Below are 115,343 nucleotides of genomic sequence, written 5' to 3'. Positions count from 1 at the left end.
CGTCGAAGCGTGCCATGACCAGCAATGACGTCGGGTCGACAATCTGCATCAGTTCGACGCCCGGAGAAAGCAGGTCCCCCACCGTGCGGCTGCGGGAAACCACCACCCCGTTGACAGGCGAGCGTATGGAGGTTTCGCCGAAACGGCTTCGTATCTGCTCGACCTCGGCGGAGGCGGCCGCGACCTGGGCCTTTGCGCGCTCGATGCTAGCGGTCGCTCGCGCCAATGCGGCCTCGGCTTGCTTCTGGGTACCTTCGAAGAGGTCGAACTCGGCCTGAGAAATCGATTTGCTGGCGAGCAGGCTCTTCCTGCGATCCAGATCTGCCTTTGCAGTACGGGCGGCGATAGCCAGCCGGTCACGCTCCAATTCGGCCTCGCGCACGCTCTCCGCCGCAGCCCGGTCGTTGGCGACCGCGGCGGCAAGCTGATACTCGATTTCAGTCGCGTTTAGCGTGGCGAGGATATCGCCGGTCTTCACCTCGTCATTCCGGTCGACGCGAACCTCGGCCAGGAATGCCTGGATCCGTGCCGTCACGATGACCTGGTTGGTTGCACCAAGGAGGCCGGGTCCGGCGATTTCACGCGCGATCAGCCTTCGCTGGGCGACATAGGACTCCACCTGAGCAGGCCAGATATACCAACCAGAAAAGAGCCCGACTGCCGCCAGAACGGCAAACAAAATTAAGATGAAGCGAATCACGTATCTTTACCTGCACCGGCTTCCACCGGCCCCGCTGATCCTGGATCGACGCATCGCTATATCGCCGCCTGCTCGGCGGCGTCGACCGCCGGTTGCCCGGCCAACAGCCGTTCGATGACTTCCCTTAGGATATCTTCTGCTTCCGCATGGTCATAGCCTAATTGGTCGAATATCAAGGTCAGACCGAGACCGTTCGCGGTCGGAAAGGTACGCAGATCCATCTCGCTGGTACGTGGTTTTTCTCGTCGCATGTCAGGCAGGGGCGTCACTTTGAACATGCCGAGATCAAGCTCGCCACTGGCATGGGCCCTTTGAAGCGGGGCCGACTGCGTGGCGCGTGTCCATCTATCGACTGTTTGGGTGCCGGCGACGAAGAGGGAGGTATAGGACCCCTTGGCCACGACATCGTCATGCACGTCTCCGAAGTAGTTCGAATCCATGAAGGGCGCGAAATGGATAGCCTCTTCGATCCCTTCTCCGAGCGAACCGGCTAACGCTTCGATCGTCTCGAACCGCGACAGCCGCACGCGCACGGGCACGTCCGAGGCGACGAAATTGACATAGTTCTCCAGCCGCCGGTCGTGGCGCAAGGCTGCTGGAACCTGCATCACCATGTCGTCCACGCCGCCGCGCGCCCCGATGGTCTGCGCAAAGGCCGCGATGATCATGGCCGTTTCCGTCGTGCCGGCTGCCCTGGCACGCTTGCGCAGCGCATCCTGCTGGTCGCTGGCTATCGAGAGCGTCACGTCCTCGCTGAGGCTGCAATCGATCAGATTGACATTCGTCCGCCAGCCTTTCGCCTTGCGCCCGAGATTGGGAACCTGCGGCAAGGGCTCGACGAATACCTTGCGCAGGAATGCGTCGCGCCGCTCGAACGAACCGGGTTTTCCGACATGGTCGAAATCCCGGATGAACCGGTCGATACTCATTTCCACCGGATCAAGAGGCAGCCCGAGATAAGCCTTGACTGTCTCCTCGACGATGAGGCCGAGGGAATAGCCGTCAACGACGAGATGATGTGCCTTGGCGACGATAAGGTCGCTCTCGGAGCCGAACCGGATGATCGTGACACGGAACATCGGCGCCTCGATATCTATGCCTTCCTGCGCGAGTTCGGTTGCGCGCTCCATCGCTTCGGCCTCGTCGGCGACTTGCTCGATCCTGAAGAAATCGGTCGGCGTCCTTTCCAGATACGCGCCGTATCTAGCCCCCTTGCGGAAGAACCGGGTACGCATCACCTCGTGGCGCGCCATGACCGTTTCGATCGCTCGTCTGAGACGATCGGCGTCCATCTGCGGCCGGATCTTGAACTCCTTGCTTACAATGAATGCGGCACGCGCATGCGAAGTCGCGTCTGGATGTTCCTGGAAACGCAGTAACCCCAGTTGTGTGCTGGTCACAGCAATCTCTCTTTCGACGTTGGGCACGCCGTCGAGCGGCGAGCGCTCGACGTCCTGGCTTCCACTCGGCTGACCAGACCACTCGCGCAGCCTCCAGCCCGTTGCGGTGGGCAGCAGGCGGCCTGACGTTTCGAACTCGGAGGAAAGCTCGTCCAGAAACTGATCGAGTAGCAACCGCGCTGTTGCTTCTTCGACGACGTCGAGATCCACGCTCAGCCGGCAGACAACACCGGCGTCGCTTGCCGCTGCGGACAATTGAATCTCGTGCGCGGATGCGGGGATCGCATCGAGAGGATGGTCCAAGGCGGCGAGCGCCGTAACTTGGCTGCCGTCGAGAAAAGCGAAGCCGAATTGGCGCAGCGAAACATGGCGGATGCGCAGATCCTCTTCGAGCGCCAGTTCCAGGGACGACGTATCCATTGACCGATGCGCGTGGCCGTTTGCGTCGGCACGCTCGACCTTCCTCAGCAGATCGTAACCGAGTTCATTCATGGCTCGCAGGACAATCGGATAGGACCCATCCAAGGGGCCTATCAATCCGCTTGGTGCTCCCTCACCGCGCTCGCTATACCAGCGGTCGACGACGATTGATTGGAGCGAGAGGCGGTTTGCCAAGGCCTTGGTATAGGCGGTCAGAAAGCGCGCGGCCGGCAACTCCGATCTCGACGCGAATGCTGCTGCGGGAAGCGTAATTTCCAGCAACCCGACACGGCCCCTGTTCGTTCCCATACCGGCGGGAGACGAGGCACGACTGCGGCCGGGGATCGGTGTGATCGCAGGCGCGTGGTGAAGGATCTCCTTCCAGTAGGCGAAATCGCGACGATACTCGCTCGATCCGGGCACTGGATGAACTGCGCGCGCATAGTCGGCAAAACTAGGCGCTGCTTCGACCGCTTCCGCTTCGTCTTGCACAAGCTGCGCGAGCAAAAGGTGAACCGACAACATGTCGGCAGCCGCGCGATGAGCCCGGATTTGCAGGTCGTGACCGCCATCCTGCCGCTGCCACGCGCCGATCCGCCATAGCGGACCAGGCAGTGCCACATCGCCCAAACGACCGCCCGGCGAAAGCACTTCAACAACAGGTTGAGCCTCGAAGCCGATCTCTACGGCGCCGGACGCCGATATCGCACCCGTCATCCGGAGCGCATCGTGTCTCTCGACCAGTCGCGCCAATCTTGTCGCAAGCGCAGCCAGCGACACGCCGGGCTCAATACTCGTCTCGACCAGGATCTGATTGTCGGCCTTTGCGACGGCCGACGACATCGGCCGTCCATCCAGCATCATCGCATCGACCTGGCGGCCCAGAGGCCGGAAGGCTTCCTGCGCTGTAACGCCATCGGAACTCGATTGTGCGGCCAGGACCTGCAAGGCGGACGCCTTCAGCTTCGCCTCGAAAGCGGAAGCGACGAGGCGCGACAGTCCCGCGATCGTCGGCGCTTGCAGGAACTTGGCGACAGGGATGTCGACTTCGACCTGAGCCTCGACGCGGTTTTTCAGCTCGAATGATGAGAGGGAGTCGAGACCTAGCTCACTGAGCTTGCGGTCATCCGCCAAGGCGCTTGCCTCGACCTTGAGGACTTTCGCCACTTCGCGCCGGATCATGTCGGCGAGCAGGTCGTCCCACGCCTCGCGTGGCGCGGCTGCAAGCTCGGCCTGAATGCGAGAGCGCCCTCCGGTTCTGTCTCCAAGCAGCGGCGAAATCCTCGGATTCGTCGCTGCGCCGGGGTTCGTGCGCGCGATCGCAGCCCAGTCGATATTGGCAAAGCCGAGATTCTCCGATCTCGCGCGCACGAGATAGGACAGGGCCGCCGCCGCTTCAGAATCCTGAACCGGCTTGATGCCGACACTATCGAGATAGTTGGTCATTGCTTCCGACCTGGCAACGAATCCACTGCCGGCGATCATGCCCCAAGCGGTCGACGAGCCGGCCAGGTTGCGACCCCTGCGGTACGTAGCGATTGCGTTCAAAACAGAGTTGGCCGCTGTGTAGTTGGCCTGCCCAGACGAACCGATAACCTGCGCGATCGAAGAGAAATTCACGAAGAAATCCAGTGGGATATCGTGTTCGACGACGGCGACATGCAAGTTCCACCCGCCGGCTATCTTCGGCCTCAGCACGCGGTCGATCTTGCCTGCATCGAGCTGCGAGACGAAAGCGTCCTCGATCACCGCGGCGCCATGCACGATGCCGCGCAGAGGAGCGTCACCCCCAGCATATTCGCCGATCAGCCTGGCAACGGCGGTAGCATCGGTCACGTCCAGCGCCGCGCGAACGATGCGCGTGCCGCGTTGCTCCATGATCTCGATAGCCACAGCCGCTTCGGCATCTGGAACACCGCTTCGATTGGCAAGGATGATAGTCCCCGCGCCTTTCTGACTGAGCCAATCGGCGATCGCAACGCCAAAGCCTTTGAGCCCACCCGTGACGAGGTAGGAGGCCCGAGCGGAGACGGCGAACTGTGCGCCGAGGTCAAGTTCGATGTCCACGGAAGGTTCGTCGAAAGTGACGATCACCTTGCCGATGTGCAGCGCTCGCGAAAGCATGCGCATGGCTTCCGCCGTGCGCGATGCCGGGAAGCGAGTCGCCTCCAGCGGCTTGTAGACGCCGGCGGCAACCTTTGCCTCGACCTCCGCCAGCAATTGCCTGAAGAGGCTCTCCCTCTCCACGGGGAGCGTCGAGAGGTCGATGACCGAATAGGCGTTGTTGCGATAAAGCGAGCGAAGCCCGATCGGCTTGTCGTCGGCGAGATCGCGCTTGCCGATTTCGACCATCCGGCCGAAGGGCGCCAGGCACTCCAGGCTCTTGTCGATGCCGTTGCCAGACAGCGCGTTCAGCACCACGTCCACGCCGCGGCCACGCGTCAGGGACCGCACCTCGTCGGCGAAATCGAGAGCGCGCGAATTCATGACCTCGTCCACGCCCCATTTCTTCAGGAAGGCGCGTTTTGTGTCGCTACCTGCAGTGCCGAAGACTCGAGCCCCCACATCATGCGCGACCTGGATGGCGGCGAGGCCGACACCACCCGAAGCCAGATGGATCAGCGCGATTTCGTCCTGTGCCAATCGGCCGATATGTTTGAGTGCGTAGTGAGCGGTAAGGAACGCTGTCGGGAGGGTCGCGGCCTCGATCAGATCGATGCCGTCGGGTACGCGCATGGCGAGATCCGCCCGGAGCTTGGCGAAGCGCCTGAGGTAGCCCTTGCCCATACCCATGATGCGATCGCCGGGCTTGAGGTTGGTCACCCGTTCGCCGACCCTGCGGACGGTGCCGGCGAACTCCAGCCCGAGATTGCGCCAATATGCTTCGTCACTCTCCAACTCGTCCGGCAAGATGCTGGTGGCCGCCATAATGTCGCGGAAGTTCAGTCCGACCGCGGCGACCTCGACCATGACCTCGTCCGAAGCCAATTCGGGATCAGCGATTTCGCGCAGTACGATGTTGTCGATGGTACCAGGCCCCGTCATGGTGACGGCGAAGTTGGAAGAATCCCGCGCCGTCTCCAGCGTCCGCCGCAACGGCGCCACTTCGTGCAAAGCCAGCTGCTCCAACCGCGGGACGTAGCGTTCGGCGCCGCGCAGGACGAATTCCGTCTCTGCGGTTTCCTCCAGCACGGCACCTGAAATGCTCACCCCCGAGTGCAGCGATGTGGGATCCGCATCGATAAGACGGATGCCCAAACCTTTGAACTCGTTTGCCATTGTGCGAGCAATGCCGATTAAGGCGCTCTCACTCAGGCCTGAAAGGCTCATCGGCTGGTCACCTTGCACAAGCCGGCTGCCGGACGTGACGACAACCAGTTCGGGCCGCGGTTCGGACGAACTGTGCAGCCGGTCGATGACTTTTCCAAGCGTGATTAATTGGTGGACGATAGGCGTGATCCTGGCGAGAAGCTCGTCCCCGCCTGCTTTGTCGTCGAGTTTTTCGGGGGCGGCGGCGCTGAACAGGATGCCGCCTTTCCCACCCGATTTGGTCATGAATGCCCGGATCGTGGCGAGCGCTTCATCCGCATCGAGGTTCAGGAACGGCGCCGGGTTTGCGACCTCGACCGTCGCTCCACGGCTAACCAACTCAGCCAATGTCGTTTCGAGGCGCTGCGTTCCATCACCCACCACCAACCAGTGGGCGCAACGCAATGAGGGCGCTGCGGGTTTGGCTTCCTGCTTCTCGAAATGCTCCTCAAAAACACTGGAGCCCGAGCCGGCACCCTGCTTGGCCCTGCTGCCCCTGACCTTGCCCAGCGCCTTTGTCTGAAGGTTGTCGAGAACGATGAGCGGCTGCCCTTCCGGCGAGAATACGCTGAACCGCATTGAGTACGGGTCGAGACCCGGCCGGATGTCGACGATCACCTCGGGCGTCATCGGAGCGCCCAGCAGGATCTTGCGCGCGCCGGTTGGCAGGCGCAACTGATACTGGGCCTTGTCTTCATTAGCCGGCGGCAGCGATTCACCTGGAACCCACACGCCGTCTCGATGCGAAGCCAGGCCGATGCCGGCCTGGAGCACCGCGTCGAGCAATCCGGGGAAGGCGAAATACTGCTTCGACAAGGTGGGGTCCTTGCTCGACAGCCTGGCAACTAGGCGGTCGCCGACAATGTCGAGTGCGTTCACCGACTGGAAATAGGGACCGTATTCAAGCCCGTGCCGTTCGGCGAGACGGTAGAATTCCGTCTTTTCGACTAGGTTCGGGCGATCCAGCAGGAGGTCGGCGGGAGCTGGTGCAAGTTCATATTTGTGGCTGAAGCCATAAGCTTCGGCACGAGTCCTCCAGCCGTCGTCCGAACCCCGATGGAGCGTGGAGATGCGCAGCCTGCTACCGACCGGATCGAACGTCGTCGTAAACAATATGACGTCGTCCTCTGCGATGGAAAGCGCTTCGTACAGTTTGAAATCACGCAGCTCCACGGAGTCAGATCCGAAATGGTCGCGCAGCGCGGCCCCCATGATTTCGATGTAACCGACGGCCGGGAACAGGCAATCGCCGCTGACGCGATGGTCAGCCAGGAATTTGAAGCCTCTAAGCGTGATTTCGTTCGTCCAGGACGGCCCCGCGGTGAAGTCGCGCCATCCAAGCAGTGCGTGCCGGGGTGCCTCGAACAGGAAGCTCTTGGTTTCCTCGGATGTATTCAGCAGGCGCTGGTTGTTCCAGGGTAACTTGGGAACGGCCACGTGGCCACTCGACGATTTCGGCCGGCCGAATTCGACGCCGGCAACATGCAGGCTGCCCTCGGCCCGCGCCAGCGTCCAGAAATCGTCAGTTTTGCGATCGAGCGAGTTCACCGCGGCGGCGTCTGCGCCGCGCTCCTGCGAGATGCCTCGGATGAGCGGCGTTAGCGTGCGGTGCGGACCGATTTCCAGGAAAGTATTGATGCCGAAATCGAGGGTGAAATCCAATGCCTTGGTAAAGCTGACGGGTTGGCGCAAATTGGCCCACCAGTAGTCGGCGTCGAATTTCGTCTCGAATATGCCGGTGACGGTCGAGATGATCGGCAGACGGCCTTCTTTCCAGCCGACCGGACCCAGTTCGCCGAGGAACCATTCCTTGCAGTCTTCCAGATGCGCGCTGTGCCATCCGAAATCCATGGTCATCCGGCGGGCCGTCGCATCGGGATAGGCTTCCGCGACCTTGGCCAGTACGCCAAGCACCGCGTCCTCCATGCCGGAAATCGTTTGCGCGATCGGGCCGTTGTAGGCGGCAATGACGACGCTTTCGTCACCGGGGAGCAAAGGTTCGAGTTGCTGAACCGTCAGCCCTATCGTGGCCATTGCACCGCGCCGCTCGCTCTTCAGCGGTATGAGGCCGCGTTTGGCGATGATGCGAGCCGCCGTCTCGATATCGATGATACCTGAAACGTAAGTGGCCGCGACCTCGCCGAAGCTGTGGCCGATCAGAAGCTCAGGCCGTACGCCGGCCTTTATCCAGCGTTCGTAGAGGGATATCTGCGTAGTGAAGATGGATGCCTGGGTGACGTCGGCATCGTTGATGCGGGTCTTTTTCTCGTCCCGCAGCATCTCCTCGACGGTCGACCAGCCGACCATCGGACGCAGCACTTCGTCGAACATCTCGGCGGTTCGGCGAAACGCACGGTCTTCCTTCAACAGGCGGCGCGCCATGGCCCACCACTGGCCGCCTTGGCCCGAGAAGGCGATGGCGAGCCGACGGTTGGATGCCCTGCCGGTGATGATGGTTGGCCCTTCCGCGCTTTGCTCGACGGCTCCCTTAGCCAATGCGCGCAGTTGGGTCTGGAGCGCGGCGCGCTCCGGCTCGACGATGAGCGCAGCCCGTTGGGCGAAGTTATCGCGCGCGCTGCTCAAATGGGCGGTGATGTCTTCGACCGGCGTCTCCGCAAGGGAGCCTCCCTGCTCCAGCGCATCGGCTAGACGGCCGGCCCACAGTTCCAGTCCCGCCGTGCTGCCGGCCGAGATCGGGACGGCTATCGGATGGCCGGCTATCACCGGCCTTGGCGCACGGTTGGCGTTGGCGGACAACCCCCGCCATCCTTCCACGGCGATGGAGGCATTGGTACCGCCAAAGCCGAAGGAGTTGACGACGGCCAGGATCGGCCGGCCGTGGTGGTCGATCGGCGTCGGCTTCGTTGCCACAGCGATGTTGAGCGCGTCGAACGGAATGCTCGGATTCGGGCGCTCGAAATTCCGGTTCGGCAGCACGATGCCCTTTCCCGCCGTCAGCACCGTCTTGATGAAACCCGCAATGCCGGACGCCGATTCGAGGTGGCCGAGATTGGGCTTGAACGATCCGACATAGGCCGGTTTTGGGCGTGAATTCACACCGAATACGCGGCCGATAGCAGCCGCCTCGATTGGATCGCCGACCGGCGTGCCGGTTCCATGGGCCTCGACATAGTCGACATCGGCCGGATCGATGGAGGCGCCTTCCACCAGCGCCTCCAGCATCGCTTGCTGTGCTTCCCCGCTCGGAGACGTCAGGGTCGGCGTATACCCGTCCTGATTGACCATCGAATGACGGATCACGCCATAGATCCGGTCGCCGTCGGCAATTGCCCGGTCGAGAAGCTTCAGCAACACGAACCCGCAGCCTTCGCCGCGCACGAACCCGTCCGCCCTTTCGTCGAAGGTGTAGATACCGCCGGTCGGCGAGAGCATGTTGGCGCTGGAGAATGCGATGAACGGCCCTGGATCGAGCATGCAGTTGACGCCGCCGGCGAGCGCCGTTTCACAGGTGCCGGTGCTCAGGTGGCGCACTGCCTGGTCGATGGCAACGAGCGCCGACGAGCACGCCGTGTCGACGGCGATACTCGGCCCCTTCAGATCGAAACGGTGGGATATTCGGTTGGCCGCGATCGAGAACGCCGAACCGGTGCCGGCAAAGATGTCGCCGCCGCCAACACGTCCGCGGCGCAGGTTCTGCGCGAAATCGTTGGTCGAGATGCCGATGAACACGCCGGTGCGTCCACGGCGCAGATCAGCCAATGTGAGATCGGAATCCTGCACGGCCTCGAAGGCCACTTGCAACGCCAGGCGCTGCTGCGGGTCCATCGTTGTCACCTCGCGGGGCGACATGTCGAAGAAACTCGGGTCGAAGCCGAAAACGTCGCTGGCAAGAAAACCACCCCAGCGCGTCCGCATCTTTCCCCGGGCATCGGGCTCCGGATCATAGAAAGCATCGACATTCCAGCGATCTGCCGGGATATCGACGATGCCGCAGTTCTTCTCCAGGAGAAAGTTCCAATACGAGTCCGCGTCCTGGATCCCTCCGGGGAACCGACAGCCAATCCCGATAACTGCGATTGGCTGTGTTGACTCAATGACCTGCTGAGGGGCATCGCCCCCACGATGAATGTTCATGCCCAGACCCCCGCCTAGTATACACCGTGGATTGCCCAACCCCGGCGCATTTAAGTCACGGCGTATTTTAAGTGCATGTCCCAACGGAAGGTCCAAGAGCAAAATTCACCAGCCTAGCATTTTTGTCGCAAAATGTGTCATTTAAGCCGATCTGACTACTTTTTAGGCTAATTTGACTAGTTATTAAGCCGATCTGATTGCTTTTGAAGAGGACCCGTCCGCTCGATCCTCGTCGCCAACAACAGGGGTCACCGAGATCCGGTTCCGGAGCGTCAAGGCAATCCCAAGTCGAAATCGAAGCGGCGTGCGACGGCCTGAGGACCGCGTGCACTCCAGGCGACAGCGGCCACGTGGTGCCCGCTTGGGCGGAACTCAATGAGCCTGAGGGGTTCAACCAATTCCAGCGGCGGCGAGAGGATATAGGCTTCGCCGCTCCCGTCCATCCCTATCTCGAGTCCCTCTCCGGAGAGGCCGACGCCGACAGCCTTGAGCGCGGCTTCGCGACAAGTCCAAAGCCGGCAGAACATGAGGCGGCGGGCCTCTGGCGCCAGCGACTCAAGTTGTGCGATCTCGCCAGGCGCGAACAGAGAACGGGCAATGGACATCTCCCCGCTCCTCGAGGCGACGCGTTCGACATCCACGCCGACTTGCCCGGCGGCAGCCACGGCCACAAGGGCAAGCTCCCCCGAATGCGAAAGATTGAAGGAGAGGCGCCCGTCAGCAAGGAACGGCTTTCCCTGCGGGGTCTGCCGCAGATCGAGCTCTCCCGGCGCCCGACCGGTGTAAATGGACAGCACCCCGCGTAAGCCGGCATGAGCTGCCAGATGGCGCCGCTGATCCTGCTCGAAAACAAACCGGCCGCCCCTGGTCAATTCAGCTGGATTGAGCACGGCCAGGTCCGACTGCGAAAGGGGAGCATCGAGGGCGACCCGCCACACATGGACGTCGATCCCGAGAGCCGGCACCACCCGCCCACCACCGTGCGGCAAGACAACTCCGCTCTGCTTCATCTTGCAGTTTTCTCGGCCGGGCGAGGGGTGGGGCTTGGCCTGCTGCAGCAATATGGCATTGACAACCGCTCCCAAGCTTGCCCGTTAACACCATAAACGCACGCGACCCTTATAACACCTCTCGGCACGCTCATCATCAGCCACGCTCTAACGCGCCAGAGTGAACCAGTCCAACGGCCGGAGGGACTTGGCCGTGTTGCGGGTGCGCACCGATGTGAAACAACGAGTCTCAAAGCACCGATCGATGCGAAGCCGGATCATCGCAGTCGGCTGTTGTGGCGCAGCACGAGGCCGACCGCGCCGAGCAATGCATCGTTCTCCGTGTGCTTGCCAACGATTATCCGCGTGCGCAGCGCGGGCGCCACATCGCGGGACTTGATGAGCGTGTGGCGTTCATATGACGCGATCAGTGGCGCCAGGAGAATGTCGCCCGCCAAGGCCATGCGGCCGCCGATGATAATGAGCGGCGGATTGAGCACCGAACCGATCAAGCCGAGCCCACGTCCGGCGAACTCGGCGGTGTCCTCGATCATCCGCAGCGCCCTTACGTCGCCCTGCTCGGCCATCATGATCACGTCGTCCATCGTGACCGGCCGCCGCACGATGCGCGAAATCTGCTCGAGCGGCCGGGCAAAGCTGGCATAGAGCTCCAGGCATCCGCGATTGCCGCACCGGCAAAGGTCACCGCTGGGATCGATGCTGATATGCCCGAATTCGCCGGCGCCGCCGGCGATGCCGCTCACCAGCCGGCCATGCTGGACAATGGCCCCGCCGACGCCCAGATCGACCTTGAAGAGCACGAAGTCGTCTTGGCCGACGGCCGCACCCCACATCAACTCCGCAATGGCCGAGCAGTTGCTCTCATTGTCGGCGAAGATCGGCTGTTCGAGGGTCGGCCCAAACACATCGCGGATGTTGACCCCGGCCCAGGTCGGAACGATACTCGCGCGCAGCACCACTCCTTCGCGGCTGACTGGGCCCGAGACGGAGACCCCAACCCCCAGGAGCCCCGCCATCGGCAGACCGTTCTCTTCATAGCATCGGGCAATTACTGACTTGGCGAGCTGCGCCGCCTGCTGCGGCTGGTAGTCCAGGCCCATGGGGATAGTTTGTTCGACAATGAAAGAATGCGAGACGTCGGCGACGACGCATCGCATTTCGTCGAGGCCCAGATGGATGCCGACGCAGGTGCCCGCAGCGGGATTGAGCGTCAATGCCGTGGCAGGCCTGCCGATACCCCTGGCCGCGTCATGATGGGCCGAGGATTCGATCACCATCCCCGATTTTCTCAAGCCATTGAGCGCGGTTGAAACCGTCGACCGCGCCAAACCGGTAATGCGGGTAATTTGCGACGCAGAAAGGACGCCGCGCTCACGCAGGCATCGGACGATCAGGCTCTCCGGCGACGCGGACGGCCTGTCGATCAGCCAATTTCTAAGCGAAGGTTTGTTCATGATGAGCACAAAGGACGTTGACTGATAGCCCAAATATGTCATCTTGGAAAGAACGGAGATTACTGCATCTCACCGGCCACGACCTCAAATCGCGGGCCACAAGCGGTCGATACGAACCGTGCATCACATATGGGAGTGAAACGATGAAATATCTGAGGACGGCCTTTGCGGCCGCTACCGCCTTCACCTTGCTTACCGGAGCAGCACTCGCGGAGCCCAAGACCAACCTCTTGCACCAATGGGCGACCGGATCGGACGCCCAGGCTATCGCCAAGCTCGGCGAGATGTTTACCGCCAAGGGTGGCACCTGGCAGCAGACCTCCATCGCCGGCCATACAGCCAACACATTGGCCAAACTGCGTGCCGATGTGATCGCCGGCAACGCACCTCCCGCTGTACAGCTCAAAGGCCCCGAGATCGCCGAATGGAACGAGACGGGCATGACAGCTAATCTCGACGACCTGGCGAAGGCGGAAAATTGGGAGAAGGTCGTCGCTCCCGAATTGCTGCCGGTGATGAAGCCGACGGGGAATTGGGTGGCGGCGCCGATGAACATCCACCGCATCAACTGGCTGTGGGCATCGCCAAAGGTCATGAAGGATGCGGGCGTCACCGAGATGCCGAAGACATGGGCGGAATTCAACGCCGCCTGCGACAAGATCGTGGCCAGCGGCAAGATCTGCATTTCGCACTCGACCGCCGACTGGACCGACTCGACCGTTTTCGAAGTTGTCGTGTACGGTCAGGACCTCGATCTGTACAAGAAGGCTTTCGTCGAGGGCGACGTCGAGGCGATGCGCAGCGACGGCATGGTCAAGGCCTTCGAGCAGTTCCGCACCATGACCTCGAAGTACATGGATCCCGGCATGAACGGACGCGACTGGGATACCATGTCGCATCTGGTCGGCCGCGGCGAGGCCGCCTTCCACATCATGGGCGACTGGACGATCGGCCTGCTGACGGCTGGCGGCTTCAAGGAGGGCGCCGACTATGTCTGTGCCCAGGCGCCGACCGATTGGGGCAAGCCCGGCTTCATCCTGAATTCAGACTCGGTCGTGTTCTTCAAGCAGAAGGACCCGGACTACATCGAGGGACAGAAGCTGCTTGCCAGCATCATCCTGTCGCCCGAGTTCCAGACCATTTTCAATCAGACCAAAGGCTCCATCCCGGCCCGCCTCGACGTCGATCTTTCGAACGGCTTCAATCCCTGCCAGCAACTCTCGCAAAAGGATCTGCAAGCCTCGATCGCCGCCGGCACGCTCGTCCGTTCGATGGCGCACAACATGACGGTTCCGCAAAAAGTCCGCGGCGCAATGATGGATACCATCACCGAGTTTGTGGCGACGCCGGATATGAGTGCGCAGGACGCGGCCAATGCCATGGCGGATGCGGCAGAAGCGCAGAAGTGAAGCTGCCGATGATGGCCGGGGGCGAAGCGCCCGGCCAGACCTCGCCGGAGCAGCCCGATGTCCACCCATGACCTGATTGTGCCAGGAGCAGCCGCCACGACCCGGCCGTGGCGCGAGCGCCTCGGCACGATGGTGCCCATTCTGGTGCTGGCGCCGTCGATAGCGGCGAGCTTCGTCTATGTTTTCGTCTTCACGCTCTGGACGCTCTACATCTCGCTGTCCAATTCGTCGCTGTTGCCGACCTATGGGTTCGTTGGCCTCGACAATTACGCTTCGCTCTGGGCAAACCGGCGCTGGAACATCGCCTATACGAATCTCTTCCTGTTCAGCGGCTTCTATATCGTTGGCTCGATGGCGGTTGGCCTGCTGCTCGCGATCGCGATCGACCAGCGCGTCCGCGGCGAGGCGGTTTGGCGCACTATCTTCCTCTATCCGTTGGCGGTGTCCTTCATCGTCACCGGTACGGTGTGGAGCTGGCTCTATAACCCTGTCGACGGTATCCAGGCCTTCGTTCGCGGGCTTGGCTGGACCGACTTCAGCTTCGCCCTGACGGCCAACCGCAACACGGCGATCTATGCGGTGATCATAACCGGTATCTGGCAGTCGTCCGGCTTCGCGATGGCACTTTTCCTGGCCGGTCTGCGGTCGGTCGATCCGGATCTCGTCAAAGCCGCGCAAATCGACGGCGCGTCGGTTTTCCGGACCTATCGCAGGGTCATCCTGCCCACCATCGCCCCGATATTCCTGGCGGTGGCGGTCATTCAGATACAATTCGCCATCAAGACCTTCGACCTGGTGGCGGCGTTGACGCGGGGTGGGCCAGGCGTGTCCACCACCTTCCCCGCCATCTATGTCTACGACCTGATGTTCCAGCGCGGGCAAATCGGCGAGGGTGCCGCCGCGGCGATGATGATGCTCGCGGCAGTCGCGGTGGTGCTGGTGCCGTACTCGTTGTGGATCGTCTGGCGCCGGCGGGCGGAGGGCCGCAATGGTTGAAATTGCCCCCAATGCCAGCTTTGACCCGGCCCGCCCCAATCCGACCGGCTTTGATCCGGAAGCTGCCGCAGCCACGCGCCGGCATTTCTGGAGCCGCTTCCTTGTCTATGCCGTGCTGGCGCTTTTCGCGATGGTCTATCTCGTGCCGTTGCTGGTGGTGATCTTCAACTCATTGCGCGAGCAGTCGGAGATTGCCCGCAACGGCCTCATCTCCGTACCTCGCAGCTTCCGGTTCGATGCGTGGGCGCAGGCCTGGGGATCCTACTGTGTCAGCGGTACCTGCGAGGGCATGAAGCGCAATTTCTTCAACTCGCTGGCGATGACGATCCCCGCCACAATCATCTCGACCATTCTCGGCGCCATGAACGGCTACATCCTCTCCAAATGGCGCTTCAGGGGTTCCGAACTGACCTTCAATCTGATGCTGCTCGGCGTATTCATGCCCGGCCAGATTTCGCTGATGCCGTGGGCGTTCCTGCTCGGCAAGCTCGGCCTGACCAATTCCACATATGGGCTGGTGTTGATCCACGTCGTCCAGGGCATCTCGTTCACCACCCTGTTCTGCCGCAATTTCTACGTCAGCATACCGGACGACCTTATCAAGGCGGCGCGCATTGACGGCGCCGGCTTCTGGCGAATCTTCCGCAAGATCATCCTGCCCCTGTCGCCGCCCATTCTGATTGTCACCGTCATCTGGCAGTTCACCGGCATCTGGAACGAGTATCTGTTCGGCGTCGTCTTCACGTCGGGCCAGCAGCAGCCGATTACGGCGGCGTTGGTCGCGCTCACGGCCGGCGGCACGACCGCACGTGCTTACGATGTGATGAGCGCAGCCGTGCTGATCGGCGCGTTGCCACCGCTGCTGATCTATCTGTTCGGTGGCAAATACTTCGTGCGCGGCCTCACGCAGGGCGCCATCAAATGAGGCGTCGCCCATGTCCGCGTTGATGATCCGCAACCTTCACAAGAGCTACGGCTCGCTCGAGATTCTTTCCGGCATCAATCTCGAGGCTAAGACCGGAGAATTCGTCGCGCTTGTCGGTCCGTCGGGTTGCGGCAAGTCAACCTTGCTCGCCATGATTGCCGGCCTGGAAACCGTCACGTCGGGAGAGATTTGGATCGGCGACCGGCTGGTGAACTCGGTGCAACCCAAGGACCGCGACATTGCGATGGTGTTCCAGTCATACGCCCTCTATCCCACGATGACGGTGCGCCAGAACATCACCTTCGGCATGGAAAGCCGCGGCGTGCCCAAAGCGGTGCAAGCGGAAGCTGTCCAGCGCGTTGCCGCACTCCTGCAGATCGAACAGCTGCTTAAACGCAAGCCTGGCCAGCTCTCGGGCGGCCAGCGGCAGCGCGTTGCGATGGGGCGTGCCCTCGTCCGCGACCCGAAGCTGTTTTTGTTCGACGAGCCCCTGTCCAATCTCGACGCCAAGCTGCGCGTCGACATGCGTACCGAAATCAAGAAGCTCCACCATCGCGTCGGCAAGACCACGGTGTATGTCACCCACGATCAGGTCGAGGCGATGACGCTTGCATCCCGCATTGCGGTGATGAACCAGGGCTCGGTACAGCAGTTCGACACGCCGAAGCGGATCTACGACCGGCCGACAAACATGTTCGTTGCCGGTTTCATGGGATCGCCGGCGATGAATTTCATCCCGGCGCGGCTTACCGGCTCGACCAGCATCTCGGTACGCGCCGCTGACGGCAGCGACGCCAGCCTTGCCCTTGCTGCGCCGATGCCCGCCGGTGCGCCAAAGGACGTCGTGCTCGGTATCCGGCCGGAACACATCTACCGTTTCACGACCGACCTGAAGTCGCGCAAACCTGCTGTGGCGTCCATGCAGGCGCCGGTCGAGCTGGTCGAGCCGACCGGGGCCGAGACGCTTGCCGTGCTCAGGCTGGGTGACCTGGAGATCACCGGCCGCTTCGAGCCGGACGACGCTCCCGTCATGGGCGAGACGATAACGCTGGGCATCGATATGTCGCGCGCCTGCCTGTTCGATCCAACAACCAAGGCGCTTCTGTAATTTGATGTCCGTACAATTCGCAACCTATCCGAGCTTGGCCGATCGGGTCGTGCTGATCTCCGGCGGCGCCTCCGGCATCGGCGCCGATATGGTCCGCGCCTTCGCCTCGAATGGCGCCCGGGTAGCCTTTCTCGATGTGCAGGACGAACCAGCGGAGGCGTTGCTGCGCGAGCTCGGCGGTGCCGCCGGGCGGGCTCCCTTATATCTCCATTGCGACGTGACCGACGTCGATGCGTTAAAGGCGTCGGTAGAAGGCGTGCGCGCGCGGCTTGGTCCGGTCGCCGTCCTGGTGAATAACGCTGCCAATGATCAGCGCCATCCCATCGACGCAGTGACGGCCGAATATTGGGACCGCAGCTTCGACATCAATCTCCGGCATCACTTCTTCGCCGCTCAAGCTGTGCATCCGCATATGCAGGAACTCGGCTTCGGCTCGATCATAAACTTCTCCTCCATTGCCTGGCGTTTCGGAGCGGACCAGATGGTGGCCTACGCCACCGCCAAAGGGGCTGTGGTGGCGCTGACGCGTGCGTTGGCGCGGTCGTTCGGACCCGACAACATCCGCGTCAATGCAGTCGAACCCGGCGCCGTCATGACCGAGCGGCAGCGCGAGCTGTGGTTGAAGACGCAGGAGGCAGTCGACCAGACGGTGCAGCGGCAATTGATCCGTCGCGTCCTCCTGGGCGAGGAGATTGCACGGACCGTGCTCTTCCTGGCAGCGGATGACAGCCGCATGATCACGAAGCAGTCCATCACCGTCGATGCCGGCCTGCGCTAGTGACCCCTCTCCGCCCTCCATTGGAACCGCCAAGCTGATGCTTCGTCTCGGCCTCAACCCCTACGGACTGACCTACTATCTCGGACTGCAGGGCCGTGGCACGCCGCGGCACAATCCGGACGGCGTGGGACTGGAAGGCTTCATCGCGCTGGCGCAGGAACTGGGCGCGCGCACGCTCGAGATCTACGAACCCTGGTTGACCGACTTGCCGGATGCCGAAATCGTCGCGCTGCGCAAGCGTATGAGTGCGCTCGATATTGTCCCCGTGGTGAGCGGCGGGCTGCTGGTGGCAGGTCCGCTGGACAACGCATTTCGGGCTGCGCGCCTGCTCGAGGCGACGACGATCCGTATCGCACTGACGCCTGTCCTGTGCGGCGACCGCAACGCCTGGGGCCGGAAATGGAGTGAGTTCAATACGACGATCCGCGCTGCGTTGACAGATTGGGGACCGCGTGCGGCGGCCGAGGGCCGGGTACTCGGCATCGAGAACCATCAGGACTTCGGCAGCGACGAACTGGTCGCGTTCTGCGAGCTCGGCGGACCGGGCGTCGGCATCACCTACGACACCGGCAACACTTTTCCTGTCGGCGAGGCGCCGCTTGCCTTCACGCAGCGGATCGCACCCTATGTCCGCCACGTTCACCTCAAGGACTATCGCGTGCAGTTCACGGATGAGGGCTACCGTCTGGTCCGCTGCGCGATCGGCGACGGCGCCGTGCCTTTTGGCGAACTGGCAGCCATCCTTGGCGAGCACCACGACACGCTGACGGCGGTGCTCGAACCGGGCGCGCTGGAGGCCCGTCACGTTCGCTGTCTCACGGACGACTGGTGGAACGGATATGCGCCGAAGACCGCACGCGAGTTCGCGGCCTGCCTGAGTGCTGCGCGCGCGAACCGTCTTGCGGACGACGCCGACTACCGCACGCCATGGGAGCGCGACGATGACGGCGCGCTCGTTTCGTATGAGCTCGACATGATCCGCCGCAGCGCCGCCAATATGAAGAAGTTCGGTTTCATTGCAATGGAGAGATCAGCATGACCACCCGAGACCTCAGCGGCCTGACCGCCTTCGTCACCGGCTCGGGACGCGGCCTCGGCCGCGTGATGGCCGACCGCTTGGCCGAACTTGGCGCAAACGTCGCGGTCCACGACCTCGATTGGGCCCGGCCATCTCAATATGGTGAATTCGCGGACCTCGGCGACTCTGCCCGGGGCTTGGAGAAGCATGGGACACGGGTGACCGCGGTCACCGGCAATATAGGCGACAAGCAAGCTGTCGCCGAAATGAAGAGGAAGATCGAGGCGGACCTCGGCGACGTGCACATTCTGGTCAACTGCGCCGGCGGCGACATCGGCGCCAAGGGCGTAAAGCCCAGTCCCAACAACGCACTCGACATCGACTACGACGACATCAAGGTTCTAACTGAGAACAATCTCATCGGCACGATGTTGGTTTGCCAGGCGTTCGTTCCGCCGATGGTCAAGCGGGGCTCGGGCTCGGTGATCAACATCGCCTCGGCGGCAGCGCATATCGGCTGCTCACCCGAGGTGGTCTACTCAACGCTTAAGGCGGCCGTCGTCCATTATACGCGCTGCCTCGCCAAGGAATTGATCGACGATGGCGTACGCGTCAATGCGGTAAGCCCTGGCGCCACCAAGACGGCACGGTTCCAGGCGAGTCGCGTGGTCGATCCGCAGCGCATGGATTCGAGCAAGAAATCGCTGAACCGGTATGCGGAGCCTGAAGAGATCGCCGAAGCGGTGGCCTTCCTCGCCGGTCCGCGCGCGCGCTTCATCAACGGGCAGGTAATCCGTGTCGATGGCGGTTTCACAATCTTTCCAGGTTAAGCCGCAACCATTGCCGGTTTCGGATGAGTATTTGATCGTGCCGTGACCCGATAAAATTGTTATCGTGCCCTCGCGTCGGGGGCGAAACCATGCAGATCGAGGGGATGGGTTCGGGCAGCATCGGCCGCTGTTTGGCGGTTGTCCGTTGGCAGAGGCGTTACGCTGATGGCGCCAGTGCCGCCTCACAGCGCTGCAACGGCGCTAGCCTCCGGATCCGCGGCAAATGACGGATAATGCCAACGTCCTTGATGCAGTAGTAGTCGGGGCCGGCTGGGCCGGTCTGGGCGTCAGCTATTCGCTGGCTCGGCAAGGCTTGCGCCATGCCGTATTGGAGCGCGGCCGCATCGGAGAGACCTGGCGCACCCAGCGGTGGGATTCCTTCCGGATGAATACGCCCAACGTGCAGACCGTCATGCCCGGCGACTGCTATGACGGTTCGGATCCGTTCGGTGCCCTGACGCGCAACCAGTTCGTCGCCCTGCTTGAGGATTTCGCCAGGCGAAACGAATTGCCGGTCGAACCGGACACTGTGGTGACCGAGCTCGCCGGCGGGCACGAGAATGGCGGCTATCGGCTGATCACCTCGCGCGGAACACTTTTGGCACGCAACGTGGTGATCGCCAGCGGCAACTTGAATTGTCCGGTGCGCCCAGTTTGGGCCGCTGCGTTGCCGCCGGGCCTGCGCCAGATCGATGCTTCTGATTATCGCAGCGCCGCTGATCTCCCGGCTGGAGCGGTGCTGGTGGTCGGAAGCGGCCAGTCCGGTGCCCAGATCGCGGAAGAACTGGCGGAAGCAGGCCGAACAGTCTTCCTTGCCACCAGCCGGGTCGGGCGGCTCTCGCGGCACTACCGAGGTCGCGACATCATGCTCTGGCTCGTCGAAAGCGGATTTCTCGACGTGCGTCGAGACGAGATCATTCGACTTGCGGGGCGCATTCCACCTCGTGGTCTGCTTGGGGTAGAACACACGATAAGCCTGCAAGGGCTCGGCGCCCAAGGTGTCGTGCTGCTGGGGCGGTTCGCAGGCGTCGAAGATGACGGCCGTCTGTCATTCGCCGACGATCTCGAAGAGCATGTTCGTTTTGCGGATGAGGCCTCCGCCAACGTCAAACGCTATATCGACGAATACATCAGCCGCTCCGGAATCGATGCCCCCGTTTCGGAACCCGACCCAGCGGAGACTGTCGCAGCGCAGCTGCCGAATCCGGCTGTCCGTTCTCTTGATGCTGCCGAGTCCGGCATCACGACCGTGGTGTGGTGCACCGGATTCAAGGGCGATTTCAGTTGGGTGAGGCTTTCCGGTCTGCTCGACCCGGAAGGACAGCCTGTTCACGAGGATGGCGTGGCCGCCCTGCCAGGCATCTACTTCGCCGGGTTGGATTTCGCCTCCACGCGCAAATCAGGCATAATATTGGCGATTGCCGAGGAGGCCCATCGCCTTGCGGAACACATCGTGCGGCGTTCGTGACGACCTGGACACCGTCGGCAGGTTTCTAAACCCCCAAGCGGTGGACGGAAGCCGTCACGCCGCCTATCACAGCTTCCTGCAAGCACGCGGCCTTCCGCTGCGAGATGACCTTGTGATCGGCGGTGCAGAGGCGCGCAAGGCTGCGTTTGCCAATGTCACGGCGCTGGCCGCCCGCATGGACCGGCCGACCGCGCTTTTCGTCGAATCCGATCTTGCCGCCGTGACCGCCCTGCACGCATTCGAGGAGGCCGGGCTCTCCGTGCCGGGCGACATAGCGGTCATCGGGTGTGGCAATATCGACGAGGGCGAATTCAGTCATACGGCATTGACGACGATCGGTCCTGAAACGGCCCACTACGACCATTTTGCCGATCATCTGATCTCATTGATTTCGGCAACACCGGGCGCAATACCTACCCTTTTCAGCGTTTCGTGGCAGTTGGTCCGTCGCACGTCCGCATGAGCAGGATCGCCGCTATTTGACGCCCACGCTTTCAGGCCAGAGCGCCTGGATTTCCTTTGGCAGCGCATCTCGCACCTTTGCCGACTGGCCAAGGTCGATATGCCGTGCAAGCACGCGAAATACCGAGCGTACTGCATCCTCGGGATCGACAGGACGGGTCGATTTCAATTCCTCGGCGATGTGTTGCAGGAACTCCTCGAGCGAGCGTGTCTTATCGGGCATGTCGGCGGGCCGATAGTGATCATAGTAGGCGCCCCGCACGAGCAGCGGCAGTTCCGCTCCCAATTTGGCCGCCAGTCCGATCTGTAGCCTGTCCCGCAGGGTTCGCAGAACGGCGCCCAATGTGTGCCAGGCGACGTGGCGATCCGGACCAAGATCCGCCATGATCTCGTCGAGCCAGATGTTTGTTAGTTGCAGCGTTTTGTCAAAAACGTCCAAGCCGGTTGTGCTCATCGTCGCCTCCTCGAAAGGTTCTGCGGGCGAAACGGCGACCGGAGACAATTGTTTCGTGGTCCTGTGAAAATAGCCTGGCAAAGCGATGGAAGCCGGTTTCGGTCGGAGGGCCTCTTTGCGTCAGGTCTGCTCTTGGCGCTTCGGCTTCGCTGCCGACGAGCTTCGCCAGCTTCGGTGAGCGCCGTCTCGAGGCGCGCAGCTCTTCGAACGTCAACGGCGCGCGCAACCTTCCCATGGTCGTATCCGGCCATCTGCGTTCCGATCATGAAAGCCGTCTCTGCTGATCCGAAATGCGTCTTTGTCCCGCCTAACTGGGCTTGCGCTCATCGTTCCGAACGCCTCGCCGTCTCAGCTGGCAATGGGACCGGTCCTCACGTTGCCCGAACCCGGATATCTCTTGACTGACTGAGCGGCCCGCGCCGACAATGGCATTGGGAAGATGGCGGATGTCGTCCACGGTGTTCGGCACCACTTGCCGATCAAGCTGCGAAAGGGCTGTGATGGATTGGAAGCTGGAACTGGTCCCGGTCCCCGTATCGGACGTCGATAGAGCAATCGGCTTTTATGTTGGCAAGGTCGGCTTTCATCTCGATCACGACCACACCGTAAGCGACGAGATACGTTTCGTGCAATTGACGCCGCCCGGTTCGGCCTGTTCGATTGCCATGGGCAAGGGCCTCGTCGACAGCCCCCCGGGATCCATAAGAGGCCTGCAACTGGTCGTGCCCGATATTGATGAGGCACACCGGCACCTGGCCGCTCAAGGTATCGTGGTCAGCGATATCAAGGATTTTCCCTGGGGCAGATTTGTCTTCTTTGAGGATCCCGACGGCAATACCTGGTCTGTCCAGCAACTTCCACCTCGCAGCTGAGGCGGCGAGCTACCGCAGGTCATGCCCCGACGCAGATAGCGCGGGACGCACGGTTCAATTCGAACGCATCCCGGCCTAACGCCTCTTCTCGTCGAAGGCGGCATTCCAATTGTGATAAGGCGCGCGATAGGTGGGGATGCGGTCCTCGACATCGGCAAGCGCTTCGAACGGCTTGTGCGGTTCCGCCTGATACCAGAAGGCGACTGACGAGATGTCGTCAGAGCGGCGATTGGCGTGACCGTGCTCGATGGTCACCCGGATGCGTTTGTGAAAGATGACCGGGTCCTCTATGTGCCAGCGATAGAGCGTGACCGGCTCCGTCCAGTTCGGCCCGCCGGCAGCGATTATGCCGTGATAGGGCGCGCTGTAGTCCTGTGTCGGGCACCATGCCGTATTGAAATAATCTTCCGTGCCGGTGCCGTGCAGTGTCGGCGGCCATGCATCGTTGGCGCCGGGGCTGGTCTCGCCACGATCGCCGACCAGTTCGGCCTTCAGCCCGATACGCGGATCGGGCTTGCGCACCGTATCCGGCACGGAAATGCCCGGCTCGCCGTCGACGAAGATCATGTCGTCGCCCTCACCATACCAGTCCCATAGAGGGGAGCGGCGGCGCGAATAGACGGAATAGAGCAGGCCGACATAGTGGCCGTGACCTTCCGCCTCCAGGATGGTGTAGTTACCGTTCCCGTCGGTATTTTCACCGCCAAACAGGAACTGCTCGTTGGCCAGCCCCGCCTCGTCGATGCCATCAGGTCGCTGCTGCCTGTACTGGGCGTGGAAGCGGCCCAGGCCTTCCTCCAGTTTTTCGTGAAGTTCGAGATCGACATAATAATAGAAAAGCAGGTCGTCCTCGGCCTCATTGGTAACGGTGAACCGCATATGGCTGGCAAACGGCATCGGAAAATAGCAGTTGAAGGCCTTGCCGTCCTCGGGGCTTGCCTGGACCGGCAGGCTGGCAAAATTGCGGGTGCGGGCATGGCTCATTCCGAAGAAATCGCCGATCGGCGTTTCGATGCTCGGATGTTCTTCACTATCCCAATACGCGCGAAATACGATCTTGCGCAGGAAGTCCTCGCTTTTGCAGGCGAGCGTCGCCCAGATATGCGTGATGATGCCGGCACCATCATGCTCGGCAATCACCGCCGTTTGGCCAGGTTCAATATGCAGCCGGTCGTCATTGCCGCCGGTGCGGTCGTAGCTTGAGAACCGGCGGGTTTTGGCGTCGCGCAATTTGGCGAGCCCGCGAAGCGGCGACAGGCCGGCATTATCCATGTGTTTCTCCTCTTGCTTCAGCGGTTATTTCAGGCCGCTTGTCTTGATGGATTCCATGATCTGGCGCTGGAAGATCACGAAGAGGACCAGCATCGGCACGGCGACGATGGTCGAGGCGGCCATGACATAATTCCAAGCGGCGGCGTACTGGCTCTTGAAGTTTGCGATGGCAACCTGCACCACCCAGAGATTGAGGTCCGACGTGATCGTCAACGGCCACAGGAAAGCGTTCCAGTTGGCGAGAAAGAACAGGATTGCCAACGCCGACAGGATCGGCCGGCTGAGCGGCAGGATGATGCTCCAATAGATGCGCCAATAGCTGGCGCCATCCATGATCGCCGCTTCTTCCAGCTCCCTCGGCAGCGACAGGTAGTATTGCCTGAGCAGGAAGATGCCGAATGCGTTGAAGATCGCCGGAATGATCAGCCCGGCATAGCTGTCCAGCATGTGCAGCGTCCGCGTCAAAATGAACAGCGGCACGATGATCACCGGCAGCGACACCAGGAACGTCGAGAACATGGCGAGGAACAGGATGTCGCGGCCCGGAAAACGCAGCCGTGCGAGCGAATAGCCGGCCATCGAATGGAAGAACAGCGCAGCGACGGTCACCGTCGCCGACACGAAGAACGAGTTGAAAAGGTAGCGCAGGAACGGCACCTCGGTCAGCACATAGAGGAAATTGCCGAGCGTCGGCCGTTCCGGAATGAGGCTCGGCGTGAAGACGTCGCTCGCCGGCTTGAGCGAGATGACCAGCATCCAGACAAGCGGGAACACCGTCATCAGGCCAAGCGCCGCGGTCGCCAGCATCCAGGCAAGCCTCGCCGCTCGTATCTGCGAACGCGTGGAAGGAGTTCGGCTGTCAGTCATGCTCGAAACGTCCGCCGCGCGTCAGCAGGAAGAAGAACACCGTGACCAGCATCAGCGCCAGCACCAGCAGCGATGCCATTGCCGATGCATAGCCGAAGGCGCCGAACTGGAACGCCTGCTTGTAGATGTAGATGATCAGCACCGAGGTCGAATTGACGGGCCCGCCCTTGGTCATCACATAGATCAGGTCGAAGACCTGGCCGCCGGCGACAGCCGCGACCAGCGAGACCAGGAGGACGAAGAAGCTGGTCGGTTTGAGCAAGGGCAAGGTAATGTACCAGAAGCTTGTCACCGGCCCGGCGCCGTCGATCTTTGCGGCCTCGTAATACTCTGCCGGGATGTCCTGGAGCCCGCCGAGGAAGATCAGCATGTAAAAGCCCATCAGGAACCAGACGCTGACCAGCGCCAGCGTGAACAGCGCCAGATTTGGATCGCCGAGCAGCGAAATTCCGCTGAGGCCGACGAGCGGCGCCAGCCGGCTGACGATGCCGACCTTCTCGACCAGCATGAGTTGCCAGACGAGCGCCACGACGACCAGGCTGACCATCTGCGGCGCAAAGAACATCGAGCGCATGACCGCGTTGAACCGGTTGGTCTTCTGCACCAGAAGCGCCAGCCCCAGCCCGGCGGCGTAGAGCGCCGGCACCAGCATGACGGCATAGGCCACGGTCACCTTCACCGACGACCAGAACAGCGGATCGCTCCACATGCGCCGATAATTGCCGAGCCCGACGAATCTATAGCCGCCGAAGCCGTTGACCTCGAAAAACCCGACGGCGAGCGACAGCAGCATCGGCACGCCGACGAACACCAGCAGTCCGAGCGCATCGGGCAGGACGAACAGCCATGCGGCGTAGCGTTCCCTTTGCTTGGCGGTAAGGCCGCGAGCGGATTTGGCGCCCGCGGCCGGCGATTTCATCTCGTCTGCGTGCATGCTGGAAGGGGACCTAAAGGATCGGCGCGCCGGAATAGGAAGCGAGGAACGCGTCGAGTTGCTGACTGGCTGCCGTCGCGGCCTGCTGGGCATCGACCCCGCCAAGCTGTGCCGACTGGATGGCATCCGAGATGATCTTGTAGGCTTCAGGCGGAACCCGCGGTTCGGCACGCGTTCCCGGGTGGATTTCCTTGGCGAAGGTGCCGAACTTACCCGTGCTGAAGACATCGGCGCCGGCCTTCAGCGCGCTGTTGCGCGGCGGCATGTCGCTTTTGGCGACCGTGCACCAGTTGACGACCCGGTCGATCGATCCCTGATCCATCGAGGCCAGCGCCCAGGCGCAGAACTGGGCGGAAGCATCCGGGTTCTTGCCCCCGGCATTGGCGACGAAGGCCCAGCCACCGCCGACGGTGACATATTTGCCATTGGCAGGTGTCGGCAATTTGAAGATGCCGTAGGGCACGTCCTTGGCGTTGTTGTCCATCGCCGAAATGCCCCAGATGCCGCAGTTCTGCATGGCGCACAGCCCTGCCCCGAGATTGGCGACGATGTCGAAGCCGCCGCCGACCACCTGACGCGGCGCCACACCGGTATTGATAGCATCCTGCCAGAGTTTAAGCGCCTGGACCGTGGCCGCCGAATCGAAGGCGCTCTTGCCGTCCTTACCCTGGAATTCGCCGCCGCCCTGCCACAGAAACGGATACCAGGTGAAGTTCTGGTAATAGCCAGGCGTCGTTTCGAACAGCACGCCATAACGGTTGGGCGTCGTCAGCTTCTTGGCAACCGCCAACAACTCGTCCCAGGTCTTCGGCACGTCGTTTTCGTTGAGCTTTGCTTCCTCGAACGCTTTGACCGAATAATAGAAGGCCATCGGCTCGACCTCCATCGGCACGCCGTAGATCTTGCCGTCGACCATGCGGTTGGCGATGACGCTTTCCGGGAAATCGGCTTTGGCGGCATCCTCGATATGCGGCGTCAGGTCGGCCAGTACGCCGCCATTGTAATAACGCAGGAAATCGCCGGGGCTGATGAGGAAGATGTCGGGGCCCTCGCCCGACGCGAAGGCCGTCGCCAGCTTGGAGCCGGAGATGTATTCGCTGTTGACGACATATTCGAGCTCGACCTTCTGGTCGTGGCCGTCGTTCCAGTCGGCCACCAGCTTTTCGAACCACTGGACCTGTGGCTTCACGTCTCCGCCCGGCGCATAGAACTGCCAGAATTTCAGCGGCGCTTCCTGAGCGCGCAAGGCCATCCTATTGATGAACGGGAAGCCTGTAAGGCCGGCGGCGGCGAAAGTGGCGCCGCCCTGGATCAGCCGACGGCGGTTGAGGGTCGTTTTGTCAGTCATCATTTCCTCCCTGGGTGTTGTTCGGTCGAACGTTGGCGAAGGACCTCCGTTCCCTCTGCCGGCATTTGGCGTCATGCGCTGTCGGATGGGCTCAACGCGCATGGGATCACTTCGGTGCGCGGCGCGCCCTCGACTTTGCCGCCCAGGCGCTCGAGCAGCATTTCCGTGGCGCGCTTGGCGAGCATTGTCGGGCTGTTGCCGACACAGGTCAGCTTCGGCCTGACATATTCCAGCTGAGGCAGGTCATCGAAGACCGCGATGGCGATATCCTGAGGGATATTAATCGCATGGTCGTAGAATTCAGTCAGCGCACCGGAGGCCATCAGATAATTGGCGAAGAACATCGCCGACGGCAGGTTTCCGCCGTGCTTGTCCAGGAGCCAAGCGACCGCCTCCCGTCCTGACGGGGCAAGATAGCTTCCCTCGAACCGAAGATCGGCGGCGATTGGCACGCCATTGTCGGCAAGCCCTTTCTCGAAGCCCGCGGCACGCGCCATCGCCTCCTTGAAAAAGGATGGCCCGGTGACATGGGCGACGCGGCGATGGCCCCTCTTCGCCAGATACTCGCCCATCAGATAGCCGCCGCCGAAATCGTCCAGCTGGACGCTGTCGACGGCTTGATTGGGGAGATTGCCGATGAAGACGGCGGGCAGATCGAGGTTGAGCAGCTCGCTGTGCATGCCGTGCAGCGCGAAGTCGGCAACGATGACGCCGTCGACCCGCTTGCGCCCGATCTGGCGCAAATACTCGCGGCCGTGATCCTGTGAATGTCCGCCCGGTACGTCGGTGTTGAAGATCAGCATGTCGAGGCCGACCACTTCGAGCGTCGACTGCGCCGTCTTCACCAGCTCCGGGTAGAACGGGTTGCGGATGTCGGGGATCAGCATCGCGATGATGTTGGTGCGGCCGGTGCGCAGGCTCTGCGCCTGCGGGTTAGGCGTATAACCGAGTTCGTCGATCGCCGCTTGTACGCGCTCACGCAGCGGTTTCGATACCCGGTCCGCATGGTTGATGACATGCGACACTGTCGTGCGCGACACGCCCGCTCGCGTGGCAACTTTGGAAATCGTGCTCATAGTGACAGGTTATGAGCACATGAATGCATTTGCAAATCGATTTTACTGACGCCTCGCAGATTGGAGTCGTCCGGCGGATTGCTGCACAAATGACCAAAGAAAAAGGCCGGACTGTTAAGCCCGGCCAAGCGTGAAGGTCTGTAACCTCCAGAGGGGAACGCGCCGGACGCAATGGGAGGAGACGTCCGACGCAACTTTCATATGGGTCTGTATTGGTGACGTTTCAACGACATGGCAGTGGACCAACGTCGCTGTTGCCATAGTGCCAGGAACGCAAAGCATTCGAAGGGAGCGGTGGATCGCAGCTGCCAGTCGGATACAAAGGTTGCCGAATGCAAGGCGGGGTCCATTGCTCCTGGCATAGGGACTTCAGTCTGTAAGACTGTCGACCAAGGACCTGCACGGCCAAACTTTGGTCCGAGGCTGCTATCGCAAAAGCCCGAAATGCGAGAGTTTCAGGAACTGAGTTCCGAGGAGCCCCGTTGCGATGTCGACTGGTACAGGAGGCCGCTATGGACCCAAGCATTCATCAGGCACGTTGGCTGCTTTTTCCGTTATTTGGTCTGTGTTTCGGGATCGCGGCCATTGGATTTATTGTTGGCTGACGGTGGGAAGTCGGCGCTATCGCGGCGAGACGCAACCAGGAAGCAAAAGACTTGCGCAGTAAATAGTCCCTTCCTGCGCCAGCGAGACCCACCAGTTACCATCGTGGGACTGGTGGGTCTTGACGTCCCGGATACAAACCATTGTTTTAAGCATGACACGAATTCAAACAGGAGGCAGCACGACAGGTCCGTATGATTAAGGGGATTTCCGACATGCGACTGGCAAGTTCATTGATGACGACCCGGAGACGAAGGACCGGATCTTCACGAGGACGTCGTGTCGGTATTTCCGTAATCGTGTTGACCTTCATTCTCGTCGTAGGCCCGTATCGCGTCATGTTCGACGGACCGTCGCCGACGCTCGGCCCGCAGGCCGCCTGTGCCAAAGACGGCGGGAACGGCAACGGCAATGGCGGAAACGGGAACGGGAACGGGAACGGGAATTCAGGCAATTCGGGTGGAAACTCCGGCAATTCAAACTCGAACGCTGGAGCCGGCAAGGGCAAAGCAAAGTCGCAGGACGACAATCCCCCTGATCCCGCCCCTGCGGTAAACCCCGACAGCAAGCCAAAACTCTTTGTCAACGCGACCACAGGAGACCGGGTCGAGGTGCGTGGGCCGAGCATTGGCGTGGTGCATTCGAACGGCCTCAGCGAACGCATCGACAGCGGCCAATATGAAATGCGGGATGCCAAGGGCCGCACCATCATTCGGCGCCTGGCGACGCGTTCCGATCGGGACAGATTGCTTGAAATGATCAACTGAGGGCCAGTTCACATAGCTGCGCTGTGCGGCAATTTTGGCTCAAGCATGATCGCGAACAGGCGGATGCCGGCGCTCAGTCGCGTCGCGCAACGTCATTGCGGCTTCGGTCCTGTTGCTGACGTTGAGCTTGGCCAGGATTCGCGTCATGTGGTGCTTTATCGTTTTCTCATGCAGGTTCAGCCGAAGCCCGATCCGCTTGTTGCTCAGTCCCGCGGCAACCAGCGTCAGGATCTCCCTTTCGCGGCTGGTGAGTTCGGCAAGTCCGTCAGCTTTCGCCGGCTCTTTTGATTGAGCCGACAGATCGGCCAACAGGCGCGCCGATAATTGTGGACAGACATATCGTTCGCCCGACGCTACCGTGCGCAGGATCGCAGCCAACGTCCTCGACCCGACCCCCTTCAAAACATAGCCCCTTGCCCCGCTCTGCAACGCGGTCATCACGTGCTGGTTTTCTTCCGAAACGGTCAGCATCACGATTTTCAATGCCGGCTGCCGCTCCAGGGCCGGTCCGATCACACCAAGGCCACCTCCGGGAACCGAGATGTCCATCAGCAGAATGTCGGGCCGCTGGTCTTCGATTATCCGCAGGGCGTCATCTCTGCTGCTTCCTTCACCGACTATCTCGAATCCGCCGATCTGATCGAGCGTGCGCACAACGCCTTCCCTGAACAGAGGGTGGTCGTCGACGATGGCAAGCTTGATGGCTGCGGTCATGTCTGCCCCATTTCAACGATGTTGAGAGCCATTTTCACGATCGTGCCACTTTGTGAGGAAGTCACGGTAAACTGGCCCCCGAGGCTTTCCACCCGCTCGCGCAGCCCAACGAGCCCCAGCCTCTCGGGACGCACGATTTGTGGGTCAAAGCCAGGGCCGGCGTCGGAGACTTCGATACAAACGCGCTCGCCGTCGAAATGTTTCTCGACCGACTGACCTTCACCTCCGGCATGGCGAAATCCATTGTTCAGCGCCTCCTGGACGAAGCGGAAGATGCAGATCTTGGCCGCCGGCGACAACGTCGCATGGCCGCCGGTCATCGATAGCGCCACTTTGGCTCCGGTTCGTTCTTCGTGCGCTTGCACGGCAAGCTCGAGAATTTCGGCCAACTCGGCATGCTCGATATGCGGCAGGACAAGGCCCTTGCTGATACTCCTGATCTCGCGCATGGCTTCGTCCAGATGTGCTTTGACGGCTAGCAATTCCTGTGCACGTTCGGCTGACGGCGTAGCGGGATCGGCAATGACGGGGCTGTCGATCCCCAGCGCTGCGAGAGCAACCAGTTGCGCGGGCCCATCGTGCAAGTCCGCACCGATGCGCCTGAGATAGCGTTCGTTGAGTGCGGTGGCGCGCTGCGAGGCACGCTGCACCTTCAGCCTCAACAGTCTGTTTTGAGCAAGCAGGTCGGAGAGTTCAGCAATGCGCTGCTTCAACGAGCGGCTCTGCGAACTGATCGTGCGGCTGCCACGGAACACGATTGCCGACAGCCCGAGAAAGAAGGCCGCTGTGACGGCGGCAACGTCCAGCCAGGTTCGAATGAGTGCCTGATGCAGGTTTCTTTCGAAATCAGTGGCGACCTCGTAGAATTCCGAAACGGCCACCACTTCCCCCGACCATGGCTGCAGCACCGGGTTGTAGATCTCGAGGAGATGCAAGCCGCTGGCTCTTTCGGCCTCGCTGTCCGGATCGTCGAGCTTGTCGAACTCCGAAACCATTTGGCCTGCAAACGCCGCGCGGAGATTGCCGCTGGGTTCAAAGCGCTTGCCGATCAATGTCTTGTCGGTCGAATACAGGATGGTTCCGTCGCGACGCCAGAGCTTGAAGGATTCGAGCCTTGTGCCGAGTGCCCCTTGTCCCAGCGTTTCATCGAGCGCGTGGGCGACGCTCTCGTCGAGGACTTCGCTCTTGCGCATATCCGGAAGCAGCGGCGCGATAACGCTGTCCACGTATAGAGCCGTAGCGGATGCCGAATTCTGCGTGACCACGGCTTCTATGTGGCTCGTGACTGAAATCCCCACCACCACCATGGCCGACAGGGAGAATAGACCACCCGCGAGCAGGAACTGCGTGGCCAGCGACAACGCGTTCCAGCGGCCGACAAGGCTTGTCATCCAGTGTGGCCTAGTGTTCCGAGTGGCCCGCTCGGCAACACGCCGCATCAGTGGCGCGATTCTGGAGAACCGGCTAATTTGCTGTCGAACGTCGCTAAAAGACGCCATCCTTGGTGTGTAACCGATCAATTGCGATGGAACTAGGGCCTGATGAGAGGGCGAACAGCGCATCCGGCGCTTTTTTGCGCAACTGTCTCATTGCGTCGTTCGGTAAAGCTCGGACGCGGCCTGCTTCAGTGCCGCCCGTCCATCCGGCCTCAGATACATCATGTGCCCGCCTTCCAGCACCTCGGCGCGAATGGGCTTTGCGCCGGCAAGCGAAGGAATTTGACCAAGCAGGTAGCGCGAGCCCATGTACGGCGTCACCAGGTCGCTGTAGCCGTTGACGATCAGCACGCCGAGATTGGGGTTCAGCGTGCGCGCCTGCTGAAGGTCGTCCATGACACCCGCATAGCCCTGACGCGTCGGGCTCGTTCCATAGTCCCAATTGCCGCTAACTTCGCGGTTGAGAAGCCGATAGCTGATATCCGTACGGAAGTTCAATTCATCACGCACGTAGCCGACGAAAGCAGAGGTGAGCGCCGGCACGCTTCGGTCGAGCACCGGATCGGGACCCTCGACTCCCAGGCTCTCTGGCGCCACGTCCGCCGTCGCGATGTTGCCGTCATAGGCGCTGAGAACATTGCCCTTTGCCCGTGCAAACTCCTTGGCAAAGAGCCCTATGGGAATGCGTGCAAAGTGCCGCTGGACAAGGTTGAGCGGCAGACCGGTGATTTCGGCGACACGCTGGCTCGCCAGCCGTCCACCTTGCTCCAGTCCACCGGCTAGCGCGGCCAGATAATCGCCGAGCGCATAGCGTTCGACTTCTGCCAGCCGCTCCTGCAGAGCCGGGCCGGAAACGCCTTCGCTGTGCAGGCGCACTGCCGCCAGCGACGGCAGTTCCAGCGCCCAGTGGAGCGGCTGGAACTCGTCCGGGCGCACCAGCGTGAATTCGAGCGCTGGCGAAATCAGCACGACGCCGCTCGGGCTGATGCCGATGTCTTCCTGAAGCTTCCTGGCGAGCAATGCCGCCCGAAACCCGCCATAGCTTTCGCCGGCAAGAAACACCGGCGATGCCGTGCGGTTGGTCTGCGCCAGATAGAGCCGGATGAACGCGCCTATCGACGCGGCGTCCTGACTGACGCCCCAGAAGCTGTGTGCCTCCGTGCCGGGCGCTTCACGGCTGTAACCGGTTCCGACAGGGTCCACAAAGACCAAGTCGGTCATGTCGAGCCAAGTGTCGGGGTTATCGAACAGCCTCTGTGGCGGCGGCAGGAAACTTCCATCGGCCGCCGTCGCCAGGACCCGCGGACCGAGCGCGCCGAGGTGCAGATAGGCGGAAGCTGCTCCCGGACCGCCATTAAACACGAAGGTGATCGGACGCCGCGGATCCGGTCCCGTTTCTTTTCCGGGATGCAGTGCATAGGCGACATAGAAAATCTCGGCGGTGATATCGCCTTTGCCGGACGGCAATGACAGCGTGCCGGCCTTGGCCTCGTAATCGAGCGTGCGTCCGGCGATGACGATCGAATGATCGGAAGTCTGCGGCGGCGGCAGGAGCGAGAGAACCCCGCCTGTGGGCGGCGGCCGCTGGGCCGCCTCCGCATGACTGGCCCCAGCGCCGGCGACCAACAGCAGAAGAGCGAGGGCGATTTCTTGCAGCTTGATAAGCATGACGTCTCCGGAGCAATTGGCTGGAAACTAGCACACCGTCGGCCGAACCAAAGTCACAGCACCGTGCGCCAGTACTCGGCGTCCAGGCGGAAGACAGGGTGCGAGGGTCATGGCAGCAGCGTCAACCCCTTGCAGCAGATGCGCGGCGGTGGCGCACCAAACGACTTCGTGAATTTCTGCCGGTTGACTCGACTGGCTCACTTCCTAGGTTGGCATTCGGGGCTCCCATGCAATCCGAAGTTGGTATGACATCTTTCCACACACGAAAGCTTGCCCTTCTCGTTCTATCCGTAAGCGCCGCCATCCTGTCCTCCTGCGTCATGCCCGACGACACGTCGAGCACTGCGAAGGAGGACGCCACGGCGGCGGCAGCCCGCAAGGAGATGGTCGGCCTTAGCGAAGCGGATGTTCGAATGTGTGCCGGCTTTCCGACAGCCACCGCCGATGTTGGCAGATCCGGCCAGATCTGGACCTATCAGCGCGTCGTTCAACGCGGCAATCTCAACATTGTGGTTCCGACCGTGGCCATTGGCCCCGTCCCGGCGCTCGGAGGTTCCGTCAACGTCGCCCCCGGCGGCTATTGCAATACGCAAATTCGAATGGTTGACGGCCATGTTGCCGAGGTCGCCTACGCCGGCGACAACAACCTGCCGAACAACCGCGACGGACTCTGTGTCAGCACGGTGGACGCCTGTGTCGCCTATGCCCGTCAGCGCCATCCAGTCAAGGCGATGGGTCGCACGCGGTAACCGGGATCAGACGCGCCTCTGATTGATTTGCCGGCTAATGGATGCTGCCGGATCTCGATTTGAGCACCAACGACTTACCTAAATTTCTGCTCTCAACCGCCGATCCCATCACGAATGGCGCAGAAATAGCGGTCGGTTCCGACCTGTCCGCCCTTGAGGGCAATTTCCAGCCCGTCAATCGCCTCGATGCGCGAATGCGCGAGACAAAGCGGCGAGCCCGGCGATGCCGGCAGCGGCATTCGCACCGTCAGCGCATCGACGCCTATCTGGCCAAGTGCGTGGCTCGACGTATCGCCGCCGGCGATGACCACGCGCAGTAGCTTCTCTTGAAGCGTCAATTCGCGGAGAAGCTCGCCAAGGCCGCGGCCAAGCTTATGGCGGGCGCCTTCCCGGAGATCGATTTCAGCACCGCGGTCGGCCGCCGGTCCGAGCGCGGTGTAGAGGATGACGCTGCGCCCGGCCTTCAGGCTGGAGCGGCCGGTTGCAACCGCGCGCGCAATAGCGTCGTTCGAAGCCTCAGAAACCAGTTCGACCGGGTCGATCTCGATCCCGTCGAAGCCATCGGCTAGAGCATGCCGGATCTGCCGTTCCGTCGTCGGCGAGCAGCTCCCCGAGACCACGGCGATCCTGTCGGCAGCGCCCGGCGGCGAAAACGCGAGTTTGGCATCCACGATCCGGTTCGATGCCCATTCGGCCAGCAAGGCATATTCGATGCCTGAAGAGCCGACGACGAAATAACCGCCTGGCCTGCGAGCGCGCCATATCTCCTTGCCGGCAAGCGCCTGGGTTTCCAGGCTGTCGGCATCGAAGAGCACGATGTCTGTGCCATTCTCCACAAGCCGGTCGAATGCTTCCGACCGCGACGCCGATTGCAGTGTCGCCAGGTCGACCAGCCCCGAGCTGAGGTCTGTCTGGCGCGACAGATGGATCAGCAGGTCGGATTCGTCCATCGGCGTGGTCGGATGGCGGCTCATCACGGGATGGCGATCGATACGGAAATATTTGTCGCGGTAGGCCGCGAAGAGATGACCGAAGGCGGTGTAGCGCTTCAGCTGCGGCGCGCCGACCACCAGCGGCACGCCGCCTTGCCGGAAAACCGAGCGGCCGATCTCGATCGCCCGGCCGATGCTGCCGATTGCCGGGCTGGAATCGAAGGTCGAGCAGACCTTGTAGTGGCAGATCTCGGCGTTGAGGGTCTTCAGCCAGGCGAAGGCATCTCGCAGATGCGTGTCCATCCACTGCGGCGTCTCGCTTCTGCTGGTGCCGGCCAGCCCGATGGCGCGGCAATGCGCAAATTGCGAAAGCAGCGCCTCGTCCGGCTGCCGCATGAACAGCACGGTCGGCACGCCGCCGAGCTCGAGCGCCTCCATCACATCGGTCGAGCCGGTCAGGTCGTCGCCATAATAACTCAGAAGCAGGTTTTGCATGGCGTCAGGCCGCCTTGCCGTCGCCGAACTTCTCGATCGACCGCGCCAGCTCGACATGGCTCAAGGCATAATCCGCCAACGGGATGTCTTGGACCGCCGCCTTCCAGGCCTGCTGCACGGCGCGCACGCCGGCGCCCGGCCCGTCCGGGTGGCTGACGATGCCGCCGCCGCAGAGATAGAGAAGATCGACCGTCCGGCCGGTTCGCTGGAAGGTTTCAGGCGCCTGCCCGCCCCACTGGCCGGAGCCGGCGACCGGCAATGCGCAATCGGCCGGCGAAAAGATCGGCGTGGTCACCGCCTTGAAGGATTCGACGAAGGACCAGTCGGGTTCCCAGTATTTCGAGGCGATGCCATTGATCTGGAATTGGTCGACGCCGAGCAGCCGCCAGAACTGCTGCCAGACCTTGAAGTCCATGCCGAGGCCAGGATGACGGGTGAGAATGTCCCAGCCATTGCGGTGGGCATGAAGCACCAGGCTGGAGCGCTTTCGGAGGTAAGCCATGCCGCCAAAACCTATCGAATTGATGTTGACCACAGCACAATTGCCGCCGGCCTTTGCCACCAGGTCGTGGTTTCGCATCATCTCGTCGGGATCGACATGTGAGATGCCAAAGGCATACATGACCTTCTTGCCGGTCTTCTGCTCGTGGTCGAGGATCAGCGGCATGATTGCCCTCACCCGCTCTGACAGCGGTGAATAGGCCGGGCTCATCAGCTTCTCGTCGTCCTTGATGAAATCGACGCCGGCGGCAATCAGCTCTTGCACCATCGAGGCCGTCTCGTGCGGGCGGAGTCCCAGCGCCGGCTTGACGATGGTCCCGATGATCGGACGGTCCGCGACAGCGGTGAGCCTGCGGCTGCCCGTGACGCCGAATTGCGGGCCGGGATGCGCGCCCCGGTACTCCTCGGGTAGCTTCATGTCGATCACACGAATGCCGGACAGGCCCTTGATCGAAAACGTGCCGCCGATGGCAATGGTCATCAGCGCTGACAGGTCGGTGCCGATGGCCTCCAGCGGAAAGGCAATGTCGACGTCGGCGCGCTTGACCGGGCCATTGCCGGCTTCGGGACCGGTTTCGGGAAGAGACGGCCGATCCGCATCCGGCAGATGCCGTATCGCCAGGACCCGCGCCGCGACCCTGGCCTTGAGCTCTTCGGTCTCGCCGGCTAGCGCGACGAAGGTTCCGGTCGACTGGTCGCTTGCGATCTTGGCCGCCAGCGCCTCGATACTGTCCGGCGTTTCGATGCGATAGGTGAGAACAATCATATTTGCGCGGCCTGCCGGGGTGGTTCGAAAAAGGTTCCTTGGCCCTCGAAGTCTGGTATAATGAGTACATAAGCATTGCAAGCCCTGTCCGGCCTGGCGAGAAAAGGCGGGCGGGCGACAGGCGTTCCGGAACTCGCGGTGGAAATGCTAGATAGAGGCCGGTCATAGGAGTGATTCGCGACGATGAACCGTTCGGAGCCGATCGTCCGGCGCAAGCTTTCCGACGAAGTATTCTTGAGACTGAAGCGCCTGATCACCAGCGGCGAATTGCAGCCGGGCGACGACATGCCGTCGGAGCGCGAACTGATGGAGCGCTTCGAGGTCGGCAGGCCGGCGATCCGCGAGGCGATGCAGGCGCTGAGCAATATGGGGCTGGTAGCGATCTCGCATGGTGAGCGGGCCAAGGTGCTGCAGCTGACCGCCAAGTCGATCATCAAGCAGGTCGATGGCGCGGCGAAGATCATCCTGTCATCGTCGAAGGATACGCTCGAGCACCTCAAGAACGCGCGCATCTTCTTCGAGCGCGGCATGGTAAAGGAAGCTGCTGAAAAGGCCACCGCCGAGGACGTGCAGCGGCTGCGCGCAACGGTCATCGAGCAGCGCAGCTTTCGCGGCGACTCGGAAGCCTTCATATCCGCCGACATGAAATTCCACACCCAGATCGCGGCAATATCCGGCAACCCGATCTACGTCGCCGTCAGCGAGGCAATGCTTGGCTGGCTAAAGGAATACCACACCGAAATGCTGATCTGGACCGGCAAGGAAAAGTTCACGCTGACCGAGCACGAAGAGATCATCGAGCGCATCGAAGCCAAGGATGCGGATGGCGCCGAGAAGGCGATGATCAAGCACCTCGAACGCTCGCGTGCGCTCTACGTGATGAATTCCGGCAACTGAAAATCAAGCGCAGGTCTCTACCGGCGTCGCGGTCGGGACTGTGTTCTCGGCCTACTGACTGACCACAGGTCAGCCTGAGTCGGGACCGGCGCAGTTTGCTGTAGCCGTTTGAATCCGATGTATGTGCCGCATTGTTTTCATTCAGTGATTTCAGCATTTGCATCTTTCCAGCCATGATTTCCGCGGCCGCTTTCGTCAGCGAGCCCGTATACGGCCATCCTGGAGGCGCCGCTCTTTTTCTAGAATTGGCAATTTTGACAAAGACTATGCTAGACTTGCCATCCGGCGAGAACGACACCGGGAGTACCGCAATGGCTGTCAGGAGCCTCCACGTTGTGATCTGGCTGCCGTCGAATTTCTATTCGGCCGTTGTCTCGACTCTGGTCGAAATGTTTCAGCTTGTGAATGACGTCTGCCGTTCACAGGTTCTTTCCTGTGAGTTCGTTTCAAGGGGCACGCCGTCGACATCAAGCACCGGAATTTCCTTCCCGACAAAGGTTCGACCATCGCGAAAAATGGATGTCCTGATTCTCATTGCGATGCCGGGTGTCGAGATTCCGGAGCTTCTGCGCTCGCTCGACGAGGAGAGTGAGCATTCAAAACCGCTGATCGCGCTCGCGCAGCAGCAGGAGGCAATCATCGCAGCACATTGCGGCGCATGTTATCTGCTCGCCAATTCAGGATTGTTGGACGGCAAGCGCGCAACGATATCCTGGTGGCTGAAGAACGAGGCAAGCCGCCGGTTTCCGCAAGTGCGATGGGACGCTTCCCGCCTGCTCATTCGCCAGGACCGCCTTTACACATGCGGAGGCGGGTTTTCCGGACTGGAACTCGCCAGGGCTTTGCTGATCGATCTGGGCTTCTCGAAGGAAGAGCGGATCATTCGAAAACTTCTGGTTCTTCCTCCGCCGCGCACATTTCAGAGTCCCTACGAATTTCCTCTCGACGAAATATCGAACGAGGCCAGCCCATTCGAGAACAAGCTGCGCGAACTCTCGAAAGACAAGATGTCGGAAATCGATTTGAACTTTCTCGCAACCGAATTTGCGATGTCTTCGCGAACCCTGTCTCGCAGGTTTTTCGACGAGTTCCAGACAACGCCGGGAAAATGGATCCAGGAAAGGCGGCTGGAGTTGGCAAAATCCATGCTTGAGGAAACGAAACTGAGCGTTTCAGAAATTTGCTATCGGGTGGGATATCAGGACGTCGCCTCGTTCAGCCGTCTTTTTTCCAGGACGACTGGAATGGCACCAGGCGAGTTTCGAAAGCAAATCGGGTGACAAGCCGGCAGCGGACATGCTGCGGCTAGGGGCAACCGTTGCGGAATTGCGGCGATTCATGAACCCCGGCATATGACTTCAGCCGATCCGGACAATTGCGTAAGGCGTCATCACAAGACGGTCTCGGCCCGACGCGTCGCGCTGAATCTGGCGTGACGTTCGTCCGTCCCAGATCTTCAGAAAACCCTGATCGGAGCCGAGCCCGGAAACATCGACTGGAACGTCGACCGGGGTAAGGTTCGCCAGCCAGACGATGATCTTGCCTGTCTGGGCGCGGCCGGCCAGTGCCAGCACGCGCGTCTCATCAGTCGTTGTCGCCGCGACATGCGCATGGCCGGCCAGATCGCAAAGTCCTTTCACCGCGTGGAAAATCGGCCGGGGTGTACCTTCTTCGACAGGTTCGCCCGACGAGGCCAGTACGCCGAATGGTCCGGTGAGGCTGCAGAGCGTGAGCATTTCGAGCCCGGCAGGGGCGAGGCGTGCGGCATAGCCGATCGTCCACGCGGCCCCGAACAGTCCGGCATGGCGAGGGTCGCGGTCGGCCATGGCAATGCGCTGACTGTCGGGATTGGCCTTGGTCGCGCCGCCATAAGGGTTCTGGCGCATGGCAATGGTCGACGGCCCGATCCGATAAGGTTTTGTTCCGAAGATCGCCCGTACAGACGCGGTGATGAAAGGCAGCGCCTCCAGCGATTGCATGACGCTGAGATCGTCGGCGGCATGCACGATCGGGCAAGTGCAATGCGTGACGAAATCGAGCGGGTCGGCCGGCACACGCTTGCGGTTGAGTTCGGTGAAATAGCTGAACATGCCGCCGCCGAGGCGGGTGTCGGGAAAGGCACGCCGCGCCGCGGCATAGACATCTTCGAGCGGCGGGCACTGCGGCCATGCGCTGCCCGGCGGCGTCGACTGCCGGTCGACCGAGGGCGAAACGGCAATGGCCGAGAGCTTGAGCCCGGCCTTGCGCACCCTGTCGGCGACGCCTGAAAGCTCGACGTCGAGATCGCCGTCGCCGGCAATGACACATTCGAGCGTTGTCCGAGCCGGATAGGCGGCGGCCAGCCTGGCGTAGGACCGCAAGGCGTCGAGCCCGTGGCCGCGCGTCGGGTCAAAGTGGAACATCAATTGCTGCGGGCCAAGCTCGGACAGCACCGACAGCTTGCTCAGCGCGGCCTCGACCTCATCCGGGTAGATGATAATGCCGACATCCGGCAGCACCGGTCCGGCTTGGCCGAGCGTGACACGAATCGGTTCGGCGGTTGCCGCGGCGTGCGGCACTTTCCCGCCACCCTCCACCCGCAAGCTGATGGTCTGGCGGAAGGGCTTGCCGGCAGGCAGCACGTAGGGCCATGGCAGCGCGAGCGGGCGGACATAGGTCTTGTAGGAGGCATCCGACCAGTTGCGCTGGTCTTCCATCTCGAAGGCATCGCCTTCCATACGGCATTCGGCGGTGACGCCCGCCCGGACCTCATGGGTGATCGCCCGCAGATCCTTGAACGGCTGCCAGGGATCGATTAGTTCTGGGAGCCGCGTTGCGACCACGCTGCCGTCGGTAGGCTCGACCGTGACCGGGCTGCCGGCCAGGCCGGCAATCGGATGCAGGATGCAGAAGCCACAGCGATTGGTTTCGAAATCGCTGTCGGGACGAGCGCTCACGTCGAAGACCAACTGACCATCGGCGGAGCTCTTGATGGTCGCGCGGAAGCCGAGTCGACTGCCGTCCGGTGCCTGGCAACTTGCCGAATAGCTGACGGAAAATGCCTCGGTATCTTGCTCGATGGCAAGGTTGGTGAGCGCCGGCTCGTAGGTGCCCCAGTCGCGATCTCTGACGATATAGGCGATGGCGCGCAGAACTTCGGTGCCGCCCTGCCGAATGTTGCGCAGATTGCCGTTGACGAAGTCCGCCGTCAGCGCACCGGCGCGCAGCCTGACCGGTTCGACTTCAACCGCATGCGTGCCGTAAAGGAGGAAGGCGTCGGCTGTCATTTCAGCAAGGCGTCGAGTTGCACCGGTTCGCGGCTTGCGGCGCCGGCATAGGCCGCCTCGACCAGCGCCAATGTCTTGAGGTTGTCCGCGCCCGAGGTCGCGGGCTCGGTTCCGTTGGTCAAGCAATCGACCCAATGCTCTTGAATGGCGACGACGCTTTCCTGGATGTTGTGCCACGGCCGCGATGCCCAGGGCAGCAGCGGCGGCGAGACGTCGCTGACAGCCGTTCCGCTCCTGCCGGTGACGGTGAGCCGGTAGCCCTGCGCCAGCCGGATCGTGCCGTCGCTGCCGTCGATTTCGATCAGCGTCTGCGGAAACGGCTCAGTCGCGAGCTTGCTCGCGTAGCTGCAGTCGACCACCGAAGTGGCGCCGCTCGTGTGGTCCATGAGCATCGTCGCAACATCCTCGCCGGCAATGGCAGGGTTGACGCGCGCCGTTCGTGCAGTGACCGTCGAGACGTCGCCCAGCAGAAAGCGGGCGATGTCGAGGATGTGGATGCCGAGGTCTTCGATAATGAAGCGCTTTCCCGTCGCCAAATAGGGCTGGCCGGAAAACACGTCGTAAGCCGATCGAAACGAGATCCGTCCGAAGAAGGGTGTGCCGATGTCGCCGCTGTCGAGCACGGCACGCACCGCCTGGATCGGCGACTGCCAACGAAAATTTTCGTGCACCATCAGCGGCACACCGGCGACGGCGCATGCCTTCACTATCGCCTTGGCGTCGGCAAGCGTCGGCGCGAACGGTTTTTGGCAGATTACCGGCACGCCGTGCTGCGCCGCCATCTCGACGAGGGGACGGTGGCTCGGCGCGGTGGTGGCGATGTCGACGAAATCCAACCTTTCGCCGGCAAACAGTGCTGCCGCGTCGGTATAGCGCCGCGCGACCCCGAACTGGTCGCCGACGATCCTCAACCGGTCCGGATCGCGGTCGCAGATGGCAGCGATCGAGGCACCCTCTATGTCGCGCCAGGCATGCATCTGGTTGACGGCGAAGAAGCCGCAGCCGATCAGCGCTCCCCGCAGTTCCGTCATGTCAGCCGGCCTTTGCCATCTGCATCAGCGTCACCCGGCTCTGCAGCCGGCGCTGTGCCTGGTCGACGACGACGGCGACGATGATGACGAGGCCCTTGATCACCATCTGCCAGAACGAGCTCACCCCCATCATCACCAGCCCGTCCGAAAGAATGCCGATGACGAAGGCGCCGACAATGGTGCCGCCAATGGTGCCGCGTCCGCCCGACATCGAGGTGCCGCCGAGCACTGCCGCGGCAATGGCGTTGAGTTCGAAGCTCTCTCCGGTCGCCGGATGCGAGGCCATCAGTTCGGACGAGATGATCAGCCCGACGATCGCCGCGCAGAAACCGGAGAACATGTAGACGAACATCTTCACCATGTTGACGCGGACGCCCGAAATCCGCGCCGCCCGCTCGTTGCCGCCAACGGCGAAAATGTGGCGGCCGAGCGGGGTGTACTTGGCGAGATAGGCGGCCCCTAATGCAACAACGAGCAAAATCCACAGCGCGACGGGCAGGCCGAGCAACCGGCCGGCGCCGAGAAAGCCGAATCCGGTGGTGCCAAGCTCCGGCTTGCCGACGAGATTGGGGAAGGTGCGCCCGTCGGACGACAGCAGCGCCAGGCCGCGCGCGACATAGAGCACGCCGAGCGTGGCGATGAACGGCGCAACGTTAAGCCTGGTGATCAGCAAGCCGTTGACGGCGCCGATCAATATGCCGACGGCAAGCGTGATCAGCGCGATCTCGAAGACGTTGAAATAGATGGTATAGCCGACCTGCAGGTCGATGCCGTTGAGCACGAGATAGCCGGCCACCATGCCGCACAGGCCGACGATCGAGCCGACCGACAGGTCGATGCCGCCGGTGATGATGACAAAGGTCATGCCCATTGCGAGGAATGCGTTCAGCGCCACGTGCTTCGACATCAGGATAAGATTGGCGGCCGAGAGGAAATTGGGGGCAGCTATCGAGAAGAACAACAGCACGGCGATCAGCGCGATGAACGTCCTCGCCTTCATCAGCGTCAGCAGGACCGAGCCGCTCGAAAGGGAGGTGACCGCCGCCTTGGCTGGAATGTCAGTCATGCGCCTTGCTCTCCGTGCGGGACCGGTCCGTGGCCGAGCGCCGAGGCAGCGACGATTGCGGCCTCTGTCGCCTCGGCGCGGTCGAACATGCCGGTCAATTTTCCATTGCTCATCACCGCGATGCGGTCGGACAACGCCATCACCTCATCGAGATCCGAGGTGGCAAACAGGATCCCCAGGCCGTCCCGCGACAGCTTGCGCATGGTGCGGAACACGTCGGCCTTGGCGCCGACGTCGATGCCGCGGCTGGGCTCGTCCATCAACAGCACCTTCGGCCCGGTGAGCAGCGCCTTGCCGATCACCACCTTCTGCTGGTTGCCGCCCGACAGCGACGAGACTTCCTGCGCCGGATCGGCGACCTTGATCGCCAGTTCGCGCACGGTCTGGGCCACCGCCTGTCGTTCGGCGGCACCACGAATGTGGAACAGGCGGACGAACCGCGACAGGCTGGCCAGCGTCAGATTGCTGGCGACGGAGAGGATCGACACCAGCCCTTCGCGCTGGCGGTCTTCGGGGATCAGCGCCAGGCCGCGGCGGATGCGTCGCGTCGTGTCCCGCTCGTGCACTTTTTTGCCGGCAATGAATATCGTTCCGGTCGAATGGCCGTGACGGCCCATGATGCAGTCGAACAGCTCGCTGCGTCCGGCTCCCATCAGGCCGTAGATGCCGAGAATCTCGCCGGCGCGCAGCGACAGCGAGACGTGGTCGACCGCGAGCCCGCCGGTGACACGCGGCAGGCAAATGTCCTCGGCACGGAATATCTCTTCGCCCGGAACATGGCCGTCGGCCTTGGCGAAGTCCTTGGCGTCGGAGCCGATCATCTGCCGCACGATCCACTGGGTATCGACGTCTTTCATCTCCGCCTGGCCGGTGATGCGCCCATCGCGCAGCACGGTGATGGTGTCGCCGATGCGGATCAGTTCCTCGAGCCGATGCGAGATGTAGACGATTGCCACGCCGCGCGCCTTGAGGTCGGCAATCACCTTGAACAGGATCTCGACTTCCGCCGCGCTGAGCGCCGAGGTCGGTTCATCCATGATCAGGATGCGCGCGTCGAGCGAAACCGCCTTGGCGATCTCGACCAGTTGCTGCTGGCCGATGCGCAGATCCTCGACCAGCATGTCGGGCCGGATGCCGGCTTCCAGGCGTTCAAGGAACTCCGCCGCGCGGCGCTCCTGCTCTTTGCGGTCGATCTTGCGGAAGCGGTTGGTGATCTCGCGGGTGGCGAAAATATTTTCGGCGACAGTCAGATTGCCGAACAGGTTCAGCTCCTGGAACACCATGCCGATGCCGCGATTCACCGCATCCCCGGATGACGAGAAGGAAACCTCCTCGCCGTCCAGCAGAATGCGCCCGAGTGTCGGCTGCTCGACGCCCGCGATGATCTTCATCAGCGTCGATTTGCCGGCTCCGTTTTCGCCGACCAGCACGTTGACCGCGCCCTTGCGCACCTCGAAATTCGCCCGCTTGACTGCGACGGTGCCGGAATAGACCTTCGAGACATCCTCCAGCTTCAGGATGACATCTTGATCGCCGCTCATGGCTTCGGCCCGATCTCTGCCTCCGCCGGCGTCACCAGCGGCAGGTCCTGGCCACTGCCCGGCGTATAGGCGCCAAGTACCTCGACGCTGCGGCCCTCGAGTGTCTCGCGCGGCAGCTTGGAAAGCACGGTCTTGTCGGCATAGGCGTTGAACGCCTTGCCGAACTGGGCGAAGTCGATCTGATTGGTGAAATCGTTGAACTGGATGAAGTCGAGGCTGTCGCGCAGGGCGGTCCCACGCATGGCGGGGCCGATCTGCACCCGCGCATCGGCCTTGCCGTCGCCGTCGGCATCGATGTCCATCGTCGCCGCCCGTGACTGTGTGTTGGCTGCAACGACCTTGCCCTCGAGCCGAACGGCGAAGGTCCATGGCGAATTCGCCTGCTTCTTCGGGTTGCCGTATTTCGCGCCGGCAGCGGCGGGGTCGGCCTTGGCCAAGGCATGCACCTCGGGAAACGGCCCGGCCTTCTGCTGCAGATAGGGTATCACCTTCGTCGCCCAGATGTCCTCGACCAACTTGTCGGGATTGAACGCGGAGCCAGTGCCGCCGTTTTCCGCCGACGGCGTCGGCAAGATCTTGCAGGCGGTCAGGCTGACTATTGCTGCGAGGAACAACGCGACAAAGATCGGCCGGGTCAGCGTGTTGAACATGTCGGCTCGTTCGGCATGGCGGTCAGGAGCACCCAGAGAAATGGAAGCAAGGGCGAAATGGAAGCAAGGGACGAACCGGAGGCTCGTCCCTTGCTGCCTGATGTTACGCCGGCTCAGTTGGTGAGCGCGAACGTCTCGAGCTTGGCGGCATTGTCGCCATTGACCAGGACGCAGTCCATCAGCTGCTTTTCTTCGGCGGGAGACTTCTTGTTCTTGATGAAGTCGTTGGCCTGCTCGACCGCCATCTGCGCCTGCGCGAAGGCCGGCTGCAGGACTGTCGCCTTGATGCCGCCGGAGGTGATCGAATCGCGCACGTCGTTCGACCCGTCGAAGCCGACGACTATGACGTCCTTGCGGCCGGCAGCGGCGAGTGCCGCATAGGCGCCCATCGCCATCGTGTCGTTGCCGGAGATCACGCCCTTGATATCGGGATTGGCCTGGAGGATCGATTCCATCTTTGAATAGGCCTCGGTCTGGCTCCAATTGGCCGACTGCTGCGCCACCATCTTCAGGTCCGGATAGTCGTCGATGACGTCGTGGTAACCCTTGGAGCGGATGCCGGCATTGGTGTCGGATTCCTTGCCGACGAGCTCGACGAAATTACCCTTCTCGCCCATCAGCTTGACGAATTCCTGCGCGCCGAGCTGGGCGCCCTGATAGTTGTTGGAGACGATCTGCGCGACGGCAACGCCGGTGGCATTGATCTCGCGATCGATCAGGAATGAAGGAACACCTGCGTCCTTGGCCTTCTGCACGGCGGCAACGGTGGCGTCGGCGCCGGCATTATCGAGGATGATTGCCTTGGCGCCGCGGCCGATCGCCGTGTCGATAAGTTCGGACTGCTTGTTGGCATCGTCGTCATGGACGAGTACCAGCGCCTCGTAGCCGAGTTCCTTGGCCTTGGCCTCTGCGCCGACAGCTTCCGCCTTGAAGAACGGATTGTCATGCGAGGGCGTGATGATGGCGATCAGATCCGCCGCATAGGCGGGTGCGGCCGTGCCAAGCGCCAGCATGCCGGCGAAAGCCGCAAGCGTCATTCTGCGTGTCAGTTTCATGTATTCCTCCCGTTGAAAACCGTGCCTTGATCCCAAGGCTATATGCATTCAATTCGTTAGCCAGCGCGGATCGCGGATCGCGTCAGGTTCACAAGCCCTTTGCCGGCTTCACCTCGATCGATCGTTTCCCCGCTATCCTCCACTCGTCCAGGCCCTGAGCTTGCTGCGAAGCTTTGACGGTCCGAGCCATTGAACAGCTAAGCCAACTGGTATGATGAGTCAATGACAATTTCAGGTGATATGTTCCGGAAGACGCGTCGCGCCCTCAGGTGATGCGCTGAATGCTCGCGGCAATCTCCTCCGGCTCGAACACCCGCTTCCAGTCGTCGCGCATCAGCACCGGCTTGCCGAACTCTATCGCCTTGTTGCAGGCGTCGGAGAACACGCCTTTGGTTTCGCCGAAGATGACGGCGCCAAGCACGTTCATATGGCCAAGCAGGAAGTCGAGCGCCGCCTGCTTGTCGACCCCGCGCGCCACCACCTCGTCGACGGCCTCCTTCATGACGACGAGCAGCGAAGCGCATACCGTTTCCGAAAGGCCGGGCTCGAGCAGCGCCATTTGATCGACAGTGACGCGATGCGAGCGCATGACCGGGGCCCAGATGATCTTGGCGATCGCCTCACCCTTGGCGAAATCTTCCTCCGGTCCCTGCATCAAGGCGCTGACCATGTGCTGCTTGGCCTTGACGCCGCCGAAATAGTCCTTCTTGGCCGCCATGTCGGTCTCGTCGTTGAAGATCGGCGGGTGGCACGGGTGGGTGACGAAATAGGTCAGGTCCGGTCGCTGCGGCAAATGCCCGGCGAAAGGTGCCGCGGCGTCGAGCACGACGACCATCGTGCCTGATGGAAGCTTGCTCTCGATGCTCGCCGCGACCTTGCCGATATGCGTATCCGGCACCGCCAGGATCACCACATCAGCGCCATCAAGCGCCTCATCGGCGCTGACGGCATCGATGCCGAGGCCCGACTTCAGCCGCTCGCGGCCGACGTCGCCGACCTCGACATGGCGTACCGTATAGGGAGATCCGCGAAAATTGGTCGACAGGCGGTAACCCATTTTGCCGCCAGCACCAAACAGCGCAATCGTTGTCATTGTCCGTTACTCCTGATTTCCAACGACGGCCCTGCCGATCGTCATCCCATTGACTTGTATGCACATTGCCGCCGGCTGGCGGATTAGAAAAGGCGGGGAGCCGCCGCTCAAATGACGATGCCTGGACGATGTCCCGGGCGCTCGGATGTCCAGCACAGCGCAGCTATGCGGGCATGCTACCTCAGGTACATATTATACCAGCATACCAAATTGGCAAGCGGCCGTGGCACGGCTCTGCGCCACCGGCGAGCCGCAGCAATCGCTTGGGTTTGGCCGTCGTTTACCTCCTGTTCAATGGCAATGAGCGATCATCGCGCTGAACTGCCAATCGGGCGGGATGATTCGCAGCGAACAAAGGCCCATGCTCGAGACTTCACTCTACAGCCCGGTCAAGACCTTCCTCGAAGGCCTGGGATTCATGGTCAAGGGCGAGATCGGCGGCTGCGATCTGCTGGCGCTGAGTGCCGACTCTCCACCGATCGTCGTCATCTGCGAGCTAAAGCTGAAGTTCAATCTCGAGCTGGTCCTTCAGGGCGTCGACCGTATGGCGGTGAGCGACGAGGTCTGGCTCGCAGCATGCATGTCGGGCCGTGGCAAAGGCCGTGAGAGCGATGTGAGGTATCGCAATCTCTGCCGTCGCCTCGGCTTTGGCCTGCTTGGCGTGCGGACGAACGGCGAGGTTCAGGTGCTGCTCAGCCCGACGGCATTGGCTCCGCGTAGGGATTCCCGGCGCCGCTCGAAACTAATCGACGAACATCAGCGTCGGCAGGGCGATCCTGTCGCCGGCGGCGGCTCGCGTGCGCCGATCATGACCGCCTATCGCCAGCAGGCCCTGGCATGCGCCGCAGCACTCGCGGACGGCCCAAAGCGGCCGCGTGACTTGAAGCCCAACCTGCCGAACGCGCCCAAAATCCTGCTGCACAACGTGTATCGCTGGTTCGCGCGCACCGATCGCGGGATCTACGAACTGACCGCTCAGGGCCGTGAAGCATTGCAGCGCTGGCCGCAGCCCGATCGCAGCCACACCGCTGCCTGAGACAGGCAACGCCGGATTTCGCACTCGCTTCCGCGACAATCACGGCTTCGGCAAGACAGCAACCTCGGTGACGGAACCATATTTCGACACGATGGTTGTGTCGTCACCGAATTGATCATCCCTGAGCAAAACGGAAGGAAAGGCCATGCGGCTATCGACGACAATTGCCACACTCTCGGCACTGGCTCTTGCCTCGCCGGTCTATGCGCAATCCGTGGGACCAGAGCTTGTCCCTGTCCCGCCGACGGCCCCGCAAACCCTGCCAGAGCAAGCCACGCCCGAAGGGGCCACTCCCGACCAGGCTACACCTGACCAAGCCTTCTCCGCGCAGAATTTCACCGCAGTGACAATCGTGGCGATGGAGGATCTGCCTCCTGACATCAAGGCACAGGCGGAGGCCGTCGTCACCCAGACCAGCGCCGAGGATTTGCGTATCCTGCAAAGTTCGATCGACGCATCGCCGCAGGCGGCATCGGCACTGGCAGCGAACGGGCTTAATTCCACGCAGGTCGTGGCCGCCAATATCGACGGCGACGGCACGCTGACGCTGATCATCCAGACGACGACGTGAGCGGCTGAAAGCGGACAAGCCGGTTCCGGCATGGAACCGAAGCCCGCCTGGATCGCGGAGGACTGTCATGGCCGAGGCTGCAGTTCGCAACTTCACCATCAATTTCGGGCCACAACATCCCTCCGCTCACGGCGTCCTGCGGCTGGTGCTCGAACTCGACGGCGAGATCGTGGAACGCGCCGATCCCCACATCGGCCTGCTGCATCGCGGCACCGAAAAGCTCATCGAGTACAAGAACTACCTGCAGGCCCTGCCCTATTTCGACCGGCTCGACTACGTCGCGCCGATGAACCAGGAGCACGCATTCTGTCTCGCCGCCGAGAAGCTCCTTGAAATATCGGTTCCGAAGCGTGGGCAACTCATTCGCGTGCTTTTCTGCGAAATAGGCCGGCTTCTGTCGCACCTCCTCAACGTCACCACCCAAGCCATGGACATCGGCGCGCTGACGCCGCCGCTCTGGGGTTTCGCCGAACGCGAGAAGCTGATGGTCTTTTACGAGCGCGCGTCCGGCGCCCGCATGCACGCGAATTATTTCAGGGTCGGCGGCGTGCATCAGGATCTGCCGCCGGAGCTCCTCGACGACATCTGGAATTTCTGCGATCCGTTTCTCAAGGTCTGCGACAATCTCGAAGGGCTGTTGACCGAAAACCGCATTTTCAAGCAGCGCAATGTCGATGTCGGCGTGATCGGCCTTGACGATGCCTGGGCCTGGGCCTTCTCCGGCGTGATGGTGCGCGGATCGGGCGCCTCCTGGGATCTGCGCAAGGCGCAGCCATACGAATGCTATCCGGAGATGGATTTCGATATCCCGGTCGGCAAGCATGGCGACTGCTACGACCGCTATCTCGTACGCATGGAGGAAATGCGCCAGTCGGTCCGGATCATGCGGCAATGTCTGGAAAAGTTGCGCTCGCCCGAAGGCCAGGGGCCGGTCGCGATCCCGAACCGCAAGATCACGCCGCCGCCGCGTGCCACGATGAAGCGCTCGATGGAAGCGACGATCCACCACTTCAAACTTTATACAGAAGGCATTCGCGTGCCGCGCGGTGAAGTCTATGCCGCCGTCGAGGCGCCGAAGGGCGAGTTCGGCGTCTACCTCGTATCGGACGGAGGCAACATTCCCTACCGATGCAAGATCCGCGCACCTTCCTTCGCCCACCTGCAGGCGATGGATTTCCTGTCCCGAGGCCATATGATCGCCGATGTTGCCGCGATCATCGGCTCGCTCGACATCGTATTTGGAGAGATCGACCGCTAAAGTGGGTCGAAGGGTATTTGGAGAGATCGACCGCTAGAGCGGATCGAAGGGTGTTTGGAGAGATCGGCCGCTCACCAGGTCGAAGGATCTTCCACGATCGCGGGATTGTTGTCCCTAGCCAGATCGCACATGCCTGGACGGCGCTCGAACGCCCGTCGGACGAAGGCTCTCAATTGCGGCGGGCCAACTCAAATTCTCGGATCAAAGACGGACGCATGGCCGCGACAAGGCGCAGCCAAGCGTCAAGGAGTTTCACAATCTGCGCGGCCTGACGGGGCACGAGTCCTTCCAAGTTCGGAAGCGCTCCCCGCAGCGCGGAAAGAACGCGTGTTCCGCCGTTCCTCGTATCGCGTCAATGCACGATCAAGCCCTTCATCCAGGCAACAAATCTGTTGCCGCGAACTATCCCGCGCACCCTGGCAGCGGCCCATCGCGCTTGCATCGTGGCGCCAACGTGGCAATGGCAAACGATTTGGTGCAACTGCCGGTCGCTCAGTTCGAAGAAGCGCTTTGCCTCACCATAGGTATCGTCGTTCAAGCCCATGGCACGCAGAACCGGATCCTCGAAAGCGACAGTGAGCGGCGTCCCAGCGCCACGCGATCTGTCGCGCGCTTCCCTGTTCATATATTCGGTGCCTGGAAGCGCCCCAAGGCATCGCGTCGGGTTTTGCTCGAGAAGTTCTGCCCAACGTTCAATCCGCTGGTTTCGGCTCATCGCCGGATACGCCGCGAAGGACTCAACTTCCGCGACGGCATGCAGTTGGTCGAGTGTTTGATGTTTCATGGTCGGCTCCTGTCGACAGGTGAATTCGCCCACGCCTATATGAGCAATTATCGCGCCGTGGAGCGCTGACAAGGCCGGATCACCGCAACATGAGGCGTACGGATCACCTGCCCGGTGAAGCGGCGCTCGGTTCCAACGCGCCGGCGCCGCTCAGTGGGTTCGACGTCGCCCCGTTAACCGAACCCATTCCGGGCAGGAACTTTTGCGGAAGCTCGCGGTTTGGCTTTGCGTCCGCCCCGGCGGCTGCAATATCAGTCTTGAAAGCCATTCCGTTGGACACGAAGCCTCAAAGCGTCGAACAAGACGTCGAGCCTGTAAATGAAACTCGGGAGCAACCGGCCCGGGTTCGAGAATCTCGTGAGCGATCGGCAGAGCCGCGGCAGGAAAAGCCCGACGGGGATGCCTCGCAACGAAAGGCCGGTCTGCTCGGCTTTCCCAAGCGCCATCCCTATGCGACGGCGGCGGTTGCGCTTGCGCTGTTGCTCGTCGCGGCAGGCGTCGTGATCTGGTGGCTGAACGCTCGCCAGTACGAATCGACCGACGACGCCTTCATCGACGCCCGCACGGTGACGATCGGCGCCCAAATCGCCGGCCGCATTACCGAGCTGGCGGTTAGCGACAATCAGCACGTGCAGGCAGGTGATGTCCTCCTGCGCATCGACGACAGCGACTATCAGGCAAATCTGAAGCAGGCCGATGCCGGCGTCGCCGCGGCCGAAGCCGAAATCGTCAATGTCACCGCTCAGATCGAGGCTCAAAACGCAAAGGTGAACGCTGCCCAGAGGCAGGTTGCACAGGCCAAGGCAGCGCTGGATTTCGCCAAGGCTGAGGATCAACGCAATCGCGAACTCCTGGCCAAGGGCACGGCAACGCAGCAGCAGGCGCAGCAAGCGGCATCGACGCTGCGTCAGGATCAGGCCGCGCTGGACAGTGCCGAGGCCAATGTCGCCTCAGCAAAAAGCCAGGTTTCGGTCTTGCAGGCGCAAGCCAGGAGCGCCGAGGCGCAGCTCGAACAGGCCAAAGCCAGCCAGGAGCAAGCCCGCACGACGCTGTCGCGCACGACCATCACAGCACCCGCAGCCGGGCGGGCAACGAGCATTTCGGCCGCTGACGGCACCTACGCCCAACCCGGCCAGGTATTGATGATGTTCGTTCCCGACGAGGTCTGGGTGAGGGCCAATTTCAAGGAGACGCAGCTCGACCTGATGCGGCAGGGACAACCGGTCGACATCGATATCGACGCGTACCCGGACAAGTCGTTCCATGGCCGCGTCGACAGCATCCAGGCCGGCAGCGGCACCGCCTTCAGCCTCTTGCCGGCCGAAAATGCCACCGGCAATTACGTCAAGGTGGTGCAGCGCGTGCCGGTCAAGATCGTCTTCGACAAGCCGCCGGATGTGCTTCTCGGCCCAGGGCTGTCGGTGGTGCCGACGGTCAAGGTGCGATGAACGGCGAAGCAGCCAGAAATCAGGGCGAAAGCCGATCCGCCGCCGGGACGCACAATCCCTGGCTCATCGCCATTGTCGTTTCCATCGCCACTTTCATGCTGGTGCTGGACACCTCGATCGCCAATGTCGCCCTGCGCAACATCGCCGGCAGCCTGGCGGCCGGAATGGACGAAAGCACCTGGGTCATTACCACCTATCTTGTGGCCAACTCGGTGATCATCCCGGTCAGCGGCTGGCTGGCAAGCGTCATCGGCCGCAAGCGCTACTACATGCTTTGCGTGGCGACCTTCACCGTCGCGTCGCTGCTGTGCGGACTGGCGCCCAACCTGGAACTGCTCATCCTGTTCAGGATCCTTCAGGGCCTCGGCGGCGGCGGCATGGCGCCAAGCGAGCAATCGATCCTTGCCGATACCTTTCCGCCGGAAAAGCGCTCGCAAGCCTTCGCGCTTTACGGCATTGCCGTCATCGTCGCACCAACGGTCGGGCCGACGATCGGCGGCTGGCTGACGGACCATTTCTCCTGGCACTGGATCTTCTTCATCAACGTGCCGTTCGGCATCCTGTCGCTGGCACTGGTGCAATGGCTGTTGGTCGAACCGGACGTACTCGAACGCGAACGCAAGGAACGGCTGAAAGGCGGCCTGAAGATCGACGGGGTCGGGTTCGTCCTGGTGGCTACCGCACTGGGGTGCCTCGAGATCTTCCTCGACCGAGGCCAGCGCTACGATTGGTTCGCCTCGAATTTCATTACGACTTTCGCAGTGATTTCCGCGATCGCGTTCCTGCTGCTTATCCCATGGGAAATCAGTCGCAGCGATCCGGTCGTCGACATGCGCCTATTGTTCACGCGCCAGTTCGGCACGGCCTTCCTGGTTATGATGGCGGTCGGTGCTATCCTGTTCAGCACCACCCAGATCGTGCCGCAGCTGCAGCAGACGACATTTGCCTACACCGCGACGCTGTCGGGCCTTTCGATGATGCCGGGCGGCATCGCCATGCTGATCTTGATGCCGGTGTCCGGATTTGTAGGCAGCATCGTGCAGCCCAAATACCTGATCATGGTGGGCATGTCGGTGGTCGCAGTCGCGCTTTGGCACATGACCTCGCTTACCCCGGACGCCAGCTTCCGCTTCTTTGCCTTTGCCCGTGTCTTCCTGATGGTCGGGCTGCCGTTCCTGTTCATTCCCATCTCGACCGCGGCCTATGTCGGCCTGCCCCCGCAACAGACCAACCAGGCATCGGCGCTGATCAACGTTGCACGCAATATCGGCGGCAGCATCGGCGTCTCGCTGTCCAACACCGTCATTGCGCAAAGCTCCCAGATCCATCAATCGAATCTGGTTGGCCACACCGTGCAATCGTCGCCCGCCTATCAGCAGGTGCTTCGGCAGGCGACCGAGCATTTCGTCGCCCAGGGTTCGCCGCTGGTCCAGGCGAAGCAGCAGGCGATCGGCTGGCTCGGCCAGTTGATCGCCCGCCAGGCCACGCTGCTCGCCTACGTCGATGTCTTCCGCTATTGCGCGGTGGCAACCGCCCTGCTCGTTCCGCTTGCCCTGCTGCTGCGGTCAGGCAAGTCGGGCAGCAGACACGAGAATCCGGAGATGGGCTGACCCGCAGGCGCGACGGTGTGGTTCCAAAAACGAGGAAGCCGGGAACCAGCTGACCCATTGCGTTGTTCTGCGCCAAGAGGAGATGATCACGATGGCCACTATTCCCACACCCGAGCCAACACCGACCCCGGTACCACCGCCTCCCATCCCCGATCCCAAGCCCGTGCGTGAGCCGGACCCCGACAGGCTCCCCGACGAGGACCCCATTCCCAATCCGGATGAAAACGATATTCCGCCGAAGCGGATGTCTTTCAGCCGGCAGTTGCCGTGATCGTTCTGCAGCCTGTCTGGCGATTGCTTGCGCCAGCGGCGCCGCCTGTCAGATTTCGAGCATGGCGTAGGGGCGGCCGGTCGGCTTGGCGACATGCATGGCAACGTTATAGACCGACGCTCCGCCCGGCGTACGGCCCTCATAGGCGCCACGATGCGCATGGCCATGCACCACTGCGCTGACCTGGAACCGGTCTATTGTCTCGGCCAGGCGTGACGAACCGAGAAACGGGAAAATCTCCAGCGGCTCGCCTTCGACCGTCTCGACGACAGGCGCGTAGTGCAGAACGACAAGCGTGCGTTTGGCGCGGACCTGCCGCATCGCGTTTTCAAGCCGCATCGCTTCGTTCACGCTTTCCGCCACCATCGACTTGATCGCCGGTTCGCCAAAGGAGCCGAGCATGCGCGATCCAAAACCGCCAACGAAACCCTTGACCCCAACGAACCCGACCTCGTGAATCTCCGTCGCCTCGCCGTCGAGGAGATGAACGCCCGCCTGACGCAAAATGTCGGTGACCTGCTCGACGGCGCCTGACTCATAGTCGTGGTTGCCAAGTACGGCGACGACCGGGATCGTGCAGGCACGCAGTTCCTCGGCAAGGATTTCGGCCTCCCGAGGCTTGCCGAGATTGGTAAGGTCGCCGGTCAGCACGAGAACCTGGGCTTCGCGCGACATCTCGCCGAAAAGATCGCGGTACGACGCCTGGTCCTCCTTGCCGACATGCAGATCGCCGATGGCGGCGACCTTGAGTGTGCCGCCGTTTTCGGCCTTTGCCGAAGCAGATTCGAGCTCGTCAGCCATCGCTATATTCTCCTTCACCGCCGACGTCGGCAAAGCCCCATTGCTTGACGTCGATCTCATAGTCGGTTCGTGAAAGCATGCGCCCGCGGCAGATCCGCATCCGGGAAGGCGGCAATTCGCGCTGCTTGGCCAGCCGGTCGAGCAACTCGTCGAGCAGCCACGCGGGCACACGGTCTCGCTCCGTCGGATAGATCCATCTGAAGTTCAAGAGATGCATCAGCAAGACTTCCCAATGAACTTCCATGTAGGAAAGCAGCCTTTGCCAGTCGATCTGGTCGTGCGCCTTGAGGATGGTGTGCGCGACGTCGGCGCCATCATGCCGGCCGCGGTCCTGGATGAAGCATTTGGACCAGATAAGCTCGGTTGGGCCGATGATCCGCACGTGGCTGCCCAGCAATTCGGCCTGGCGAGCATGCTCCAGCCACTGGTCGTCGACAGGCATTGTGCCGTTCATCGAGGTGAAGATGACGTCGAAAAAATGCGTGCCCCTGAACACCTTGCCGAGCCACCGGTCGTCCTCGACCACGACCGCATAGCCGATCTGCTTGAAATGGGCGAGGATGCGCGGGCAGTCGCCGGCCTTGCAGAAAATGTCGAGATCCTTGGTCGGGCGGATGATCCCGGTATAGGCGCTTACGGCATAGGTGCCGGCGACGAGAAAGGGGATGCCCGTCGCGACAAGCTCGCGGATCGCTTCGATATAAAAGACCTCCGCTTCGGCATTGCGAGGCGTCGGGGCGGCTTTTGGATCGACGGACGGAACGGATGCCGGGATGGCGCTTTCCGGTGGGGGATTGATGATCATAGCACATGACTCCTGGCCCGGCAGACCAGCAGCCGCCTGTATCTAATAGCCAAGCATGCCCGATGGTTCCCGCCGCTGCGTGCCACCGCCGCTCTCGCCTGCTGCATCAGGCGAACACGCCGCGGTGGCGGGCCTTCGAAGCGGTCGTGGCCCTCGGCCGCGGCGGCAGCCATAAAGAGACATGTGAGCGGTTATTTTTGGCGTCAAGATCGCAGCGCGCTTCGGCCTCAAGCGCGTCGAGGCGTAGTGGGCCCGCTATCATTCTCGGGTCCGGAAAGGATTGGTTTCAACATGGTTCCCGAGCTGTCGGAGGCGCTGCGCACCCGGCGTAACAGCCACTTGAGCGCCCGTAGCCAAACCGACTCTGTTTTCCGGAACGCTGCAGGCGGCGTGGCGAAAAGGCCATTCTCCATTTTGTAGTTCCTCACTGTCTCAGTCCAATCAGCGTTCTTCAACGAGCAAAACTTGTGTTGGTTCCGTGTCGCCATCGGCGGGAGCACGGGCTGGACAGGCGAAGCCATCATTGGTGGGTTCAAGCAGGCTAGCCTTCTGCAGCGAGATCAGCGCCTCGCGAGATCAGGGGCCTCGGCGATCAAGTCGCGGAATTAAGCCACTAGCCGGCGGGATTCAGCTCGTATCCTGATGCGCCGGCTCTGGACACGGCCCGCGAAGGCTGAAATTGTTACCGGCATTTCCAGTTGCAAATTTGATTGGGCGCGGCGGGGATGGCGCTGGTTTCTGAAGACATTGCCAGCCATCCGGCACTGCGTCGCCATGTCCAGGCTCAGTCGCGGACGCTTCTCCAAACCTATGAAGCGAACCCGCGGCTGGCCTCCGTATTCGCCGCGCAACAGCGTTGGCTGATGGCCCATATCGGCCTTGGCTTGTATTTCAATCGAGAGCCGGACGATCATCGCAAGGGACTTACGTCTGCACGGTTCATGGACGACATCTGCCGGCATTCGGTGGCCAGCCGCAACACCGCCGACGCCTTCCTGAAGGAGATGCTGCATTACGGTTTCATCCGGCATCTGCCGATCAAATACGGGCGCATCCGCCCCTTTGAGCCGACCGCGGGCACTCTGGAGACGGTTGCCGGCTGGGTCATGGCGCATCTGAAAACGCTGGACAGCCTGGACAATGGATTTCGACTGGCTGCATTCGTCGCACAACCGGACCTGCTCGCCAAACTGCAGCCGCTGGTGGCCGACGGCCTGCTTTCGTCGCATGCCGTGCGGGAGCCGAGACAGACCTTTTCCTTGTTCACCTGGCTCGACAATGGCGGCATCGTCATGGATTGGCTGATGTCTGGCGTCGATCCCGATCATGCTGACCTGGACCGAATTCCGACCGGTGTCGTCTCAATCGGAGATTTCGCGAACTGGCTCAAGCTTTCCCGGACCCACCTGTCACGCAAATTGCGCGATGCCGAGGAACTCGGCAGCATCGGCTGGTTGGGCCAGCGGGGTCACTCGGTCATGTGGGTGTCGAGCGAGTTCTATCAGGAATACATGACCGCCCAGGCGGTCAAGCTCGCCATCATCGATGCAGCCTTCGACAATTGTGTTGTAACTTCCGAAGCCAGCTGAACGGCGAGCCGAACGCCGTCGTGGCGGCTTTGGCGCCGCCGCGACGAAGGTTTGGCATTTCAATCGATGTCGAACGAAACGCCCTGGGCGAGCGGCAGCGCCTTGGAATAGTTCACCGTATTGGTAGCGCGCCGCATATAGGCCTTCCAGGCATCCGAGCCCGACTCGCGGCCGCCGCCGGTTTCCTTCTCGCCGCCGAAGGCGCCGCCGATCTCGGCCCCCGAAGTGCCGATATTGACGTTGGCAATGCCGCAGTCCGAACCGTCGACGCCGAGGAAGCGCTCGGATTCCTGCAGGTCGCGGGTGAAGATGGACGACGACAGCCCGGCGCCGACCGCATTGTGCTCATCGAGCACGGCGTCGAAATCCGAATATTTCATCACATAGAGGATCGGCGCGAAGGTCTCCTCCGTCACCGGCGAAACTTGGCGCGGCATTTCGACCAGCGCCGGACGCACATAGTAGGCCTCAGGCTGGCCGTTCTCGACCCGCATTCCGCCGGTTATCTTACCGCCATGCGAAGCCGCCTCCTCCAACGCCTTCTGCATGTTGTCGTAGGCAGCCTTGTCGATCAACGGGCCGACGAGAGCGCTTGTCTCCAGCGGATTGCCGACCGAGACGCTTTCATAGGCCTTCTTCAGGCGCGGAACGAGCTGGTCATAGACGCTCTCATGCACGAACAGGCGCCGCAGCGTCGTGCAGCGCTGGCCGGCCGTGCCCATCGCTCCAAAGGCGATCGCGCGCAGCGCCATGTCGAGATCGGCCGTCGGGCAGACGATGCCGGCATTGTTGCCGCCGAGCTCCAGCACGGCACGGGCAAAGCGCTTCGCCAGCCGTGGGCCGACATCCCTGCCCATGCGCGTCGAACCGGTGGCGGAGACCAACGGCACCTTCGGATGGTCGACCAGGATCTCGCCGACGGCGCGATCGCCGATCAGCACGGGCGCCAGCCCTTCCGGCGCATCGCCGAAACGCTTTGCCGCGCGCTTGAAGATCGCTTCGCAGGCGAGCGCCGTCAGCGGTGTCTTCTCGGACGGCTTCCACACCACCGCGTCGCCGCAGACCAGCGCCAGCGCTGCATTCCACGACCAGACCGCCACCGGGAAATTGAAGGCCGAAATGACGCCGACGACGCCGAGCGGATGCCAGGTCTCCATCATGCGGTGGCCGGGGCGCTCGGTGGCGATGGTCAGGCCGTACAATTGCCGGGAGAGACCGACGGCGAAATCGCAGATGTCGATCATCTCCTGCACTTCGCCAAGACCCTCGGATGGAATCTTGCCGACTTCGATCGAGACCAACCGGCCAAGCTCGGCCTTGTGTGTGCGCAATTCCTCGCCGAGCAGCCGTACCAGTTCGCCGCGCTTGGGAGCTGGTACCTGCCGCCACGCCAGGAAAGCTTTATGGGCATTGTCGATGGTCGTTGCCGCGTCGGCCGGCGAGATGGTTTTCAGCGCGGCGATCTGCTCGCCGGTCACCGGGCTACGCACGATGAGATCGCCGCCTGTAAGCGCGCCCTCGGCAACACCCAGTTTCGCCAGAAGCCCGGCCGTTTCCTTCGCAATCGTCATTTTCATCCCTTTCAGATCCCGCCGCTCATATGGCGTCGGTCAAAGCCTTGTGCCACGCCGTCTCTGTGCCGGTCGGCACATCAGGCACTGTCATGGCGTGGCATTACTCGTTTCAGGGAAAAATCGCCACCCCGGCATGGTCTAAGCAAAGGTCAGACCGTTGAACCAGGCGGAGGCGTCGGATCAATGCGCCGTTTGCTTGGCGCCTTCTTTCATCAGCCGGTCGATATGCATGCGGATATGCGCCGCCTCGGCTGCCGTGTTGGCAAGCGCGATGGCGCGGTCGAAAGCGACACGCGCCTCGTCGCCGCGGCCAAGCTGCATCAGCAGGCCGCCCTTGAGGCCGAAGAAGTGGAAATAGCCGGAAAGCCTTTGCTCCAGCGGCTCGATCATGGCGAGTGCGGCTTCCGGTCCACGCACCTTGGAGACGGCGACGGCGCGGTTGAGCGTCACCACCGGCGACGGCTGCATCTGCTCGAGCAGGCCGTAGAGCAGGTCGATCTCGTTCCAGTCCGTATCCTCGGGCTTTTCCGCCCGTGCATGCAGCGCGGCGATCGCCGCTTGCACCTGGTAGGGACCGGGCTTGCGATGGCGCAACGCCTTATCGACCAGCGCCAGGCCTTCATCGATCATCTTGCGGCTCCACAGGCTGCGGTCCTGGTCTTCGAGCAGCACGATCTCGCCGTTCTCGTCGAAGCGAGCCGGCGCGCGTGCATGCTGCAGCAGCAACAGCGCCGTCAGTCCCATGATCTCCGGCTCGGTCTGGAATAGCCTGAGCAGCAGCCGGGCCAGCCGGATCGCCTCTTCGCAAAGCGGCGCACGCGCCGACGCCTCGCCGCTGTTGCTGGAATAGCCTTCGTTGAAGATCAGGTAGACCATGGCAGCGACGGCGGCGAGCCGTTCGGAGCGCTCGACCGCTCCCGGCGTCTCGAACGGCACCCCGGCGTCGGCGATGCGCGCCTTGGCTCGAGTGATACGCTGCTCCATGGCGCTTTCACCGACGAGGAAGGCGCGGGCGATCTGCTTGACCGTCAGGCCGGAGACGATGCGCAACGCCACCGCGATCTGCTGCGTGGCCGGCAGGTCGGGATGGCAGCAGATGAACAGCAACCGCAAAATATCGTCGCGGTAATGCGCACCGTCCAGCCGCTCGGCGATGTCGCTCTCGGCATCTTCGAGATCGGAGATCTGGTCCTCCTCCGGCAGCGGCGCCTGCTTGGCGCGCTTGCGCACCGCATCGATGCCGCTGTTGCGGCCGACGAAGATCAGCCAGGCTGCCGGATCGCGCGGCGGGCCATTTTTCGGCCAGTTGTTCAGGGCCCTCAGGCAGGCGTCCTGGAATGCTTCCTCCGCCGCGTCGAGGTCGCGGAAGTAGCGCAGCAATGCCCCCATCGCCTGCGGGCGAGCGGTGCTGATTGCCGTGCTGATCCAGGCAAGTTCGGTCATGCGGAAACCTTGGCGGGGTTGAAGAGCGAGACCGGCCGGATCTCGTAGGAGCCGCCGCTCGGGTTGACCTCGGAAAGCTCGCGCGCGAAGTCGACGGCCTCGTCGAGGTCGGCGCATTCGAGCGTGTAGAAGCCGAGGAACTGTTCCTTGGTTTCGGCAAACGGGCCGTCGATGACGATCGATTCGCCCTTGACCTTTCGCAGCGTTGTCGCCGCGGTCGTCGGCAAAAGCCGCGCCACCGGCCCAAGCCGGCCGGCGTTGGCATATTTCTCTTGTACGCCGATAAGCTTTTCCATGACGGCATCGTCCTGCTCCTTGCTCCAGGAGCAGACGACGTCTTCGGAGGCATAGCAGAGGATCGCGTAAAGCATGGGTCGTCCTTTTCTCTGTCAAAGGACGAAACACTAGGACCGATGCCGACATGGCGTCGACAAAAAAATACGCCCCCGGTCCTGCGTCATTCCCTCGCCTTCAGCCATCTCAAGACCAGAGCCTCCTCGTCGTCGAGCCCGACGATCGAGCGCTTGCCTTTGTTGGCATCCGCCATTTCGTCGAGCAGCTGTCCTTCGGACCAGGCGCGGAAGACTTCCGGATGGATGTAGCAGCGGCGGCAGACGGCGCGTGTATTGCCGAGCCGCTCGGCGACCTTGTCGATGACATTGTTCATCACCCGCTTTTGCTGCGCCTGGCTTTCGGGACGTTCGGTTTGCGCAAACAGCGACGCCGCGTGGATGGTTCCGCCCCACGTTCTGAAATGCTTGGAGCTGAACTCGACGCCGGCATTCTCCCTGATATAGCGGTTGACGTCGTCGGAGCGCACCGGATGCCTGTTTCCTTCCTCGTCGAGATACTGGAACAGTTTCTGGCCCGGCAGGTCCTGCGCTCCACGCACGATCTTGGCGATCCGGCGATCGACAAGCTTCAATCTCCATTCCTTGCCGGATTTGCCGATGAAGGCAAAACGCAGGCTCGAGCCCTTGATGTCGACATGGCGGTCGCGCAGCGTGGTCAGCCCAAAACTCTTGTTATCGCGGGCGTAGGCGGCGTTGCCGACGCGGATCATCGTGTTGTCGAGCAGCCAGACGATGGCCGCAACGACGCGTTCCAGCGGCAGGCCGTGACGGCGCAGATCGGCATCGATCTGCCGTCGCAATTCGGGCAGGCTTTCGGCGAAGGCGATGAGGCTCGAGTATTTGACCCCGTCACGCTCCTCCGCCCAGTGCTGATGATAGCGGTATTGCTTGCGCCCGCGCTGGTCCCGACCGGTTGCCTGAATGTGACCGTCGGCATCCGCCGAGATCCACACATCCGTCCAGGCCGGTGGAATGGCGAGCGCCTTGATGCGTGCCAGCGCGTCCTGGTCGACGGCACGTCCGTCGGGCCCTTTGTACGAGAACCCGTTGCCTGAACGCAGCCGGCGAATACCGGGTTCGGTGTCGGCGACATAGTTGAGCGAGGCCCGAACGGCCGAGGCGTGCGCGCCGTTCTCCAGCGCTCCGTTCCGCGGCACCCCGTTCTTTGGTGCAGCTTTCCTAACAGCCGATCGGCCAGACGACGACCCGGATTTGTCCAGCATGTCCTCTCCACGGAATTTCCGTAGATAAGCCGCCTGCTGGCTGCGGGTTCCACCGCCTTTTGATTGCCAGGACAGATTAACGACGACGCCGTGCAACGAGGAGGTGCCGTCACGCCTTTTCGAGCACGACCGGTATGACGTCGACTGCCTGCTCGCCAACCTGCCCGCCCGTGGTTTTCAGCACGCCGACGATCGGCGCCACATCGGAGTAGTCGCGGCCATAGCCGACCGTGATATGATCGTTGCTTGCCCGCATGCCGTTGGTCGGATCGAATTCCTGCCAGCCGGCATCGCGCCCGCACCACACCTTGACCCAGGCATGCATGGCGTCGGCGCCTTCGAGCCGCGGCTTCCCACGCGGCGGGATGGTGCGTAGGAATCCGCTGACATAGCCTGCAGGAATGCCGAGGCCACGCAGGCCGGCGATCATGATATGGGAAAAATCCTGGCAGACGCCGCGCTTCAGGCCGAAGGCGTCGCTGGCCCGCGTCTGCACCGTGGTCGCCTCGCCGTCATAGGTGAAATCGCGGTGAATGCGGTTGCACAGAGCCATGGCCGTGCCGACCGTCGAACTGCTGGCACTGCCTTTCGCATAGGCAGTGATTGCCGGGTCGATGCCGGCATGATCGCTGGCGGCCAGAAAGTGATGCGGCGAAGCCGGCGCCAGCGAGTGCACCGCGCCGAGTTCTTCCCTCAGCCGGCGTAGGTCGGGCGATACGTCGAGCCCGGGCTCCGGCCGCGACACTGAAACACGCGCGCTCATCCTGATGTCGAGCGCATCATGTGCGTCACGAAAGGCGATCGAGGTGACACTGTTGCCGAAAAAGTCGGAAAAGTCGGAGCGTTCGCTGGGCGCCGGCACAAAAGACAGTGAAGCGGCGATGACGCGCTGTACGCCAGGGATGGTCGGCGGCAGCACACGCACCTGATGGCGGCCGCCGCCGGCCGCCGCATCATAGTCGTAACGCAGGTGAAGCCTGATGTCGTAGAGCATGCCGTCTCTATCCGAAATAGGCTTTGGAGAGGCTGTTGTAGAGGCCGCCGATTTCATTGGCGAGATCGCTGAGGGCCTTGGCCGTCATGTCCGAGGGCTCCCTGATGGCGATCGACGTGTTGAGCTGCAGGATTTCCTTGGCCGCCGGCGACATATGGCCTTCACCGCCGACAGAGGGCAGCAGCGCGATTTCGGCCTTCAGCCGTTCGAGCTGGAACAGGATTGAGCGCGGGTTGAGCGAATCGAGCGCCAGAAGGTCGACCACGGTACGCCGTCCCGCCTGCACCGGATATTGCCGGCGGTGGGTCATGACGCTGTCGCCGATCTCCAGCATCATGTCGAGCGCGCCTTCCGGCGCCTCGGCCCTGGTCAGTCGGGCGAGCGTGCGGGCGATCTGGATGCCGCGTTCGAGCCTGCGGCCGATTTCCAGGAAACGCCAGCCGGCAAAGCGGTACATGTTCTCGTGCAGCAGGCCGGAAAACCCGGCCAGCTTGCGCAGGATGACCGTCATTGCCCTTGTCGCGTCGTCGCCCGGCGCCACTGTCACGGCAAATTGATGGATCGTCTTCGACAGGTCCTTCAATGCCAGCCAGCCATCGGGCGAGAAGCGGTCGCGGATCTGCCCGGCGCTGTACACGGCGCTGTCCAGCGTGCCGATGAGCCCCAACGGGATTGCCGTCTCGACGTCGATACCGAACGGCGCGAGATAGTCCCTGATGTCGGCGAGCAGCGGCATCTCGGGATCGGATGTCTCGGCCAGCCGCACGTGGTAGGCGCGCAGGATGCGCACCGTGTCTTCCGATCGCTCGATATAGCGGCCGAGCCATGTCAGGTTTTCCGCCGCGCGGCTGGGCAGGCTGCCCGGCAAGGTTCGGGTGAAGCTGTCATGCTCCTGCGGCAGCAGCGTCTCACGCTCCACCGGCCTGTCGCTGACCACCCAAACATCCGCCGCCTGGCCGCCGCGCTGCATGGCGATGGCCGTCGGGTCGAGCGAGAAGCCGACACGGGCAAAACCGCCCGGCATCACGGTCCAGCCTTCCGGCGTCCGCGCCAGATAGACGCGCAGGCTTGCCGGCCGCGGCTCCAGCCAGCCGCTGACATAGACAGGAGTGGTCGACAGCGTCACCGCTTCCTGGCCGACAAAGTCGCCGCCGTCTTGTTCGATCCGGGCGACGAGCTCGGCCCGTTCCTCGGCCGACAGCGCTGACCCGAGCTTGGTCGAGCCGTCGTCCTCGAAGGCAAGCCGCGTCGACAGTGCCGGGCCGATCACCATGCTATCGATATTGGCGAGCACATGTTCGCGCTCCGTATCCTGCCCGCACCACCATGTCGCGACGGTCGGCAGCAGCAGTTCCTCATTGCGCAGGGCGCGCGAAATCTTCGGCAGGAAGGCGAGCAGAGCGCGCGTCTCCATCAGGCCGGAACCCAGTGCATTGACGGCCGAAACCGCCCCTTGCCGGACCGCTTCGACCAGCCCCGGCGTGCCGATCTGCGAGTCCGACCGCAACTCGAGCGGATCGGCAAAGGCAGCGTCGAGCCGTCGCCACAAGACGCTGACCGGCATCAGCCCCGAAACTGTGCGCACCATCAGCCTGCCGCCGGAGACAGTCAGGTCCTCGCCCTCGAGCAGCATGATGCCGAGATAGCGGGCGATATAGGCATGTTCATAATAGGTCTCGTTCAGCGGTCCCGGCGTCAGGATGGCGACACGGCCGCCGGCTTGCTTGGCCATGCCGATCAGCGCATCGCGAAAACGGCGGAAGAAACCGGCCAAGCGGTGCACATGCATCTCGCCGTAAATGTCGGACAGTGCCCTTGTGGTGGCGACGCGGTTTTCCAGCGCAAAGCCGGCGCCCGATGGCGCCTGGGTGCGGTCGCCAAGCACCCACCAGAGGCCGTCCGGGCCACGACCGAGCTCGAAGGCGCAGAAATGCAGGAAATGGCCGCTGGCAGGCCTGGTGCCGACGACCGGCCGCAAATATTCCGAGCTGGCCGCGATCAATCCAGCCGGCAGAATGCCTTTCTCGACCAGCCGGTTCGGCCCGTAAATGTCGGCGATGGTCTCCTCGAACAGATCGGCGCGCTGGACCAGGCCGGCGCTGATGTCAGCCCATTCCTCCTCCTCGATCAGCAGCGGCACATGCGCCAGCGGCCATTCCCGCTCATTGGCGCCGGCCTTGTCGTAGACGCGGTAGTAGACGCCGGCATCGCGCAGGTACTGGTCGGCGCGGGCAAAACGCTGGGCAAGCTTTTCCGGCCCCAGGTCCTCCAGTGCCTCGATGAAGTGCCGCCAGGCCGGCCGCGGATTGCCCGACGCATCGACCATCTCGTCGACGACGCCGTCGATCGGTTGATAGTGCTCCAGCAGACTGTGGGTCTGCGGCTTGCTGCGCAGCTTTTTGTGATTCCCCTTCGCCATGGCTGATCAGAGTCTTTGCGGCCGCCGAAGGTCAAGGGTCATCGGGAAATCTTCAGAGACTTCTTCGTTGCGCAGCACATAGCCGGACGGAGTATGGCCACGCGGCTCGAAGCGGGCGAGCCGCCGCGCCTCCGCTTCATTGCCGTTGACCGGGAACGTGTCGTAGCTGCGCCCGCCGGGATGTGCCACATGGTAGACGCAACCGCCAACCGCGCGGCCCGACCAGCGGTCATAGATATCGAAGACCAGCGGCGTGTTGACCGGCAGCGCCGGATGCAGGCCCGACGCCGGCTGCCAGGCCTTGAAGCGAACGCCGGCCACCGCGATCTCGCGGTTGTCGGTCACCTTCATCGGCACCCGGCGGCCGTTGCAGACGACGGCGTGACGTTCCGGGTTGAGCCCCTCGGTCTTCACCTGCAGCCGTTCGACGGAGGAATCGACAAAGCGCACCGTGCCGCCGATCGCGCCTTGCTCGCCCATCACATGCCAAGGCTCCAGTGCTTGCCTGAGCTCCAGCTTGATGCCGGCATGCTGGACCTCGCCGCAGAACGGAAAGCGGAATTCGAGCTGGGCGTCGAACCATTCCGGACGGAACGCAAAGCCGTTCAGCTTGAGGTCGTCCAGCACATCGAGAAAATCCGCCCAGACATAATGCGGCAGCATGAAACGGTCGTGCAGCGAGGTGCCCCAGCGTACGAAGCGGCCGTCGAGCGGGTTCTTCCAGGCCCGGGCGATGATGGCGCGCACCAGCAATTGCTGCGCCAGGCTCATGCGCGCGTTGGGCGGCATCTCGAAGCCGCGGAATTCGACCAGCCCCAGCCGGCCGGTCGGCCCGTCCGGCGAAAACAGCTTGTCGATACAGATTTCGGAGCGATGCGTATTGCCCGTCACGTCGGTCAGGAGGTTGCGGAACAGCCGGTCGACCAGCCACGGCAGGGGTGCCGCGCCCTTGTCCGGATGCGGCACCTGCGCCATCGCGATCTCGAGTTCGTAGAGCGAATCGTGTCGTGCCTCGTCGAAGCGCGGCGCCTGGCTGGTCGGGCCGATGAACAGGCCGGAGAACAGATAGGATAGCGACGGATGCCGCTGCCATTGCAGCACCAGGCTCTTCAACAGGTCGGGGCGGCGCAGGAACGGACTGTCATTGGGCGTGGCACCGCCGACGACGACGTGGTTGCCGCCGCCGGTGCCGGTGTGACGGCCGTCGATCATGAACTTGTCGGCGCCAAGCCGCGTCTGCCGCGCCTCTTCGTAGATCGCCGTGGTCGTCGCCACGCAATCCTGCCAATTCGCGGCGGGGTGGATATTGACCTCGATGACGCCGGGATCGGGTGCGACACGGATGACATTGAGGCGCGGATCGTGCGGCGGGCCGTAGCCCTCGATATGCACCGGCAGGCCGATAGCCCTTGCCGCGTTCTCCGCCGCCGCGACCAGTTCGAGATAATCCTCCAGCGCCTCGACCGGCGGCATGAACACACAAAGCCGTCCGTCGCGCGGCTCGACCGAAAGCGCTGTGCGCACGGCGCCGCCGATCTCGGTAATCTCCTGTTCGACGCGGTCTTGCTGGCCGGTAACGGCCGTGAAGGAGACCGCCTGCTGGCGTCGCGCCATTTCGTCGGCGCCTTCCAGTTCGGCCGGAGCGGGCGAAGAAGCAGCACCGGGCAAGATCGCCTCACGCGCCGGCAATGGTCCGCGCGGCAGCGATGGATCGACCGGTACGATATAGGGGAACTGCGCCGGCGGCACATAAGGCAGCGTGCCGAGCGGCAGGCGGTAGCCGACCGGCGAATCGCCGGGCACCAGGAACAGCCTGCCGCGCCGCGTCTTCCACTTCTCCGAGCGCCAGCGCGGTCCGGAAGCCTGGCTGTTCCAGCGCTGGACGGGCAGCACGTAGCCCGACGGCTTGGTCAGCCCGCGTTCGAACACCCGCGCCATGCGGCTGCGCTCCTCCGGGTCCTCCAGCTTCGAATTGGAGGGATCGACATTGTCCGGCAGCTTGCCTTCCTTGAGCAGCCATTCGGCCGGATCCTCATAGGCTTCGCTGACCATCGTCTTGTCGATGCCGAGTTCGTCGGCAATCGCGGTCAGCAGGCTCTCGGCCTGCTTCGGTCCGACATCCGCCTCGCTCTTTTCATGTGCGATCAGTGACGGATCGCTCCACACCGGCTCGCCGTCGGTGCGCCAGTAAAGCGAGAACGTCCAGCGCGGCAGGCTTTCGCCGGGGTACCATTTGCCCTGTCCGTAATGCAGGAAGCCGCCCGGCGCGAAGCGTTCGCGCAGCCGGCGGATCAGCGCATCGGCCTTTTCGCGTTTTGTTGGCCCGACGGCGGCGGTGTTCCACTCGGCCGCCTCGAAATCGTCGATTGAGACGAAGGTCGGCTCGCCGCCCATGGTCAGCCGCACGTCGCCGGCCTGGAGTGCTGCATCGACCTCGACGCCCAGCGCGTCGAGCGCCTGCCAGCTCTCGTCGGAGAACGGCTTGGTGATGCGCGGATGCTCGGCGATGCGGTCGACCCGCATGTCGAAGCCGAATTCGACATTGGCGAAGCTCGCCATGCCGGAGATCGGCGCGGCATTGCGGAAATGCGGCGTTGCCGCGAGCGGCACATGGCTTTCGCCGGTGAGCAGGCCGGAGGTCGGGTCGAAGCCGATCCAGCCGGCGCCCGGCAGATAGACCTCGCACCAGGCATGGAGGTCAGTGAAATCGGTCGCCGTGCCGGGCGGTCCGTCGAGCGCGACGAGGTCGGGTTTGAGCTGGATCAGATAGCCAGAGACGAAGCGCGCGGCGATGCCGAGGTTCCTCAGTATCTGCACCAGGAGCCAGCTGGAATCCCGGCACGATCCCTTGCCGGCGGCCAGCGTTTCCTCGGGCGAGAAGACGCCGGTTTCCATACGCACGATATAGGCGATCTCGCGCTGCAGCCGCGCATTGAGGTCGACGACAAAATTGACGGTATTGGTCGCACTGCGGTCGATGGTTTTGAGGAACGCCTGCAACAGTGGCCCTGCCGGTTCCGGCGTCCGGTAGATGGTCAGATCGTCCCTGATCTCTTCCGGGTATTCGAACGGAAACGTCTCGGCCGACGGTTCGACGAAGAAATCGAACGGATTGTAGACCGTCATGTCGGCAACGAGATCGACCTCGATCTTCAATTCCGCTACCGGCTCGGGGAAGACGAAGCGGGCAAGGAAATTGCCGTAAGGGTCCTGCTGCAGATTGACGAAGTGGTTTGCCGGCCCGACCTTCAGCGAATGGCTGAGCACCTTGGTGCGGGAATGCGGCGCAGGCTGCAACCTTATGACTTGCGGGCCCAATACGACCGGCCGGTCGTATTTGTAGTGGGTCAGGTGATAGACGGCTGCCAGAATTGCCATGGTGCCCCTGAAGTCGGCGTTTCAAAAGGAGTTCGCTGAACCCTGACACGAATGCTGACCATTCTCCAAGCAGAGATGTTGCGCTGCACCTAAATTAAGCAGCCTTCACAGCCTCACAAACGGGGCGCCGACCCTGGGATTCCGCAGCGTGGCGGCAGACGTTGCAACGCTGCAGAGCCGAAGGCCGGTGGGTCAGCACCGGGCACTGTCCCGCCGATATCGATGATCGGCAACCCGCGCGACGCTTGGTCCAAAAGAGCTGAAAAGAAAACCCGCCTCGGTGGGCGGGTCGTCGGTGCCAAGTAGCACCATAGCCAAATTAGTAGCATAGCTGCCGGCACAAAGCAAGAACAAAATGTGGCACCGTCGGCAAAAATTGCCGATCTCCCGCTTTGCGAGGGGAGATGCGAAGCAGTGGCGTCCTGGAAGCGGAGGACATCTGCCAATGCTAAAAGAACGCCTGCAACCCGGTCTGCGCCCGTCCGAGGATCAGCGCATGCACGTCATGCGTGCCCTCGTAGGTGTTGACGGTTTCCAGGTTCTGGGCGTGGCGCATGACGTGGTAGCCGATCTGGATGCCATTGCCGCCATGCATGTCGCGGGCCTGGCGGGCGATGTCGAGCGCCTTGCCGCAATTGTTGCGCTTGACGAGCGAGATCATCTCCGGCGCCATCTTGCCTTCATCCATCAGCCGCCCGACGCGCAGGCTGCCCTGCAGGCCGAGCGCGATCTCGGTCTGCATGTCGGCGAGCTTCTTCTGGAAAAGCTGCGTGCCGGCCAGCGGCTTGCCGAACTGCTTGCGGTCGAGGCCATACTGGCGGGCGCGGTGCCAGCAATCCTCCGCCGCGCCCATGGCGCCCCAGGAGATGCCGTAGCGCGCCCGGTTGAGGCAGCCGAACGGCCCCTTCAAGCCCGATACATTGGGCAGCAGCGCATCCTCGCCGACCTCGACGCCTTCCATCACCACTTCGCCGGTGATCGACGCTCGCAGCGACAGTTTGCCGCCGATCTTCGGCGCCGACAGCCCGTTCATGCCCTTTTCCAGGACAAAGCCGCGAATCTCGTTGTCATGCGCGGCCGATTTTGCCCAGACGACGAAAACGTCGGCGATCGGCGCGTTGGAAATCCACATCTTCGAACCGGAGATCCTGTAGCCGTTCGCAGTCTTTTCGGCCCGCGTCTTCATGCCGCCCGGGTCGGAACCGGCATCCGGCTCGGTCAGGCCAAAGCAGCCGATCCATTCGCCCGACGCCAGCTTCGGCAGGTATTTCCTGCGCTGTTCTTCCGAGCCATAGGCATGGATCGGATACATCACCAGCGACGACTGCACACTCATCATCGAGCGATAGCCGGAATCGACGCGTTCGACCTCACGGGCCACCAGCCCGTAGGTGACGTAGTTGGCGCCGAGCCCGCCATATTCCTCGGGAATGGTGATGCCGAGCAGACCGGCCTCGCCCATTTCGCGAAAGATCCCGGCGTCGGTCTTCTCCTCGAGATAGGCTTCCTCGATCTTCGGAGCGAGCTTGTCGGCGGCAAACGCCGCGGCGCCATCGCGCACCATGCGCTCGTCCTCCGAAAGCTGGTCCTCAATCAGGAAAGGATCATCCCAGACGAATGCGTTCTTATCGGCGGCCATGGCTCTCGGTCTCCCAAACTCATGCATGTCGCCCAAAGCTTGCCCGCGGGCCTGACCCGAGGGTGTTCGGCAGCTTGGAGATAACGACATGCATCGAAACAGAAATCTTGAAACGCGCGGCTTATCGGCTCCCGTCCTGAAAAAATCAAACGAAATAGCTTCGCCGATCCATGAGCATTGGTGATGGATCATCTATGTCGAGCGCCGCCTTCTGGCCTGGCGGCGCAGCCCGGCTCGCGAAATTACTTGCGCTTCAACGCATCGGCCAGAGCGGCGCCGAACGCGCCCTGCTGCGTCGGCCGCTCCGGCTGGCGTTGGGGCGCGGGCGCGCGGTACCGGCCTGCTGCCATTGTCGCGCGGCTTCGGGGCGGCGCTGTCGCCGTCCTTGCGCATCGACAGACCGATACGCTTGCGCTTGATGTCGACGTCGACGACGCGCACCTTGACCACGTCGCCGGCCCTGACCACCTCGTGCGCGTCCTTGACGAACCGATCCGCCAGTTGCGAGACGTGCACCAATCCGTCCTGGTGCACGCCGATATCGACGAAGGCACCGAAGGCCGCGACATTGGTGACGGTGCCTTCAAGCTGCATGCCGGGCTTCAGATCCTTGATGTCGTCGATGCCGTCGGCAAAGGTCGCGGTCTTGAAGCCGGGGCGCGGATCGCGGCCGGGCTTTTCCAGCTCCGACAGGATGTCGCGCACCGTCGGCAGGCCGAAGCGTTCATCGACGAAGACGCGCGGATCGAGCGCCTTGAGTGCGGCGCTGTCGCCCATCAGCGAGCGGAGGTCGCGCCCGCAGGCGGCGACGATCTTTTTCGCCACGCCATAGGCCTCCGGATGCACGGCTGAGGCATCGAGCGGTTCGCTACCATTGGGAATGCGCAGGAAGCCGGCGCATTGCTCGAACGCGCGGGGTCCGAGCCGCGCCACCTTCAACAGTTCGCGGCGGCTGGCGAACGGGCCGGAGGCATCGCGATGCGCAACGATCGCTTCGGCCAGCGATGTGCCGAGACCCGAAACCCGCGCCAGAAGCGGCGCCGACGCCGTGTTGAGATCGACCCCGACGGCGTTGACCGCATCCTCGACCACCGCTTCCAGCGAGCGGCCGAGCCGGTACTGGTCGACATCGTGCTGATACTGGCCGACGCCTATCGACTTCGGCTCGATCTTGACCAGTTCGGCGAGCGGATCCTGCAGGCGCCGCGCGATCGACACCGCCCCGCGCAGCGACACGTCGAGGCCGGGAAATTCCGCCGCCGCCGTTGCCGACGCCGAATAGACCGAGGCGCCGGCCTCGCTGACGATCACCTTGAGCGGCTTCGGCCCGGACCCGGCCGGCATATCAGCCAGCATGTCGGCCACCAGCCTTTCGGTCTCGCGGCTGCCGGTGCCGTTGCCGATCGAAATCAGCTCGACCTTGTGCAGCCGGATGAGCTTCGCCAGTTCGGCCTGCGTGCCGCGGACATCGTTCTTCGGCGGGAACGGATAGACCGTCGTCGTCGCCAGAACCTTGCCGGTGCCGTCCACCACCGCCACTTTGACCCCGGTGCGGATGCCCGGATCGAGGCCCATCGTCGGCCGTGAGCCGGCGGGCGCGGCAAGCAGCAAATCCTTGAGATTGCGGGCGAAGACATGGATTGCTTCCTCCTCGGCCCGCTCGCGCAAGTCCCGCATCAGATCGAGCGTCAGGTGCAGCGACAGCTTTATGCGCCAGGTCCAGCCGGCGACCTCCATCAGCCAGCGGTCGCCTGGCAACTGGCGGCCGATGGCGTAGGCGTCGGCGATCATCCGCTCGACCGGTTTCACCGGTGACACATCGTCGGCATCGACCTCGATGTCGAGCGACAGCACCTCCTCGTTGCGGCCACGCAGCATGGCCAGCGCGCGATGGCTCGGCACGTTGGCCCAGCGCTCGACATGGTCGAAATAGTCGGAGAATTTCGCGCCGGCCTCCTGCTTGCCGTCGATGACGCGCGAGCGCAGGAAGGCGCGTTCCTTCATGTAGGCACGCAGCTTGCCGACCAGGTCGGCATTCTCGGCGAACTGTTCGGACAGGATATCGCGCGCTCCCTCGAGCGCTGCCTTGGTATCGACCACGTCTTCGCTGATGTAGGCCAGCGCCAGCTCGGCCGGCACGGCCGCACGATCGGCCAGGATAGTTTCCGCCAGCGGTCCCAGTCCGCGCTCGCGTGCGATCTCGGCCTTGGTCCGGCGCTTCGGCTTGTAAGGCAGGTAGATGTCTTCGAGCTCGGCCTTTGTGATGGCCGCAGCGATCTTTGCCTCAAGCTCTTCCGTTAGCTTGCCCTGCTCGCGGATCGAACCAACGATGGTGTCGCGGCGCGCGTCGAGCTCGCGCAGATAGGCGAGCCGCTCGGCGAGGTCGCGCAACTGCGTGTCGTCGAGGCCGCCGGTGACCTCCTTGCGGTAGCGGGCAACGAACGGCACGGTCGCACCGTCGTCGAGCAAGCCGATCGCCGCCGCGGCCTGTTCGGGCCGGGCGCCGATCTCGGCGGCTATGATGGTTGCGATGCGCTTGATGTCGGATGCCATGTCGATCCTGCTGTTTGTCGAAAAGAGACGCGACCATAGGCGCAGAGCACCGATGCGCCAACCGCGCCATTTTCAACCCGGCGAGAGGTCCACAGGAAAGGCGCGGCTGTCTGGATCGGATCAGACCATCCGGCTCAGCGCCTCGAAGAAAGAAAGAATATCCAGATCGAGCGGATCGTCGACCGGTACCGGCTGCGACGACATCTTTGCGATTACCATTTCGGCCTTCGGACTGACGTAAAGCCACTGGCCGTGGATGCCGATGCCGCAGAAGGCGCCGCTTGCCGCGCCCGTCTGGTACCATTTGTTGCGATAGCGGCCACGCGGAAACAGGAACGCCATCGTGCCGCGTTGCCAAGCCTCGGCGTCACCGCCAGTTTCGGTCGTGTCGCGCACCCAGCTCTCCGGCACGATACGGCAGCCATTGGCCATGCCGCCTTGCCGCATCATCTCGCCGACCCGGGCGAGGTCGCGCGGCGTCACCGAAATGCCGCCGGCCGTACGCGCCGTGCCTTCCATGTCCACGGTTACCGAAGCTTCGCTGACAGCGCCGAGCGGCTCCCATAATTTCTCGCGCATCAGATCGGCGAAGCGCCGGCCCGACGCACGTTCGAGCAGGATGCCGAGCAGGTCGGAATTGGGCGAACGGTAGCGGAACGTCCGGCCATGCGGCTCGGCCAGGCCCTGCAGCGTCATGAGGAAAGTGGCCAGGCTCTCGGTGCCCCCGCCTGGATTCCACAGCATGGCGCGGCGATAGCGGGCGAAGGCGCTTTCCGGATCGAGATAGGCCTCTTCGAAGTCGAGGCTGACACTCATGTCGAGCACGTGCCGCACACTCGCATCGCCATAGGCCGAGCCGGCAGCTTCGGGCAGATAGCGGCTTACCGGAGCCTGCGGATCGAAAATCCCCTCGCCTGCCAATATCCCGGCAACAATCGCGGTCAGCGACTTGCTGATCGAAAAGACGATGTGGCGCGCCCCGAATTCCATATGCGGTGCGAACCAGTCGCCAACGAATTTGCCGCTTTTCATGATCGTCAGCGCGTCGGTATCGGAGCGCTTGAGAAAAGCTGCGACAGTCTCCGCGCCGCCTGCAAGAGCGACCTTTTCACCAAGTAGCTCGCCGAAATCCCGCGCCGGCGCCTCGCTGCTGCCCGGCTTTGCCGCCACGGCAGCGCTCGGCACCAGCTCGCCGGCATTCTGGAACGACCACCGGCTGAACGGGCTTTCCCGCCAATTGCCGAGCAGCACCTGGTTTCGGGCAAAGCCATATCTGGTTTCGAACGCGGTCTTGCCGGCCATGGCGCTTCCTTCGGTCTTGGCGTTCTAGGCGAGCGCCGCGGCGATCGCGTGCACGGCTTTCAAAGTCGCCACCGAATAGGCGACGTTGGTAAAATCCGGATAGCTCGAAAGCTTCACCACGACCATTTTCATGTTCCAGTCGATATGGATCAGCTGCCCGAACACGCCCCGGCACATCAGTGCCCGCGAGCGCGGGTCCTCGATCCAGAACTGGTTGCGGTAGCTGCCTTCCGGCAGGCTGGGACTGAAGTCCGGTCCATGCCTGCCATTGCGCGTCGCCTCGATCCAGTCGGCCGGCACGACGCCGCCGCCATTGTCGAGGATCAGCTGGCCGAAGCGGCCATAGTCGCGCAGCGTGGCGTTGAAGCCCCCGTCGGCAACTGCATAACCGGCGCTGTCAACGGTGAAGCAGGCACTTTCATCCGCGCCGAGCTTTTGCCAGAGCTCTTCCGAGACCAGCTGCGCCAGGCGCTTGCCGCTCACCCGTTCCATGATGAAGGCAAGCACGTCGGTCTCGATCGAGCGGTATTCGAAGGCAGCGCCGTGCCGTCGGCTCTTTTCCTTAAGCCCCAGGATCAGCTCGAACATGTGCGACGGCCAGCGGAAGGCCGGATCGCTGTCCGGCGGCACCGGCTTCCAGCCGGTGGCGACATCGACCTGGCCGATGTCCGAATAGGGATCGGTGTATTCCTCGGAAAAGCTCACCCCGCTCGTCATGTCGAGCGCATGCTGCACACTGGCGCCTGCCCAGCCGGTCGCCTCCAGCTCCGGCAGATAGGTCGTCACCGGCAAAGCCGGATCGATCAGCCCGCGTCCGACCAGTATGCCGAACACCGATGCGGTGACCGACTTCGCCATCGACTGCGACAGATGCAGCGTGCGCTCGGTCATGCCGTTGAAGTAGCGCTCATAGGCGACCTTGCCGTCCTTGAGCACGAGGAACCCGTCGGTGTAGGTCTCGTCGAGCAGCCCGGCCAGCGTCGTCGCCTTACCCGTGCTGTCGCTCACCGGCAGCGCATCGAAATCGACCTCGGCCCGGTCCAGCCTGTGGCGATGGCCGTTGCCGCGCCAGACTTCGACGGTCGGCAGAATTTCGCGGATATGCTGGAACGCCCATCGGTTCCATGGCGGCCGGTCCCAGTCGAGCTTCGGCGGAACCATCTGCGGCGGCGAACCCTGCATGATCGGCGGCGCCGGTTCGCTGTTGCGGTAAGATTTCATCCAACCCCCTTGCGCAAGGAAGGGAGGCCGAAGCCTCCCTTCAGTCTGATCCTAGAGCAAGGCTACTTGCGCAAATTGGTCCAGATCTTGTTGTAGATCTCGACCACTTCCGGTGGGCAAGGCGGTACGAATTCCGCCGCCGGTGCATCGGCCGGCGGATTGATTTCCGGCGCGCTGGCGAAATCGGGCGGCAGGAACTTGTGACTGCCGGCAATGCCGTTGTCGTAGCCGGCGAATTCCGAAATCAGCGCCGCGTTTTCCGGAGCCATGACGAAATCCTGGAACAGCTTGGCGTTTTCGAGATTCTTGGCGCCCTTCAACACGGCGACATTGTCCATCCAGCCTTCGATGCCTTCCTTGGGATAGGCATATTTGATCGCCGGGATTTTCTGGCGCGCACGATAGGTTGCGCCATTCCAAGCCTCGGTAACGATCACGTCGCCGGAGGTGATCTTGGTGATGGTGTCGTAGCTGAAGGTCTTCCATGACGGCTTGGCGGCCATCAGTATGTCGTTGACCTTCTTCAGATTGGCCTTGTCGGCGCCGCAGCGCGGCACGCCGGCATAGCGCTCGGCCGCATGCATCACAGTGTTGACATCGTCGAGCATGTTGATCTGGCCCTTCAACTCGTCTGGCGGATCGAACAGGATCGCCAGCGTGTCGATGTCGCCCTTGTATTTGTCGGTGTTGACTTCGAACGCAGTGGTGCCGAATTGCCACGGGACGGTGTAGTGACGGCCATTGTCCCAGTAGATGTCGACGAAGCGCGGGTCGAGGTTCTTGCCGTTCGGCATCGCATTGGGCTCGGTCTTTTCGAGCAGGCCCTCATCGATCATGATCTTCACGGTGTAGTCGGAAGGGACGACGATGTCATAGCCGGAATTGCCGGCGCGTACCTTCGACAGCATCGTCTCATTCGAATCGTAGTCGTCCAGCGTCACTTTGACGTTGTACTGTTTTTCGAATTTTTCGATCAGCTTCGGGTTGGTGTAGTCACCCCAATTGTAGATGTGCAGCTCACCGTCGGCGAGCGCAGGCACCGCCCATAAAAGCGCCGCCGTCGACACGGCAGCCATCATTTTCCTAGACATCACACTCTCCTTTGCCTTCGCATTGATTCACTGGCCTATAATTTACTTGGCGCGTCGGCGCGCGATCAGGAACGAGATTGAGACGAACAGGATCGAAACCAGCAGCAGGATGGTGGAGATGGCATTTATCTCCGGCGTCATTGGCCGCCTGATCTGGTTCCAGATGTAGAGGGGCAGCGTCGTCTGCCCGGGGCCGGCGACCAGCTGCGTGATGGTGAAATCGTCGAAGGAGACGATAAAGGCGAGCGCCCCACCTGACAGGATGCCGGGAACCAGCAATGGCAGCGTTATGCGCCTGAAAGCATGCCACGGCGTGGCATAGAGGTCGGCCGCCGCAGCTTCGAGCGTCAGGTCCATGTCCTCGAGCCGCGCCCGGATCGGCATATAGGCGAATGGAATGCAAAAAACGGTGTGGGCGAGGATCAGATTTCCGATGCCGAAATTGAGCCCGAAAGTGCCCGCGATCAGCGCAAAGAAAGAGAGCGTCGCCACCGCTGTGATGATTTCCGGAACCATCAGCGGCAGGTTGATGACCATGAAGGCGGCCGACAGCCCGCGCCACGGCTTCACCCGGGTCATGCCGATTGCCGCCAGCGTCGCGGCGATCGTCGAAACGATCGTGGCGGTGACAGAGATGATCAGCGTGTTCTTGGCGGCGTTGTGGAATTCCTGGTTGAACAGCGCACTGCCATACCAGCCGAACCCGATGCCCTCCCAACGCGTCACCAGAGACCCTGTATTCAGCGAAAAGATCATCAGGATCAGGATCGGCGCGTAGAGCACGCAGAGGCAGATGATGGCGATCGAGCGGAACCCCGGCTGGTCCTTGATATCGGCACTGCGGGGGTCAGCCATGCGCCATCTTCCCCGACGTGTTGCGGACATAGAAGTAGAGCGCCACCAGCACCGCGGCCATCAGGATCAGCGCCTGCGCGCAACCGAGCGGCCAATTGCGCCCGGAACCGAACTGCTGGGCGATGAGATCGCCGATCATCAGATGGATGCCGCCGCCCAGGATCAGCGGCGTCACATAAGCGCCGAGGGCCGGAATGAAGACCAGCAGGCAGCCGGCGATGATGCCGGGCCGCGACAGCGGGATGATCACGCGCCACAGCACCTGCCGACGTGTCGCGTAGAGGTCGTAGGCGGCCTCGACCAGCCGGAAATCCAGCTTCTCCAGGCTGGAATAGAGCGGCAGCACCATGAACGGCAGGAACGAATAGAGCAGGCCGAGCTGGATGGCGAAGTTGGTGTAGAGCATGGTGATCGGCTTCTCGATCACCCCCAGTGCCATCAGCGCGTTGTTGATGAGGCCTTCGTCGCGGATGATGAACATGATGGCGAGCGTGCGCACCAGAAGGTTCGACCAGAATGGGATGGTCATCAGCAGCACCCACCAGTTGCGCTGCGCCGGCGGTCGCGTCGCCATGAAATAGGCGGTCGGAAAGCCGAGCAGCAGGCAGATGATCGTCGTCACCACGGCAAACAGAAACGAGCGCAAATAGATGATCAGGAAATCCGGCGTGAACTGCAGCGTGTCGTCGAAAATATCGCGCTGGAACAGGAAGTTCAGATAGGCGTCTGTCGAGAACTTCCACTGCACCCCGCCATAGGGTGCTGCGGCGAGAAATGAATAGATGAGGATGATGAGAAGCGGCAGCACGCCGAAGATGCCGATGATTACCAAAGCCGGTAGCGAAAGCAGGCGGTGGCGCCTTGCAGTGGCTTTCTCCGCCTCCGCTTCGAATACCGCCGCCTTGGAAAACGTGACTGCCATCAATCCCTCAAAATGCGCGCGCCATCGTCCTCGAACACGACACCGACCTTGGCGCCCGGCTCGAATGAGACGGCGCCCGAGCGGCTGTTCTGGTGGCGCACGATGAAATCGTCGCCGCCGTCGAGCTTCACGTGATAGTGGGTGTCGGTGCCGAAATAGACGACATTTGCCAGGGTTCCCGAGACCATGCCCTTGGCGGCATCGGCGACGAGATCGGCGTGTTCCGGCCGCACCACAACAGTCACCGCGCCGGAAGGGTCGAAGTTTTCCGGAAATCCCGCCGCCACCGTCGCTTCGGAGGCGATCTTCACCATCGCGATACCGGATTTCTTCGACACGACAGTGCCCTTGAGGAAATTGGTTTCGCCAATGAAGTCGGCAACGAAGCGCTCGGCCGGCCGGTCGTAAATATCGCGCGGCGTGCCGACCTGCAGGATCTTGCCGGCCGACATCACCGCGATGCGGTCCGACATGGTCAGCGCTTCTTCCTGGTCATGGGTGACGAAGATGAAGGTGATGCCGGTCTGGTGCTGCAGCCGTTTCAGTTCGATCTGCATTTCCTTGCGCAGCTTGTAGTCGAGTGCCGACAACGGCTCGTCGAGCAACAGCACTTTTGGCTGCGGTGCCAGCGCGCGCGCCAGTGCCACGCGCTGCTGCTGGCCGCCGGAGATCTGGCTGGTGCGGCGGGCACTCAGCGCCTCCATCTTGACCAGCTTCAGCATCTCGGCGACGCGCGCCTTGATTTCGGTCTTCGGCTTGCCCAGCATCTCCAGGCCGAAGCCGATATTCTCGGCCACGGTCATGTGCGGGAACAGCGCGTAGGACTGGAACACGGTGTTGACTGGCCGCTTGAACGGCGGTAGCGGCGCGATGTCGTGCCCGTGCAGCAGGATTTCGCCTTCGCTGGGAAAATCGAAGCCGGCGATCAGCCGCAGCAGCGTCGTCTTTCCGCAGCCCGACGGCCCCAGCAGCGTGAAGAACTCGTTCTCGCGGATCGACACCGAAACCGTGTCGAGAGCGGCGACTTGGGCGTCCCCGGTACCGAACACCTTGCGGACGCCGCGGACCTCGATTGCACTCTTACCCGGTTGATCCGGCACGCATTACCCCATTTTCATGTCCGCTCTTGATGGCGGATCCAGTTCCCATTCGATTGTCAGCATATGCCGGTCGGCTTGGCAACCATGCATCTGGACCTCGGTTCAGAATGCAAGCTCCGTGCCATCGTCAGCGTCATCATCAACCCTGGTAAGTGATCTTGCCGCCGCAGATGGTGCTGACCGGATGCACCTTGTGTAGCAAACCCGGTTCAGTTGCCTCGATATCGGCCGACAGCACCACCAGATCGGCCAGATAGCCTGGTTTCAGCCGGCCTTTGCGGTGTTCCATGAATTCGGCATAGGCACCTTCGACCGTATAACCGGCAAGCGCCTCGATCAGCGAGAAGCTCTGGTCTGGATCGCCCTCTGCCCAAGGCTTGCGCAGCACCGCCGCCTGAATGCCCAGGATCGGGTCGACCCGCGACACCGGCCAGTCGGAAGCGAAGACGACATGCGCGCCCGCCTGTTTCAGTGTCCGCCAGGCATAGCTCAGCGGCCATCTTTCGCGGCCGATGCGCGAAAGCGTCGGCTCCAGCGGGAAGTCCATGGCGCCGGGCGGGTGCGGCGGCTGCATCGAGGCGACGACGCCGAGTTCGGCGAAGCGCGGCACGTCGGCGGCAGTGGTGACCTCGATGTGCTCGACCCGGTGCCGGCTGTCGCGCCTGCCGTTCTTCCGCTGCGCCGCCTCGTAACCGTCGAGAACCGCGCGCACCGCGCCGTCGCCGATCGAATGCACGGCGATCTGCAGGCCGCGCCGGTCGGCCTCCAGCGCCACCTCGGCGAAATGCTCGGGCGTAAACAGCGGCTCACCGCGCCAGCCCGGCCGGTCGGCATAGTCGTCGACCATGACCGCGGTCCAGCCTTCCAGCACGCCGTCGTAAAACATCTTGACCATGCCGGACGACAGCCATTCCGATTGGTAGGAGTTGGCCATGCTCGATGCCTTTTCCAGCACGTCGAGCGTCATGAAATTCTTGAAATGAAAAGGTATCTTGGTGCGGCAGAGCAGCCGCCCTTCCTGTTCCAGCCCGGCTAGCAGCTGGAGCTGGTAAAAATTGCCGTCCATGTTCTGGATCGAGGTGATGCCGTGGCGGGCGCACCATTCCAACCCGCGATGCATCAGGTCGCGATCGGCAGCGACTTCGGCGGCGGAAGGGTACGGCTCGGGCTCGCCGCCTGTCGCAAGGCCGAGCCGCACGCGGTTCTGCCCGGAAAGCTCGAGGATCGGCCCGAACGCCTCGCCCTCGCGCAATTCGCCCGCCGCCAGGCCATCCGCTCCCATGACGATCTCGTTGCCGGGACCGAGTTGCTTGCCGTGCAGGATGCCAGCCAGTTCCAGCGCCTTTGTGTTGGCCCACATCGTGTGGTGATCGGAAGCCGACATCGCGAACGGCCGGTCGGCGATGATGCGATCGAGATGATGGCGGGTGACCGGCTCTTCCTTGGAAAGGATAGTGTAGTCGACGCCGGCCCCCAGCAGCAATTTGGCGTTCGGCCGTGCCGCCGCGTAGGCGCGGATCGCGTCGCTCAGCGCATCGAAGCCATGCACGCCCTGAAGGTGCAGATTGTCGAGTTCGGCCGCGCCGCCGAAAAGATGCATATGCGCTTCGATAAAGCCCGGCACCACCGACCCGCCTTGCGCATCGATGACCTTCGTGGCCGGCCCTTTCAGCGCCTCGATCGTCCGGCGATCGCCAACCGCCAGGATGTTGCCGTCCTTTATCGCCACCGCTTCGGCCGTCGGATTGCCTTCATCCATGGTCAGCACGCGGGCATTGGTGACGATCAGGTCGGCATTTGAACTCATGATTTCCCACGGTTTGGTTGCGCTGCCGGCAGGCTAGACGACCGGCTGCCGTGCCAGCAAGCCATGGCTGGTTGGCCCAGCGCCTTGTGAAGGGCCATGCAGGACGGTTAGGGTCGCCGCGTCTCACCACGGAAAGATTTCATGAAGACTGTTTTTTCGCCTCTCCATGCCGGCCATTCCGGCAATGTCGAACTGATCGCCGGCGCCATCGTGCCGGCTTTTGAAAAGCCCTCGCGCGCCGAGTTCATCAGGGCGCGGGTGGAGAGCGAAAAGCTCGGTCCGATCCTGTCACCGGAGAGTCACGACCTCGCCGCCGCCAAGAAGGTTCATGCCAGCGACTACATCGATTTCCTGCCGACCGTGTGGCCGCTCTGGGAAGCGTCGGGCCGCACCGGTTCGGCCATTCCCTTCACCTGGCCGACGCGCGGCCTGCGCGGCGACGTGCGCCCGAAAGGCATCGATGCGTTGCTCGGCTTCTACTCCTTCGACGGCGGCGCGACTTTTGTCAAAGGCACATGGGACGCTATCAAGTCGTCCTATGATGTCGCGCTGACAGCCGCCGCGCTGGTCAAGGCCGGTGAGCCTTCCGCCTTCGCGCTGTGCCGCCCGCCGGGGCACCATGCAGGGGCGGCCTTCATGGGCGGCTATTGCTTCATCAACAACGCCGCCGTCGTCGCGCAAAGGTTTCGCGACCATGGCGCCGGGCGCGTTTCGATCCTCGACATCGACTATCACCACGGCAACGGCACCCAGGAGATATTCTATCGCCGCGGCGACGTGCAGGTGCTGAACCTGCATGGCGATCCGATGACCGAATATCCGTTCTTTCTCGGCCATGCCGACGAACGCGGCGAGGGCGACGGCGAAGGCTTCAACGACAATTATCCGATGCCCTTCGGCACCGGCTGGGACGTGTGGAACGCCTCACTCGAGGAGGCCTGCACGAGGCTTTCGGCTTATGCTCCTGACGTCGTCGTGGTTTCACTCGGCGTCGACACTTTCGAGAAGGACCCGATCAGCCAGTTCAAGCTGAAAACGGAAAACTATCCCAGAATCGGCCGCCGCATCGCCAGGCTCGGCCTGCCGACGCTGTTCGTCATGGAAGGCGGCTACGCCGTCGAGGAGATCGGCGTCAACGCCGTCGGCGTGCTGACCGGCTTCGAGGACCGCTAGAAGTGCCGCCGGTGCCTGCAATCATGTAGCGGCGCTCGGCGTGGCAAGCGGTGCGGCCTGCCCGCGCGAGCGGCCAAGATAATAGACCGCCGCCGCCGCGATGACGCCGGCGGCCAGGATGCCTGCCGCCAGCACCGGCCGGTACCAGAACCAGGCGATCGCCATCGTCGTCGTGCCGACCAGGATCGCCAGGAAAAAGGCAATGATGCCGGTGCCCATCCGCGCCACGCTGCCGAGCAAAGGAATAATGTCGAGGACGACGCCAATCGGGCTGAGCAGCAGGGCAAAGCCGATGGCCAACAGCAGCAGGCCGGCGGCGCGCAGCAGCCAGGTGATAAGCGTGTTCTGGCTGACCGCGTCGGCGAACATCTTTTCCGCCGGCACATTGCCGATGTCGACCATCAGCAACTGGTCGCCGGCCTTTGTCTGGTAGGGTTCGAGCCCGCCCGCTGCCTGGCGCGCGACGACGCTGACCAGGCCGAGCGGCGCCAGCTCGTAGCCAATGCGATAGTCGCCCAGCGCCGGCGACGTGGTGTTGAAGCCGAGATAGATCTTTCCGTCGACGATGTTGACCCGCTTGGTGCCGGTGTAGGCGGCATCGATGGTAGCCGACTGGTCCGGTGACAGTGAAAACTCCTTGTCGCCGCCGATCAGGTCCAGCACCGGCCGGTCGAGCGTGAAGGCACCGAGCTTGCCGTCCGGGATCTGGAACCTCGTGCTGTGGATCTCCATCGGCGGATTCTCATGGCCGTCCGGCTTCTTGAACTCCGACGAGTTGATCTGGCTGTCGTCCCACACTTTCGAATAGCTGTAGGTCGTCACCGTCTCCTCGCCGCCACCAAGCTTATTCGTCGTCTCGGATTTCTGTTCTTCTTTCCACTGGTACATCTCGGCGCTGCGCGACAGCCGCAATCCTTGCGCCGAAATGCCAAAGTCCGGATCGGCAAGGCCGCTCCTCGCCGTCACCGCCCCGGTGACATGGACAAGCTTGCCGTCATTGCCAGCATCGATGCTATCGGCGCCAACCGAGATCACCGCGCCCGACCCCTCGGCCAGCGAACGCGCCGTCTGCACGGCGCGACCCTCGTTCCAGAACAGGCCGATCACCATCAGCACGATCAAGAGCAAGCCGAAAACGATCCCGCCGACCGCGCGCTTGATCCGCCCGAACCACGAGACGGACGTTATTTCCTGAATTGAATCGCCCATTGTTTCCCCCAATTCCCCAAAGCCAGTTTCACGAATCCGCGCTCTGTCGCGCAGTGGCATGCAACCGGCGTTACCCCAAACCGAGACAGACGCCCCATCCGTCCCGACAGCAGGAGCCTATCGCAATCGACGAACTGCCGATACGGCACACTTGCAGTTGGATCCGACCGCCGCAAAGCACACGGGCGCTTCGAAAATGTACCCTCGGAGCGCCTCGACCGATGGAATTCGTTTCAGTCAAATCGCGTTTGATGTCGGATTCGTCTACGGTTAGATTGTAGCCGAATCAGCCGTTCCTCGGGGGGCGCGGCGACCACCAAAACCTCATGTTCCGGAACCATTCCGGAGCCGGATTCGCGCTCCCTGCAACAGGTGCGATTTTGTGCGCGGCGTCGCGTGGTGGTGTCCCTGGTGAAGTGATGCGTATTCGGCAGCTGGCGATGCCAGCATCTGGATCAAATCTCGCAACTCGATCTGTTGAGTTTCCTGACCTGACAACGCCGACGGAGCGGTAGAGCAGCAACGATGTATCAATTCCCCCGAGCCGAAATGCAGACCGCTGCCGGGGCCAGGCATCGGCAGCTTCTTAGCCGTTCGATCGACATGCTGTTGGCGGCGGTGATGATTGGCCGTGATTCGCTGGAAGCGGCCGAGGCCCTGCATTTCACCAGTCGCGTCTGGACCGCCTTCGTCGAAGATCTCCGCTCTGGCGACAGCGCCCTGCCCAGGGAACTGCGCGCCAATCTCATCTCGATCGGTTTGTGGCTGCTGCGCGAAACCGAAGACATCCGCCAGGGCCGCACCGACAATTTCGAAGGCTTGATCGAAGTGGCGGAGATCGTCAGGGACGGCATGCAGTGAGCCCGCTATGGCGCGCCCGGACGGGCTCCGCGCTCGCTATCTTGTTGTTGGACCATGATCTTTCTCGAGAATGCGTTCGCCCTTTGCGCTGTGATGTTCTATTTTTTGAATCCTTGGCTTGAGGGGCCGATTCATCGCAAGAACAAACGCATTTGAGCCCGGGAAAGCATCGATGAACGAGGACACACCGGAAAGCGAAAGCGCCTCGGCGCTGGCGCCGTTCCGGCACGGCATCTTCCGGGCGGTGTGGTCCGCCAGCCTCGTCTCCAATTTCGGCGGCCTCATCCAGGGCGTCGGTGCCGCCTGGATGATGACGACGATCGCTACCTCGTCCTACCAGGTCGCATTGGTCCAGGCCTCGACCACTTTGCCGATCATGCTCTTCGCGCTGCTGGCCGGCGCCATCGCCGACAGTTTCAACCGGCGCAAAATCATGCTGATCGCGCAGATCTTCATGCTCGCCGTCTCGGCTCTTCTCACCGTCTTCACCTATCTCGACCTGATGACGCCGTGGACGCTGCTCGCCTTCACCTTCCTGATCGACAGTGGCACCGCGCTCAACAGCCCGTCCTGGCAGGCTTCGGTCGGCGACATGGTGCCTCGTCCCAAGGTGCCGGCGGCGATCGCGCTCAACTCGATGGGCTTCAACCTGACGCGCAGCGTCGGCCCGGCGATCGGCGGCATCATCGTTGCCGCCGCAGGCGCCGCCGCGGCCTTTGCCGTCAACACGCTGAGCTATGTCGGCCTCATCGTCGTGCTGGCCCGCTGGAGGCCGGAACTGCCGGCATCGACCTTGCCGCGCGAGACGCTGGGCGCCGCGATGGGCGCTGGCCTGCGCTACGTCGCGATGTCGCCCAATATCGGCAAGGTGCTGGTCAGGAGCTCGGCCTTCGGCTTCAGCGCCGGCGCGGTCCTGGCACTGCTTCCCCTGGTCGCGCGCGACGTCGTCAAGGGCGACGCCTTGAGCTACGGCATCATGCTCGGCGCCTTCGGCATCGGCGCCGTCGGCGGCGCGCTGACCAGCGTCAGGCTGCGGCAGCTGCTGTCCAGCGAAACCATGGTGCGCATGGCATTCGCCGGTTTCGCGCTCTGCGCCTTCAATGCCGCCGTCAGCGAGAATGCCTGGCAGACCTCACTCGGCTTGCTGGTCGGCGGCGCCTGCTGGGTGACAGCGCTTTCGCACTTCAATGTCACCGTGCAGATGTCGACGCCGCGCTGGGTGGTCGGCCGCGTGCTTTCGGTCTACCAGACCGCAACCTTCGGCGGTATCGCGCTCGGCAGCTGGGTCTGGGGCGTGGTTGCCGACGCCCATGGCGCCGAAGTCGCCCTGATGGCGGCCAGCGTCGCGATGCTGGCGGGAGGCGCCATCGGCCTGCTGCTGCCGCTGCCGCAGCAGGCCGTGCTCAACCTCGATCCGCTCAACCGCTTCCAGGAGCCGCATCTGGCACTTGATCTGAAGCCGCGCAGTGGTCCCATCGCCATCATGATCGAATACGTGATCCGCAACGAGGACGTGCCGGAATTCCTCGCCACCATGGCCGAGCGCGGCCGCATCCGCCGTCGTGACGGCGCCCGCAACTGGACATTGGCGCGCGATCTCGAAAATCCCTCGATATGGATCGAGCACTACCACACGCCAACCTGGGTCGAATATATCCGCCACAACAGGCGCGCCACCTACGCCGACGCGGTCATCGGCGAGCGCATAAGGGCCCTGCACAGCGGCAACGAGCCACCCCGCGTCCGCCGCATGATCGAGCGGCCGACGACAGCCGGCACGGCGCTGGTGATGCCGAAGGGACCGATCGAGCATTAGTGGCTGGCGGCGCGTCCAGTTGGACGAGCAAATGAAAATTGCGGCGCCTGGCCCAATCCGCGAATGTACGAATGGGATGGCCATTGTGGAGAGACGGTTTATATCAGTTGATGTGATTATGACCACTAAGGGGAGACGATGCGTTACATACGTCCGCTTTCAATTGAAGACGCCGCCGGCCTGTTGGCCGGCTCAGCCGGCACGGCCGCCATCCTTGCCGGAGGCAGCGACCTCTTGGTGAGAATGAAAGGCGGCTTTATCGAACCCGACCTGATCGTCGACATCAAGGCGATCGATGGGCTTGGCGAGATCAGGGAAACAGCCGAGGGCTTCAGCATCGGCGCGGCGGTCCCGTGCGCCATGCTGGGCGAGAGCAAGGCCCTGAAGAACGCATGGCCCGGCGTCGTCGAAGCGGCCAAGCTGATCGGCTCGAAGCAGGTGCAGGGACGCTGCACCATCGTCGGCAATCTGTGCAACGCCTCGCCGGCCGCCGACAGCGTGCCGGCGCTGGTAGCCGCTGGCGCCAGGGCGGTGGTCGTCGGCCCGGGAGCCAGGCGCACGATTGCCGTGGAAGCGGTACCGACTGGGCCGGGCAAGACGTCGCTGACCAAGGGCGAGATCATCGAGGCAATCCTGCTCGACAAACGTCTGCCGCGTTCGGGCGATGCCTATCTGCGTTTCATTCCGCGCACGGAGATGGACATCGCCGTGGTAAGCGCCGGCGTGAACCTGATGCTCGATGAGCAAGGTCGCGTCAAATTCGCCCGCCTGGCGCTGGGCGCCGTGGCGCCGACGGTGATTCTGGTCGAGGAGGCCGCCGAGGTTCTCATCGGCTCCAAGCTGGACGAAGCCACGCTGGAAAGGCTCGCCAAGGTCTGCTCGGGGGCCTGTCGTCCGATCGACGACAAGCGAGGCACTATCGAATTCAGACGGAAAGTTGCGGGTGTGCTGGCCAAGCGGGCCGCCACGACCGCCTATGCACGTGCAGGAGGCAAATAATGGCTGGTGTGGCAGTATCAACGACAATCAATGGCGACAATGTCGAGTACCTTTGCCAGCCGGACGAGACGCTGCTCGATGTCCTGCGCGATCGCCTGGGGCTGACGGGCGCCAAGGAAGGCTGCGGCACCGGCGACTGCGGCGCCTGCAGCATCATTCTCGACGACCGGCTGGTGTGCTCGTGCCTGGTGCTCGGCGCGGAGGCTGAAGGCCGGCGCATCGAAACCATCGAGGGCATGGCGCATGGCGACAAGCTGCATCCGCTGCAGCAGAAATTCCTGGAACACGCCGCACTTCAATGCGGCATCTGCACGCCGGGCTTCCTCATGGCGGCCAAGGACCTTTTGGCCAAGAACCCCGATCCGACCGAGGAGGAGATCCGCTTCGGCCTCGCCGGGAACCTCTGCCGCTGCACCGGCTATGACAAGATCGTGCGTGCCGTTCAGGACGCCGCGAGCGTGATGAAAGGAGCATGACGATGAATTTCGATCCACGTTACTCCGGACGCAATTTCACCTCTGTCGGCACGCGTCCCATCCGTCCCGACGGCGTCGACAAGGTGACGGGCCGCGCACGCTATGGCGCCGACTTCAACATGGCCGGGCAACTGGTCGGGCGCGTTCTCAGAAGCCCCCATGCGCATGCCACGATCAGGAAGATCGACACGTCGAAGGCGGAGAAGCTCGCCGGCGTCAAGGCGGTGATCACCGCGGCCGACCTGCCCGACCTCACCGACGGCGATGCCGCCATGTACGACATCCTCGACAACTGCATGGCGCGCAAGAAAGCGCTCTACGACGGCCATGCTGTGGCCGCGGTCGCTGCAGTCGATGCCCGCACGGCGAGGCAGGCACTGAAGCTGATCGAGGTCGACTACGAGGTGCTGCCGCATGTCACCGACGTCGACGAGGCGATGAAGCACTCCTCACCCGTGCTCAACGACGCCATCTTCACCGAGGGCCTTGAGCAAAAGCCCGTCAAGCCTTCCAACGTCACCAAGCGCACCCAGTACGGCCATGGCGACATCCATGAAGGTTTCGGCCAGGCCGATTTCGTCGTCGAACGCTCCTTCAAGACCGAGCAGACGCACCAGGGTTATATCGAGCCGCATGCCTGCGTGGCCAATGTCAGCTCCGACGGCACCGCCGATCTTTGGGTCTGCACGCAAGGGCATTTCGTCTATCGCCAGCACTGCGCGCAGCTGCTTGGCATGGAGGCCTCGAAGCTGCGCGTCACCTCGTCGGAGATCGGCGGTGGTTTCGGCGGCAAGACCCATGTCTGGGCCGAGCCGGTGGCGCTGGCGCTGTCGCGCAAAGCCGGCCGGCCGGTCAAGCTGGTCATGACGCGCGACGAGGTGTTCCGCGCCTCCGGCCCGACTAGCGCCACCTCGATCGACGTCAGGATCGGCGCCCGTAAGGACGGCACGATCACGGCGGCCGAGGCCACGCTGCGCTATTCCTGCGGCCCCTATGCCGGCATGTGGGCTGAGATCGGCGCCATGACCGCCTTTGCCTGCTACAAGCTCGAGAACGTCAGGACGGTCGGCTACGAAGTGCTGGTCAACCGGCCCAAGACGGCGGCCTATCGCGCGCCGTCGGCACCGATGGCGGCGTTTGCGGTGGAAAGCGCGGTCGACGAGCTGGCCAAGGAGATCGGCATGGACCCGGTTGAGTTCCGGATCAGGAACGCGGCGCAGGAAGGCACCAGATCGTCTTACGGCCCGGTATACGGCCCGATCGGCATCGGCCCGACGCTGGAAGCGGCGAAGAGCCATCCGCACATGAAGGCGCCGCTCGGCAAGAACCAGGGCCGCGGCATGGCCTGCGGCTTCTGGTTCAACTTCGGCGGCCAGACCTGCACCGACCTCAACATCGGCATGGACGGTTCGGTCTCGCTTGCCGTCGGAACCGTTGACGTGGGTGGCTCGCGCGCCTCGCTTTCGCTGGTGGCGGCAGAGGAGCTCGGTATCCCCTATGAGCAGGTCAAGGCGGTGGTCGCCGATACCTCCAGCCTCGGCTACAACGATATGACGGACGGCAGCCGCGGCACCTTCTCGTCTTCGATGGCGACGATCTCCGCCGCCCGCAACGCCATCAAGATCCTGCGGGATCGCGCCGCGCAGACGTGGGACATCCCGGTCGACGACGTGGTCTGGGAAAAGGGCCACGCGATCGCTAGGGGCGAGAAGTACGGCAACCTTGCTGCGCTGTCGCTGAAGGAGATCGCGGCCGCGTCGGGCAAGACGGGCGGACCGATCGCCGGCCACAGCGAGCTCGTCGCCGACGGCGCCGGCGTCTCCTTCGCCACCCATATCTGCGATATCGAGGTGGATCCGGAGACCGGCTTCACCAGAGTGCTGCGCTACACCGTCGTTCAGGACGCCGGCAAGGCGGTGCATCCGACCTACGTCGAGGGGCAGTACCAGGGGGGTGCCGCGCAAGGCATCGGCTGGGCGCTCAACGAAGAGTACATCTACGGCAAGGACGGGCGGCTGCAGAACCCTGGCTTCCTGGACTACCGCATCCCGGTCTGCTCGGACCTGCCGATGATCGACACACAGATCCTCGAGATCCCCAACCCTAACCATCCCTACGGGGTGCGCGGCGTCGGCGAGACCTCGATCGTGCCGCCGCTGGCGGCGATCGCCAATGCAGTCTCGAATGCGGTCGGCGTGCGCATGGCGCATATACCGATGTCGCCGCCGCGCATCCTGGCGGCGATCGAGGCGGAACGGGAAGGCTGATGGTTGAAGTAACGCTCTGGGGATCGCTCGGCGCGATCGCCGGAGGCAAGAACAAGGTCGAGATCGAGGCGAAGGATATTCGGGAGCTGTTCAGGAAGCTGGCTGAGCAGTATCCCGGCCTCGAGCCCTACATCGATCGCGGCATCGCCGTCGCTATCGACGGTACGATCTATCGCGACACCTGGTCGAAGGAACTGCCGGAAGGGGCGGAGATATTCCTGCTGCCGCGTCTTGCCGGGGGATAACTGGACAACCGTGTCCCTACCATCGACGACCAAGACTTGGCCTAGGCTCGAGAAAAACCTTGGCTATCCACGAGAATTCTTGGCCAGTTCAGCCGGCGAGTTTGGCTCCTTTTCGATGACTGCTTCTGTGTCAATCACAGACATAGAGGCGAGCGAGCTACACGTCTGCTTTGAGGCGAAAGCAGCCGCCCGCAGCGTAGAAGTCAAATGGCTTGGATCAGAACCTACCATTTACCAATGTCAGCTTCATGATTCATAGGCACAGTCTTGGGAGTCAGATGCGATGGCGGAGCGCCTCAATGATCACCGCCATCGCAGGCGAGAGCTGTCGCCTGCTCGGGTAGTAGAGGTGATAGCCCGCAAATGGCGGACTCCAGTCGTCAAGCACGAGCCTAAGGCATCCCTTGGCGATGTGGTGGCTGACGAGGTTTTCCGGGACATAGGCGATCCCGAAACCGCTTATCGCAGCCTCGATCATGGGAATGGACGAATTGAAGGTGAGCTGGCCTTCCACGCGCACACGAAGGTCGCGGCCATCCCTGGCGAATTCCCAGGCATATAATCCGCCGAACGTCGCCTGCCGCATATTAATGCAGTCATGATTGACCAGATCCTGCGGTGCGGTCGGAACCGGATGGCGGGAAAAGTACTCCGGCGAAGCCACGGCCACGAGCCTCCAATCCGGCCCGATGCGCACTGCGATCATATCCCTGTCGATGCTCTCACCAAGCCGCACGCCTGCGTCGAAGCGCTCCTCCACAATGTTCTTCATGCCGTTGTCGCTGTAGAGTTCGACGCACACGTCAGGATAGTCGCTGAGCAAGGGCTGCAGCTTCGGCCAGACGGTCGTCTGGAGCGCATGGTCGGAAAGCGTGATACGGACCGTTCCGGAGGGCTTGTCGCGAAAGGCCACCAGGCTTGCGAGGTCCGCTTCGATTTCCTCGAAGCGGGGAACAAGAGATTGGAAAAGTCGCTCGCCGGCCTCGGTCGGTGCGACGCTCCGCGTCGTACGTGTCAGCAGGCGGACGCCGAGACGAGCTTCAAGCTCCTTGATTGTCGAACTCAGGGTCGACTGCGAGGTTCCGAGCTTGGCCGCCGCCTTGGTGAAGCTCCGTTCCCGCGCGACCGCCACGAACCATAGCAGATCCTTCATGCCATCGCGCTGCATAGGGTACCTCCCGTCGGATATTTATATCATGAGCAGATAAGTCCATGCGAATTACTTAGTCTAATAGAATGGGTTCCTCTGCAATATCTTCTGGCATCGCGACGGCGTTGGCGGCTGATCCGCCCGGTCGCCCTGCAAGGATGCCAATTATGGAAACGACGTACGACACAAGGCTTGTCGGTGACCGTGCCGCATGGGGCGCGGTTTTGGCGATGGCGCTGTGTGTTTTCGTGCTCATCGCGTCGGAATTCATGCCGGTCAGCCTGCTGTCGCCGCTAGCGGCCGATCTCGGCATCACCGAGGGCCGCGCGGGACAGGCGATCTCGATTTCGGGCGTTTTCGCCGTCGTGACCAGCCTGCTGGTCGCCGGCCTCACGCGCCATATCGACCGCCGACTGGTCGTGACCGGCTTCACCCTCCTCCTCATCGTGTCCGGTTTGGCTGTCACCTTCGCGCCGAACTACGCGTTCCTCATGGTCGGCCGGGCGCTGCTCGGCATCGCGATCGGCGGGTTCTGGTCGATGTCGACCGCGATCGTCATGCGCCTCGTGCCGCAAGACATGGTTCCGAAGGGTCTCGCCATGCTGAACGCCGGCAATGCCATTGCGGCCACCATCGCCGCGCCGCTGGGCAGTTTTCTTGGCGCCTATGTCGGCTGGCGCGGCGCTTTCTTCCTCGTCGTGCCGTTTGGGCTTCTGGCGCTGGCCTGGCAGTGGACAAGCCTGCCGGCGCTGCCCCCGCGCCGGGGGAAGCGTTCAGGCAATCCACTGGCGCTCCTCGGCCGTCTTCCCGTCGCCCTCGGCATGGCGTCGATCATGATGCTGTTCATGGGCCAGTTCGCGCTCTTCACCTATCTGCGGCCCTTCCTCGAGGGCGTCACCCGGCTCGACATCGCTGCTCTCTCGGCGATCCTGCTGGCGATGGGGCTGGCGGGGGTGCTCGGCACATGGTGCGTCGGCCGGCTTTTGTCCACGCGTCTGTTCAGCATCCTCATCGTCATCCCGCTGGTCATGGCGGCCTTGGCCGCTGCGCTCATCGCCCTTGGTGCCCTCCCCGTTCCCACAGCGCTGCTGCTCGTTGCCTGGGGCTTCTTCGGCACGGCCGCGCCCGTTGGCTGGGGCACGTGGCTCAGCCGGACGTTGCCAAACGACGCAGAGGCCGGCGGCGGGCTGCAGGTGGCAGTCATCCAGCTCGCCATCACCGGCGGCGCCGCGATCGGCGGCACGCTCTTCGATACGGTCGGCTGGTGGGGAGCGTTCACTCTAGGTGCAGTGCTGCTCTGCGGATCGGCGCTCGCCGCCCTTGCCGCATCGCATATGGCCCGGAGATCTTTGCCATGATCATCGAGCGTGCGCCGCTTAACCGCCGGACATTGCTCGGCGCCGCGCTCGCGGTGGCGGCCCTGCCTCGAGCAGCCGCCAGCCAAGAAGGCGAAGCCCCAGTCAGCCAGGAGTCAACCAACATGAAGATCAGGATGATTTTCAACGGCCGCATCATGACCGCCACGCTCTACGACAATCCGTCGGCGCGCGATTTCTTTTCCATGCTGCCGCTCGATCTCAAGATCGAGGACTACGCGCATAACGAGAAGATCGCCTATCTGCCGCGCAAGCTGACAGAGAAGGGAAGTGGTCCGTTCGCCAACGAGCAGCCCTACGACCTCTGCTATTTCACGTCCTGGGGTAACCTGGCCATGTTCTACGCCGACTATCGCCATCCCGGGCTGATCAGGCTCGGCCGCTTCGACGAGGGCGAGCAGGCCCTGCACATTCGCGGCGAGTTCCCGCTTCGCATCGAACGCACTTGAGGACACAAAGGAGATCACCATGGACATTCTTCGCGCTGGCACGAGGCCTTCCGGCAAGGGACCACCTGACTGGTTCACCGGAACGGTGCGGATCGATCCGCTCTTCAATCCCTTCGATGCCGGGCGGGTTCAAGGCGCACAGGTGACCTTCGAGCCCGGCGCCCGCACCGCTTGGCACACGCATCCGCTCGGCCAGACGCTGATCGTCGTCTCGGGCCTGGGCCGCGTGCAGCGCGAGGCTGGCCCGGTCGAGGAAATCCGTGCCGGCGACGTCGTCTGGTTCGCGCCCGGCGAAAAGCACTGGCACGGCGCGTCGGCTCAGATTGCCATGACCCACATTGCTCTCCAGGAGGTCAAGGACGGCAAGGTCGTGGACTGGCTGGAACATGTCAGCGACGCCGACTACCGCGCTTGATCTTCTCCACTCGAAAGGAACCAAAATGCTCGCAACCGTTCTTCACAAACCGGGCGACATCCGCTGCGAGGAGATCGCTGATCCGCAAATCATGCGGCCGACGGACGCCATCATCAAGCTCTCGGCAAGCTGCATCTGCGGCTCGGATCTGTGGCCCTATCGCGGGCTGCAGCGGGTCGACGGCCCGATGCATATGGGCCACGAATATTGTGGCATCGTCGTCGAGGTCGGCGCAGAGGTGCGCACGGTGCGCCCCGGCCAGTTCGTCGTCGGCTCGTTCTGCCTCTCCGACAATACCTGCCCGCATTGCCGCTTCGGCTTCCAGTCGTCCTGTGTGCAGCGCGAGTTCATGTCGGGCGCGCAGGCGCCTTACGCCCGCGTGCCGTTGGCGGATGGCACACTGGTCGCCACCGCCGAGGTGCCGCCGGCCGAACTCATCCCTGACCTGCTGGCTGTGTCCGATGTGCTCGGCACCGGCTGGTATGCGGCCGACGCAGCCGAGGTCCGAGAAGGATCGACGGTGGTGGTGGTCGGCGACGGTGCGGTCGGCCTGATGGGCGTGCTTGCGGCCAAGGAGATGGGCGCCGAGCGCATCATCGCCATGAGCCGGCACGCCAGCCGCCAAAAACTCGCCCGCGAGTTCGGCGCGACCGACATCGTCGCCGAGCGCGGCGAGGAAGGTGTGGCCCGGATCAAAGAGCTCACCAAGGACGTCGGCGCGGACTCGGTGCTGGAATGCGTCGGCACGGCGGAATCCTTCGACCAGGCGCTGGCCTGCTCTCGCCCCGGCGGCACCATCGGCTATGTCGGCGTGCCGCACGGCGTGAACTTCGACGGCCAAAAACTGTTCTTCGGCCAGAAGCGCATGCTGGGCGGCCCGGCGCCGGTGCGCCGCTTCCTGCCCGACCTTATGGGCCGTGTGCTGCAAGGTCGGATCAAGCCCGGCAAGGTCTTCGACCTCAAGCTGCCGTTGGCCGAGGTCGCTGAAGGCTACCGCGCCATGGACGAGCGGCGCGCCATCAAGGTCATGCTTTCGGTGTGAGCGAAGATTGGGCGGACGGCCTGTCCGCACCCACAAATCAGAAAAGGAACAACGACATATGACGATGAGATTGAAGATTGCCGCCCTTGCGCTTTCGGTCGCCACGCCGGCTTTCTCGCAAGAGTCGCCGATCATCGGCGCATGGCGCATGAGGTCGCTCGAGGCCGGTGCCGAGGGAAGCCTCAAGCCCGTGCCATATTCCGGCCAAGTCATCTTCACCGAGGCCGGCACCCTGTCGGTGCAGGCGCAGAACCCCGACGCCAAGGCACCGGACACGCCTTACACAGAGAATGGCTACGAAGCCTATTACGGGCCGGTCGCTATCGACGACCAGGACAAGACCTTCGTCATCACGATCGAGTCCTCCCTGGTCCGCAACCTTGTCGGGAAGAGCATGAAACGCAAATTCGAAGTCTCGGACAACAAACTGGTCCTGACGCCGGACAATCCGGCCGAAGGCTGGCGCGTGACCTACGAACGTTACTGATCGGAACAGCCCGACTGTCAAAGTTTTATCGGTGGCCACAATGGCGCGGACTTCAGACCGAAATGGCGCGATAGCGGAACTGGTGCCAATCATGGCGGCTGTCTTCGCCGGCTTCCTCCTGATCGGCTTGGCGCTACCCGTCCTGCCGCTGCATCTTCACCAGCAGCTCGGCTTCGGCCCCTTCGCGGTCGGGCTGGTCACTGGCAGCCAGTTCGTCGCCTCGATGCTGTCGCGCATTGGGGCTGGAAACTATGCCGATGGGCGCGGCGGCAAGAGGGCCGTCGTCGTCGGCCTCATTGCCGCTGCCGTGGCGGGGCTATTTTACCTCGGCTCACTGACATTGCTCGACCGGCCGGTGGCGTCCGCATCGGCGCTGTTCGCCGGCCGGGCGGTACTGGGCGCGTCTGAGAGCTTCATCATCACCGGTGGCGTCGCCTGGGGCCTCTCCATTGCGGGCGGACAGAACTCCGGAAAGGTCATAGCCTGGGTGGGCACGGCGATGTTCGCAGCACTCGCGCTAGGCGCGCCGATCGGATCTGCGCTTTATGCGGCGAGCGGCTTCACCGCGATCGCACTGGCGACGATCGTCCTGCCGCTTGCAACGCTGCTTGCCATCCTGCCGATGCGCGGCGCCAGCGCCGCCGCGAGCAGCGTGCCGCAGTCATGGAGGAGCGTGGCGCAAGCGGTCTGGCTTCCCGGAGTGGGAGCAGCTTTCAGCAGTCTCGGCTATGGTGCGATTCTGGCCTTCGGCGCGCTGCTCTTTGCCGAGCGGGGCTGGCAGCCGGTCTGGCTTCCCTTCACGGCCTATGCCGCGTCGCTGATCGTGGCAAGGCTATGCTTCGGCCACCTGCCTGACAGGTTAGGGGGCGCACGGGTCGCCATGATCTTCGTGGCTGTCGAGGCTGCAGGGCTGATGCTGATCTGGCTTGCGCCCGGGCCCGTTCTAGCCGCCATCGGAGCGGGCCTGACTGGCCTTGGCTACTCGCTGGTCTATCCCGGCCTCGGTGCCGAGGCCGTGAGCCGTCTTCCGCCACGCAGCCGCGGCCTGGCCATGGGACTCTACACCGTCTTCCTCGACGTGGCGCTCGGCTTCGGCAGTCCGGCGCTCGGCTTGGTCGCCGCATCGGCCGGGCTGCAATTCGTCTTCTTCGCCGTCGCGATGGCGACGCTTCCGGCGTTGGGCATCGCTCTGCTGCTGGGTCGCCGTAACGCTCCACTATAGAGCCGGATAGTCTGGGCTCGAGATGTCGCGCAACTACGATCGCTCCCGCTTCGCGGGAAGCTGAGGCATCAGCCGAACCTGCTTTTGGTGGCGATAGAGGCCGATCAGGTCGTCGGATCGATCATGGCCGGGTATGACGGCCATCGAGGGTGGATATCGCGCATCGCTACCTTGCAGTCCCATCGCCAAAAAGGGATCGGCGAGGCCCTCATCCATGAGGCCGAAAGGCGGCTCGCCGGCCTTGGTTGCATAAAGATCAACCTCCAAATTGTCGCTTCCAATTCGACGGTTCTTGGGTTCTACCGAAAGTGCGGATACGAGGTCGAGGAGCGCATAAGCATGAGCAAACTGTTACCGAAAGTTTGAGGTGCTCCGCCGATTAACTCGTCGTCGCGGCTCGACGGCTCAGGTCCGTTGGAATCTTGCTGCCGGTCATTATTGTGGCAGGCGAACCTTTTCCGGGTGAATCGCGCTGCGGGATACGGCCGACGGCCGAAGCCGGGCGAAGTCCAGCCAGCCGGAGGGAGCCCTACATACGGTCGGATTACTGAAGCAGTGAGGACATGCATGCAGATCGCATCCAAGCCACGCGTCCACCTGGCAAGCCGTCAGGAACTGGATGGAATTGGGTTGCTCGTCTCAGAGGCTTTCGCATCGTTACGGCCCGTTCTGGCACCGCACATCTTCGAGCCCTACGTCAAGGATGCGCGGGATGTCGCGGGGCGTTGGGCGAAGGCTAGCGTCGCGGTGCTCGAAGCCGAGGGACGGCTCGTCGGGACGGTCACCTACAACGCCGATGCCGCCTTTGACCGCATGGGCTGGCCGCCCGGGCTGGCAGGCCTCAGGACCCTCGCGGTTGCTCCCTCGGCACAGGGCCGCGGATATGGCCGCGCGCTTTGCGAATGGTGCGTCATGCAAGCGCGTCGGCAAGGCTCAGGCGGCCTTGCGCTTCACACTGCCTCGTTCATGCCGTCTGCATGCAAGCTGTACGAGAGCCTTGGCTTCGAGAGACGCCCTGCTCACGACCTTTTCGCATCCGACATTATTGGCTTTGATCCAGCTCTCGGCGATCAGCAGATTATCGCCTACCTGCTGCCGCTCAAGCAGGTCGAGAGCAGCCACGATCGATAATGTTTGACCGCCGTTTGAACGGACGGGGGTATCATCTCGCTTCCGGACGCTGTCCTCAGCTTCCGCCGTTTGTCTCGATGCGAGCAGATCCTAGTCTTTCGTATAGTCAGGCCCAAAACGGGTCGGCAGGTTGTCGGCGAGTTTCAACCAAGGGAGCTTCTCCTCAAAGGCGACATGCAGCGTAGGTGCAAATTTTTCTGGCTCCTCCATCGCTGCCGCAAAAAAATGCATAACATCAGACATGTTCTTTGAGCGGAAGGACAGCGGCGTGCCACAGTGATCGCAAAATGTTCTTTCCACACCGGGAGAAGAGTTGAATATCTTCGGTAGCTTGCCCAGCCATCGCCATTGGCCGTTCAAGACGCCAATATAGGAGGTCATCGGCGCAGAACATTGCCGCCGACAACTTTCACAATGACAAACCACGCAGGCCTGTGCCGGGCCATCGACTTCAAAAGCAATAGCGCCACATAAGCAATGACCACGCATGCAAATTCCCCTTGAGTCAACAAGGACAGCTTCATGCCTGGGCGTGAGGGAGGCGCCATGAAATGCGTCGAGCTGGCGCCCAATTCCGACATTCGGCGCCAGCGATTGTCCTAGCGTGCGCTAGGCGTTCCTTCACTACCGCCTTTGCGGCATATTGAAAGTTCGTAAAGTTTCTTCGCCGGGCCGCTGAATTCACGGCCTAGCAGGTCTATCGCAACCCGAACACTACAGTGGAATTGCGGTCACTTCTTTGGCCGTTCGGATCACGAACATCGTTTGGTATCGCGCGACGTTGCTTCGGTCTCGGAACAGTCGCTCGCATAGCGCATCGAACTCTTCCATATCCGTCAGGCGGAGCATAAGGACGGCGTCGGTTTCGCCGCTCACGCTGTAGGCCTGAGTGACGGCCGGTTCCTGAGCGGCCAACTCGAGAAAGTCCCGCATATACTGCTCGCCATGACGCTCCAGTTCGACCGTGACGATCGCCTTCAAGCCCCGGCCAGCCTTTGCAGGTGCGAGAAGCGCGACAACGCGGCTAATGATGCCGCTTTTCTTCAGTCGTCGTATGCGGCGCAGGCAGCTCGAAGGGGAAAGCCCGACTAACCCCGCCAGTTTGGCGTTCGTTCGTGAGGCATCATCCTGGAGCAGGTTGAGAAGCCTTCTGTCGATCTTGTCCATCTCGGTCGCGCTCATCGTCGGTGTATTGCAATTTTATTGCACGAAATCGCAAACTTTGACCACAAATGCGAAGCGTCTCAGGTTACGCAGATGGCTCCAGGGATGATGGAGCAGCATGATGGCAATTTGCGCCGCCTTCAATCGCAAGACATTGGAAACGCTTGAAATCTATTGGGAACTGGTTCGCGTGATCGTTCCGGTTGCGATAGCCACGCGGCTCCTGCAGGACCTTGGCGTCATCCAGGCGATTTCTCCGTTCTTCTCCCCGCTCATGTTGCAGGTGGGGTTGCCACATGAACTCGCCTTTGCCTGGCTGACGGGATTGCTGGTCGGGATCTGGGGCGCGCTTGTGATCGTATTCACCTTGGTCCCGGTTTCGGCGCTCAGCACTGCCGAGATGACGGTTCTTTCGGCTCTCTTGCTGTTTGCACATGCCATTCCGATCGAGCAACGCATCATTCAGAGGGCCGGGCCGAGCTTCCTGGTCACCGCGGCGCTTCGTATTGGCGGGGGTTTGGTCTTTGCTATCCTTCTGCATCAGATATTCGCCATGACCGGATGGCTGTCAGGACCGGTGGCGCCGGCGTGGATGCCGACGAATGAAAGCACCGACTGGGGCGGCTTTCTCCTGGGCACAGTCAAAACCCTGGGCATCATGCTCATCGTTTTGCTTGCGCTAAGCTGGGTTATCGAGCTTCTCAAGATGGCGGGCATTTTGGAGTGGATGAACAGAGGACTTGCACCGCTCTTTCGGCTCGCCGGCATCGAAAAGCAGACGGTACCTTTCGCCGCTGTCGGCCTGTTTCTCGGGATTTCCTATGGCGCAGGACTGCTGATCCGCGAGGCGCGCACGCCTAGCGCGGAGCCGCGTCAGATATTCCTCGCCTGCGTGTTCATGGGTTTTGCCCATAGCCTCATTGAGGACACGTTGGTCGTTGTCGCACTTGGCGCCGATGCTACGAGCGTGCTTCTCGGTCGCCTAGCGTTTGCCGTGCTCGCGACCGCCGTGATCGCAAAAGTAATCAATGCGGTTCCCGACGCTCTTTTCTTCAAGACACTCTTCCACAAGGAAGAAGGCAGTTCGCGCAATCGGATTTCTGAGCCGGCGATTAGCGGACCGTTGACGTGAGCCGTCCTTACGCAGCAGCCGACATGTGTGTCGCATCACTATCGCGAGAGGACGCGAATCCGGCTCTGGAACTCACCACGATCGACATAGCATCCGCGCAGATGTCGCCGCCCGGTGTTCGGGTTGAACGATTGGCGGCCATGCAACACCCGGCGATTGTCGAAGACCGCCATTTCGCCGGCCTTCAGGCGGTAGGCTATTTGGAAACGCGGCCCGCGGATCATCATCATCAGCTTGCGATAAGCCGCATAAAAGGGCGCGCATAGGTCGGAGGGAAGGTCGATGACATCGACAAGATGGGCGTTGAACCGCAACTCCGTCACTTCCCCGTCGCGTTGCGTTACAATCACAGGAAACCGACCGCGCAGATCGTAGTTTTCATCGTGAAAACGATAGGGGATCTCGATCTCGCACAATAGGCGGTAGGCTTCCGGATCTTCCGCCTGTAGCGCGGCGACGACCGCAAACCCGTCGGCAAAGATCGATCCACCGCCCTCAGCGTCATTGGCGATACAATGCAGGAACTGGTAGCCGGGCGGCACCTCCTGGTTCGCGAGATCGGTGTGTAGCGGCAAGGCGACCGGCGTATAGGCCAGATTGTTCGGGTTCGGCATCGACACGACTTCGAACATCGTGCCGAAATTTGTCTGGCGCAGGAAACCAATCCGCTCGGCCGAACGCCGCCCCGCATCGGGATCATCGTCAAGCCCATCGACGATGGAGAGCCCGTATGCAGCCGTTGCCTTCAGCCAGGCGAGCAGATCGGCATCGCTTTGCAAGATGTCCCCGGCGGCGTGACGCGGCATGGTTTCAAGATTGATTGAGGCGTCCCAGAGTTTCGGAGCGATGTCGGCCGGATCGTCCCGCTTTCTGCCGGGACGGTAGGACTCAAAGAACTGGCTCGGGAATTCCTCCTCAGCCTGGTCGTTCTGCCAGACAATGCCCACAGCGCTGCCCCTGTCCCGCACGCTGATGGGTCTGAGCGAGGGGTCTACGCTGGTCAGGTCGAAAGTTCGTTCTTCGGTCTGCGGGTGAAACGCCGATGGTGCATTGTCCTTTAGCCAAAGCCAGGGGTAGCAGACTGTTTCGCCCGACACGAAAGTCACGGCAAGCGCGGTCTCCCGGGCTTCCACGGAAAGCAGGGTATTCATGATGATGTCTCTCTGAACACAGAATTTGATTTTCAGCTTGGATCAGGCCCGCAGGCCGTCAACCCAACGGTGGTGGCCACCACAAGCTCGGCTTCCCATAGCGATGGGATCCGGGATTTCTGTTCGGTTCTTCGAGCACGCCATCTCCAGGCGGAATCTGGCTCCAGATGAAATCTGGTTCAAAGCCACCGCGATGGTAGCGGTCATTCGCCGGCGGTGTCCAGCTAAATGCAGCGGGATCGCCATCCCCTCTCGGCTACCCCTCGCCCGACAGATCGCGCCGCGCCTTGTCGAGTTCCTCGGCATAGCGGCGCATCAGGTGGCCTTCGGTCAGCAAACCGACCACCTTGCGGTCGGTGAAATCCTCGACCACTGCCAATTCCTCGGCGCCGGCGCGCTGGAAGGTCTCGGCCGCCGACTGCACGTTCATGCTCGGCACCAGCACCGCATCCTAAATTTGGCGAAGGACAGCACCGGCATCTCGTCATCCGACAAATGGCTGTGCAATTCGGCGACGATCAGCACGCCGACATAGTGCAGTTCGGCATCCACCGCGATGACGCGCTGCGAGGCACCGAGCGGCACCTGCTTGCGGAATGTTGCAAGCGTCGTTGAGGCGTCGATGGTGCGGACATCCTTGCGCATCATCGAGCCGACCGTCAGGCTGCGCATCCAGCCTACATCATGGGCGCTGCGGATGGTTTCGCCGCGCAGGTGAAAGCGCCATGTCGAGAAGGAATAGCCAAACGTTTCTCGCACCAGGATCGCCGCCATGAGCGAGGCGGCCAGCACCACGCCGGTCAGCGTCAGGTCGCGGGTCGATTCCAGCGCCAGGAAGGTCATCGTCAACGGGCCACCGACGACGCCGACGGCGAGCGAGGTCATGCCGACGACGGCGGCGACGGCGGGGTCGATGCCGGTCGCCGGCGAGACGAACGCCATCGCGCCGGCGAACATCTTGCCGAGCAGGGCACCGAGGAACAAAGAGGCAAAGAACAGCCCGCCGCGGAAGCCGGAGCCGAGCGAGATCGCCGACGCCGACAGCTTCAGCACGAAGACGCTGGCCACCACGGCCAGCCCGTAATTCATCGCGAATTCGCGGTGCAGCGCGCCATGGCCGCTGGACAGGACCTGCGGCGTGATCAGCCCCAGCAGCCCGACCATCACGCCGCCGATGGCTGGGCGCAACGAGGCGTCGATCGACAGCCGCGCAAAGATGCGCTCGATCAGGCTCACCAGATGCATGATGGCGATCGAAGCACCGCCACCCAAAAGCCCGAGCAGCATGAACGGCAAATACTGGCTGACGGTGAGCGCCGGCAGACCCGCGAGCTCCAGCGGAAACGGCACGCCGCCGAACATTTCGGCGGTCAGCGAGGCCGAGATCGCGGCGGCCATCACCGGCGCGACATTGGCGACCGAATAGATGCCGATGACCAGCTCGAAACCGTAGAAGGCGCCGGTCAGCGGCGCATCGAAGGCGGCGGCGATCGCGCCGGCCGCACCGCAGCCGACGAGGATGCGGACATCGTTGCGGCGCAGCCTGAACAAGCGCGCCAGCCGCGACGCCAGGCCGGAACCCACCTGCGTGTAGCCGGCCTCGAGCCCGACCGAAGCGCCGAAGCCGCTCGAGATCATCGTCTGCCCGGCGATGATGAAAGTGTCGGTCAGCGACATGCGGCCGCCGTAAAGGGCGTTGGCTTCGATCGGATCGACCGGCGTGCGGAACTTCCGCTTTCTCAGCCAGATCACCGTCAGCCCGAGCAGGATGCCGCCGATCGCCGGTATCAGCGCTTGCTCCGGCCTTTGCAGCGAAAACATCGCCGAAAGCCGACCACCGGGCTGAACGCCGAACATAAGCCCATGCAGGACCTGCACCAGTTCGCTCATGCCGGTGACCAGCGCACCCGCTATCACCCCGACCAAAGCCGCCAGAATGACGACGGCGATGCCGCGCGCCTCGAGCAGCGGGATCGATCGGATCAGCACCGCGCGCAGTCGGCGGGCATAGACTTGCGGTTCGTTTCTGGAAAGCACCGGGGCGGCTCGCCGATATCAAAAGGGGAGTGGTGCCTGATACGCCCGGCGGCTTTGCATGGCAACAATGCCGGCCGCCAAGGTGTCATGCCCGCGTGATGCTGCGGCGATAAAGCCCATCTTCAGCTCGGGGAACCGCGTTGACGTAAACGTCAACCCGAAGCTATATGCGCCGACCGTGGCTGTAAAACCAGGCAAGCGGCTTCGGCCGGGTCGAAGCGCCAAGGCGCGACAAACGCAACCAGACGAGGAGAACCGCCATGAGCGTTCAGGAGATTGCCGACAAGATCAGGTCGCGCGTGGCGAGCGCCGGGTTCGATCGCTCCGTGAAATTCGACACCGGCAGCGACGGCGTCATCGTCATCGACGGCGCCGATGTCTCGACCACCGATGCACCGGCAGATTGCACCATACAGCTGTCGCTCGACGATTTGGACTCGCTGATATCAGGCGATCTCAACCCGACCATGGCCTTCATGTCCGGCAAGATAAAGGTCGAAGGCGACATGAGCGTCGCCATGGCGCTCAGCCAGCTGATCGGCTGATCGCTTAAGGTGAGACAAGCCGCCGCGCGCGACGACGGCGGCTTCGAACCATCAGGCAGCGAGCGACAGCCGCTGCGCCTTCAGCTTGCGCCCGGCCGCCTTCAACGTGCCCTGCGCGCCGTCGAGCGCGCCGACCACCAGTTCCCGCGCCAGCAGGCGGTGCCGCTCGTAAGGCCCCGGCATGGCCAGCGAGCCGGTCTTTGCGGCCGAAAACCCGAAGCGCTCGTAATAGGGTGCGTCGCCGACCAGCAGGATCGCCGCATGGCCAAGCCGCTCGGCCTCAGTCACTGCATGGCGCATCAGCGCCGAGCCGATGCCGGCATTTTTCAGCGCCGGGTCGACCGCAAGCGGGCCGAGCAGCAGCGCTGCCTTGCCGCCCTCGCCCAGCACCACGTCCCACAACCGCACGGTGCCGGCAACAGTGCCCGACGCATCGCGCGCGACAAAGGCAAGGCCCTCCGAAGGCCGGCGGCCGCGCCGCAGCTTTTCCGACGACTTTTTCCGGCGCTTCGGCCCCATGGCGCGATCGAGCAAAGCCTCGCGCGCGCCAACGTCGGCGGCGGTTTCGGCAGTGATGACAAAAGCGCCGGCAATCTCCCCCCTCGAGGGGGAGATTCCCGCGGCGCCTTCAACAATGAAATCCAAAACGTCCATTTCCGCGATCCTTCACGAGCGGATTGTTCCACAGGCGAGCCCGGGCGGGCGACAGGCGCCCACCTCGGGATGATCTGATCGGTTCTTTCGAACCGTCAGATCACGTAGGATCGGAGAGGTTCGAAGCCGTTGAAGGCAACCGACGCGTAGGTCGTCGTGTAGGCACCGGTGCCCTCGATCAGCACCTCGTCGCCGATGGTCAGCGACAAGGGCAGCGGATACGGCGTCTTCTCGTACATCACGTCGGCCGAATCGCAGGTCGGGCCGGCGAGCACGCAAGGCGCGGTCTCGGTGCCGTCATGCGCGGTGACGATCGGGTAGCGAATCGCCTCGTCCATGGTCTCGGCCAGACCGCCGAACTTGCCGATGTCGAGGAACACCCAGCGCACATTGTCGTTGTCGGCCTTCTTCGAGATCAGCACGACCTCCGACTTGATGACGCCGGCATTGCCGACCATGCCGCGGCCCGGCTCGATGATCGTCTCGGGGATCGCGTTGCCGAAGTGCTTCCTGAGCGCCGAGAAGATCGCCTGGCCATAGGCCTGCGCCACCGGCACATCCCTGAGATAGCGGGTCGGGAAGCCGCCGCCCATATTGACCATCTTCAGCACGATGCCCTCTTCGGCGAGCGTCGCGAACACCTTCTTGGCGTCGCCCAGCGCGCGGTCCCAGGCGGTCAGGTCGGTCTGCTGCGAGCCGACATGGAACGACACGCCATGGGCGGCGAGACCGAGCGCCCTGGCATGGCGCAGCACGTCGACCGCCATCGCCGGCACACAGCCGAACTTGCGCGACAGCGGCCATTCGGCGCCCTCGCCGTCGGTCAGGACGCGGCAGAACACGCGAGCGCCGGGAGCGACACGGGCGATCTTCTCGACCTCCTCGACGCAGTCCACCGCAAACAGCTTAATGCCGAGCTGGTAGGCGCGCTGGATGTCGCGCTCCTTCTTGATGGTGTTGCCGAAGGAGATGCGGTCCGCCGGCGCACCGGCGTCCATCGCCATCTCGACTTCGGCAACGGAAGCGGTGTCGAAGGACGAGCCCATCGCAGCAAGCAGGCGCAGGATTTCCGGCGCCGGGTTTGCTTTCACCGCATAGTAGATCTTGGAATCGGGAAGCGCCTTCTCGAAGGCGCGGAAATTGTCGCGCACCACATCGAGGTCGACGACGAGGCACGGGCCGTTCGGACGTCGGGTAGCGAGGAAATCAAGGATGCGCTGGGTAGCCATCGGGGTCTCTCCATCAGCGCCTTTCGGCGCGCACAAAGGCTTGCGGACGCGGGCTCTCGGCCTCGCGAACACGCGGTGGACAAAGGCGGGACGGAAATCCATGGAACCAGCCGGTGGAGACCCCGGAACCATGAAGCGCCGTCTCGCGGCGGTGAACCTTGGCCTTGCCCGGCCTCGGTTCGCTTTGTCTGCCTTGGCTTGGATGGGAGACCCGTCCGCACTGCCGGCAATGAAGGTGTGCCTCTTCAGTAACCCCGGTCTTTGGACGACCGGCAGAACACCAGAAAGGCCCGCACCGTCGTTGCTTCAAGGTGTCCTCGGTTGGCGGTTGGCCGCTAAACCGACTGGAGGGGTTGGCTCCAGTTACCTTACCGATATCCCTCACCATTCGAGGATCGGCGGACACCCACAGGCACGTGCGACTTTGGGCAAGCGCGATATAAGAGCGAAAGATTTCACAATCAATAAAAATCGTATGGCAGGTTGTAAAATTTGTGGCATCGAACAATGCTGCGGCAACCAGAAGAACAATGCTGCGGCAAGCACATCCGGATATCGAACGCATGACAGGCACTCGCGGCCCGCTGAACGCTTTTCTCGACCTTGATCAAGCCCCTGTTACCAATGCGCAATCCGGCCCGCTTGTCGGCTTGCGGCTGGCCGTCAAGGATATCTTCGACGTCGCCGGCTACCGCACCGGCTGCGGCAATCCGCAGAAATACCGGGAAGCTTCACCGGCCACGGCGACCGCGCCGGCCGTCCAGGCGCTGCTTGATTCGGGCGCACGCTTCGTCGGCAAGACGCAGACCGACGAACTCGCCTTTTCCCTGCTGGGGCTGAACGCGCATTTCCCGTCGCCGATCAATCCGGCGGCACCCGACCGCGTCACCGGCGGCTCATCCTCCGGTTCTGCCGCGGCGGTAGCCGGCGGGCTCGCCGACATCGCCACCGGGTCCGACACCGGCGGCTCGATCCGTGCGCCGGCAAGCTTCTGCGGCCTGATCGGCCTCAGGACGACGCATGGCCGCATCCCGCTCGACGGCACCATGCCGCTGGCGCCTTCGCTGGACACGTTCGGCTGGTTCGCCAGGGATATCGTCACTTACGAAAAGGTCGGCACGGTGCTGCTCGGCGACGATCCGCATCGCCACGAACTGGTACGCCCTTTTGCCCTCGACGCGCTGGACAGCCTCGTGCTCGGCCCGCTGGAGGCGGATGAATATCGCGCCATGGTCCGCAGTGTCGCGTCGGTGCTGGGCGCGCCGCGCAGCGTTGGCCCGCTGTCGCATTCAATCGACGATCTTTATTGGTGCTTCCGTAAGCTGCAGGGCTATGAAGCCTGGCAAAGCCACGGCGCCTGGATCGCCGGCGGCGACCGCATGCTCGGCCCCGGCGTCAAGGAGCGCTTCGAGCATGGCGCGACCATCAGCGCGACAACCGCGCAGCACGAAACGGAACGTCGCGTTTCGTTTCGCCTCGAACTTGCCGGCCTGCTTGGCGACGACGCCGTTCTTGTGCTTCCGACCGCTCCGGGTGCCGCGCCGCTCAAGGCCGCGACATTCGACGATTTGCAGACCTATCGCGAGCGCGCGCTGAGACTGCTATGCCTTTCCGGCCTGTCCGGTTTTCCGCAAATCACGCTGCCGCTCGGCAAGACCGGCGGGGCGCCGTTCGGCCTTTCGCTGCTCGGCCCGAAGAACAGCGACCGGCAGCTGATTGCGCTGGCCGCCCGCATCCTTTCAGCCCGCCAAGGAGGCGCATGACATGGATACGCTGACCCGCATGCGTGCCTTCATCGACGTGGTCGAGGCCGAAGGCTTTTCGGCGGCGGCGCGCAAGATCGGTCGCTCGAAGGCGTTATTGTCGAAATATGTGCGCGAGCTCGAGGACGAACTCGGCGCGCTGCTGCTCAACCGGACCACCAGGCAGTTCTCCCTGACCGAGGCCGGCCACACCTATTACCGGCGCGCCTCGGAGATCGTGCGCGAGGTCGACAGCCTTGCCGATGCGGTGCGCGAATCCTCCGGCGACGTGCGCGGCAGGATCAAGCTGTCGGCGCCGCGTACTTTCGCCGACGCGCCGATCGGCCAATCGCTGATCGACTTCGCCAAGCAGCATCCCGACATCGTCCTCGACATTCATCTCGACGATCGCTTCGTCGATCTAGTCGAGGAGGGCTTCGATCTGGCGGTGCGCATTTCGCGGCTGGAGAATTCCTCGCTGATCGCCAGGCGCCTGGCGCCATTTTCGGTACGGCTTTGCGCGTCTCCCGAACTGATCGCCAAGCACGGCATGCCGGTCAGGGCGCAAGACCTTGCCCGCGTGCCTTGCATCATCGACACCAATGGCCGCTGGCTCACCAACTGGCCGTTCAAGGGCGACAGCGGCGATACCGTGAGCGTTTCGGTTTCCGGCCCGATCGAGGTCAACAGCCCGATGGCGGCAAGGGCCGCTGCCGTGGCTGGATTGGGATTTTCCATCCTGCCGGATTTCATCGCCGCGCCCGACATCGAAAGCGGCAAGCTGGTGACTGCGCTGGATGACCGCATCCTGCCCGGCGGCGGCATCTTCGCCGTCTATCCGCACCGGCGCTATCTGCCTGCAAAAGTTCGCGTATTCGTCGACTTCCTGGTGCAGTGGTTCAAGGCGCTGGACACCGCATGAGCTTTCAGCCGGCTTGCGGTCCCATTTTCGCCCCCTTTCTGGTAACTGTCGGCAATTCACCGAAGCCGATTGAATCGCGACCGAGAATGCACCTGAAACAGCAAGCAATCATGCTGGCTTCGGCCTTGACCGCGACTATCGCCGCCGTCGGACCGGCCGAGGTGCATCCCCACGTCTTCGCCGAGGCACGGCTCGAAGTGGTCCTCGGCCCGGATCACCAAACTGTGAAGGCATTGCGCCATGTCTGGCGCTTCGACGACTTGTTTTCGAGCACGGTGATGATGGAGTTCGACAAGAATTCCGACCTGAAGCTCGACGACAAGGAGCTGAAGGATGTTGCCGACACCGTCCATGCCTCGCTTGCCGAATTCAACTACTTCCAGCTCGTCACCGTCGACGGCAAGGACGTGGCAATGACCCCGCCGCCGCAGCTGATGGCCAATTTCGACAACGACCAGTTGATCATCCTGTTCGAATCTGAACCGAAGGCGCCGATCAAGCTCAGCGGCAAGATCGACATCGGGGTGTACGACCCGACCTTCTACACCGCGATCGATTTCACCGAGGATGCCCATCTGCAGGTCGATGGCCTGCCGCCGACCTGCACCAGCAAGGTTGTCCGCCCGAATCCGGATGAGGCGATCGCCCAGAACCAGAAGACCCTGACCGACGCGTTCTTCAACGATCCGACGGGCACCGACATGAGCAAGATCTTTGCCACCAAGCTTGAACTGACCTGTCAGCCGGAAGGATAGATCCAGTGACGAAACCGTCCCTGCGTTTGGCAGTCGGTCTTCTGGCCGCCGCCTTTGTGATGACGCACTTTCTCGGCTCCGCCCACGCCCAGAGCTCGCTCGGCATCGGCACCAATGACGGCATGGCTCCAACCGCCACCGGCCCGTTCGCCCACATCCTGATGTGGATCAATCTGCGCCAGCAGGAATTCTATCATGCGCTTGCCGGCGCGATGAAGGCGATGCGCCAGGACGGCAGCAAGATGTGGCTGCTCATCGGCCTGTCCTTTGCCTATGGCATTTTCCACGCTGCCGGCCCCGGTCACGGCAAGGCGGTGATCTCATCCTACATGGTGGCCAATGAAGTGGCGCTCCGGCGCGGCATCATGCTGTCCTTCGTCTCGGCCCTGCTGCAGGCGCTGACCGCGATCGTGGTGATGCTGCTCGCCTATTTCGTGCTGCGCGGCACCGCGATATCGATGACCGACGCCGCATGGTTCCTCGAAATCATGAGCTATGTCTTCGTCACCCTGTTCGGCGCCTGGCTGCTGTGGCGCAAGGCTGGCCCGGCCATCCTGCGCCTGTTCGGCGCAAATCCCGGCTACAGCCTCTCGGCTGCCCATGCCGGCCATTCACATGCCGGCCATTCACATTCCGCGCATGCCCATGCGGCACATTCCCACGCGCTTCATGCGCATGACGATCACGACCATGCGCATGACCATCATGACCACGGCGCACACGACCACGCCCATGCTGCGCACGATCACCACAGCCATGCGGCGGGGGAGGTCTGCGAGACCTGCGGGCACTCGCATGCGCCCGACCCGGCGCTGCTTTCCGGCGATCGCTTCGACTGGCGCACGGCTTGGTCGGCGGTGGCTGCCGTCGGTATCCGCCCCTGTTCCGGCGCGCTGATCGTGCTGAGCTTCGCCTTGCTAAATGGGCTGTGGTTCGGCGGTATCCTGTCGGTGCTGGCCATGGCGTTAGGCACCGCAATCACCGTCTCGGCTCTGGCGACGCTTGCGGTCACCGCGAAGAACTGGGCGGTGTATTTCGCCGGCGACGGCCGCATGGGCAACCGCATCCATTCCTTCGTCGAAATCGGCGGTGCCGCCTTCGTCTTCCTGTTCGGTCTGCTGCTGCTATCGGCCAGCCTGACTGGCGCCTGACCTCGTTGCGCCCGATCGGGGTGCTTTAACTAGGGATCCTGCCGCCCAACTCGTCCTCGATATGGACGCGTATGATCTCGTCGAAGCTCGTTTCGGCAGCGAAGCCAAGCTCCCTCGAGCGCCGCGACTCGAAGCGTGTCGGCCAACCCTTCACGATCGCCCAGATCGTCTCGTCGGGCTCCTCGCGGATCAGTTTGACCGCCTTGGCGCCGGCAACACGTTCCAGCGCTTCGATCTGTTCGCCGACACTGACGGCGACGCCCGGCATCGTCAGGTTGCGGCGCGGCCCGACTGCAGCGCCATCAATTCCAGCCGCATGGATCAAAAAATTCACCGCCGAACGCGGGCTGGCGTGTGTGTGGACGACCGAGCGCGGCACCGGCAGGATGGCTTCATGGCCGCTCAGCGGCTCGCGGATGATGCCGGAGAAGAAACCTGAGGCCGCCTTGTTCGGCTTTCCCGGCCTGACGCAGATGGTCGGCAGCCTGATGCCGATGCCGTCGAAGAAGCCACGCCTGGTATAGTCGGCAAGCAGCGCCTCGCCCATCAGCTTCTGCGTGCCGTAGGAGGTCAGCGGCGTCGGGTGGAACTCGTCCGGAATGATTTCGGGAAACGGCGCGCCGAACACGGCGATCGATGAGGTGAAGACGAGGCGCGGCGCAAATGCCGCCAGCCGGACGGCATCGAATAGCGCCCTTGTGCCATCGAGATTGACGCGGTAGCCGAGATCGAAATTGGCCTCCGCTTCACCCGACACCACGCCGGCGAGATGGAAGATCACGTCGGGCCGCGGCGCGACCAGATTTGTCGTCGCGCCCGGCGCGGCAAGGTCGCCGGTGTGGACGCTGATGCTGACGCCTTCGAGGGCGGGCGCCTGCGGTGGCACGATGTCGTGAAGGTCGAGCGCGGCGATCTTGCGGCCGCCGAGTGTCCCGTCCTTGGCCAGCCGGGCAATGAGCTTGCGGCCGACCATGCCTGCCGCGCCGGTAATCAGAATGCGCATGTCACTTTCCCTTTTTGCGCTGGCTGCGGCTACGCAGCCAGAACACGACGAAGATTGCCACCATGAAGATCGCGGCGACGACGCCGGCAAGAACCGTCGAGACGTTGCCGACCGCCAGCATCACGGTTGGAAGATAATAGGCTGCGATGCCGAACAGCAGCAAAATCCAGGCGGCGCCGATTGCCGCATTGCGGGTGTCGCGGTCCATCACGCGGCCCCAGGGTAGCGGGCGTTCATGTCGATCGTTGCCAATACCAGGAACTCCCGAAATCAGTGATAGTGGCCACGGTGCGGTGCCGCATCATGCGCGTGATCGTGCTCGCCATCATGCTCATGGCTGTCGGCACATTGGCCGAATTCCGGTTCGACAGTGGCATGGGCTATGCCATGCTCCTGCGCAAGCCGTTTCTTGATCGCGCTGACCGCCATATGCGCGTCGACGCCGTCATTGAGGCAGGCATGCAACGTCGCCATGTTGCTGGAACCGTCGATCGACCAGACATGCATGTGATGCACCTCGCGCACGCCCTTGATCGAGCCTTCGATGTCCCTCGCGATCAGGTCGCGGTCGAGGCTTGCCGGCACGCCTTCGAGCAGGACGTGGGCGGCCTCGCGCATCAGCGACCATGCCGTGGACAAGATCAGCAGCGCGACAAGGACGGACAGGATCGGATCGATAGGCGTCCAGCCCGTCGCCAGGATTATCAGCGCCGCGATGATCGCCGCGGCCGAGCCAAGCAGGTCGCCGAGCACATGCAGGATGGCGCCGCGCATGTTCAGGCTATCGCGGTCGCCGCCATGCAGCACGAAGAAAGAGCCGATGTTGACCGCAAGGCCGGCAATCGCAACGACCAGCATCGGCCCACCGAGCACGGGCTCAGGCGTCAGCAAACGCCCCCAGGCCTCATAGACGATCCACAGCGCAATGGCGAAGATGGCGATGCCGTTGGTGTAGGCGACCAGTGTCTTGACCCGGCCGAAGCCGTAGGTGAGGCGCACGGTCCCCGGTCGGCTCGCAAGATGAAAGGCATACCAGGCAAGGCCGAGCGCAATGCAGTCGGCAAGCATGTGGCCGGCATCCGCCAGCAGCGCCAGCGATCCCGTCAGGAGACCGCCAAGCGCTTCGACGACCATGAAGCCGGCGGTCAGGCAAGCCGCGATCAGCACGCGCTTCTTGTCGGTCGAGCCATGCACATGCCCGGCACCGTGACTGTGGTCGTGGCCCTGCGCGGCATGGTCGTGGGTATGCGCCATCTATGAGCTCCTGCTACGCGCCAAACTCGGCGCGGAAATCCTCGAGCCGCCGCTTCTGCTGGCCATCGCTGTCGAAATTGGCCGGATCGAGCCACGCCTCATAGGCTCTGCGCAGATCAGGCCATTCCTTATCGATGATCGAATACCACGCGGTATCTCGGTTTTCGCCCTTGACCACAAGATGCTGACGGAAAACGCCCTCGAACTTGAAGCCGAAACGTTCCGCCGCGCGCTTCGACGGCTCGTTGCGATTGTTGCATTTCCATTCGTAGCGGCGGTAGCCAAGCTCGTCGAAGACGTACTTCATGAACAGGAACTGCGCTTCCGTCGCCGCCGGCTTGCGCGAGATCAGCGGTCCCCAATAGATGTTGCCGATCTCGATCACGCCATAGGCCGGATCGATGCGCATCAGCGTCTGGCGCCCGGCGACCTTGCCGCTGGCCTTGTCGATGACCGTGAAGAACAGCGGGTCATCGCTGGCTTCGGCCTTGTCCAGCCATGGCTGGAAGGCGGCGCGGGTCTGCGGCGGGTCGTCGAACAGCCAGGCGAAGCGGCCGCCGGCATCGACCACTGACGAGGCCTCGAACAGGCCGTCGCCGTGCTTTTCGGCGTTGAGCGGCTCCAGCCTGACAGTGCGCCCCTCCAGCAACTTGCGTTCGGGCCGCGGGCGCGGTTGCCAATTCTTGAGATTTTCCGACACCGAAAACTCCAATCCGTTTGACTTTTGCGGGCGGACGCTCACAAAAACGCACGCTCGCTGAAAGAACCACACGGACGGGAAAAATGCTCCACACGATTTCGGCCTTCGACCGCCTCGGCGAGGAAAATGCGTTCGCAGTGCTGGCGCGTGCCACTGCACTTGCCCACCAGGGCCGCGACATTGTCAATCTCGGCATCGGCCAGCCCGACTTCAAGACGCCGCAGCATATCGTCGAGGCCGCGATCAAGGCGCTACGCGATGGCCATCACGGCTATACGCCGGCCAACGGCCTGCTGGCGACGCGCGAAGCGGTGGTACGCCGCACGCTGGCCACCACTGGCGTCGAAGTCTCGCCGGAAGCGGTGATGATCCTGCCCGGCGGCAAGCCGACCATGTTCGCGGCGATCCTGATGTTTGGCGAGCCGGGTGCCGAAATTCTCTATCCCGATCCCGGCTTTCCGATCTACCGCTCGATGATCGAGTTCACCGGTGCTGCCCCCATCCCGGTGCCGATGCGCGAGGAGAACGGCTTTGCCTTTTCGGCCGCGGAGACCTTGGCGCTGATCACGCCGAAGACCAGGCTGCTGATCCTCAACTCGCCGGCCAATCCGACCGGCGGCGTCACACCGCGCGCCGAGATCGAGAAGCTGGTCAAGGGCCTGGAAGCGCACCCGGATGTCGCCATCCTTTCCGACGAGATCTACGACGTGATGACCTATGACGGCGAGACGCATTGTTCGCTGCTCGCTTTCCCCGAAATCCGCGACCGGCTGATCGTGCTCAACGGCTGGTCGAAGACCTGGGCAATGACCGGCTGGCGCATGGGCTGGTCGATCTGGCCGAACGGCGACAAGGGCGCGCATCTCTACGATAAGGTGCGCAAGCTGGCGGTCAATTGCTGGTCCTGCGTCAACGCGCCGAGCCAGTATGCCGGCATAGCCGCCATCGACGGCCCGCAGGACGATGTCGACACGATGATGCGCGCCTTCGACCGCCGCAGAAAGGTCGTGGTCGAGGGGTTGAATGCCTTGCCCGGTGTTTCCTGCATTACGCCGAAAGGCGCCTTCTATGCCTTCCCCAATGTTTCCAAGACCGGCTGGAAGGCCAAGAAGCTCGCCTCGGCGCTGCTCGAGGATGCCGGCGTGGCGCTGATCGGCGGCCCCGATTTCGGCATTCTCGGCGAAGGCTATGTCAGGCTATCCTACGCCAATTCCGAAGAGAACATCCTGCGCGCGCTGGAGCGGATCGAGACGTTTCTGACGAAGTGAGGCCACGATCGACGAAAGGAGACGCCAGATGTTCTATGCCATTCTAGCCTATCACGAGGAAGAAGCGATTACGGCGCTGACGCCGGAGCAGGATTCGGCGCTGATGACCGATCTTCTCCAGATCAACGATCGGCTTTACCGGCAAGGCACCCTCGGACCGGCGGCGCGGCTCGGCGCGACACAAGACGCCTGCACCTTGCGCGGGCCAGGCACCGGAATGGTTGTTGACGGCCCCTTCGCCGAGACCAAGGAACAATTGCTGGGACTTTATGTTGTCGACTGCGCCAACCGTGACGCCGCTGTCGACATTGCGCGCGACCTTCGCCGCGTCAATCCGACCGCCGTCTACGAAATCCGCCCGATTTCGCTGTATCTTCCCGGCGTGCCGCTTCCGGTCACGCGGCCCTAATGCATGTCGCGCAAAAGTGTGCAGCGGTTTTGCGATAACGACATGCATAAAAACAAGAATCTAAAAGCGCGTCGCATGAGGCCGGTCGCACGCGACGCGCTTTTAGGACCGGGCTGAGACTAGCCGCGGCCGACAAACGGCATCTTGGTCGCCATCACCGTCATGAACAGCACGTTGGCGTCGAGCGGCAGGCTGGCCATGTGAAGGACGGCATCGGCGACGCGCTCGACATCCATCACCGCTTCGGCGGCAATGGTGCCGTTGGCTTGCGGCACGCCGACCGTCATCGCTTGCGCCATGTCGGTCAGCGCGTTGCCGATGTCGATTTGACCGCAAGCAATGTCGAAGGGCCTGCCGTCCAGCGCCAGCGTCTTGGTCAGCCCGGTGATGGCGTGCTTGGTCGCCGTATAGGGCACCGAGCCCGGCC

The 115,343-nt window shown here is 62.7% G+C and carries 95 protein-coding genes and 3 pseudogenes (2 of these 98 cut by a window edge); 43 read left to right on the top strand and 55 right to left on the bottom strand.

Annotated features, from left to right (window positions below):
* The 5 genes and pseudogenes from NKH37_RS06225 to NKH37_RS06205 form a co-directional block, all read right to left on the bottom strand.
* Positions 1-700: the 5' portion of an efflux RND transporter periplasmic adaptor subunit gene (locus tag NKH37_RS06225; RefSeq protein WP_353004804.1), read on the bottom strand. 437 nt of this gene lie to the left of the window's left edge; 700 of the gene's 1,137 nt are visible here — the first part of the coding sequence; its start codon is at positions 698-700; the stop codon falls past the left edge of the window.
* 56 nt (positions 701-756) lie between these two features.
* Positions 757-9,924, bottom strand: coding sequence for an SDR family NAD(P)-dependent oxidoreductase (locus tag NKH37_RS06220; RefSeq protein ID WP_353040856.1), 9,168 nt, complete (start codon positions 9,922-9,924; stop codon positions 757-759).
* A gap of 272 nt (positions 9,925-10,196) precedes the next feature.
* Positions 10,197-10,934: a 4'-phosphopantetheinyl transferase family protein gene (locus tag NKH37_RS06215; RefSeq protein ID WP_352642734.1), complete on the bottom strand. Its 738-nt coding sequence runs from the start codon at positions 10,932-10,934 to the stop codon at positions 10,197-10,199.
* Positions 10,935-11,191: 257 nt separating this feature from the next.
* Positions 11,192-12,148 (bottom strand): ROK family protein, encoded by a 957-nt coding sequence (locus NKH37_RS06210; protein WP_353004931.1) that lies wholly within the window; start codon positions 12,146-12,148, stop codon positions 11,192-11,194.
* 66 nt (positions 12,149-12,214) lie between these two features.
* A pseudogene (locus NKH37_RS06205) lies at positions 12,215-12,388 on the bottom strand (ArsR family transcriptional regulator); the annotation flags it as partial.
* 143 nt (positions 12,389-12,531) lie between these two features.
* On the opposite strand from NKH37_RS06205, the gene NKH37_RS06200 reads away from it, so the two are divergent.
* The 9 genes from NKH37_RS06200 (at position 12,532) to NKH37_RS06160 (ending at position 21,383) form a co-directional block, all read left to right on the top strand.
* Positions 12,532-13,797, top strand: a complete 1,266-nt coding sequence (locus tag NKH37_RS06200) for an ABC transporter substrate-binding protein (RefSeq protein WP_352965034.1) — start codon at positions 12,532-12,534, stop codon at positions 13,795-13,797.
* A gap of 57 nt (positions 13,798-13,854) precedes the next feature.
* Positions 13,855-14,793, top strand: coding sequence for a carbohydrate ABC transporter permease (locus tag NKH37_RS06195; RefSeq protein ID WP_352515695.1), 939 nt, complete (start codon positions 13,855-13,857; stop codon positions 14,791-14,793).
* On the top strand, positions 14,786-15,718 hold the full coding sequence (locus NKH37_RS06190; RefSeq protein ID WP_353004800.1) for a carbohydrate ABC transporter permease: 933 nt from the start codon (positions 14,786-14,788) through the stop codon (positions 15,716-15,718). The genes NKH37_RS06195 and NKH37_RS06190 overlap by 8 nt, the downstream gene beginning before the upstream one ends.
* 10 nt (positions 15,719-15,728) lie before the next feature.
* On the top strand, positions 15,729-16,826 hold the full coding sequence (locus tag NKH37_RS06185) for an ABC transporter ATP-binding protein (protein ID WP_023720288.1): 1,098 nt from the start codon (positions 15,729-15,731) through the stop codon (positions 16,824-16,826).
* 4 nt (positions 16,827-16,830) lie between these two features.
* Complete coding sequence (locus NKH37_RS06180; RefSeq protein ID WP_353040854.1) at positions 16,831-17,604, top strand: SDR family NAD(P)-dependent oxidoreductase; 774 nt, start codon at positions 16,831-16,833, stop codon at positions 17,602-17,604.
* A gap of 37 nt (positions 17,605-17,641) precedes the next feature.
* A complete protein-coding gene (locus NKH37_RS06175) occupies positions 17,642-18,643 on the top strand; it encodes a sugar phosphate isomerase/epimerase family protein (protein WP_352640242.1) in 1,002 nt (333 codons plus the stop codon).
* Positions 18,640-19,452 (top strand): SDR family NAD(P)-dependent oxidoreductase, encoded by an 813-nt coding sequence (locus NKH37_RS06170; RefSeq protein ID WP_023720285.1) that lies wholly within the window; start codon positions 18,640-18,642, stop codon positions 19,450-19,452. Before NKH37_RS06175 ends, NKH37_RS06170 begins: the two co-directional genes overlap by 4 nt.
* Positions 19,453-19,675: 223 nt before the next feature.
* The gene (locus NKH37_RS06165; protein WP_352482017.1) at positions 19,676-20,920 is read left to right on the top strand and encodes a flavin-containing monooxygenase; all 1,245 of its coding nucleotides are present in this window, start codon (positions 19,676-19,678) and stop codon (positions 20,918-20,920) included.
* Positions 20,892-21,383, top strand: a complete 492-nt coding sequence (locus NKH37_RS06160) for a substrate-binding domain-containing protein (protein WP_353004797.1) — start codon at positions 20,892-20,894, stop codon at positions 21,381-21,383. The genes NKH37_RS06165 and NKH37_RS06160 overlap by 29 nt, the downstream gene beginning before the upstream one ends.
* A 12-nt stretch (positions 21,384-21,395) precedes the next feature.
* Here NKH37_RS06160 and NKH37_RS06155 read toward each other — a convergent pair whose 3' ends face one another.
* A complete protein-coding gene (locus NKH37_RS06155; protein ID WP_352482016.1) occupies positions 21,396-21,836 on the bottom strand; it encodes a DUF2267 domain-containing protein in 441 nt (146 codons plus the stop codon).
* A 500-nt stretch (positions 21,837-22,336) separates the two neighbouring features.
* On the opposite strand from NKH37_RS06155, the gene NKH37_RS06150 reads away from it, so the two are divergent.
* Positions 22,337-22,708 (top strand): VOC family protein, encoded by a 372-nt coding sequence (locus NKH37_RS06150; protein WP_353040852.1) that lies wholly within the window; start codon positions 22,337-22,339, stop codon positions 22,706-22,708.
* 75 nt (positions 22,709-22,783) lie between these two features.
* Here the strand turns inward: NKH37_RS06150 and NKH37_RS06145 are convergent, their stop codons facing one another.
* The 5 genes from NKH37_RS06145 to NKH37_RS06125 all read right to left on the bottom strand — a co-directional run bounded on the left by NKH37_RS06145 (position 22,784) and on the right by NKH37_RS06125 (position 28,205).
* Entirely contained in the window at positions 22,784-23,980 is a 1,197-nt protein-coding gene (locus NKH37_RS06145; RefSeq protein ID WP_352482013.1) for a glycoside hydrolase family 172 protein, read from the bottom strand.
* Between the two features lie 24 nt (positions 23,981-24,004).
* A complete protein-coding gene (locus NKH37_RS06140; protein ID WP_352482011.1) occupies positions 24,005-24,847 on the bottom strand; it encodes a carbohydrate ABC transporter permease in 843 nt (280 codons plus the stop codon).
* On the bottom strand, positions 24,840-25,766 hold the full coding sequence (locus tag NKH37_RS06135) for a carbohydrate ABC transporter permease (RefSeq protein WP_353004794.1): 927 nt from the start codon (positions 25,764-25,766) through the stop codon (positions 24,840-24,842). The genes NKH37_RS06140 and NKH37_RS06135 overlap by 8 nt, the downstream gene beginning before the upstream one ends.
* A gap of 28 nt (positions 25,767-25,794) precedes the next feature.
* Positions 25,795-27,129, bottom strand: coding sequence for an ABC transporter substrate-binding protein (locus NKH37_RS06130; RefSeq protein ID WP_352494754.1), 1,335 nt, complete (start codon positions 27,127-27,129; stop codon positions 25,795-25,797).
* 71 nt (positions 27,130-27,200) lie between these two features.
* A complete protein-coding gene (locus NKH37_RS06125) occupies positions 27,201-28,205 on the bottom strand; it encodes a LacI family DNA-binding transcriptional regulator (RefSeq protein WP_353004792.1) in 1,005 nt (334 codons plus the stop codon).
* Between the two features lie 902 nt (positions 28,206-29,107).
* Here NKH37_RS06125 and NKH37_RS06120 point away from each other — a divergent pair.
* The gene (locus tag NKH37_RS06120) at positions 29,108-29,575 is read left to right on the top strand and encodes a hypothetical protein (RefSeq protein ID WP_502895873.1); all 468 of its coding nucleotides are present in this window, start codon (positions 29,108-29,110) and stop codon (positions 29,573-29,575) included.
* Between the two features lie 39 nt (positions 29,576-29,614).
* Here NKH37_RS06120 and NKH37_RS06115 read toward each other — a convergent pair whose 3' ends face one another.
* From NKH37_RS06115 to NKH37_RS06105, 3 genes are all read right to left on the bottom strand, one after another.
* Entirely contained in the window at positions 29,615-30,289 is a 675-nt protein-coding gene (locus NKH37_RS06115; protein ID WP_353004788.1) for a LuxR C-terminal-related transcriptional regulator, read from the bottom strand.
* Entirely contained in the window at positions 30,286-31,680 is a 1,395-nt protein-coding gene (locus NKH37_RS06110; RefSeq protein ID WP_353004786.1) for a sensor histidine kinase, read from the bottom strand. The genes NKH37_RS06115 and NKH37_RS06110 overlap by 4 nt, the downstream gene beginning before the upstream one ends.
* Positions 31,681-31,875: 195 nt before the next feature.
* The gene (locus tag NKH37_RS06105; RefSeq protein WP_352845624.1) at positions 31,876-33,393 is read right to left on the bottom strand and encodes a S10 family peptidase; all 1,518 of its coding nucleotides are present in this window, start codon (positions 33,391-33,393) and stop codon (positions 31,876-31,878) included.
* A gap of 245 nt (positions 33,394-33,638) precedes the next feature.
* On the opposite strand from NKH37_RS06105, the gene NKH37_RS06100 reads away from it, so the two are divergent.
* Positions 33,639-34,142 (top strand): hypothetical protein, encoded by a 504-nt coding sequence (locus NKH37_RS06100; protein WP_023720270.1) that lies wholly within the window; start codon positions 33,639-33,641, stop codon positions 34,140-34,142.
* A 92-nt stretch (positions 34,143-34,234) separates the two neighbouring features.
* Here the strand turns inward: NKH37_RS06100 and NKH37_RS06095 are convergent, their stop codons facing one another.
* Together NKH37_RS06095 and oiaX are read right to left on the bottom strand one after the other, a co-directional pair.
* Complete coding sequence (locus NKH37_RS06095; protein WP_353004784.1) at positions 34,235-35,569, bottom strand: four-carbon acid sugar kinase family protein; 1,335 nt, start codon at positions 35,567-35,569, stop codon at positions 34,235-34,237.
* Between the two features lie 4 nt (positions 35,570-35,573).
* The gene (oiaX, locus tag NKH37_RS06090; protein ID WP_353004783.1) at positions 35,574-36,836 is read right to left on the bottom strand and encodes a 3-oxo-isoapionate-4-phosphate decarboxylase OiaX; all 1,263 of its coding nucleotides are present in this window, start codon (positions 36,834-36,836) and stop codon (positions 35,574-35,576) included.
* Positions 36,837-37,019: 183 nt separating this feature from the next.
* On the opposite strand from oiaX, the gene NKH37_RS06085 reads away from it, so the two are divergent.
* Both NKH37_RS06085 and NKH37_RS06080 read left to right on the top strand, forming a co-directional pair.
* Positions 37,020-37,733, top strand: coding sequence for a transcriptional regulator NanR (locus NKH37_RS06085; RefSeq protein WP_352590684.1), 714 nt, complete (start codon positions 37,020-37,022; stop codon positions 37,731-37,733).
* 311 nt (positions 37,734-38,044) lie between these two features.
* Positions 38,045-39,013, top strand: coding sequence for a GlxA family transcriptional regulator (locus NKH37_RS06080; protein WP_353004780.1), 969 nt, complete (start codon positions 38,045-38,047; stop codon positions 39,011-39,013).
* Between the two features lie 78 nt (positions 39,014-39,091).
* Here the strand turns inward: NKH37_RS06080 and apnL are convergent, their stop codons facing one another.
* The 7 genes from apnL to NKH37_RS06045 form a co-directional block, all read right to left on the bottom strand.
* On the bottom strand, positions 39,092-40,999 hold the full coding sequence (gene apnL, locus NKH37_RS06075) for a D-apionate lactonase (protein ID WP_353004778.1): 1,908 nt from the start codon (positions 40,997-40,999) through the stop codon (positions 39,092-39,094).
* Positions 40,996-42,030, bottom strand: coding sequence for a Gfo/Idh/MocA family protein (locus NKH37_RS06070; protein WP_353004776.1), 1,035 nt, complete (start codon positions 42,028-42,030; stop codon positions 40,996-40,998). Before NKH37_RS06070 ends, apnL begins: the two co-directional genes overlap by 4 nt.
* A gap of 1 nt (position 42,031) precedes the next feature.
* Complete coding sequence (locus NKH37_RS06065) at positions 42,032-43,096, bottom strand: ABC transporter permease (protein WP_023720264.1); 1,065 nt, start codon at positions 43,094-43,096, stop codon at positions 42,032-42,034.
* Complete coding sequence (locus NKH37_RS06060; protein WP_353004774.1) at positions 43,093-44,637, bottom strand: sugar ABC transporter ATP-binding protein; 1,545 nt, start codon at positions 44,635-44,637, stop codon at positions 43,093-43,095. Before NKH37_RS06060 ends, NKH37_RS06065 begins: the two co-directional genes overlap by 4 nt.
* On the bottom strand, positions 44,634-45,287 hold the full coding sequence (locus NKH37_RS06055) for a DUF2291 family protein (protein ID WP_352918270.1): 654 nt from the start codon (positions 45,285-45,287) through the stop codon (positions 44,634-44,636). The genes NKH37_RS06060 and NKH37_RS06055 overlap by 4 nt, the downstream gene beginning before the upstream one ends.
* Positions 45,288-45,400: 113 nt before the next feature.
* Positions 45,401-46,342 carry a D-ribose ABC transporter substrate-binding protein gene (locus NKH37_RS06050; protein ID WP_023675475.1) on the bottom strand — a complete coding sequence of 314 codons (942 nt, stop codon included), beginning with the start codon at positions 46,340-46,342 and terminating at the stop codon, positions 45,401-45,403.
* Positions 46,343-46,607: 265 nt separating this feature from the next.
* Positions 46,608-47,435, bottom strand: a complete 828-nt coding sequence (locus NKH37_RS06045; RefSeq protein WP_353004772.1) for a phosphogluconate dehydrogenase C-terminal domain-containing protein — start codon at positions 47,433-47,435, stop codon at positions 46,608-46,610.
* 361 nt (positions 47,436-47,796) lie between these two features.
* On the opposite strand from NKH37_RS06045, the gene NKH37_RS06040 reads away from it, so the two are divergent.
* From NKH37_RS06040 to NKH37_RS06030, 3 genes are all read left to right on the top strand, one after another.
* Complete coding sequence (locus tag NKH37_RS06040) at positions 47,797-48,471, top strand: DUF2161 domain-containing phosphodiesterase (protein ID WP_352918274.1); 675 nt, start codon at positions 47,797-47,799, stop codon at positions 48,469-48,471.
* Between the two features lie 145 nt (positions 48,472-48,616).
* Positions 48,617-49,042: a hypothetical protein gene (locus NKH37_RS06035; RefSeq protein WP_352918276.1), complete on the top strand. Its 426-nt coding sequence runs from the start codon at positions 48,617-48,619 to the stop codon at positions 49,040-49,042.
* 67 nt (positions 49,043-49,109) lie between these two features.
* Entirely contained in the window at positions 49,110-50,300 is a 1,191-nt protein-coding gene (locus NKH37_RS06030) for an NADH-quinone oxidoreductase subunit D (RefSeq protein ID WP_023720257.1), read from the top strand.
* Between the two features lie 352 nt (positions 50,301-50,652).
* Here the strand turns inward: NKH37_RS06030 and NKH37_RS06025 are convergent, their stop codons facing one another.
* Complete coding sequence (locus tag NKH37_RS06025; protein ID WP_023720256.1) at positions 50,653-51,084, bottom strand: hypothetical protein; 432 nt, start codon at positions 51,082-51,084, stop codon at positions 50,653-50,655.
* A gap of 272 nt (positions 51,085-51,356) precedes the next feature.
* Between NKH37_RS06025 and NKH37_RS06020 the strand changes: the two genes are divergently transcribed.
* Together NKH37_RS06020 and NKH37_RS06015 are read left to right on the top strand one after the other, a co-directional pair.
* The gene (locus tag NKH37_RS06020) at positions 51,357-52,532 is read left to right on the top strand and encodes an HlyD family secretion protein (RefSeq protein ID WP_352481994.1); all 1,176 of its coding nucleotides are present in this window, start codon (positions 51,357-51,359) and stop codon (positions 52,530-52,532) included.
* Positions 52,529-54,142: a DHA2 family efflux MFS transporter permease subunit gene (locus NKH37_RS06015; RefSeq protein ID WP_352909187.1), complete on the top strand. Its 1,614-nt coding sequence runs from the start codon at positions 52,529-52,531 to the stop codon at positions 54,140-54,142. The genes NKH37_RS06020 and NKH37_RS06015 overlap by 4 nt, the downstream gene beginning before the upstream one ends.
* A gap of 319 nt (positions 54,143-54,461) precedes the next feature.
* On the opposite strand, the gene NKH37_RS06010 is transcribed toward NKH37_RS06015, so the two are convergent.
* Together NKH37_RS06010 and NKH37_RS06005 are read right to left on the bottom strand one after the other, a co-directional pair.
* A complete protein-coding gene (locus NKH37_RS06010) occupies positions 54,462-55,214 on the bottom strand; it encodes a metallophosphoesterase family protein (RefSeq protein ID WP_254817011.1) in 753 nt (250 codons plus the stop codon).
* Complete coding sequence (locus NKH37_RS06005) at positions 55,207-56,019, bottom strand: nucleotidyltransferase family protein (RefSeq protein ID WP_023720252.1); 813 nt, start codon at positions 56,017-56,019, stop codon at positions 55,207-55,209. Before NKH37_RS06005 ends, NKH37_RS06010 begins: the two co-directional genes overlap by 8 nt.
* 725 nt (positions 56,020-56,744) lie before the next feature.
* Here NKH37_RS06005 and NKH37_RS06000 point away from each other — a divergent pair.
* Positions 56,745-57,608, top strand: a complete 864-nt coding sequence (locus NKH37_RS06000; protein WP_352590664.1) for a hypothetical protein — start codon at positions 56,745-56,747, stop codon at positions 57,606-57,608.
* Positions 57,609-57,667: 59 nt separating this feature from the next.
* On the opposite strand, the gene amaB is transcribed toward NKH37_RS06000, so the two are convergent.
* The 16 genes and pseudogenes from amaB to NKH37_RS05920 form a co-directional block, all read right to left on the bottom strand.
* Complete coding sequence (gene amaB / locus NKH37_RS05995; RefSeq protein ID WP_352918371.1) at positions 57,668-59,179, bottom strand: L-piperidine-6-carboxylate dehydrogenase; 1,512 nt, start codon at positions 59,177-59,179, stop codon at positions 57,668-57,670.
* 183 nt (positions 59,180-59,362) lie between these two features.
* Positions 59,363-60,625, bottom strand: coding sequence for an RNA polymerase sigma factor (locus tag NKH37_RS05990; protein WP_352918278.1), 1,263 nt, complete (start codon positions 60,623-60,625; stop codon positions 59,363-59,365).
* Positions 60,622-60,996 carry a YciI family protein gene (locus tag NKH37_RS05985; protein ID WP_023720249.1) on the bottom strand — a complete coding sequence of 125 codons (375 nt, stop codon included), beginning with the start codon at positions 60,994-60,996 and terminating at the stop codon, positions 60,622-60,624. Before NKH37_RS05985 ends, NKH37_RS05990 begins: the two co-directional genes overlap by 4 nt.
* A gap of 86 nt (positions 60,997-61,082) precedes the next feature.
* A complete protein-coding gene (locus NKH37_RS05980; RefSeq protein WP_352963718.1) occupies positions 61,083-62,201 on the bottom strand; it encodes a DNA topoisomerase IB in 1,119 nt (372 codons plus the stop codon).
* A 109-nt stretch (positions 62,202-62,310) separates the two neighbouring features.
* On the bottom strand, positions 62,311-63,195 hold the full coding sequence (locus tag NKH37_RS05975; protein ID WP_023720247.1) for a transglutaminase family protein: 885 nt from the start codon (positions 63,193-63,195) through the stop codon (positions 62,311-62,313).
* Positions 63,196-63,202: 7 nt separating this feature from the next.
* The gene (locus NKH37_RS05970; protein WP_353040850.1) at positions 63,203-65,614 is read right to left on the bottom strand and encodes a circularly permuted type 2 ATP-grasp protein; all 2,412 of its coding nucleotides are present in this window, start codon (positions 65,612-65,614) and stop codon (positions 63,203-63,205) included.
* A 6-nt stretch (positions 65,615-65,620) separates the two neighbouring features.
* Positions 65,621-68,992 carry a transglutaminase family protein gene (locus NKH37_RS05965; protein ID WP_353004766.1) on the bottom strand — a complete coding sequence of 1,124 codons (3,372 nt, stop codon included), beginning with the start codon at positions 68,990-68,992 and terminating at the stop codon, positions 65,621-65,623.
* A gap of 448 nt (positions 68,993-69,440) precedes the next feature.
* Positions 69,441-70,631, bottom strand: a complete 1,191-nt coding sequence (locus tag NKH37_RS05960; protein ID WP_353004764.1) for an acyl-CoA dehydrogenase — start codon at positions 70,629-70,631, stop codon at positions 69,441-69,443.
* Positions 70,632-70,873: 242 nt separating this feature from the next.
* Positions 70,874-73,184: pseudogene (locus NKH37_RS05955) on the bottom strand (Tex family protein).
* Between the two features lie 120 nt (positions 73,185-73,304).
* On the bottom strand, positions 73,305-74,486 hold the full coding sequence (locus tag NKH37_RS05950; protein WP_353004761.1) for a serine hydrolase domain-containing protein: 1,182 nt from the start codon (positions 74,484-74,486) through the stop codon (positions 73,305-73,307).
* Between the two features lie 24 nt (positions 74,487-74,510).
* Positions 74,511-75,707, bottom strand: a complete 1,197-nt coding sequence (locus NKH37_RS05945; RefSeq protein ID WP_353004759.1) for a serine hydrolase domain-containing protein — start codon at positions 75,705-75,707, stop codon at positions 74,511-74,513.
* Positions 75,708-75,769: 62 nt separating this feature from the next.
* Positions 75,770-76,798: an extracellular solute-binding protein gene (locus NKH37_RS05940; protein ID WP_352590647.1), complete on the bottom strand. Its 1,029-nt coding sequence runs from the start codon at positions 76,796-76,798 to the stop codon at positions 75,770-75,772.
* 42 nt (positions 76,799-76,840) lie between these two features.
* Complete coding sequence (locus NKH37_RS05935) at positions 76,841-77,653, bottom strand: ABC transporter permease (protein ID WP_352590644.1); 813 nt, start codon at positions 77,651-77,653, stop codon at positions 76,841-76,843.
* Positions 77,646-78,575 carry an ABC transporter permease gene (locus NKH37_RS05930; RefSeq protein WP_352590641.1) on the bottom strand — a complete coding sequence of 310 codons (930 nt, stop codon included), beginning with the start codon at positions 78,573-78,575 and terminating at the stop codon, positions 77,646-77,648. Before NKH37_RS05930 ends, NKH37_RS05935 begins: the two co-directional genes overlap by 8 nt.
* Positions 78,575-79,675 carry an ABC transporter ATP-binding protein gene (locus NKH37_RS05925; RefSeq protein WP_352590638.1) on the bottom strand — a complete coding sequence of 367 codons (1,101 nt, stop codon included), beginning with the start codon at positions 79,673-79,675 and terminating at the stop codon, positions 78,575-78,577. Before NKH37_RS05925 ends, NKH37_RS05930 begins: the two co-directional genes overlap by 1 nt.
* A gap of 139 nt (positions 79,676-79,814) precedes the next feature.
* Positions 79,815-81,482, bottom strand: coding sequence for an amidohydrolase (locus NKH37_RS05920; RefSeq protein ID WP_353004758.1), 1,668 nt, complete (start codon positions 81,480-81,482; stop codon positions 79,815-79,817).
* A gap of 141 nt (positions 81,483-81,623) precedes the next feature.
* Between NKH37_RS05920 and NKH37_RS05915 the strand changes: the two genes are divergently transcribed.
* On the top strand, positions 81,624-82,655 hold the full coding sequence (locus tag NKH37_RS05915; RefSeq protein WP_352481981.1) for a histone deacetylase family protein: 1,032 nt from the start codon (positions 81,624-81,626) through the stop codon (positions 82,653-82,655).
* Positions 82,656-82,676: 21 nt separating this feature from the next.
* Here the strand turns inward: NKH37_RS05915 and NKH37_RS05910 are convergent, their stop codons facing one another.
* Positions 82,677-83,864: a TMEM43 family protein gene (locus NKH37_RS05910; protein ID WP_352787868.1), complete on the bottom strand. Its 1,188-nt coding sequence runs from the start codon at positions 83,862-83,864 to the stop codon at positions 82,677-82,679.
* Positions 83,865-84,389: 525 nt separating this feature from the next.
* On the opposite strand from NKH37_RS05910, the gene flaF reads away from it, so the two are divergent.
* From flaF to NKH37_RS05880, 6 genes are all read left to right on the top strand, one after another.
* Positions 84,390-84,725 (top strand): flagellar biosynthesis regulator FlaF, encoded by a 336-nt coding sequence (flaF, locus tag NKH37_RS05905; protein ID WP_352909171.1) that lies wholly within the window; start codon positions 84,390-84,392, stop codon positions 84,723-84,725.
* Positions 84,726-84,897: 172 nt separating this feature from the next.
* On the top strand, positions 84,898-86,541 hold the full coding sequence (locus tag NKH37_RS05900; RefSeq protein WP_352909169.1) for an MFS transporter: 1,644 nt from the start codon (positions 84,898-84,900) through the stop codon (positions 86,539-86,541).
* 138 nt (positions 86,542-86,679) lie between these two features.
* On the top strand, positions 86,680-87,540 hold the full coding sequence (locus NKH37_RS05895; protein ID WP_353004756.1) for an FAD binding domain-containing protein: 861 nt from the start codon (positions 86,680-86,682) through the stop codon (positions 87,538-87,540).
* Positions 87,540-88,016, top strand: a complete 477-nt coding sequence (locus NKH37_RS05890) for a (2Fe-2S)-binding protein (RefSeq protein ID WP_023720228.1) — start codon at positions 87,540-87,542, stop codon at positions 88,014-88,016. Before NKH37_RS05895 ends, NKH37_RS05890 begins: the two co-directional genes overlap by 1 nt.
* A gap of 2 nt (positions 88,017-88,018) precedes the next feature.
* Positions 88,019-90,283, top strand: coding sequence for a xanthine dehydrogenase family protein molybdopterin-binding subunit (locus tag NKH37_RS05885; RefSeq protein ID WP_352481977.1), 2,265 nt, complete (start codon positions 88,019-88,021; stop codon positions 90,281-90,283).
* Positions 90,283-90,528: a MoaD/ThiS family protein gene (locus NKH37_RS05880; RefSeq protein ID WP_352845597.1), complete on the top strand. Its 246-nt coding sequence runs from the start codon at positions 90,283-90,285 to the stop codon at positions 90,526-90,528. The genes NKH37_RS05885 and NKH37_RS05880 overlap by 1 nt, the downstream gene beginning before the upstream one ends.
* 274 nt (positions 90,529-90,802) lie before the next feature.
* On the opposite strand, the gene NKH37_RS05875 is transcribed toward NKH37_RS05880, so the two are convergent.
* A complete protein-coding gene (locus tag NKH37_RS05875; RefSeq protein ID WP_353004755.1) occupies positions 90,803-91,696 on the bottom strand; it encodes a LysR family transcriptional regulator in 894 nt (297 codons plus the stop codon).
* A gap of 149 nt (positions 91,697-91,845) precedes the next feature.
* On the opposite strand from NKH37_RS05875, the gene NKH37_RS05870 reads away from it, so the two are divergent.
* The 8 genes from NKH37_RS05870 to NKH37_RS05835 all read left to right on the top strand — a co-directional run bounded on the left by NKH37_RS05870 (position 91,846) and on the right by NKH37_RS05835 (position 97,800).
* Entirely contained in the window at positions 91,846-93,036 is a 1,191-nt protein-coding gene (locus NKH37_RS05870; RefSeq protein ID WP_353004753.1) for an MFS transporter, read from the top strand.
* The gene (locus tag NKH37_RS05865) at positions 93,033-93,503 is read left to right on the top strand and encodes a cyclophilin-like fold protein (protein WP_352857028.1); all 471 of its coding nucleotides are present in this window, start codon (positions 93,033-93,035) and stop codon (positions 93,501-93,503) included. The genes NKH37_RS05870 and NKH37_RS05865 overlap by 4 nt, the downstream gene beginning before the upstream one ends.
* A gap of 19 nt (positions 93,504-93,522) precedes the next feature.
* Positions 93,523-93,918 (top strand): (R)-mandelonitrile lyase, encoded by a 396-nt coding sequence (locus NKH37_RS05860; RefSeq protein WP_352481974.1) that lies wholly within the window; start codon positions 93,523-93,525, stop codon positions 93,916-93,918.
* A gap of 25 nt (positions 93,919-93,943) precedes the next feature.
* Positions 93,944-94,960, top strand: a complete 1,017-nt coding sequence (locus tag NKH37_RS05855; RefSeq protein ID WP_353004751.1) for a zinc-dependent alcohol dehydrogenase family protein — start codon at positions 93,944-93,946, stop codon at positions 94,958-94,960.
* Between the two features lie 58 nt (positions 94,961-95,018).
* Positions 95,019-95,447 carry a lipocalin-like domain-containing protein gene (locus NKH37_RS05850; RefSeq protein ID WP_352481972.1) on the top strand — a complete coding sequence of 143 codons (429 nt, stop codon included), beginning with the start codon at positions 95,019-95,021 and terminating at the stop codon, positions 95,445-95,447.
* Positions 95,448-95,487: 40 nt separating this feature from the next.
* The gene (locus NKH37_RS05845; protein WP_353004750.1) at positions 95,488-96,669 is read left to right on the top strand and encodes an arabinose transporter; all 1,182 of its coding nucleotides are present in this window, start codon (positions 95,488-95,490) and stop codon (positions 96,667-96,669) included.
* Positions 96,670-96,675: 6 nt separating this feature from the next.
* Positions 96,676-97,035 (top strand): GNAT family N-acetyltransferase, encoded by a 360-nt coding sequence (locus NKH37_RS05840; protein ID WP_352640245.1) that lies wholly within the window; start codon positions 96,676-96,678, stop codon positions 97,033-97,035.
* Between the two features lie 201 nt (positions 97,036-97,236).
* A complete protein-coding gene (locus tag NKH37_RS05835) occupies positions 97,237-97,800 on the top strand; it encodes a GNAT family N-acetyltransferase (RefSeq protein ID WP_353004748.1) in 564 nt (187 codons plus the stop codon).
* A gap of 90 nt (positions 97,801-97,890) precedes the next feature.
* Here NKH37_RS05835 and NKH37_RS05830 read toward each other — a convergent pair whose 3' ends face one another.
* Positions 97,891-98,289 (bottom strand): GFA family protein, encoded by a 399-nt coding sequence (locus NKH37_RS05830; protein WP_353004747.1) that lies wholly within the window; start codon positions 98,287-98,289, stop codon positions 97,891-97,893.
* A 225-nt stretch (positions 98,290-98,514) separates the two neighbouring features.
* The gene (locus NKH37_RS05825) at positions 98,515-98,967 is read right to left on the bottom strand and encodes an Lrp/AsnC family transcriptional regulator (protein WP_353004745.1); all 453 of its coding nucleotides are present in this window, start codon (positions 98,965-98,967) and stop codon (positions 98,515-98,517) included.
* A 118-nt stretch (positions 98,968-99,085) separates the two neighbouring features.
* Between NKH37_RS05825 and NKH37_RS05820 the strand changes: the two genes are divergently transcribed.
* Positions 99,086-100,096: a nucleoside recognition domain-containing protein gene (locus NKH37_RS05820; protein WP_352481966.1), complete on the top strand. Its 1,011-nt coding sequence runs from the start codon at positions 99,086-99,088 to the stop codon at positions 100,094-100,096.
* Positions 100,097-100,134: 38 nt separating this feature from the next.
* Here NKH37_RS05820 and NKH37_RS05815 read toward each other — a convergent pair whose 3' ends face one another.
* Both NKH37_RS05815 and NKH37_RS05810 read right to left on the bottom strand, forming a co-directional pair.
* Complete coding sequence (locus NKH37_RS05815; protein WP_023720215.1) at positions 100,135-101,247, bottom strand: TauD/TfdA family dioxygenase; 1,113 nt, start codon at positions 101,245-101,247, stop codon at positions 100,135-100,137.
* 256 nt (positions 101,248-101,503) lie between these two features.
* Positions 101,504-103,284: pseudogene (locus NKH37_RS05810) on the bottom strand (chloride channel protein).
* 260 nt (positions 103,285-103,544) lie between these two features.
* Here NKH37_RS05810 and NKH37_RS05805 point away from each other — a divergent pair.
* Positions 103,545-103,829, top strand: a complete 285-nt coding sequence (locus tag NKH37_RS05805) for an SCP2 sterol-binding domain-containing protein (RefSeq protein WP_023720213.1) — start codon at positions 103,545-103,547, stop codon at positions 103,827-103,829.
* A gap of 51 nt (positions 103,830-103,880) precedes the next feature.
* Here the strand turns inward: NKH37_RS05805 and NKH37_RS05800 are convergent, their stop codons facing one another.
* Together NKH37_RS05800 and odc2 are read right to left on the bottom strand one after the other, a co-directional pair.
* Entirely contained in the window at positions 103,881-104,483 is a 603-nt protein-coding gene (locus NKH37_RS05800; RefSeq protein ID WP_352640205.1) for a GNAT family N-acetyltransferase, read from the bottom strand.
* A 95-nt stretch (positions 104,484-104,578) separates the two neighbouring features.
* Complete coding sequence (gene odc2, locus NKH37_RS05795) at positions 104,579-105,712, bottom strand: ornithine/lysine decarboxylase (protein ID WP_352640204.1); 1,134 nt, start codon at positions 105,710-105,712, stop codon at positions 104,579-104,581.
* 563 nt (positions 105,713-106,275) lie between these two features.
* On the opposite strand from odc2, the gene NKH37_RS05790 reads away from it, so the two are divergent.
* From NKH37_RS05790 to NKH37_RS05775, 4 genes are all read left to right on the top strand, one after another.
* A complete protein-coding gene (locus tag NKH37_RS05790) occupies positions 106,276-107,475 on the top strand; it encodes an amidase (protein ID WP_023720211.1) in 1,200 nt (399 codons plus the stop codon).
* Between the two features lies 1 nt (position 107,476).
* Complete coding sequence (locus NKH37_RS05785) at positions 107,477-108,376, top strand: LysR family transcriptional regulator (protein ID WP_023720210.1); 900 nt, start codon at positions 107,477-107,479, stop codon at positions 108,374-108,376.
* Positions 108,377-108,462: 86 nt separating this feature from the next.
* A complete protein-coding gene (locus NKH37_RS05780; protein ID WP_352494723.1) occupies positions 108,463-109,131 on the top strand; it encodes a DUF1007 family protein in 669 nt (222 codons plus the stop codon).
* Positions 109,128-110,282, top strand: a complete 1,155-nt coding sequence (locus NKH37_RS05775) for a nickel/cobalt transporter (protein ID WP_352482093.1) — start codon at positions 109,128-109,130, stop codon at positions 110,280-110,282. The genes NKH37_RS05780 and NKH37_RS05775 overlap by 4 nt, the downstream gene beginning before the upstream one ends.
* Before the next feature lie 25 nt (positions 110,283-110,307).
* Here the strand turns inward: NKH37_RS05775 and denD are convergent, their stop codons facing one another.
* The 4 genes from denD to NKH37_RS05755 all read right to left on the bottom strand — a co-directional run bounded on the left by denD (position 110,308) and on the right by NKH37_RS05755 (position 113,239).
* Entirely contained in the window at positions 110,308-111,285 is a 978-nt protein-coding gene (gene denD / locus NKH37_RS05770; RefSeq protein WP_353040847.1) for a D-erythronate dehydrogenase, read from the bottom strand.
* Between the two features lies 1 nt (position 111,286).
* Complete coding sequence (locus NKH37_RS05765) at positions 111,287-111,493, bottom strand: hypothetical protein (protein WP_031194351.1); 207 nt, start codon at positions 111,491-111,493, stop codon at positions 111,287-111,289.
* Between the two features lie 62 nt (positions 111,494-111,555).
* Entirely contained in the window at positions 111,556-112,539 is a 984-nt protein-coding gene (locus NKH37_RS05760) for a cation diffusion facilitator family transporter (protein WP_023720205.1), read from the bottom strand.
* A 13-nt stretch (positions 112,540-112,552) separates the two neighbouring features.
* Positions 112,553-113,239 carry a GNAT family N-acetyltransferase gene (locus tag NKH37_RS05755; protein WP_023720204.1) on the bottom strand — a complete coding sequence of 229 codons (687 nt, stop codon included), beginning with the start codon at positions 113,237-113,239 and terminating at the stop codon, positions 112,553-112,555.
* Between the two features lie 83 nt (positions 113,240-113,322).
* On the opposite strand from NKH37_RS05755, the gene NKH37_RS05750 reads away from it, so the two are divergent.
* Positions 113,323-114,507, top strand: a complete 1,185-nt coding sequence (locus NKH37_RS05750) for a pyridoxal phosphate-dependent aminotransferase (RefSeq protein ID WP_023720203.1) — start codon at positions 113,323-113,325, stop codon at positions 114,505-114,507.
* 28 nt (positions 114,508-114,535) lie between these two features.
* A complete protein-coding gene (locus NKH37_RS05745) occupies positions 114,536-114,916 on the top strand; it encodes a YciI family protein (protein ID WP_023720202.1) in 381 nt (126 codons plus the stop codon).
* A 119-nt stretch (positions 114,917-115,035) separates the two neighbouring features.
* On the opposite strand, the gene NKH37_RS05740 is transcribed toward NKH37_RS05745, so the two are convergent.
* Positions 115,036-115,343, bottom strand: the 3' end of a protein-coding gene (locus tag NKH37_RS05740) for an SDR family oxidoreductase (protein WP_023720201.1). Its footprint extends 448 nt past the window's final position; the window shows 308 of its 756 coding nt (coding positions 449-756); its start codon lies beyond the right edge, outside the window — the gene reads right to left on this strand; the stop codon is at positions 115,036-115,038.

The sequence above is a fragment of the Mesorhizobium sp. M1217 genome (genome assembly GCF_040318275.1).
Lineage (GTDB): Bacteria > Pseudomonadota > Alphaproteobacteria > Rhizobiales > Rhizobiaceae > Mesorhizobium.
This window is presented reverse-complemented; position numbering and strand designations above follow the sequence as displayed.

Excerpts from the sequence above, each read along its gene's own strand:
- NKH37_RS05750 (WP_023720203.1), top strand. The coding sequence starts at position 113,323 with ATGCTCCACACGATTTCGGCCTTCGACCGCCTCGGCGAGGAAAATGCG.
- NKH37_RS05930 (WP_352590641.1), bottom strand. The coding sequence starts at position 78,575 with ATGGCAGTCACGTTTTCCAAGGCGGCGGTATTCGAAGCGGAGGCGGAG.
- NKH37_RS06000 (WP_352590664.1), top strand. The coding sequence starts at position 56,745 with ATGGCGCTGGTTTCTGAAGACATTGCCAGCCATCCGGCACTGCGTCGC.
- NKH37_RS06015 (WP_352909187.1), top strand. The coding sequence starts at position 52,529 with ATGAACGGCGAAGCAGCCAGAAATCAGGGCGAAAGCCGATCCGCCGCC.
- NKH37_RS05820 (WP_352481966.1), top strand. The coding sequence starts at position 99,086 with ATGGCAATTTGCGCCGCCTTCAATCGCAAGACATTGGAAACGCTTGAA.
- NKH37_RS06070 (WP_353004776.1), bottom strand. The coding sequence starts at position 42,030 with ATGACGGAACTGCGGGGAGCGCTGATCGGCTGCGGCTTCTTCGCCGTC.
- NKH37_RS05960 (WP_353004764.1), bottom strand. The coding sequence starts at position 70,631 with ATGGCCGCCGATAAGAACGCATTCGTCTGGGATGATCCTTTCCTGATT.
- NKH37_RS05855 (WP_353004751.1), top strand. The coding sequence starts at position 93,944 with ATGCTCGCAACCGTTCTTCACAAACCGGGCGACATCCGCTGCGAGGAG.
- NKH37_RS06050 (WP_023675475.1), bottom strand. The coding sequence starts at position 46,342 with ATGAAACTGACACGCAGAATGACGCTTGCGGCTTTCGCCGGCATGCTG.
- oiaX (WP_353004783.1), bottom strand. The coding sequence starts at position 36,836 with ATGATTGTTCTCACCTATCGCATCGAAACGCCGGACAGTATCGAGGCG.
- NKH37_RS06045 (WP_353004772.1), bottom strand. The coding sequence starts at position 47,435 with ATGACAACGATTGCGCTGTTTGGTGCTGGCGGCAAAATGGGTTACCGC.
- NKH37_RS06110 (WP_353004786.1), bottom strand. The coding sequence starts at position 31,680 with ATGACAAGCCTTGTCGGCCGCTGGAACGCGTTGTCGCTGGCCACGCAG.
- NKH37_RS05825 (WP_353004745.1), bottom strand. The coding sequence starts at position 98,967 with ATGGACAAGATCGACAGAAGGCTTCTCAACCTGCTCCAGGATGATGCC.
- NKH37_RS05885 (WP_352481977.1), top strand. The coding sequence starts at position 88,019 with ATGAATTTCGATCCACGTTACTCCGGACGCAATTTCACCTCTGTCGGC.
- denD (WP_353040847.1), bottom strand. The coding sequence starts at position 111,285 with ATGCGCATTCTGATTACCGGCGCGGCAGGCATGGTCGGCCGCAAGCTC.
- NKH37_RS05940 (WP_352590647.1), bottom strand. The coding sequence starts at position 76,798 with ATGTCTAGGAAAATGATGGCTGCCGTGTCGACGGCGGCGCTTTTATGG.
- NKH37_RS06005 (WP_023720252.1), bottom strand. The coding sequence starts at position 56,019 with ATGATCATCAATCCCCCACCGGAAAGCGCCATCCCGGCATCCGTTCCG.
- NKH37_RS05945 (WP_353004759.1), bottom strand. The coding sequence starts at position 75,707 with ATGAAATCTTACCGCAACAGCGAACCGGCGCCGCCGATCATGCAGGGT.
- NKH37_RS05865 (WP_352857028.1), top strand. The coding sequence starts at position 93,033 with ATGATCATCGAGCGTGCGCCGCTTAACCGCCGGACATTGCTCGGCGCC.
- NKH37_RS05835 (WP_353004748.1), top strand. The coding sequence starts at position 97,237 with ATGCAGATCGCATCCAAGCCACGCGTCCACCTGGCAAGCCGTCAGGAA.
- NKH37_RS05935 (WP_352590644.1), bottom strand. The coding sequence starts at position 77,653 with ATGGCTGACCCCCGCAGTGCCGATATCAAGGACCAGCCGGGGTTCCGC.
- NKH37_RS06060 (WP_353004774.1), bottom strand. The coding sequence starts at position 44,637 with ATGAGCGGCGATCAAGATGTCATCCTGAAGCTGGAGGATGTCTCGAAG.
- odc2 (WP_352640204.1), bottom strand. The coding sequence starts at position 105,712 with ATGGCTACCCAGCGCATCCTTGATTTCCTCGCTACCCGACGTCCGAAC.
- NKH37_RS05780 (WP_352494723.1), top strand. The coding sequence starts at position 108,463 with ATGCACCTGAAACAGCAAGCAATCATGCTGGCTTCGGCCTTGACCGCG.
- NKH37_RS06150 (WP_353040852.1), top strand. The coding sequence starts at position 22,337 with ATGGATTGGAAGCTGGAACTGGTCCCGGTCCCCGTATCGGACGTCGAT.
- NKH37_RS05890 (WP_023720228.1), top strand. The coding sequence starts at position 87,540 with ATGGCTGGTGTGGCAGTATCAACGACAATCAATGGCGACAATGTCGAG.
- NKH37_RS05980 (WP_352963718.1), bottom strand. The coding sequence starts at position 62,201 with ATGCTGGACAAATCCGGGTCGTCGTCTGGCCGATCGGCTGTTAGGAAA.
- NKH37_RS06190 (WP_353004800.1), top strand. The coding sequence starts at position 14,786 with ATGGTTGAAATTGCCCCCAATGCCAGCTTTGACCCGGCCCGCCCCAAT.
- NKH37_RS05920 (WP_353004758.1), bottom strand. The coding sequence starts at position 81,482 with ATGAGTTCAAATGCCGACCTGATCGTCACCAATGCCCGCGTGCTGACC.
- NKH37_RS05970 (WP_353040850.1), bottom strand. The coding sequence starts at position 65,614 with ATGGCGAAGGGGAATCACAAAAAGCTGCGCAGCAAGCCGCAGACCCAC.
- NKH37_RS06165 (WP_352482017.1), top strand. The coding sequence starts at position 19,676 with ATGACGGATAATGCCAACGTCCTTGATGCAGTAGTAGTCGGGGCCGGC.
- NKH37_RS06100 (WP_023720270.1), top strand. The coding sequence starts at position 33,639 with ATGACATCTTTCCACACACGAAAGCTTGCCCTTCTCGTTCTATCCGTA.
- NKH37_RS05900 (WP_352909169.1), top strand. The coding sequence starts at position 84,898 with ATGAACGAGGACACACCGGAAAGCGAAAGCGCCTCGGCGCTGGCGCCG.
- NKH37_RS05875 (WP_353004755.1), bottom strand. The coding sequence starts at position 91,696 with ATGCAGCGCGATGGCATGAAGGATCTGCTATGGTTCGTGGCGGTCGCG.
- NKH37_RS06145 (WP_352482013.1), bottom strand. The coding sequence starts at position 23,980 with ATGGATAATGCCGGCCTGTCGCCGCTTCGCGGGCTCGCCAAATTGCGC.
- NKH37_RS06025 (WP_023720256.1), bottom strand. The coding sequence starts at position 51,084 with ATGAAACATCAAACACTCGACCAACTGCATGCCGTCGCGGAAGTTGAG.
- NKH37_RS06010 (WP_254817011.1), bottom strand. The coding sequence starts at position 55,214 with ATGGCTGACGAGCTCGAATCTGCTTCGGCAAAGGCCGAAAACGGCGGC.
- NKH37_RS05845 (WP_353004750.1), top strand. The coding sequence starts at position 95,488 with ATGGCGCGGACTTCAGACCGAAATGGCGCGATAGCGGAACTGGTGCCA.
- NKH37_RS06095 (WP_353004784.1), bottom strand. The coding sequence starts at position 35,569 with ATGCAAAACCTGCTTCTGAGTTATTATGGCGACGACCTGACCGGCTCG.
- NKH37_RS05990 (WP_352918278.1), bottom strand. The coding sequence starts at position 60,625 with ATGACCGAACTTGCCTGGATCAGCACGGCAATCAGCACCGCTCGCCCG.
- NKH37_RS06065 (WP_023720264.1), bottom strand. The coding sequence starts at position 43,096 with ATGACTGACATTCCAGCCAAGGCGGCGGTCACCTCCCTTTCGAGCGGC.
- NKH37_RS06220 (WP_353040856.1), bottom strand. The coding sequence starts at position 9,924 with ATGAACATTCATCGTGGGGGCGATGCCCCTCAGCAGGTCATTGAGTCA.
- NKH37_RS06115 (WP_353004788.1), bottom strand. The coding sequence starts at position 30,289 with ATGACCGCAGCCATCAAGCTTGCCATCGTCGACGACCACCCTCTGTTC.
- NKH37_RS05805 (WP_023720213.1), top strand. The coding sequence starts at position 103,545 with ATGAGCGTTCAGGAGATTGCCGACAAGATCAGGTCGCGCGTGGCGAGC.
- NKH37_RS06135 (WP_353004794.1), bottom strand. The coding sequence starts at position 25,766 with ATGAAATCGCCGGCCGCGGGCGCCAAATCCGCTCGCGGCCTTACCGCC.
- NKH37_RS05800 (WP_352640205.1), bottom strand. The coding sequence starts at position 104,483 with ATGGACGTTTTGGATTTCATTGTTGAAGGCGCCGCGGGAATCTCCCCC.
- NKH37_RS05760 (WP_023720205.1), bottom strand. The coding sequence starts at position 112,539 with ATGGCGCATACCCACGACCATGCCGCGCAGGGCCACGACCACAGTCAC.
- NKH37_RS05985 (WP_023720249.1), bottom strand. The coding sequence starts at position 60,996 with ATGCTTTACGCGATCCTCTGCTATGCCTCCGAAGACGTCGTCTGCTCC.
- NKH37_RS06170 (WP_023720285.1), top strand. The coding sequence starts at position 18,640 with ATGACCACCCGAGACCTCAGCGGCCTGACCGCCTTCGTCACCGGCTCG.
- NKH37_RS05790 (WP_023720211.1), top strand. The coding sequence starts at position 106,276 with ATGACAGGCACTCGCGGCCCGCTGAACGCTTTTCTCGACCTTGATCAA.
- NKH37_RS06080 (WP_353004780.1), top strand. The coding sequence starts at position 38,045 with ATGGCTGTCAGGAGCCTCCACGTTGTGATCTGGCTGCCGTCGAATTTC.
- NKH37_RS06195 (WP_352515695.1), top strand. The coding sequence starts at position 13,855 with ATGTCCACCCATGACCTGATTGTGCCAGGAGCAGCCGCCACGACCCGG.
- NKH37_RS05785 (WP_023720210.1), top strand. The coding sequence starts at position 107,477 with ATGGATACGCTGACCCGCATGCGTGCCTTCATCGACGTGGTCGAGGCC.
- NKH37_RS06105 (WP_352845624.1), bottom strand. The coding sequence starts at position 33,393 with ATGCTTATCAAGCTGCAAGAAATCGCCCTCGCTCTTCTGCTGTTGGTC.
- NKH37_RS06040 (WP_352918274.1), top strand. The coding sequence starts at position 47,797 with ATGCTCGAGACTTCACTCTACAGCCCGGTCAAGACCTTCCTCGAAGGC.
- NKH37_RS06140 (WP_352482011.1), bottom strand. The coding sequence starts at position 24,847 with ATGACTGACAGCCGAACTCCTTCCACGCGTTCGCAGATACGAGCGGCG.
- NKH37_RS05745 (WP_023720202.1), top strand. The coding sequence starts at position 114,536 with ATGTTCTATGCCATTCTAGCCTATCACGAGGAAGAAGCGATTACGGCG.
- NKH37_RS06035 (WP_352918276.1), top strand. The coding sequence starts at position 48,617 with ATGCGGCTATCGACGACAATTGCCACACTCTCGGCACTGGCTCTTGCC.
- NKH37_RS06155 (WP_352482016.1), bottom strand. The coding sequence starts at position 21,836 with ATGAGCACAACCGGCTTGGACGTTTTTGACAAAACGCTGCAACTAACA.
- NKH37_RS05765 (WP_031194351.1), bottom strand. The coding sequence starts at position 111,493 with ATGGACCGCGACACCCGCAATGCGGCAATCGGCGCCGCCTGGATTTTG.
- NKH37_RS06180 (WP_353040854.1), top strand. The coding sequence starts at position 16,831 with ATGTCCGTACAATTCGCAACCTATCCGAGCTTGGCCGATCGGGTCGTG.
- NKH37_RS05850 (WP_352481972.1), top strand. The coding sequence starts at position 95,019 with ATGACGATGAGATTGAAGATTGCCGCCCTTGCGCTTTCGGTCGCCACG.
- NKH37_RS06085 (WP_352590684.1), top strand. The coding sequence starts at position 37,020 with ATGAACCGTTCGGAGCCGATCGTCCGGCGCAAGCTTTCCGACGAAGTA.
- NKH37_RS05830 (WP_353004747.1), bottom strand. The coding sequence starts at position 98,289 with ATGCGTGGTCATTGCTTATGTGGCGCTATTGCTTTTGAAGTCGATGGC.
- NKH37_RS05915 (WP_352481981.1), top strand. The coding sequence starts at position 81,624 with ATGAAGACTGTTTTTTCGCCTCTCCATGCCGGCCATTCCGGCAATGTC.
- NKH37_RS06200 (WP_352965034.1), top strand. The coding sequence starts at position 12,532 with ATGAAATATCTGAGGACGGCCTTTGCGGCCGCTACCGCCTTCACCTTG.
- NKH37_RS05910 (WP_352787868.1), bottom strand. The coding sequence starts at position 83,864 with ATGGGCGATTCAATTCAGGAAATAACGTCCGTCTCGTGGTTCGGGCGG.
- NKH37_RS06130 (WP_352494754.1), bottom strand. The coding sequence starts at position 27,129 with ATGACTGACAAAACGACCCTCAACCGCCGTCGGCTGATCCAGGGCGGC.
- NKH37_RS05975 (WP_023720247.1), bottom strand. The coding sequence starts at position 63,195 with ATGCTCTACGACATCAGGCTTCACCTGCGTTACGACTATGATGCGGCG.
- NKH37_RS05815 (WP_023720215.1), bottom strand. The coding sequence starts at position 101,247 with ATGAATACCCTGCTTTCCGTGGAAGCCCGGGAGACCGCGCTTGCCGTG.
- NKH37_RS05870 (WP_353004753.1), top strand. The coding sequence starts at position 91,846 with ATGGAAACGACGTACGACACAAGGCTTGTCGGTGACCGTGCCGCATGG.
- NKH37_RS06185 (WP_023720288.1), top strand. The coding sequence starts at position 15,729 with ATGTCCGCGTTGATGATCCGCAACCTTCACAAGAGCTACGGCTCGCTC.
- NKH37_RS06055 (WP_352918270.1), bottom strand. The coding sequence starts at position 45,287 with ATGTTCAACACGCTGACCCGGCCGATCTTTGTCGCGTTGTTCCTCGCA.
- NKH37_RS05965 (WP_353004766.1), bottom strand. The coding sequence starts at position 68,992 with ATGGCAATTCTGGCAGCCGTCTATCACCTGACCCACTACAAATACGAC.
- NKH37_RS05880 (WP_352845597.1), top strand. The coding sequence starts at position 90,283 with ATGGTTGAAGTAACGCTCTGGGGATCGCTCGGCGCGATCGCCGGAGGC.
- NKH37_RS06030 (WP_023720257.1), top strand. The coding sequence starts at position 49,110 with ATGGCCGAGGCTGCAGTTCGCAACTTCACCATCAATTTCGGGCCACAA.
- NKH37_RS06215 (WP_352642734.1), bottom strand. The coding sequence starts at position 10,934 with ATGAAGCAGAGCGGAGTTGTCTTGCCGCACGGTGGTGGGCGGGTGGTG.
- flaF (WP_352909171.1), top strand. The coding sequence starts at position 84,390 with ATGTATCAATTCCCCCGAGCCGAAATGCAGACCGCTGCCGGGGCCAGG.
- NKH37_RS05895 (WP_353004756.1), top strand. The coding sequence starts at position 86,680 with ATGCGTTACATACGTCCGCTTTCAATTGAAGACGCCGCCGGCCTGTTG.
- NKH37_RS06175 (WP_352640242.1), top strand. The coding sequence starts at position 17,642 with ATGCTTCGTCTCGGCCTCAACCCCTACGGACTGACCTACTATCTCGGA.
- NKH37_RS06125 (WP_353004792.1), bottom strand. The coding sequence starts at position 28,205 with ATGAGCACGATTTCCAAAGTTGCCACGCGAGCGGGCGTGTCGCGCACG.
- NKH37_RS05860 (WP_352481974.1), top strand. The coding sequence starts at position 93,523 with ATGGACATTCTTCGCGCTGGCACGAGGCCTTCCGGCAAGGGACCACCT.
- NKH37_RS05950 (WP_353004761.1), bottom strand. The coding sequence starts at position 74,486 with ATGGCCGGCAAGACCGCGTTCGAAACCAGATATGGCTTTGCCCGAAAC.
- amaB (WP_352918371.1), bottom strand. The coding sequence starts at position 59,179 with ATGACGATTGCGAAGGAAACGGCCGGGCTTCTGGCGAAACTGGGTGTT.
- apnL (WP_353004778.1), bottom strand. The coding sequence starts at position 40,999 with ATGACAGCCGACGCCTTCCTCCTTTACGGCACGCATGCGGTTGAAGTC.